Origin of the sequence: Mycolicibacterium austroafricanum (assembly GCF_000612725.1) — a bacterium.
Classification (GTDB): domain Bacteria; phylum Actinomycetota; class Actinomycetes; order Mycobacteriales; family Mycobacteriaceae; genus Mycobacterium; species Mycobacterium austroafricanum.
Genome location: NZ_HG964454.1, coordinates 496,750 through 612,092 on the forward strand (window position 1 = coordinate 496,750; position 115,343 = coordinate 612,092).

Sequence of the window (115,343 nt, forward strand, 5' to 3'; positions counted from 1 at the left end):
CGGCGATATCGGTCATCGCCAGCGCGATCTCCTCCGGCAACTCGGGCAGAGCGGCAGCATCGATCGTGTCAGCGAGACGAACAGTAGGTACGGTCTTCATGGCGGTCCCTTACTCCTTCTTCGAGGTGTACTTGGCGGTTCACCCGAAGACCTACCATCAGGCAGGCCTCAGGTGAGGGACCGTCACCTCAAATTCCACGAAGAACGGGACAACCTCGCGGCGATTCGGATGCCCTGATAAGCGAGTTCGCCCAGTTCCGGCGGCGTTTTGCCGACGAGCTATCGGGCCATCTGGCTGAGCAGTCCAAAGTCTTGTCGACCTTTAACATCGCGTTCTTCGGCCGCACGGGTGCCGGCAAGAGCACGCTGTTGTCGGCTTTCGGTGAGTTGAACGGCGACGCTGTATCGCCCTTTGGAGAGTCGGACTGGACGACTGCCGTTGAAGCCATCCCGTGGCGCGGCTGCCGACTCTACGACACGCCCGGAATCAACGGTTGGGGCGGCCGCAAGAGTCGCGATGAACTGGAGGCCACCGCTCGCAAGGCAGTCGAAATCGCCGACGTCGTCTTGCTGTGTTTCGACACGCAGAGTCAGCAGGCCAGCGAGTTTGCGAAAGTCGCAGATTGGGTGACCCACTACGGCAAGCCGGTCGTTGCCGTTCTCAACGTTCGCAACCCCCGTTGGCGCCATCCGGCTCGGGTGCCCAGCCAGACTGCTCGGCGCAACATGTCCGAACCGGTCGCGCAGCACGCCGAGAATGTTCGTATGGAATTGGCCAACATCGGCCTCGACGATGTGCCAGTCGTCGCTATCTCCAGCCGAAGAGCCCTGTTCGCCCGCGCCAGCGCTCCGTACCGAGGTCCCGCTGAGCAGAACTTTCACGACGACCGCGACAGGTACGGAATCGACTACTTGGCTCGCTGGTCGAACTTCGCGGCCTTGGAGAGCGTGTTGACTGCGTGCATCACTGCGGGCGGGTCGCAACTGCGACTGAAGTCGCTCCGGGAGGGCATCCGCGCCCGCCTCATCGATGAAGCCAGGTCGTTGGATGAACTGCGGCTACGTATCAGCGAACGAGTCGGCGAAGTCGACCGGCTGACGCAGAAGTATCTGGATGTACTTGGCTACCTCGAAGCCGAGGAGCGTACACGCGATCTGCATGACGACATCTGGCAGTCCGACCTGCTAACGCTCGCCGAGAACGCCCGACGCAAACGGTACAAGGCACCGCACGACGGGTCCTTGGTTCGGCAGGTTCGTAACCTTGTCAAACCACACCTTGCCGAAGCCCGCAGCAACGCGCTGCGACGGTACAAAGACCTGGAGCATCAGGCGTTCCGCGAGGGCAAGGCGATTGATGCTGAGGTCTTCGCCGAGCTGGTATTCGATGACGGGGAACTCGCGGCGGCACTCGATCGAGTGTGTGCTGAAGCGGCGGTTTTCTTGGAACGTGAACTGTCGCTGGCAGGTGTGGAATTACGTCAGCGCGTAGCTGCGGAGTACGGAAAAGCCGGTTTGAGCGGCGACGCCGGCGAAACAGCCACCCTGTTCGCGAACTTGCTTCGGGGTGGTGGCCTGGTGGGAGGAATCGGCTCAATTGCGGTTCCGCTTCTCCTATTCTCCAACCCCCTTGGGTGGGCCGCGGCGGCCGCCGGAGTCGGCATCGGTGCGGCGGCCGCCGCACTGCAATGGGCCGGGGGCAACAAGGGTCGCGATGCTGTGCGGCAGAAGGCCGAAGCGCGGGCGAAAGCAGCCCGTGAAGGACGGCGGGCCATCCACGAAACCTTCGACGAAGTTGAGCGTCAATTTGCTTCGGGCGCCGCGGCTTCGGCGTGGACAGCCGCCGCCCCGCTACTGCGCCCGGTCGTGATCGAACTCATCACTCTCACCAACCTGAACAACGACATCGGCACTCTCACCACGCGCCTTCGCGCGGAAGCAACATCGATCGCGCAGACTCCGCCCCTTCACTTCTCCGAATCGGCCTCCCGCTTACTGCAAGTCATCCGAACCGAAGGCGACGCACCTCGCCTCAAGAATTTCCTACTCGGTGAGGACTGGTACGACCATTACGATTCCAGTGAACCTTGCTGCAGCACAACAGATGCAATGGAACTCTGTCAGCAACGTAACGACGTGGATGCCGACTCGCTACGACGTGCCATTCGACACGCATTCGCCCAGCCGGATACCGCATCCGTTCAAGCGTGGCTACGGCGTGCGGCGGACACAGGCGTAGCCAACGATGGCTTCGTGGGGGTGACCGATATCGCCTCCCCTCCCCCGCATCCAGCGGTCGTCGTTGCCGGCGACTACAGCGCTGGGAAATCCTCCTTTATCAAACGAATCTTCACTGAATTCGGCATCGAGGCGCCAGAGTCACTGCATATTCGCGCGGATGCGACAACTGACCAGGTACACCGCTATCCGATGGGGCGTGTCGACATCGTCGATACGCCGGGATTCCAAAGTCGACACGCCGACCACGATGACGTGGCCCTAACCGGCGTCCGTGATGCCGCGCTGGTAATCGTCGTGCTGCATGTGAACCTGCTCATCGGCAACACCGCAGCCTTACAAGCGATCGCAAACGGAACGTCGACCGCTGTCGGGAAATGGCCGCGCATGCTGTTCATCGTCAACCGCTGCGACGAGTTGGGCGTCGACCCAATGGACTCCCCCGCCGAGTACTTCAATCGCCGCGACCGCAAACTTGCCGAACTCGCCGCGGCGCTGCAATCCCGCGACATCGAGGTGGACACCACGCATATCCACGGTGTCGCGGCCGACCCATTCGGAAGCGTAGGCGCGCAGTTACCGGTCACCGCAGGTGATTACGATGCCAACAGTGCCTGGGACGGAATTGCTCCGCTGATTGCCGCGCTGCAGGGATGGGCCGACGAAGACCTGACACACGCCACCACACTTGCCGGATTCGACAACGCCTGTGCGGCGCTCCTCACGCTGCGAGAGGAAACCTGCACAGATATCGCGGCCTACCGCACAGAGGACGACAAACACGATTCGCTCATCGCGGCCATGGACATCTGCCTTGAAGACGCCGACTACCTGCACCGGACTCTGGAACACGAACTTGATACGGTGCTCGCTCCCTCCATTACGCAGGCCGTCGCCTGCATCCGGGCAGTCAATATCGGTGACGAGCAGGGTCTGGCCGAAGCGATCAATTCTTGGCGCAGTGCCGAAACCGAGGACGAAGTAAAGAGATTCATGGCAACGGCAACGGCAAAGGTCAATGACTGGTCGGCGATGCATGTGTCTGCGATCAGTCGTGAAGAGGGCGCAGCTGGGTTTGACGCCAACCTGGACCTGCCGGGCGCGGCATCAGTAGGCGGTGTCGGTGATGCCGTAGGGCAGGCAGCCGGGGTGGCTGGCTCGATAGCGAAGGTCGGCGCTCAATTGGGAAAGGCGCTGGGTAACCGCGAAGCAGCTTTGCGAATCGGCCATTTCTTTGGTCACAAGTTCAGACCATGGGGCGCAATCAAAGCCGGCAGAGCGGTCGGGCGGGTCGGAGTCGTGTTCGGCGTTGTTGCAGTCGCCGCTGATGGAGCTGACTGGGCCCTCCAAGCGAAAAAGGCGCGGAATTGGGACGATAAACGCGATGCTGCTGTGGACCAGGTCGAGTTGGACAAGCGCGACGCCATGCAGCTGTTGCTGGCCGAAGCAGACGGGCCATGGGCCTACCTGAACGAACGCACCGAACAGGTCCGGCTTCTTCGGGGGCAGTACCAAGAACGTCAGCATGCTGCACAGCTTGAGACCGAGCGGTTGGAGCGGAGACTCCAGGTTGTCGACGACCTGATCGCTGAATCAGATGGATTACGAAAGGCCGTCGCAAATGGGTGAACCTATCGATATCGAGGCCGCCAAGGCGTGGCTGCATGCGGTGCCTGGCGGCGCAGTAGGGGAAGGCTTGGATCAAAGGTGGCGAGATTTCGCAGCTATTGGTGACCCCGTCGTGACGATCTACGGTTCGTACGACACCGGGAAGAGCTCGCTTCTGCGCCGTTTGCTCATTGAGTTCGGGCAGGAGGTGCCGGCGTGGCTCACGATTAGTGCACGACATGAGACTTTTGAGGTCAATCAGATTCATGCTGCCGGTTGCCTGTTGCGTGATACACCCGGATTTGTCTCGGGGGGCACCGATGCTCGCGCAGAGATGAACACCGGACTTGCATCGGATGCCATCGCGCTGACCGACGTCGCCATCGTCGTGGTGCCGCCACAGCTAGCCACTGCTGAGTACCCTGAGCTACGCGAACTGGTACAGCAAGATTGGGCACCGGGGTCCCTGTGGTTTGTGATTTCACGCTTCGATGAAGCGGGGATTGACCCCGACGATGACCCGCACGGTTACCGTGCGCTTTCCGAACACAAAGAAGGTGAACTCAGAGCTGCCTTAACTCTTGATGAAAGCGTTCCGGTCTACGTGGTCTGCCAGGATTTCGCTCAGATGGTAGGTACGGAACGTAACCCTGATCCAAGCGTCTGGGACGAATCACGTAGCTGGGACGGAATTTCAGAACTGGTCGCTGCGATCACCGCTCTCGGAAGTCACACGAAGTCTGACATCAGACAAGCTGCTGCACAAAGATTTTGGGGCGATTCGGTTCACCAAGTCCTACATCAGTTGCGTAAGGAACTCGGAGCGCACCTGGAGAACGCCGCCGTCAGCGACGAAGGTGAGCACCGACGGGCGTCATGGCTGGCACAATTGGACACCTTGGCCCGTGCCGCCGAGGCGGATTTGCGTGGCAGAGTGTCGGCGGCTGTCGCCGATGCCGTTGACAGTCCCGATCCGGCGCAGAGTTTCGCGCAAGCATTGAAAACATCTATCGGCGCCTGGCACGCCGCCGCCAAACGCGATATCGACAAGCTGTTACGCAGCATCGGGGACACGGTCACGACCGAACGCGCACGCCCGGACTGGCAGCGGTTCGAAGACCTGGCCGGCAAACTGCGGCCGGAATCGCCTACAAGTGAGTACACCGCTGATGATGACCTCGTCTTTGCCCCGGTAGTGCGCCAAGTTGGCGATGCGGTTCTGAATGCACTTCGGCACTATGAGCAGAGTCGCGGTCTGAAGTTGAGCTCAGCGGGCACCGGCGCTGCCGGGACCGCGTCCGGAGTCGACCGGATCGCGGCTGCCGCGGCCGGCGTGTCCGTCATCGCAGAGTTGGCCGTCATTGCAGAACAGTTCGCCAACCGACAGCACGCAGCGAAGGCCGCAATCCAACAGCGCGCAGAACTCCAGTCCGAACTTGTTAAAGCAGGCGATGAGGCAACCGCACTGGCGCTCAAGACGCTCAACGAGCTCGCCGATGAGGCCCGCCAACGGATCAACGACGCTACTGCTGACCAAGTTGATCTCCGCGATGGCTTACGCCGCCTGGTCGGGGAACTGCGCAGCCACATAGCATCCGGCGAGGCGCTGCTTTCCAACTGAAAGAAGATTAGATAACTTCGGGGGTCTATCCGAATTCAACCGCAACTGGCAGGGCAACAGGGCAGCTTCTCGATGCTGACCACGCCTGCCCTGCCAGGGACCAACGGAGGGAGGCCGGCGCAGTGGTTCCGCCCGGGAGGGGACGCGATTGATTGACGACGTTGGTGGCGAGCGGCTGGGACGGCGGGAAAAGCCAACGCCACACGACTACTTCGACAGTGTTCCCAACTACGACGACCCTCTTCCCGACTACACAAGGTTGGCCCGCGAAATCGGACACAGCATCGCCGCCACCCGACCGCCGAATGTCCTGGCGCACAACGGCCGGGCATTCTGGAAGCTCACCGACGCCAACAGTGGAGCACTCGCCTGGCTTGCATTCACCCGGCCAGATGCGCGGTCGGCCTTGGCCCGGCGCAAGGTGTGGACACTGATCCCGCACCTGCAGGAATTCGTGGCGAACTGGTTCGTGAGCGTCGACCACGAGCTCACCGATCAGAACCAGTGGATACACACGAACATCGACGTTTATGAGGCGCGCGAACTGGCACTACTGGTGCCGCAGCCAAACGTCGAGGACATCAAGCGGACCACCCGACCCGAAGCGGTGCTGACCCTCGACGACATCGACCGGCACAAAGTGACGACCGTACTGGGCAAGGGAACTACTCAAGCGATGAAGGCACGGCGATGACTCACTTGGACAAACAGGAATTTCTCGCCTGGGCGTACGACGACCTACTGACCAACACCACCCGCGGAGTGCTGGCCGAGTACATCGTGGCCACAGCACTCGGCATTCGCGACACGAAGCGCGTCGAATGGGATCAGTACGACCTCGAGATCGACGGTGTCAAGGTAGAAGTGAAATCAGCTGCATACGTGCAAACGTGGAAGCAACCTCAGCTATCGAAGATCGCGTTCGGCATCCGCCCCGCGAAGGGCTGGGACGCCCGCACCAACACCTCTGCCACCAGCGCGCAGCGAAGCGCCGACGTGTACGTCTTCTGTCTGCTCGAAGGTGAGGACCGTGAACGTATCGACCCGCTCGATGTCACGCAATGGACCTTCTACGTGCTGCCCGCCAGCGAACTCGACCGAAAAGTTCCGGCGCAAAAGACGATTCGTCTCGGATCGCTGATCGCCCTCGGTCCGCAACAGTGCACATACGACGGGCTCAAGGACGCCATTGGGAACGTATCGCCACGCGCCTCTACGGAGACTCCCGGCGAGTTACCGACGCAAAGCGACTCGATGATCCACCCTGGTGCGTCGGGAGGCACTGTTATTTGAGTGCCTCCTCGGTGTGAGGGGGCCGCTGACAACGGTAGTAAGGGCTTCGGCCCAGTCCGGTGTCAGGTCCTGGCAGTAGCCATTGGGTCGCTCACGGTTGCAGGAAGTCACCCCACCAAACAGTCTGTGACGCTGCCGCTCGAACCCCAAGGGAAGACTCTCGTCGCCGTGGGCCAGTTCAAGGGGTTGTTCTCGAGGCCATGTCCGACACTCTCAGGTCGTTCTGGAATCTGTCCGGCACTCTCACACCGTTGCGGACAAATCGTCTCGATTCAGTCCACAACTATTTGAGAGCACCCACGTAGGCGCACTGCCCTACTCTCAACTAATCGCGGATCGGACATCGGACGCCGACACCGACATTGGCGGCCACCCTGAGTCTCGAACGTCTACCTCCAGCCTCACGCTGTAACTTTTGGATCCGCCCGGGCGGGACGCTTCTGGCGGACCCACCGACATAGGTCCGCGGTCGCCGGCGCCGCCCAACGCGCGCGTCATGTGGCGGCTGCCGGCGGAGCTCGCCGCTCCACATGAACCCCTCGGCGCCATCCCGCCCGATCGTCTGAATATGTCACTGTGACGAATTGACAGTGCCCGACTTGGACGCAATTCCCCAGCGATGCAACGGCATCTGGGACTTCGGGTCGGCTGCGCACGCCCGCTGGTCGCGGCGATCAGCGGCGGCGTCCGCATCGCGCGACCCTGTGGATCGATCCGGCCATAGCGGTGCCGTACATGTCGCGGACCACGGCCCCATGGAAAACATGCACGCGCGCACACGCCGGCAACCGGTGCATGGACACAATCCCCCGGCACTCGACACTGCGCAGCCCCCACGCCCCGTCCTACGTAGACCAAACCGTCACAGTGACGAATTGTAGCCACCGGTGCGGGCACTCTATTCACCGGTGCTACAACGACATACGGACGATATCGACCGCACGTAGGTCGACGTAGCCACGCGCCACCACTGCCGGACTTGCTCGCGGCGACGAGTCACTTCCGATCGGGACGGTGCGGCCGCGCGCACGGCGGCGGCCAGATGATCGTGGCGCCGCTCTCGCGGACACCCCACCTGCGCTTCAAGGGCTGCCGCATGTCCGGGTGCGAATCCTTCACCGGGGTGATCGCCACCGAGACCCACACCGCCGTGAGCGCGGCCGCGGCCACCGCGGACGCACCGGTCGAGGTCGTCAGGATTGGGCCCGCCGAGCCGGTACGGCACCACCAGAAGGCGCCGAGTCCGACGACCGTCGACACCCCTGACAGATAGGCCGCCGCAACACACCACCCGAACCGGTGACGTCGCAGCGAGACCGCTGAACAGATCGCGGCACCGGCGCCCAGTACGGACGCGGCCAGCGGTACACCCCCGTCGTCATGGCCCATCGCCCACGCGGTGATCCCGGTCACGATCAACACCGTGGCCGCTACCCGCGCTACGCGACGCGCCCACAGCGGCACATAGACCTCGTTTAGCACCCGGTGTTCGATCTGCTTGAGGGTCGCCTCGATCGACTGGTCGCGCGACCACAGACGGAACACTGGCTCACCTCGTCAACAAACTGCCCGGCGCCTCAAGAATAGTCGCGCCGGCAAACCGCCTGTTCAGAACTTGCCGTCGAGGTACTCCGCGTAGGCCGGCAGATCCAGCTGGCCGTGCCCGGACAGTCCGATCACCACGACCTGCTCACGCGGATCATCGGCGACGTGCGCGGCCGCGGCCGCGATGGCATGCGTCGACTCCGGTGCCGGCACGATGCCCTGGGTCCGCGCGAACTGCACACCCGCGGCGAACGCGTCGTGCTGTGAGATCGCCACGCCCTCGACAAGGCCGAGCTCGACGGTGTGGCTGAGCGCCGGCGCCATGCCGTGGTAGCGCAAGCCTCCGGCGTGGATCGGGTCCGGCACGAAATCCATGCCGAGCGTGTGCATTTTGAGCAGTGGGGTGAGCCCAGCCACGTCTCCGTGGTCGTAGCGGTACTCGCCCCGGGTGATCGACGGGCATGCGGTCGGCTCGGCGGCGACGATCCGCGGGTTCGACCGGCCGTGGATCTTCTCCCGCAGGAACGGGAACGACAGCCCGGCCAGGTTGGAACCGCCTCCGGCGCAACCGAAGACGACGTCGGCGCCGTCCGGTTCTACCAGTGCCAGCTGCGCGACGGCTTCCTGGCCGATGACGGTCTGGTGCAGCACCACATGGTTCAGCACGCTGCCCAGTGCGTAGCGCGCCTCTGGGTCGGCTGCGGCGACCTCGACCGCCTCGCTGACCGCCATGCCGAGGCTGCCGGTGGTGTCCGGATCCTTGGCCAGGATGGCGCGGCCGGCCTCCGTAAGCGTCGACGGGCTGGAGTGCACCGTGCCGCCGTATGTCCGGATCAGATGCCCGCGATAGGGCTTGGACTCGTAGGAGGCGCGGACCTGCCACACCTCGACCTCCAGGCCGAACTGGGCCCCGGCGAACGACAGGGCGCTCCCCCACTGTCCGGCGCCGGTCTCGGTGGTCAGCTTTCGCACGCCGTCGATGTGGTTGTAGTAGGCCTGCGCCACCGCCGAGTTGGTCTTGTGGCTGCCGACGGGGCTGACACCCTCGTACTTGACGTAGATGTGGGCCCCGGTGTTCAGGGCCTTCTCGAAACGCCGGGCGCGGATCAGCGGAGACGGCCGCCACATCGCGTAGATCTCCCGTACCTCCTGGGGGATCTCGATGTAGGTCTCGCTGGCCACCTCCTGCGCGATCAACGCGCTGGCGAACAGAGGCGCGAGGTCATCCGGGCCGACCGGTTCCCTGGTGCCGGGATGCAGGTGCGGCGGGATCGGCTCGTCCAACTCGGCCGCCAGGTTGTACCAGTGCGTCGGAACCTTGACGGTGACAAGGTCCGGATGGGTGGCGTCGAGCTGATCCGTCATGCCGGACACCCTAACGGTCGAGTGGGCCGGGCAGAAATGTGCTGGTCAACCGGCCACCAATGTGCCTGCGCAATAACACTTTCGATTCTCCAGACCGCACGCCGTGGCGGTCTGACCCGGTCTCGCCTCATGGCAGCACTTCGCCGCGCCGGCGCTCCTCCCACAGAGCCATCCGCGTCCGCGCCGGTTCCCCGATCGCGTCCATCACCAACGGGATCAGCAACTCGGCCAGAAGGAACCCCGCCGACATGCTCTGGTACACGGTTCCCACGGTGCTCGACGCCGCCAGCACCACCTCGGCGTCGGGAGCCACGGGACACGCCATGTCATCGGTGATCAGCAGCAGGGTCGCCCCCGCGCGGTGCACGTCCGCCGCGAGCTCTGCCGCGCTGCGGTGATACCGGTGGTAGTCGAACAGCACCACGACGTCGCGTCGGGTGAGGTCCATCATCGTGCCGAGGTCTTTGCCCTTCGGGTCCGACAGCAGCCGGACGCCGGGCCGCAGCTGCTCGAGATGGGCGGCCAGATACACGGCGAGCAAGTGGGAGAACCGACCGCCGTGCAGGTGCAGCGGGCGAGACGCGTCGGCCATCAGCGCCACCGCGGCTTCCAGCATGGGCGCGGGCAGCCGCGCCAGTGTCTCGTCGGCCCGCGCGTTCTGGGCGCGGGCCTGCTGCAGAAGACGGTCGAGCTGACTGCCTGCGCGCGGGGCGTCGGCCAACCGCGTCAACGGACCGCTCGACTGCTGGGTGAGTTCGGCCCGCAGCGCCACCTGCAGGTCGGTGAATCCGTCATAGCCCAGCGACTGCGCAAAGCGCAGGACCGTCGGTGGGCTCACCTCAGCGCGTTCGGCGAGCCGGGCGGCACTGGCCAGACCTGCGCTCGGATAATCCGCCAAAAGGGCGCGCCCCACCCGGCGTTCGGCGCGACTGAGCCCGGCCAGCGCGGCATTGGTGCGCGCCTCCACCGTCTCGCTCCGTTCGTCCATGCCGATCAATCTGCCATGATCGGCACTACCGTCATCGACAAGTCGTCCAGCGCGACCGATGCCACGCTCTCGGGCGGCAGCGGGCTCCAGTCCAGATCGCCGAACCCCGTGGAGCCGATCACCACGGTCGCGTCGTCGGGCCGCGCCACTCGCAGGGAGAAGTAATCCTCGAGATGTTCGACGGGTAGGTCGGTCGCACTGATCTCCTCGATATCCTCGTCGAGGAGCACGCTTCGAGCGTGCGCGTGGACGGCGATCAGCTGGCCCTCCCCCAGAATCAGCGCGTTGAGGCTGGCCTCGGGATACATCTGCCGCAGCTCGGCGACGGCCCGCCGGACTGATTCGACCAGATCGGGTGCCGAGCGCCGATGTTGGCGTATCAACGCGAAGTACCGCTCACTGTCCGTGGTGCCGCGCAACGTCGACACCACGCGCGGTTCCAGCAGCGCATCGAGTGCGGCCATCGGTTTGATCGAACCGTTGTGGGCCATCGCCACCCCGTCGGCCGCGAATGGGTGCGAGTTCTCCGGCTGCACTGCCAGCCCATTGGTCGCCCAGCGCAAGTGCACGACCGACCCGCGGGCGGGCTCCTTGACCGCAGTGCCGAAACGCGTGTCGTCGAGGGCGCTGTCGGCCGAAACGTCCACCCGGGGCGTGTCATCGGCGCCGACCGCCGACGCCACTCCCCATCCGTCGCCATGGATCTTCGTCAGGGCCAGGAAGTCCGTGAGCACGGTCTCACCGACGGCGTCGGCCACCGAGACCGGCAGGGTCGACGCCACACCCAACAGCCGGCACATCCGCATCCCCATTTCGTCCGATGAAGCGATCTAATGAATCGATCATAAACGGCGTGAATTAAAGACGCTGAAACATTTATGACATAGCGTGATTCTCAACAACCCACCGCTGGAGGAGTTCATTGCCCATGGAACACCCCGATCCCGGCGTCGACGTCGGTCACCTCCGTGCCGAAGGCGTGGCCATCATCGCGGGATCGGTCACGGACCTGGCCGGCGTGACCAGGGCCAAATATGTGCCCGTGGCCCGGTTGGGTGCCTTCGCGCGTTCGGGCATGGGGGTCTCGCCCTCCTGGAGCGTCTTCTGTGTGGACAGCGGCATCGCGTTCACCCCCACCATCGGCGTCGCCGGCGACCTGCGTATCCGCATCGATCCCGAGGATCTTCGCGTCGTCGATGCCGGCGTCGCCTGGGCGCCCGGCACCCTGAACGACCAACACGGCCATCCGGCGCCGCTGTGCATCCGCACTCTGCTTTCGCGGGTCGAACGCGCCGCCGCTGACCGCGGCCTCGACGTCCGCATGGGCGGAGAGCTGGAATGCACCATGCTCTCGGCCGACGGGGGTCCTGCCACCACCGAACCGTGGTCGCCCTACGGCATCAGGACCTCGCTGGACCGGTCGGCGTTTCTCGTCGACCTGGCCACCTCGGCCGAACGTGCCGGGCTTCCCCTCGAACAACTGCACACCGAGTACGGCCACGATCAGCTCGAGGTGTCCCTGGCGCCGGACACACCCACGGCGGCCGCCGACGCCGTCATCCTGGCGCGCATCGTCCTCGGTCGCGTCGCGGCGCGACACGGTCTGCGGATCTCGTTCTCCCCGGTGCCGTTCGAAGGTGCTGCGGGCAACGGCGCGCACCTGCACCTGTCGTTGTCCGACGCCGACGGCCCACTGCTGTCCGGCGGGGACGGTCCGCACGGCCTGCGCACCGCCGGCGCGCAAGCCATCGCGGGTGTGCTCGACACCCTGCCCGACCTGATCGGCGTCTACGCCGGCTCCGCGGCATCGGCGCTACGGCTCAAACCCGGCAACTGGGCCGGCGCGACGGCGTGCTGGGGGCTGGAGAACCGGGAGGCCGCCGTGCGGTTGATCGCCGCCACCCCCGGAAACCCCCACGGCGCCAACACGGAACTCAAACTGATCGACGCCAGCGCCAACCCCTATCTGGCCGCCGCGGCGTTCCTCGGCAGCGCGCTGCGCGGCATCGGTCGCCACCTCGAACTGCCCGAGGAGATCCCCGAGAACCCGGCACAGTCCGGTGTCGACACGCCCGCGCTGCCGCTCGGCCAGCGCGAGGCGCTCGACGCGATGGAGACCTCGGACGTCGCCGCTGAACTTCTCACCCCCGCCATCGTCGAAGCCCTTGTCGCCGTACGTCGTTACGAAAGCAAGACCTTCGGCGGCCTGCCCCCTGCTCAGATCTGCGACGCTCTACGGCTCGCCTGGACCTGCTGATCGCTGTGAAGGAGACACCCATGAACCCAGAAGCTTCGGAAACCTCAGAAGAAATCGATCAGATCCCGCACCGCCGACTGCCGTTCTGGGTCGCGCTCGCCCTGTCCGTCGCGCTGGTGGGTCCCACGCTCGCCATGTCCGGCAACGGCCAGGGTCTGATCGGCACCGTCGGCAAGTCGATCCCGCTGGTGTTCCTCATCGGTCTCGTCGGCGTATCGCTGGTCGGCTACAGCTTCGTCCGCCTGACTCGTCACCTCAACCACGCGGGATCGGCGTACGGACTGGTGGGCGGAACCATCGGACCGCGTACGGGATTCTTCTCCGGATTCGCGATGCTCGGTGCCTACTGGGGGTTCTCGATCGGAACGCTCGCGTTGACCGCCGCGTTCGTGAACTCGTTCATCGCCGCGCTGCAACCCGGCGACGAGACCCCGTACCAGGCGCCCTGGCTGCTCACCGTCGTCATCGGTGCCGTCATCTCGTTCCTGTTGTCGGGCCGCGACATTCAGCTGCTCGCGAAGATCCTGCTGGCCATCGAGGGCATCGGGATCCTGGCGATGATCGTGCTCGTGGTGGCGATCTTCGCCCAGGGCGGCGCCCCCGGCACGGGCATCGACTTCTCGGTGTTCTCGTTCTCCGACGGCGACGTCTCCGGTTCTGCGGTGCTGGCAGGCGTGGTTGCGGCGTTTCTGTCGTGGGCGGGATTCGAGGCCTGCGCGTCGATGGGTGAGGAGACCGACGACCCGAAACGCAACATTCCCCGAGCGCTGGGCGGAACGCTGATCCTCACCGGAGTCCTGTTCGTCGTGGTGATGTTCGCCCAGGTGGTCGGATTCGGCACCGACGCAGCAGGACTCGAGGCGTTCCAGAGCTCCGGCAACACGCTGGGCGATCTGGGCGGGACCTACATCGGCCAATGGTTCTCGCTGGTCATCATCTTCACCGCGATCGTCTCGGCGTTCGGCTGCCACCTCGCCACCTCGGCGACGTCGGGCCGCATGTTGTACGCCTTCGGCCGCGACGGATTCGGCCCGAAAGCGTTGGCGCACATCCATGCCGAGACGGGCGGACCGCGGCGTGCGACCTGGCTCGTCGTGGTCGTAGCCCTGCTGGTCGATCTGCTCTGCGGGGCGACCGGTTGGCCGGACATGGGCACCGGCAATGCCGCGATCAACACCTACTTCCTGTTCGCGGTCGCCGGCTCGGTGTGCCTGATGGTGTGCTACCTGCTCGTCGAGATCGCCGCCGCCTACTTCGTCGGCGCACCGAAGTTCGAATCGGTGCACGGCGGCACGGGCAGGGTTGCGGGCCTGGTACTGCCCCTGCTGGGTGCGGTCGTCATCGTCACGGTGCTGTGGTTCAACGTCAAGGACGCCGACAGCTGGTCGGCAGCGCCGATGCTCGGCCTCTACTGGTGCGCGCTCGGTCTGGTCATCGCGGTCGCCCTGTCCGGCATCGCCAAGCGCGTCGGCGAATCGCTGGCGATCGAACTGGAATTGGTGCCACGCCCCACCGGTGCGGTCGAACCGACGCAACCCGCGTGAGCACGCTCTACGCCCGCGACGAGGCCGTCATCGCCGGCATCGAGAAGCTACGGTTCTTCCCGCTGGAAGTGCAGTCCGGGCAGGGTTGCACGCTCGTCACCCCCGACGGCCGCGAGCTGCTGGACCTGTCCGCGACGTGGACGGCCTCCGGATTGGGCCACGGCCATCCCGCGGTCGCCGAGGCCGTCAGCCGGGCAGTCCGGGACGCACCCGGTTCGGGTGGACTGTCCGCCGTGCACCCCGACTCCGTCGGACTGGCCGAAGATCTGCTGGCGCTGGTTCCCGGCGAGGGTGAGCGCCGCGTCTACCTCGGCCACGCGGGCTCGGACGCCAACGACGTCGCGCTGCGCGCGTGCCGGCACGCCACCGGGCGGCGCACCGTGGTCGCTTTCGAGCACAGCTACCACGGCGGTGTCGGCGTCGCGATGGGAGTGTCCGGTGTGCACGTCGACGCCGGCGCCCCTGCCGATCCCGACGCGGTGTTCCTGCCCTACCCCAACCCGTTTCGGCCCGGACCGGACGGTGTCGAAGCCGACGTCGCAGCCTGCCTGGACCTTGCCGAACACCACCTCGGCGGCGGTCGCGTCGCCTGCCTGATCGTCGAACCGATCCTGTCCGACGGCGGCCTGGTGGTGCCTCCGGACGGCTTCCTGGCGCGGCTGCACGAGGTGTGTCGCCGCCACGACGTCCCGATGATCTGCGACGAGGTCAAAATGGGGCTGGGCCGGCCCGGCACCCTGCACGCGTTCGAGCACGACGGCGTCGTGCCCGACATCGTCACCTTCGGGAAGGTCATCGGCGGCGGGCTGCCGCTGTCGGCCGCGGTCGGCCCCGCCGCGATCCTGGACCATCCCCCCGCCGCTGCGTTGCTGACCACGGCGGGCAATCCGGTGTGCACCGCCGCGGGGCGTGCGGTGCTCAAGACCATCGTCTCCGAGGGCCTCGTCGACAACGCCGCCAAAGTCGGTGCGGTACTGGCTGATTCGTTGCGCACGCTGGCCGACTCGCCTGGCGGCGACCGTATCGGCGACGTCCGCGGCCGGGGGCTGGCGATCGGTCTGGAACTCGTGGACCCGGCATCCGGTGACCGGGATCCCCGGCTGGCCGCTGCTGTGGTCTACCGTGCTTGGGAGTTGGGTGCGGTCGTCTACTACGTCGGCGGCAACGTCCTCGAGATCACCCCGCCGCTGGTGCTCACCGAGAGCCAGGCAGCTCAAGCCGCGGAGATCATCGGGGCGGCGATCGGCGACGCGGCAGCTGGCAAGATCGACGCCGAGGAGGTCGCGAAGTATGCCGGTTGGTGAACTGCAGGACGTTTTCGACGGGGTCCAGGCGCAGGTTCCGGAAGGACTGGCCGACCATCTGCGTACCGTCGCGCTGGTCGACCACCACGTGCACGGCACCTTCACCGAAGCCGTCGACCGTGCGACGTTCGAGTTCTCGATCAACGAGGGATCGAACGATCCCGTGCCGACCTGGATGACACAGTTCGACTCCCCCCTCGGGCTCTCGATACGGCGTTGGTGCGCACCGCTTCTCGGCCTGCCGCCGCGCGCCGACGGCGAGGTGTACTGGAAGCGCCGTTGCGAGTTCGGTCCCGACGAGCTGGCCACGACGATGCTGCCCGCCGCAGGCGTCTCGCGCTGGATCGTCGACACCGGGTTCAAAGGTGACCGGATCACCCCGCACCGCCGGCTCGCCGAACTCGCGGGCGGGCAGTCGTCCGAGATCGTGCGGCTCGAACGACTGGCCGAGGACCTGCTCGTCGATGGTGGAACCGCGGCGGAGGACTTCCCCGACGCGATGCGGTCGGCTCTGGCGCGCGCCGCGGTCGACCCAGTGGTGGTCGGCACCAAGACGATCGTCGCCTATCGCACCGGATTCGACATCGACTGGAGCAGACCGACCGATGCCGACGTCGTCACCCGCGCGCGAGAACTCACGGCGCGTCCGGGACCGCCACGCATCGACGACCCGATCCTGATCGCCTTCGGTGTGCACGAGGCGGCCGCCCACCAACTGCCGATCCAGGTGCACGTCGGATTCGGCGACCGCGATCTGGACCTGCACCGCAGCGACCCCCTGCTGCTGCTGCCGCTGCTGCGGACGATGCCGCCGGTACCGGTCCTTCTTCTGCACTGCTATCCGTTCCATCGCCAAGCCGGTTATCTGGCACAGGCATTCGACCACGTCAACTTCGACGTCGGGTTGGCGATCAACTATCTGGGTGCACGCTCGACGGGGCTGGTCGCCGAGGCACTGGACACCGCGCCCTTCGCCAAGCAGCTGTATTCATCGGACGCGTTCGGACCGCCCGAACTGCACGTACTCGGGTCTGTGCTGTGGCGACGCGCGATGGGACTGGTGCTCGGCGAGTGGGTGCGCACCGGCGACTGCACCGAGGCCGATGCCATCCGCATCGTCGACATGATCGGCATGACGAACGCGCAGCGCGTCTATGGGCTTTGAACACAGCCGGGCACCGCTTTTCGAGTCGCTGCGGACGTTCGTCGAGCGTGACCAGGCGCCCTTCTATTCGCCCGGTCACAAGGGCGGTCGCACGATCGACCCGTGGCTGCGCGAGAACATCGCCGCCGTCGATCTGAACAACCTGCCCGATACCGACACCCTGCACTGTCCGGAGGGGCCGATTCTCGAGGCGGAACGGCTCATCGCCGATGCGTGGGGTGTGCCGCAGAGCTTCCTCATGGTGCAGGGTTCCACCGGCGGGAACATCGCCGTGGCGCTGACCGCACTGCGGCCCGACGAGCCGGTGCTGGTGGCGCGCAACGCACACAAGTCGGTGCTGGCCGGGCTGGTGCAGGTCGGCGCGCGGCCAGTGTGGCTCGAACCGCGCTGGGATGCCGAGTTCGGGGTCGCCCACGGGCTCGACGCCGCCGTGGTCGCGCGGGCATTCGAGACCACCGGCGCCACGGCGCTGTGGGCGCTGCACCCCACCTACTACGGCACCACCGGTGACCTCGCGGCGCTGGCCGACCTGTGCCGCCGGTACGGCGCTCGGTTGCTGCTGGACGGGGCGCACTCACCGCACTTCGCCTTTCATCCCGACTTGCCCACTCCTGGTGAACAATCGGGCGCCGCCGCCACCGTGCACTCTGTGCACAAGATCCTGTCCGGGCTGAGCCAGGCCGCGGTGTTGCATGTCGACACCGCCCAGCTCGACGAGGCATCGGTACGGCGGTCCCTGCAACTAATCCAGACGACCAGCCCGCATTTTGCGATCATGGCGTCGGTCGACCTGGCACGGCGGCAGATGGTGCTCGACGGACATGCCTTGCTCGACGCCACGCTGACCAGGGCGCGTGAGGCTGCCGATCGGCTTTCCCAGGTCCCGGGCTTGACCGTGCTGCGGCCCGAGCACCTGGCCGGAGCCGGCACCGGCCTCTGTCAACTCGACGAGACGAAGCTGTTGGTCGGCACCGCCGGTGTGGACGCCGACGCACGCGACATCCTGGGCCGGCTCAACCGCATCCACGGCGTCCAGCCGGAACTCGCCGGTGCCGGACACATCCTGTGCATCAGCACCATCGGCAACATCGACGACGACTTCTACCGGCTGACAACGGCTTTCGAGGAGGTATCTGCCCACTTCGGTCGTCGGGACGCCGAAGGGGCGGGCGCGTGGACGGCCGACGTGCTGGCTGTCCGTCCGGAACTGGTGCTCACGCCGCGGGAAGCCTTCTTCGCCGCCGACGAGACTGTTGCCCTGGCCGACGCCGCGGGACGCATCGCTGCCGAGGCCATCACCCCGTACCCGCCGGGCATCCCGGTGGTGATGCCGGGCGAGCGGCTCGGGAAGGACGTCGTCGACCTGCTCCTGCGGTTGCGCGCCGCAGGCAACCCGATCAGCGCCTCGGACCCGACGATGGGAGTAGTCAAGACGGTGCGCTGAGTGTCGCCGTCGCCCGCCTATCGACGACGTGAGGACGTCACTGCCACTTGAGATCGGCGTCGACCGGTTTCGCCGACTTCTCACGTTCATCTGCTGGGCGGGTATCGATCGTGACCGCTTGCCAGTACGCCGGACTGTACAACCGAACATCGCTGCCGATGGTGACCTCGAGCACGCCGCTCGAGTGCAGCTCATAGGTGGCGGTGTCGGAGAACTGCTCGTCCTCCTCGTGACCCTGTAGTTGTATCCACATCTGCATGATCAGGTCCGGACGTCAGGGCAGCAGAATGGTGCGTTCGTGCGACTCGATCGCCCGCTGCATCTCGGCACGAGACAGCGCGTGCGTACCACATTCGCAACCGGCCGATATCAGGTCGTCGGTGAAACGGCCGGCCTGGAGGAGGTCGGCGTAGCTGGTGCCCTTCTGGGTGCCGTGATGTGCCGTATCGACGAAATCGCGGTCCCCGTGAGCATGTGGTCCGAGAACCGACTCGAACACTGGGCCGACCGACGTATCGAAGACGGCGGCGACGTGATGGCTACGAGCACACCGGACGCGCAGCAGTGCCCGGTCGTCTCGATCTTTGCCGAGGTCGTCCAGCGCTCCTCGGGCCACTGCTTCGCGTTCAGTCGGGCTGAGGTCGATTTGGCTGCTCATGGAGTCCTCCGAGTTTCGACGATCTGGCCTTTTGAGGCTATCGACTCCACGGGTGACAGAAGCGGAGTCGGAGGTCCTGCCAACTGTGGTCAAAGGTCCCGAGAAAAAGGTCTTTCGCCTGCTGGCGCGCGGCACTACAGAAGTCGGATCCTGTATTCGAATCGATCTCGATCGTGGGGCGCCGGACTTTTCTATCGGTCAACCATAGAAGGAGCGACACAGATGGCTGAGCGCGCGGTCAAACACCGGAAAGCTCAGAAGACGGCCGTGGCGACGAAGACGGCATCCCAGAAGGCGGCGGTGAACATCAAAGACCGGGGCGCGCGGATTGTGGTCCTCACCGGCGATCCTGGCAGGCGGGTGGAGATTCTGCCGGGGTGCCACCTCGATTCCCTGGGTCGGAAAGAGAACGCGTACTTCTTCGAGGACGGCAACGAGCTCGTCGGGATGATCGTCGAAGGCGGCACTGTTGAGTATCACGCAGCCGACCGCACCTACGTCGTGCGACTCACCGACGGCCAGCACACCGACGAATGATCAACCGACGTGCCGAAAAGACCTGTGGTGCCTGGGGGAAGCCTCAATCGGCTTCTGCGTGATCGGCATGCCGAGGCGGCCCGTGCCACGGACTGCTGTTGGCGATGAAGTCGTCGAGGGTATCGGCGACGGCCAGCGGCGCCTCGACTTGGGGGAAGTGTCCGACCGCGGGGAGGATCACCAACCGGCTGCCGGGCAGGGCAGCGTGAGCGGCTTCGCCGTGCGCAGGCGGTATGAGTCGGTCCTGGTCCCCCCAGATCAACAGCGTCGGCAGCCCCAAGGTGAAGTGCAGCCGGTTGAGGGCGCTGACCGCCTGGCCCTGGGCGTCGACAACGGAGCGCAACGTGCGCAAGAACGCAGTGCGGGTCTGCGGGTCGGAGAGGGACGCATAGGCGTTCCACGTTTCACCGACCTCGGGACTGGCCAGACCGCGAGCGCCCAGCCAGGATCGCACCCGTTCACCGACGGCGACGACCGATGGCGCCGCTGCCACGGGTAGCAGCAACTCGATCCCAGGCGTGGACAGCAACCGCAACGAGCGGCCCAGTTCCGGTCCGAGGCCACCACTGCTGATGAGAACAAGTCGTTCGCAATAGTCGGGATGCTGGTGGACGAACTGCATCGCCACACCGCCACCGAGGGAATGGCCGACCAACGTCACCCTGGCTATGCCGAGCAGATCGAGCAGATCACGAAGCCAGACCGCGAAGGCCCCTAGCGAGTAATCCCCGCGCGGCTTGTCGGACTGGCCGTGCCCCAGCAGGTCGGGCGCGATAACCCGGTAGCGCGTCGCCAGATGTGGCAGAAGCGCCTTCCAGGTGAGCGAGCTTCCACCCATCCCGTGGATGAGGAGCACCGCCGGGCCTTGTCCGGCCTCGCGGTAGGCAACGCGGTCACCATGTAAGTCGAGGTACTTCACGTCGTCATGCATGGAACCCTCCCAGGGTTACTAATCAGTAACCTACGCTACCGTATCCTTGCGGTCGGAGCGCGCCACAAGGGTCGCGCAGGGGACTTCACCCGACGGTGACGCGGTCGATGTACGGCAACTGGAATCGACGATGTGTTCAGCGAGCTCTGCGCACCGCTGAGAACGAGAAACTGCCGGAGCTCATGCCGGCACGCTGCCGTGCCGACACTGAGCCGGCATCGGCGGGCCTTCGGCGAGCAACTCATCCAACGCCAGCACTCCGTCGCCGCCACGCAGCGCGACCACCGGCGGCAGCGACAGCCGGACGTCGACGACGACCGATCCTTCCCCCGCCGTCTTGCGGCAGCCGAGCGCGACCCGTTCACCCGTCCCGGCGCCGAAGGTCGCGTCGATACGCCGGCGGACCTCGGCCAGTGTCAATCGGCCGCCCGACGCGTCCCGGAACACCGGATCCAGAGCTCTGCGCACGTCGTCGGTCAGCGTGGCGGCATCGCCGAAATAGGTGTCTGGAGAGACACCCGAACACGTGCCGTGGGTGTACCACTCATGGTGTGTCAGGCTGGCGGTGTCGACCATCGTCGCCTGCAGTTCCGCCCGCACGTTGCCCGCGAGATCGACTGGCGGCAACTGCCGCTCGTCGATCGCCCGGGGCACCCCGCAGTTCTGCCTGTCCGGCGGCTGGGGCCACAGGCCGTGCAAGAGCAAGGTCTGCCCTTTCTGCTCGACCTCACCGGATGTGCACGCCGGATTGGACGGCTCGACACGGCAGAAGCTCGGTGCCCACGTCAGCACCAGCCAGCTCGAGGCGGCTCCGTCGGAAACCAGCGCGGACGGGTTCGGCACCTTGTCGAGGACGACGACGCTGTAGGTGACGGCTGCGACGACGATCCCTGCCAGCGCAGCGGAAATCGAGAATACGACGGCGTCGCCTCGCGCCATGGTGCACCCTTCTACGGGGAAGATCAGGATGGATTCGCGCCCGCCTGGCCGAACCAAGCCTCCCACAGCAACGTCATCGGGAGGAGCTACCGGGTGAACGAGATCGACCGGTGGTTCGAACGCACCCGGCGCCGCGAGAACCGCACGGTCTCCCTCTACGCCAGTTTGCTCACCGGAAAGATGAACGCGTACTTCCGGTATCGACTGCGCTACGCACTCCTGGTGGACGGGATGACGTTCGTCGTCCACGTCGCCGAATTCCTGATCATTCTCACCAGCCTGGGTGGTCTGGCAGCGTTCACCGTGATGATCCTGCGGGTCGGCAGTCTCATCGTCAGCGGCGCGTGGTGGGGCTTGCTCGAGGTCATGCGTGAGCGGCTTCGCGGGTTCGCGGTATCCGGCGACCGGGAGGCGGTGGAACGTGAGATCGGCGGCTGGCTGCTGCTGTCGGTGATCGCGGCGACGACCGTGATGGTCGCCGGCGCGGTCGCGCTGTTGTTCCTGCTTCCCTCCCAGGATGATTCGGTCGGGCTGTGGTACGCCTTCCTCGTCGTCATCGAACTCGCGTTGCGAATGCCGGTGCGCGTGCTGCATTCCGGGATGTACGCCACGCGGCGGATCTATCGCCCATTGTGGTCGCTGTTCGCCCCGACCGTCGCCCAGGTCCTGGTGATCGGCGTCGGGGTGTTCTTCTATCCGACGGCCGCGGTCGTCATCGCGATCGTGCTGTCCAACGCGATCTCGATCTGGATCACGATCCACTACACCCTGCGGCTGTACCGGCTCAACGGCCTCACCCCGCGCTACCGGGCCACCCGGCCACTGCGTGCACGCCTCCCCTCCATCCCAGTCCGGCAGGGGGTCGAGGCGACGTTGGCGGGTCTGGGCCTGCGCCTGGATGCGGTGGCCGTCCTCGCCATCGCCGGCATCTACGGCACGAGCACCCGCTCCTACGAGCTGACCGCCGGGTTCGAAGCATGGCGCGACATCGACGCCTTCCAGTTCTTCTACCTGGTGCTGCCGTTGATTCGGGGAGCCTACGAATCCACGGCGGTGTTCTACTTCGACTTCGTCCGACTGCGGCGCATCCCGGCACTGCGCGAGTACCGGGTGTGGTTTTTTCATCGACTGCTCTGGATCACACCGGTAGTGACTCTGTACTTCTGGGTGCTCGCCGTCGCCCTGGGACTCTTTGTGCTGCCCGACATCCCTTTCACGTTCCTGCTCGCCCTGCTGCCACTGTTCCTCGTGCGCAGCCTCATCGGCACCTACCAGATCCGGCTGTTCGCCGAAGCCCGTTTCCGCGCCCTCAACCTGACGATCGTCTTCTCGGGCCTGCTGTTCCTGCTCGTGTGGATCGACGTCAATCCCGCCTCGGATCTCGTCGAGCTCACTGCCGCGATGATCGTCCTGCTCGTCGTCCATATCAACCTCCAGCACGCGCAGGACCGTTCACGGCCACAACCGACGCAGCTGCCGCTGGGAGACTGGATCCGCGCCCTCGCCGACGAACCCGGCCCGGTCAGTGCGGGGACGATCACCGTGCCGGAATGGATCCCCGCCCGGCAACGATCGGCCGCTGTCAGCATGATGCGAGAAACCCTGCAGGACAGGGGATGTCTTGCGTTCTGTTCGGCGACGTCACTGGTGTTCTACGAGCGCACAGCGGCGGGCGACGCGACCCGGCAGCCGCATCTGGAGGTACAGGCCGCCACCGGCGGAGCCGCCCACCGGGGTCACTACTGGCCAGAACCAGCGCCGAACGGGCGCGACGCCCTCGACCGGGTGGCCGATGCCCAATGGATCAAACCCATCACCGGCGTACCCAAGGCCCCCGACAGCCCGGAGGTCCTGCGGCCGGAGTTCCTCGACATCTTCGCCGACGGCTTCGTCGCCGACCTGGAAACCCGCACCGGGACACGGGAGATGCGCAACCTGGACGGCGATCTGCTCGCGATGATCCTGCCCTCGGCCATGCGCAGTCTCGATGACGATGCGTTGGTGGTATCGGTGGCCGGACGCTGGATCTCACCGATCTTCCATCGCAACAGGGTACGGATGATCTTCCTGCTCCCTCCCGACCCCGCGCACGAGCAGTTCCAGCGTTGGCTACGGACGCTGAAGGCGTGGCGGCTGGGTCAGTGGACGACGGAGGGAGTGCACCATGGCTCTTGAACCGGTGGACATCGAACGGTGCCTCGTCGACCCGAAAACCTACGACGACACGATTCTGCGCATTTACTCCAAGCGGACCGAACGCGGCCTGGGATTCAGCGAATTATCGCCCGGCGTCACTTATTTCGACGCAGCGTCGGATCGGCGCGCCTTGTCCCGCGCCATCGCCGCCAGCATCGCCGACGGCACATATCGACCCCAACCCGTCGACCTCTGGTTCCTGGAGACCGGCGGCAAGCGTCGCACCGCGCACATGGCCGCCTTCGTCGACCACGTCGTCGGTTCTGCGTTGTTCAAGCTGCTGTCTCACAACGCCCGCTGCTACGGCCTGCCCGGTGTGTACTCCTACCTGCCCGGCCTGACTAACGTCGGCGCGATGCGGGCATTCGCGGCCTTCATCCGTTCCCATCGCCGGCTGGCAGGCACGACGGGTGGGCCCCTCTACGTCCTGCAGTCCGATTTCGAGAAGTACGGCGACAACCTTCCGGTGGGGCCGGATGCCGCACTGTGGCGCATCCTGCGTGATGTGGCCTCGCTCGGGAGCGCAGGCGGTGAGATCGGCACTGCGGCCTGGGACCTCATCACCACCCTGGTGCGGCCTGTCGTACGCGATGAGGACGGCACGCAGTTCACCCGCCTCAACGGCGTCGCGATGGGTACTCCCCTGGTCCCAGTCCTCGGGAACCTGGCAGTGGTGCCGATGGACGAAGCGATCACGTCGATCGACGGCGTCTTCTACGCCCGATACAACGACGACTTCATCGTGGCCCACCCGGATCTGTCGGCGATCCACGAGGCGGACAGACGAATCGACATGCTTGTCGCCGAACTCGGGGTCAGACGCAAGCTGTCCAAAGATCTGCGCACCGCGCTCAGCGCCCGCGGTCGTCCCTGCTCGGCGGATCCTGCGTACCGAGGGCGCGATCGAATCGACTGCCTCGGCATGTCCGTCCTGTATGACGGAACCGTGACGCTCGGACCACATCGATTGCGGCGCTTCGTCTCCCGCATCGCCGCGCGCATCGACGGCGCCGCCCCCGCTCTGGCACACATGACCGTCGACGAGCGAGCTCGGCACCTGGCGGCCGCCGCCAACGTCATGCTCGACACCGCAAGCCCCTTCTCCGTCGCCGGGTTGTCCGCACTGCTCGACGCGGTGACCGACCGGGGCTCCCTCAAAGATCTGGACTATCGCATTGCCCGCAAGATCGCCCAGGCCGCCACACGCACCCCGGGCGTGCGTGGCTTCCGACAAGTCCCACCTGCGGTGCTGTACGGCGAGATGGGCCTGGTGTCGCTGGTGCAGTTGCGTAATTCGCAGTGACCGCATCTGCTAACCTCGGTGCCGGCGCGGATCCCGCACTCGTGCGGTCACTGCGAGAGGCCACAGAGGTTGCGGCTTTCGGCCTCTCTTTTTCGGCGTTTTTCCCCGCGCTCCCTAGTTGTTGCTGTCTCGGTGGCGGTCGACCGCCGTGCTTTTACGCATCGAAAACGCAGTTAATCGGCTTCAGCATTCAGGCGCCATAGCCGATACGTCCACGGAATGTCGTAGCAGACCACCCAGGCCACATAGGAGCCAACCGCGGTCCGCGACGGGCGATCTTTCGCGACGGCAGCCTGGAGCAGACCCAGCGGCACCAGAAACGCCAGAATTCCCAGGAATGCGTCGCGGGTGCTGCGCCGACCGAATAGCAGCGCATTCCAGATCTCATTGCTCGCGAGCACCACCATCGCCAAGCGGTACGCGCGGAGGTCGCAGCGAATCAGCGCGCGGTGGAGGACAAGGCCCATCAGGACGTAGTAGGCCGCGCCCACCACATAGAAGCCGGACATCGGCAGTTGCATCCGCGGTCGGCGCAGCGCCGAGAACCATGCCATCGAGTCGCGTCCAATGAAGGCGTTGCCGAGAATCGCCGCGGCTGCCACCGGCACTGCAGTCTTGGCCGGCCGTAACCGATTCACAGAGCCCACATTACAGGGAAGGTCCGGCACCAGAGCTTGTTCGCCGGCAGGCCTGTACCGGCCGGCCACATCGTCTCCGCGACCCGGTCGACTGCACGGGTGGATTCGGTGAGGTGCACTCGAGCGGCTGCACATTTTCTGGTGCCCGCCGGAGTACCGTCGAAGACATACCTCCAAGGAGTCGGTCGAATGCCCCTCGATACCGAACGGATGAAGCAGCGAACTTCGCTGTTCATGTTGATTCTGACCGTGCTGGCGACGATGACCGTTGGCTGCAGTACAACTTCAGGTCGGCAGATCGCGTCTGAGGATCCCGTGACCACGCTCCCCCTTCCACCCAATCTTCCCCCCATCCCGCTGCCCAGCGATATTCCACCCGTGCCATTGCCGAGCGCCGTCCCAACCGTGCAAATGCCGAGCGAGATACCGCGGGTGCAGGCACCAGCCGACGTACCCCCCGTTGAGTTGCCTGCCGAGATCCCTGAGATCCTGCTGCCCTCCGCAATTCCCCCCATCCCGTTTCCGTAACCGGGAACCGCACGGTGTCCGCAAGGGGTGGCACCAAACACATTCCTGGACAGGACATTACGCAATTCGCACGATTCAAAAGACCAGTCAGAGTCAGGATCTGTTGGCGCGCTGAAGATATCGACGGCATCTCCCCCGGTCGTCGCCGCGAGGCTAGGGTGCCACTGCCGACCGCAGCCGTCCGGATCCGGGCGGGCTCATCACACTCGAGATGCGCTCGAGGGGCACCGGACTGCCCACCAGCTCCGCCCAGTCGAAATCGGCCTGGGTCGTCTCCAGGAACTCCACGGCGCGGGTCAGGTGGCGCGGTTCGTAGTTGTGCACACCGGTCAGGGTCAACCAGCGGCGCACCACGGTCTCGGGGTCCACCGCCAGCGGCGGGGCGGGCAGCACCGATCCCGCCAGCACCATGGTGGCGCCGACGTCGAGCCGACCCAGCGCAGCGGCGATCGCCGGCGTGGACCCGGTGAAATCGATGACGACATCGGCTGGGCCGCCGTCATCGGGCCGGGCGCCGAAACCCGTTGCCGAGTCGACTCTTTGCTCGTCGAGGTCGACGACGCGGACGTCGGCATCCGCCACCGAGCACGCTGCCACCGCGGTGACCCCCAGCATGCCTGCACCGAGGATCAAGACCCGGCGACCCGTCACCGGCCCTGCCGCCTCCAGGGTCGCCATCACCGTCGCCGTCGCACACGCCGCGGGCGCGGCAACCACATCGGGCATGCTCTCTGGCACCCGGGCGAAGGCCGTACCGGCGGGCAGGAGGATGTGCTCGGCGTAGCCACCCGACAGCGGCCAGTCCCCCGCGAACGACTCATGGCCGACCTTGCGGACCGAACAACACTTCGCGGACAGGCCGGCACGGCAGCGTGGGCACTCACCGCAACTGACCGTCACCGACCACACCACCCGGTCCCCCACCGACACCGGCGAATCCGCGCCCGTCGCCACCACCACGCCGACCGCCTCATGCCCGAGGATCGACGGGCACGGTGCGGGTCGGCGTCCACTGACGGTGTGCAGATCGCTCCCGCAGACGGTCGCTGCGCTGATCCGGATCAGCGTCTCCCCCGGGCCCGGCTCGGGCAGCCGCACCTCACGCACGGCGATCGCGCTGCCTTCCCAGACCGCAGCCCGGGTCACACCAGCTGCGCGCGAATCCACCCCGACAACCTCTCTATCGCATACACGATCACGAAGATCACCAGGACGATCGCGCCGGCCACGTCGAAGTTCAACGTGCGGATCGATTCGAACAGCAGATAGCCGATACCGCCGGCGCCGACGATACCGAGGATGGTCGAGGTACGGACGTTGACGTCGAACATGTACAGACTCGACCCCACCATCGCCGGTAGGGCCTGCGGAATCACCGCCGCGAACAACGTCTTCCACCATCCGCCACCGACCGCGCGCACCGCCTCCAGCGGACCGGGATCGATCTCCTCGACCGCGTCTGCCACCAGTTTGGCCAGGAAGCCGATCGACGCCAGTGCCAGTGCGCAGGCACCCGCCACCGGGCCGAGCCCCAGCGCAGCCACGAAGACCACCGCCAGGATCAGCTCGGGGACCGCACGCACCAGCAGAATCCAACCGCGCGCCACCCAGTACACGGCGGCGTTCGGGGTGATGTTGCGAGCAGCCAGGATTCCCGCCGGGATGGACAACACGATGCCGATGGCGGTGGCCACCACGGCGATCGCGACGGTCTGCAATGCCGCCACGAACAGATCGCCGCCCAGCGCCCCGAAGTTCGGGGGCACCATCCTGGTGAACACCTCAAGAGCCGGCCACACCCAGGTGAACAGCGACAGCGGGTTGATCTCGAGAACGACGAACGCTGCCGCCGTCGTACCGACCAGGAGCGCCGAGAACCCGACGCGGGCGGCCCGGTCGCGCCGGGGATCGGTCGCCGAACCTGTCAACAGCATCCGCCGCACCACGATCGACAGCAGTTCCATGGCCGAGATCACCGCAAGGATGACGCAGACGATGCCCAGCGCACGCGGATAGATCAAGCCGCGCAACGCATCCTGCAGCGCAAAGCCGATTCCGCCGGCGCCGACGAAGCCGAGCACCACCGACATCCTCAGGTTGATGTCGATGCGGTAGATGAACGTTCCGATCCACGACGGAATCACCTGCGGAAGAACAGCGTTGACCATCTCCCGCAGGTAGCCGGCACCAGCGCTGCGGACCGCTTCACGCGGTCCCGGGTCGCTCTGCTCGATCGCGTCGGCGAACAACTTGCCCAGCATGCCGATGGAGTGCAGTGCCAACGCCAGGATTCCGGGCAGCACGCCGATGCCGAGCGCGCGCACGAACAGCACGGCGAACAGCAGATCGGGCATCGCGCGGCAGAACGTGATGATCGCGCGGGCCACCGCGTACACCGCGGGATGCGGCGAGGTGTTTCGGGCCGCGAGGAATGCCAGCGGCACCGACGCGACCGCGGCCAGCACGGTGCCCAGCACAGCCATCAGCAGCGTCTCGACGGCCAGCACACCGATGCGACCCGGGTCATCGAGCCGTGGCGGCAGCATCCGCTCCAGCAGATTGGCGATGTCGTCCAGCCCGCCCCACAGGGTGGCGGGCGCGAAGTCGATGACGTACGCCGAGACGACGGTCGCCACCAGCGCCGCCGCCATCAGCGCCGTCATCGTGCCGCGGCGCATCCCGGCGCGCTGCTGTTCCGCCGACACCGGCGGCCCGGGCGGTCTTCCCAGGGTCGTACTCACGTCACCGCAGACCGCGGCGCCGAGTCCACGGCGGGATCGACCCGCTGGTAGATACCCATGACTTCGTCACGGGTCAGCCCGACAGCCGGACGATCCAGCACCTTACGGCCATTGCGCAACCCGACCAGTCGATGCGCCCAGCCCAGTGCGAGGTCGACCTGGTGCAACGTGCACACCACGGTCAGCTTCTCCTCGATGCAGACCCGGAACAGCAGATCCATCACCAGCCCGGCGTTCTCCGGATCCAGCGAGGCCACCGGTTCATCGGCCAGCAGAAGTGCCGGCGCCTGCATCAGCGTCCGGGCGATCGCCACCCGCTGCTGCTGCCCGCCCGAGAGCGTGTCGGCGCGCCGCTCGGCGAAGTCGGCCAGACCGACTCGATCGAGATGAGCCAGCGCCTCGGTCCGCATCCGTTTGGGATAGGTCAGCGCGCCATACCGCGGGAAGGTCAGCTGTCCGAGGCCGCCGATCAGGACGTTCTCCAGGCAGCTGAGCCGCCCGACGAGATTGAAATGTTGAAAGACGAAGCCCACGTTGCGCCGCAACGCGCGCAGTTGGGCCTTGCTGGCCCCGTCCACCCGGGTGCCGTCGACCTCGACGGTGCCCGACGTGACCGGATGCAGCCCGTTGAGGCACCGCAGCAACGTGGACTTACCCGACCCGGACAGTCCGAGCAACACCAGCAATTCGCTGCGACGTACCTCGAGCGACACGTCGTCGAGGGCCAGCGTGTTGCCGAACCGCTTGGTGACGTTGTGGGCGGCGATCACCACGTCGTCACCGGCGACGTCGTGATCGGCGGGACGGGATGCGGGCATGGTGTGGGCTTCCCCGGTCAGCCCTTGCACTTCTCGGAGCCGGTGACGTCGCAGACACGCCGCACTCCGTCGTAGGCGGAGTCCTCGACCGGCACCACACCCCAGGCACGTTCGTCGGTGATCATGCAGGCGTCGCCCTCGCAGTAACCCGCCGCCTCGAATGCGTCGGCGTTGGCTTTCTCGGTGAAGATGCTCTTGAGCTTCTCGACCGCTTCGGGTCCCAGGGAGTCGTTCGCGGCGAACACCGATCCGGCGATCATCTCCGACTTCCACACCGTCTTGAGTGCTCCCGGCGCCAGGTCGCCCTTCTCGATCATGGTCTCGTCGACCATCGAGTCGTAGGCAAAACCGGCATCGCAGTCCCCTGCGACGATGGACAGCGCCGACGCGTCGTGACCACCGGCGTAGATGGGTGTCATCGCTGCCGAGATGTCGGCCTCCGAACCGGACTTGATCACCCCTTCTTCGATGAGTCCCGCACTGGGGTAGAGGAATCCGGACGTCGAGCCGGGGTCGACGAAGCAGACCTTCTTGCCGGCGAAATCCGCCAGCCCGTTGATGGAGGCATTGTCGGAGCGCGCCAATCCGTAGGACTGGTAGCCCGGTTCGGCGCCCTCGGCCTCGATGACGGCCCCGAGCGGGGTCATCTTGGCGCCGTTGAGCCCCGCCACGACGTACCCGAACGGACCGAAGAATGCCAGGTCCACGTTGTCGGCGATCATGCCCTCGACCACACCGGCGTAGTCGGAGGCTTGCACGAACTCGACCTTCGAGCCGGTCTCGGCTTCCAGCAGTTTGATCAGAGGCTCGTAACTCGCCTTGAGGTCGGCGGAGTTCTCGGCCGGGACCGCCGCCAGCGTCAACGTCTCGGGGAAGCCCTGGTCGTTGGCGGTGGCGTCGTCGGATCCGGAGCATGACGACAGCGCCAGTGCCGCGACCACGGCAGAGGTGGCGGCGAGACAGGCACGGCTATAGCGAGCATTCATTGGGGCGACCATTTCTGAGATCAGGAGTCGGACAGGGTCGTTGAGGAGAAGTCAGCGGCACCCGCGGCGCCGTCCATGGCCGGCACGGCAAGCCCGATCCGTGGCGGAGAGGCAGAACGGGCGTGATGCACACGCACACCTTGAGCGGTGTCGGCGACACCGGCGTGCCGTCCGGTCGAACACCGGGTGAACGGCTGCTTGCGCTTTGGTCTATACCAATTCTGGCCCGAGCCGACGCGGTCGAGGGCGAAAGTCCACGCCCCTGCAACGCCGCCAAGGTCGCCACCACTTACCCCACCCGTTGGGTTGGTGAGATCATCAATTTCCCGCACACCAGGGCGCTCAGGTGCAGACTCGCGACTGCAGGCCGGCCCAGGATGTGGAGGTGCCCACAATGAACGCAGCGATTCCTCCGCTGGATCTGGGCTGGCTGCTGATGGAGTCGCCGGGCGGAACGACGCACGTCGGGGCGATGCTGCTGTTCAAGAAACCCCCGGGCCGGGGTTCGCTGGTACGCGAGATCGTCGAGGCCTACCGCGGTTACCGGCCGCTACCGCCGTTCAACTATGTGCCGGAGCTCCTCGGCGCGGGCGCACCTCACTTTCGTGAAGCCGAAAGCTGGGATCCGCACTACCACGTCCAGCACCTGTCGCTGCCGGCTCATAGTTCCTACGAAGATCTGCTGCGCCTCGTCGCAGACCTGCACGAACCGATGCTCGACCGCCACCGCCCCATGTTCCGGTGCTGGCTCATCGACGGCGTGCCCGGTGGCAGATTCGCGATCTACACCAAGACCCATCACAGCATCATCGACGGAGTGTCCGGGCTGCGGAAACTCTACGACGGCCTCACGCTCTCCGCCGAACCCGCCATTCCGACCCCGCCTTTCGCGATGCCGCATCCAGAGTCGGAACCCGCGGCGCCGACCCCGGCACTGCGCAAACTCACCCATGCGATTCACACGGCAGTCACCCAAATTGGTGCGGTCAACCAGATCTCGCTCGGCGCCTCACGCAAAGCGCTGACCGCCGTGCTCGGATCGCACGTGGAGGGGAGCCTGCCGTTCGTGGCCAGTCACGCCCCCACCAACGCTCCCCCACGGCAGGCCCGCGGCTTCGCCACGCTGTCGCTGCCGCTGCAGGAGATGCACCGCATCGGCCGTCGCCACGGAGCCACCCTCAACGACCTCGCGGCCGCCGTCATCGACCACGGCTTGCACACCTATCTGCGGGAAGTGGGCCAGGATCACCCCCACGAGTTCATCGCGATGTGCCCGGTGTCGCTGCGTGAGGACGGCGACAGTGCTGTGGGTACACGGGTTTCGGCGATTTTCGTGCGTCTCGGGAAACCGGAGGCACCGATGGTCGACAGACTGCGTCAGGTGGCCCGCTCGGTCGCGATCGCCAAGGAGGAACTCGGTGCGCTGTCGGCGGATGCAGCGATGACCTACGCGGTTGCGCTCGTAGCTCTGGCGGGCGCGGGCGCATCAACCCACCTCGACCGAGTCGGCCACCCGGCGTGCAACCTCGTCATCTCGAACATCCCGGGCGGCAACGCAACTCGCTACCTCAACGGGGCGCAGTTGATGGGTATCTTCCCGGTGTCGGCGCTGGCCGCCTCAATCGGCCTCAACGTGACGCTGACGTCCTACTGCGACCACATGGACTTCGGATTTGTCGCCAACACCGCGGCGATCAGCGACGTCCATGCCCTGGCCGAGCACACCCGGAGAGCTTTCGCGGAGTGCACAGCCAAGACCCGTGTCACGTGACGGCGGTGCGCTCACATCGGGGGGCAGCGCGTCGTGGGCTGGGCGCGGGCTTACCAGTCCTGCCACGGCACGATCGTGCGCAGCGGTGTCTCGATGACGACCTCGCCGGACATCCCGCCCGTCATCCCATCGGCCAACCGCGCCGAACAATCGTCGATCCTCGCGGCGGTGTCCACCGGGTCACCATCGACATAGACCAACCGGATACGCAGTCCGCCCGGCGGATCGACCGCTTCCACACTTCGTAACCCCAGCACGTTGTCCTGATGACGGTCGAGCGCGAACGTCCACGCCCCTGCTACGCCGTCGATGTCGAGCAGAGCGGGCACCAGAACCCGGTCCTCCCATCGATGGTGTTCGTGGGTGCGTGCGCCGAGAGGATCCGTGAACCGGGTCATGGTCAGGTGGACGCCGCGGTTCGGCCGGTACGGGATGACTCCCGGCGACACCAAAGACGAAGCGGCAGAATATCCTTTGACCGGCCTGAAGAATGCCAGCACCGTGCGCCGGACACCGGGGATCGTCGGCCCGCGACCCCACTGGAACGAATCGACGCCCAATTGCTCCCACGCCCGCACTGATTCGCGCACCGGCGCGCGGAACCAATACATCGCAACGTAATCCGTGCCCTGATGCTCAGGCTCGGCCCTCGACACCGCCCGGCACTGCGCAGTCCGGCCCCAACGGTCCCCCCACGCGACTCCCGGCAACGCCAGGTTCTCCGGCCGATGGTCCAGCTGGTGCCACTCGTTGTAACGGCGGTGCTCGTCTTCGCCTCCGCCGTCGAGCGCCACAAAGGAGAAGAACACCAACGGACAGTCGTGCATGTGATCACCATCCTCACTCGTCGGCCACGATGCGGGTTCGGGCTCAGCTCCGGCCGTCGTCGGTGGAGTCGCCGGAAATCGGCGGGGCGAGTTGACGTTCGAGCACACCGGTGATGTCAGCGGTGGTGACGACGAGTGCAGTCGCGAACTCGATGAGCTGAGCACGGCTGATGTCAATCTGTTCCCGATACCACTGAGCGGCCAACTCGAGAAGGCCACTGCTCACCGTCACGGCGGTCAGGGTGGCGGTGTCGTCTGCACCACTGCCGTCCCCGACCAGCCCGACCATGATCTGGGTGAGAACACCGAGCACCTCGTGACGACGTTCGGCGAGGGCTTCGGAGGTCTGCAGTTCGATCAACAGCCGTGATCGGCGCGGGTCCTCATCGAGGAAGCCGATGGCGAACTCCAGGATCTCCCGAACGCGGAGCTTGAGCTCGGGTGGCGACTCGGCAATGACCGCGGTGACCCCCGTCAGGGCGCGGGCGAATTGATCGTCGTAGGCGGCCAGCATCAGCTCCTGGCAGTCACGGAAGCTTTCGTAGAAGTATCGGTCGTTGAGTCGGGCGCGCTCGCTGATGGCACGGACGCGCAGACCGCCCACGCCGCCCTCGGCGATGACGTCGAGGGCCGCCTCGATGAGCTGTTGGCGCCGCTGCTCACGTCGTTGGTCGGCGGTCAGTCCACGATGCAGAGCCATCGAGAAATTTGTACACCTCCGAAGTCGAAGACAGGACTTGCGTCGCCGTCCAACATTGGTGAAGAGTGTCACCCAATAATTTGGTGAAGTCCTTCACCAGCAATGTTAGGGGCTGCGGATGGTACTGACGGCGACCGTCGAGGCGCGCAACCGTCGGGTTCCTGAACGCACCGGCGAATTCAGCCCACGCCTGGCGGCGCTGGGCCGGTTCACCCTCAGACACAAGGCATTGGTGATCGGGGCATGGCTCGGTGTCGCCGTGATCCTCGCCGTCGTCTTCCCGCAACTCGAGACAGTCGTCCGTCAGCAGTCGGTACAGCTGTTGCCCAACGACGTGGCGTCGTTCATCGCGGTCGAGGAGATGGCCGCAGCGTTCGACGAGCACGGCGCCAAGACGTCGATCGTCGTGGCGATGGAAGATCCCGCCGGGCTCACTCCGCAGACGCGGCAACGTTATGACGCCCTCGTGGCGGCCCTGCGCGCCGACGCCACCAATGTCCTGCTGGTCCAGGATTTCCTCTCCGACCCGACCACTCGCTCTCAGGTGGTCAGCGAGGACGGAAAGGCCTGGTTCCTGCCGGTAGGGATCGTCGGTACGCTCGGCGACCCGCAGGCCGCCGCATCGGTGGAAGCCGTTCGCGCCAGCGCCGATTCGGCATTCGCCGGGTCGTCGAGCACCGTCCATGTGACGGGCCCGGCGGCGACGTTCCACGATCAGATCGCCACTGCCGAGCACGACGCGCTGCTCGTCAAGGTCGCCAGCGCCGCCCTGATCGCGATCATCTTGCTGCTCGTCTACCGGTCGGTGGTCACCGCACTCCTGCCCCTACTGGTCGTCGGCGTCAGCGTGGCCGTGGCGCGCGGAGTCCTGTCCGGACTCGGTGAGGCCGGCATGCCGGTCTCCCAATTCACCGTCATCTTCCTGGTCGGCATCCTGCTGGGCGCAGGCACCGACTACAGCGTCTTCTTCATCAGCCGATACCACGAACAGCGCCGACTCGGCACCGACCCCGAAGAGGCCATCATCTACGCGTGCGGAAGCATCGGGCGCGTCATCCTGGCGTCGGCAGCCACCGTGGCTCTGGCGCTGGCATCCATGGTGTTCGCCCGGCTCAGCGTCTTCCAGGGCGTCGGCCCGGCATGCGCCATCGCCGTTCTCATCGGATTCCTGGCGACCGTCACGCTGCTTCCGCCGGTAATGGCGCTGGCCGCCAAGCGTGGTATCGCCGAGCCCCGCGCCGATCTGTCCCGCCGGTACTGGAACCGGATCGCCGTTACCGTGGTGCGGCGGCCAAAGCCCTTGCTGGCCGGCAGCCTGGTGGTCCTGCTCGCGCTGACCGGTGTCGCGGCCACCATGACCATCAGCTACGACGACCGCCAAGGTCAGCCCGCCGCCACCGACAGCAATCAGGGCTACAAGTTGTTGGACCGACACTTCGCCAAAGATTCGGTCATCACCCAATTCCTGCTCGTTCAGTCCGACACCGATATGCGCACCGCCAAGGCACTCGCCGACCTCGACCAGCTCGCCTCGCGCATCGCCCAGATGCCGGGCATCACCCGCGTCTCCGGGGTCACCCGTCCCACCGGCGACCGCCTCGAGCAAGCTCAATTGTCCTGGCAGAACGGGCAGATCGGCGACAAGATGGCCGGCGCGGTCGCCGAGGGCCGAGCCCGCGAACACGACCTCACCAAGCTCACCGACGGAGCCGACCAGCTCGCAGCCGGGCTCGCCCAACTCGACACCACGCTGCGTCGCGCCCTCACCCCACTGTCCGGCCTGTTGTCACAAGTTCAAGACACGGGCCGCCAGCTGCAGAATGCCCGTCCCGTGATCGAGCAACTCAACACCACCGCGCCCACCGTCGATCAAGCCCTACGCAGCGGCCCCGGGCTACGACCCCTGGCCACGCAAGCCTCTGCCGCCATCGCGGCCGTCGAACCCCTCATCGCGGGCCTCAACGCGTCACCGTGGTGCGCCACCACACCACAATGCGCCCAACTGCGCGACCAAACCGGGATACTCGTGACGCTACGCCGAGGCGGATTCTTCGATCAGGTCGCCGACCTCGGTGACCACCTCGGGCCCGACACCACGCTGTCCGGCACCCTCGCCAGCCTCCAAACCGCCGTCACCACAATGCAACAAGCGCTGGGGGTGACCGGCGATCCGGCTGACCTCGCGGGCAACATGCGTCGCCTCCAGGACGGCGTGTCCCAACTCGCCTCGGGCGGTAGGGCGCTGGCCAGCGGTGTGCACGCGTTGGCCGACAGCAACATCCAAATGCTGGGCGGCATGAGCCAGATCGCCGCCCAGTTGCAGAACTCCGCGCGGGACACCGCCGGATCCGATGCCGCCGCGGGCTTCTACCTCCCCCCGGACAGCTTCGAAAACCGCCAATTCAGCGACGTGGCACGTCAATTCGTGTCCGCCGACGGACGCACCGCCCGGTTCGCCATCACCTCGTCCCACGACCCCTTCTCCGCCGAGGCGATGGAGCTCAACGGCCGCATCATCGACACCGCCAACGCCGCCACACCCAACACCTCTCTGGCCGGTACGTCGATCTCCATCGTCGGGTTTCCGGCCCTGAACTCCGATCTGCAACAGCTGCTGTCGACCGACTTCGCCCGTCTGGGCGCGGCGACGCTGCTGGTCGTCGGCATCGTCCTGGTGCTGCTGCTGCGCGCCATCGTCGCCCCGCTCTATCTGCTGGGCACCGTGGCGCTGAACTACGCCGCCGCCCTGGGCATCGGGGTATTGGTGTTCCAGTACGGATTCGGCCAAGCCATCGCCTGGCCGGTGCCACTGTTGGCCTTCATCTTGCTCGTCGCGGTCGGCGCCGACTACAACATGCTGCTGATCTCCCGCCTGCGCGAGGAATCCGGCCGCAGCGTGCGCGTCGGCGTGCTGCGCACCGTCGCCAGCACCGGATCCGTCATCACCTCAGCCGGAATCATCTTCGCGGTCAGCATGTTCGGTCTGATGACCGGATCGGTGCACATCATGGTCCAAGCCGGATTCATCATCGGCTGCGGGCTCCTACTGGACACGTTCGTCGTCCGTACCCTCACCGTGCCGGCCATCGCCACACTGTTGCGGGAGAAGAGTTGGTGGCCGCAACGGTGACCGCGACTCCCCCGCTGCGGCCAGCGACCAGCGGGGTCCGCGAGACACAGGTTGACAGGTAGACATGACGCGGGACACACCTTGTCCCATCTGCCGAGAACGGTCCGGCAAGGCGTCATGATTGCGCGTGAAGGTAGACAGCCGCTGCCGGAACAGGCCGGTGGCTCGTTCTCGGACCGAACGACAGGAGCTTGTTGTGTCCACTATGCCCACCAAGTCCTCACCTCAACTCACGCGCTATGCCGGACGTCGTGTCCTCGTCACCGGCGGCGGCTCGGGCATCGGGCAGGCGTGCGTGCTGCGCGTTCTCGCCGAGGGCGGCCGGGTGGTGGCCGCCGACATCAGCGCCGACGGTCTCGCCGACACCGTGAAGAAGGCCGGTGAGCTCGGCGCCGGTCTGTCCACGGTCGCGATGGACGTCGGTGACGAGCCATCGGTCGCCAGCGGGGTGGCCGAGGCGATCTCCACGTTGGGTGGGCTGGACACGCTGGTCAACGCCGCCGGCATCCTGCGATCGGCACACCTGGCGGATACCACGCTGGCCGACTTCGAGCAGGTGCTGCGGATCAACCTCATCGGGACGTTCCTGGTGACCCGCGAGGCGATCGCGGCGCTGCGAGACGGCAACGAACCCGCGGTGGTCAACTTCAGCTCCACCTCGGCGCACTTCGCCCACCCGTACATGGCGGCCTACGCCGCGTCAAAGGGTGGGGTGCTGGCGATGACGCACGCGTGGGCCCTGGAGTTCGCCAAAGCCGGCATCCGGTTCAATTGTGTTCAGCCGGGCTCGATTTCGTCGGGGATGACCGACGGCACCGGCGCGTCACGTCAGAGCATCGGGCCCGGTCTGCCCGAGGACGCCGACTACACGCTGTTCGCCAAGGTCGCACCGGTGCTTCCGCTCGACGGCGGCGCGATCTTCGCCCAACCTGATGCGGTGGCCGGTGTGGTCGCAATGCTCGGCAGTCGCGATGCGTACTTCATCACCGGAACCGAGGTCCGGATCGACGGTGGTTCCCACATGTAGTGGACAGCCTGCACGAGGTGTCTGTCTCAAAAAAGGGGTGCAACGATGAGAATCCGAGGAGCGTCGGCGTCCCGCACCACGAGCGCGCATGCTGCACCACGACACACCGCACTACGCTGGCAATTCGCGCACGCTCAGGGCTCAATGAACGTGTGAGTGATGTCGTCTCCGTGCACGTGAAGCCGGGCAGCAAGAAGGGACCGCTGGTCGAAACCGGACCCGACGGAGAGCTGACGGTCTACGTGCGCGAGCGTGCCGTCGACGGCAAGGCCAACGCCGCGGTGATCCGGGTGCTCGCCGAGCACTTCGGGGTGCCGCGCAGCCGGGTGGAATTGACCGGCGGCGCGTCGTCCCGGATCAAGAGGTTCCGTATCGGGTGAGCTGGCCGGCGACGAGCGTGCGCTGAATCGAGGAAATACACGGCGTGGCGCCCGCAGACACGCACGCTCGCGCCCAAGGAAGGGGGCAAGGGCAGGTGGGCAGGAAAACCGCTTAGGCCACGCCCAGGTAGGCGGCGCGGATGCTCTTGTCGGACAACAACTCCCGCGCGTTGCCGGTCCGGGTGACCTCTCCGGTCTCCAGGATGTAGGCCCGGTCCGAGCGGGTCAGCGCCTGCTGAGCGTTCTGCTCGACCAGCAGCACCGTGGTGCCCGCGGCGTTGATCTCGGCGATGATCCGGAAGATCTGCGAGATCACCATCGGCGCCAGCCCCATCGACGGTTCGTCGAGGAGCAGCACCTTGGGCCGCGCCATCAGCGCGCGCCCGATGGCCAGCATCTGCTGCTCACCGCCGGAGAGCGTGCCGCCGACCTGGTTCCTGCGTTCGGCCAGTCGCGGGAAGGTCTCCAGCACCCAGTCCAGGCGCTCGTCGTGCTCCGCCTTCGACGGGAACTTGCGCCCGTAGCAGCCCATCTCGAGGTTCTCGACGATGGTCATGCCGGGAAAGACGCCGCGACCCTCCGGCGCCTGGATCAGGCCGTCGGCCACCCGTTTGTGTGCCTTCACCCGGCTGATGTCCTTGCCGTCGAACCATACCGAGCCCGAGGACAGCGGCAGGAGTCCCGAGATTGCGCGCATCATCGTGGTCTTGCCCGCACCGTTGGAGCCGAGCAACGTCACCAGCTCGCCCTCGTGCACCGTCAGCGACACCGAGTGCAGCGCCTTGATCCGCCCGTAGTGCACGACGACGTCGCGCACCTCCAACAGGACCGGCCGGGGATCAGGCTGGCCCGCAACGGTTTCAGGTGAGCTCATCGTCTGGCACTCCCAGGTAGGCGGCGATGACCTTGGGGTCCTCGCGGATTTCTGCCGGCAGCCCGTCGGCGATCTTGCGGCCGAACTCCAGCACCACGATGCGGTCGGTCACGCCCATCACCAGCCGCATGTCGTGCTCGATGAGCAGCACGGTGTAACCGTCGTCGCGGATCTTGCGGATGAGCTCGATCAGCGCCGACTTCTCGCTCGGGTTGAAGCCGGCGGCCGGCTCGTCGAGGCACAGCAGCTTGGGTTCGGTGGCCAGTGCGCGCGCGATCTCCAGCCTGCGCTGGTCGCCGTACGACAGATTCTTGGCCTTCTCCTCGCCGCGGTGCGCGATACCCACGAAGTGCAGCAATGCAGCCGATCTCTCGATCGCCGAACGTTCCTCACGCCGGTGTCGTGGTGAGCGGATCAGCGCGCCGGGCACCGACGTGTGATGCCGGGCGTCGGTGCCCACCATCACGTTCTCCAGCGCGGTCATCTCCCCGAACAACCGGATGTTCTGGAACGTGCGCGCGATGCCCAGGCGGGTGATCTGGTGCCGTTTGATGCGCCCGATCGGAGCGCCGTCGAACGTGACGATGCCCGAGGTGGGCCGGTAGACACCGGTGATCGCGTTGAAGCACGTGGTCTTGCCCGCACCGTTGGGCCCGATGAGGCCCAGGATCTCGCCGCGGCGGATGTTGAACGTCACCGCGTCCAGCGCCGTCAGGCCGCCGAACTTGACGGTCAGATCCGTGGTCTGCAGCAGGACTTCGCCCTCTTCGGCTTGGATCTCGCGATGCACGCCGGCGATGTCGGCCACACTGTCTTCGAAGTTCTCCAGGGCCGTCTCTGCCGTTGCGTCGTTGTCGGGAGCGGTCATTTCGCCGGCTCCGTATCGGTCGGCTGCGCCCGCAGCAGTTTGCGGGCGGCCCTGGCGTAGGTGAGCAGGTGCTGACGCGCCGGGAACAGGCCCTGGGGGCGGAAGATCATCAGCACCACCAGTGCGAGTCCGAAGAACAGGTACTTCAGGTTGCCCATGTCGATGCCGAGGAAGTGCACCCCGAGCAGGCGGTTCGGCAGGTACACGATGATGAACGCGCCGAGGATCACGCCCAGCTTGTTGCCCTGCCCGCCCAGCACCACCGCGCACAGGAACAGCATCGAGTTGATGATGTTGAACGTCGGCGGGGCCACGTACTGCACCTGTCCGGCATACAGCGCACCCGAGAGTCCGCCGATCGCCGCGCCGATGGTGAAGGCCCACAGCTTGAACTTGAATGCGTTGACCCCCATCACCTCTGCGGCGTCCTCGTCCTCGCGGACGGCGATCCAGGCCCGTCCGACACGGCTGCGTTCGAGGTTGCCGACGAGAAGCAGGATGCCGACGATCAGGATCAGCCCCAGCCAGAACCACCAGGTGCCGTAGTTGGCGTCGCCACCCGAATTCGACACGGAGAACACCCCTTCGGGATGCTGGTCGCTCTCCAGGAAGTGCGGGAAGGCCACCTCGTTGAGGCCGCGTGGACCGTTGGTGATGTCGGCCAGATTGTCGGCCAGCAGCCGGATGATCTCGCCGAAGCCGAGCGTGACGATCGCCAGGTAGTCGCCGCGCAGTCGCAGCGTCGGGGTGCCGAGGATCAGGCCGCTCAGCGCAGTCACCGCCATGGCCAGCGGCACACAGGACAGCCACGCCCACGGCGTGCTGAAGAACCCGGTGGGCCCCAACTTGTTCCACGGACTCTCCGGGCTGGTCAGCAACGCCACGGTGTAGGCGCCGACGGCGTAGAAGCCCACGTAACCGAGGTCGAGCAGACCCGCCTGCCCGACGACGACGTTGAGGCCGATCGCGATGATCGCGACCATCGCGAACTGAGCCATGGTGCCGCCGAAACTGATTCCCGGTGTGTCGATGAATCCCGGTGTGAACAGCGGGGACAACGCGATCCCGGCGAACAGGATGATCCCGAACACCCATTTCTGAGCGCGGGTCAGACCGTCCCACCAGTCCATCACGCGGGCCCAGACCGCGCCCGCCTTCTCGACAGTGCTCATGCGCGTGCCTTTCCGAGGCTCTCGCCGAGTATCCCGGTCGGGCGGACCAGCAGCACCAGCACCAGCAGCACGAACGCCACCACGTCACGCCACTGCGTACCGAACACGGCCTGCCCGTAGTTCTCCATCACGCCCAGCAGCAGGCCACCCAGCAGCGCACCGCGCAGGTTGCCGATCCCGCCGAGCACCGCCGCCGAGAACGCCTTGATGCCCAACAGGAATCCGCCCGAGTAGATGATCCCCTGCGGCACCTTGAGGGTGTACAGCAGCGCCGCCGCACCGGCCAGCAGCCCGCCGATCAGGAACGTCGTCATGATGATCCGCTCCCGTGACACCCCCATCAGGGTCGCCGTCGTCGGATCCTGCGCGACGGCGCGGATACCGCGCCCGAACTTGGTGCGGTTGATCGCGATGTCTGTGAGCACGGCGAGCACCAGCGCCGAGGCGACGATGACGATGGTGATGTTCGAGATCGCGACCCCGAAGAACTCGAACTGGGTCTTGGGCTGCACCAGCACGATCGGCTGCTGCGCGTTCGGCCCGCCGTAGCCGGGTATCAGCTTCGGCAGGATGAACAGCACGAACTGCTGCAGCACGAACGACATGCCGATCGCGGTGATCAGGAACGTCAACGACCGCGCGTTGCGTTTCCGCAGCGGGCGGTAGGCGACGAACTCCAGTCCCACCGCCGCGCCGCCGGACACGAGCATCGCGAACAGCATCGCGATGCCCAGGTACAGCACCGTGAGCGCCACGCCCTTGCTGTAGGCGTTTCCGCTCGGGGTGAACCCCAGGATGATGTCGAGCGCGAAGTACGCCCCGAACATGCCGAGCATGAAGATCTCGGAGTGGGCGAAGTTGATCAGTCGCAGCACGCCGAAGACGAGGGTGTACCCGACAGCGACCAGGGCGTAGATCGCTCCCCACGACAGGCCGTCGATCGTCAACTGCCAGAAACTGTCGACCAGTGCTCCGACATTGAAGTTGATGTTTGCGGCCAGGTTCATCCGGTGGCGAACTCCTTAACGGACGATCGACGGGATCAGACGATGCGATGGTGCGAAAACGCGTCCGAGCCAACAGCTCTCGGACGCGTTTCGCCTCAGCGGTTACTGGACGTCGTAGATCCAGATGAGGGTGGTGGTGAGCTCTCCTTCCGGAGTCCACTGGTACTCACGAGCCACGCCCTGCCCCTTGTAGTTGCGGACGAAGTCGAGCAGCGCCGGCCGGGTGATCGCACCGGAGTCGATGCCCTTGACCAGGATGGTGCCCAGGTCGTAGCCCTCGGCGCTGTAGGTGCCGGGTTCCTGGTTGAACTTCGCCGTGTACTCCTCGGCGAACGAACCGGTCGCCGGGCCGCACGGGCACGCCAGTACCGCACCCTTGGAGGATTCACCGGCCTGCTTGACGAACTCGGGATCCTTGGTGCCGTCGGCGCTGGCGAAGGTGCCTTCGAAACCGCCGTCCCTGAGCTGCTGAACGAACGGCGCAGCCTCGGCGTAGTACCCGCTGAAGAACACCGAGTCGGGGGCGGCGCCGTTGATCTGGGTCACGGCGGCGGAGAAGTCCTTGTCACCCTTCTTCACCGAGATGTTGCACGCCGAGTCGGCGACGGGGCCGAGGGTCTCGCGGACGGCCTGGCCGAGGCCCAGGCCGTAGTCCGTGCTGTCGTCGACGACACAGACCTTCTTGTGACCGAGGGTGTTCTTCAGGTAGTTGGCGACCGACGGGCCCTGCACGCCGTCGTTGGCCAGCCCGCGGAAGAAGGTTTTCCAGCCGTTCTCCGACAACGTCACGTTGGTCGCCGATGCGGTGGTGGCGACGAGGCCGGCCTGGTCGAAGACACCGCCGGTGGCCTTAGTCTCGCCGGAGAAGGCGGGCCCGACGAGGCCGATCGTGTACTGGTCGTCGACGATCTGCGGCGCGATGGCGGTGGCCTTCTGCGGGTCGCCTTCGGTGTCGAACGGCTTGAGCTGCACCTGGCAGCCCGGGTTGGCGGCGTTGTGCTTGTCGATGGCCAACTGCACACCGTTCTTGATGTTGATGCCGAGCGCCGCGTCGGGCCCGTTGAGCGCACCGGCCATCGCGATGGACACCGGCGGGCAGGTGGCCTTGCCGTCGCCGGCCGGGTCAGCGGGCGCGGCGCCCGTGCTGGCGGCGACTTCGGCACCGTTCTCGTCGATCTGCACCTTCTCGACGATCTTCAGATTCGTCTGCGCTGCTTCCTCTTCAGGCGTGGACTGGCTGCAGCCGGCGATCGCCAGCACAGTCAATCCGGCCGTACCGAGTGCAAATGCCTTGCGTGCTACGCGACCGCGCACGTCTCACCTCCGGTTCAGTTTTCGCTCGGCACCGTCGAGCGGCCGTCTGTGGCAGACGACGACACGGCGGCGATGCTTCGCGACGACCATAACCAACGCACCGCCGCGGTGCGTGCTGTTGGAAAACGCGTCGCGTCGATAAACCGGATGAACCTGTAAAAAGTCGGCCGCGGAAACGCAGTCTTAACCGGCGGTGCCGCGCCGATCCTCTATTGGCCGGGCCCCGCCGGTGTGTCGGCCGGCGGATCTAGGGTCTCCAGGACCACCTCGGCGACCCGCTTCATGGTGGTCCGACGATCCATCGCGGCCCGCTGAATCCACTTGAACGCCTCGGGCTCGGACATCCCCTGCTTGGCCTGCAGCAAACCCTTGGCGCGCTCGACGAGCTTTCTGGTCTCCAGGCGATCGGAGAGGTTGGCGACCTCTTTCTCCAGTTCGGTCATTTCGCTGAACCGGCTGACCGCGACCTCGATGGCCGGGATGAGGTCAGTGATGCTGAACGGCTTGACCAGGTAAGCCATCGCGCCGGCGTCGCGGGCGCGTTCGACCAGCTCACGCTGGCTGAAGGCGGTCAGGATGACGATCGGCGCGATCCGCTTGCTCGCGATCTCCGAGGCGGCGTCGATGCCGTCACGCCGCGGCATCTTGACGTCCATGATCACCAGATCGGGGCGCAGCGCTTCGGCGAGTTCGACGGCTTCCTGACCGTCTCCGGCCTCGCCGACGATCTCGTAGCCCTCTTCACGCAGCATTTCGGCCAGGTCGAGCCGGATGAGGGCCTCATCCTCGGCGACGAGGACTCGGCGCGGCGTGACGGCGGCGTCTGACGGTGACGCGGAAGCGGATGACATCACAACATTGTGAAGGGCACAGGCCAGATGAGCGAGCGCGGGGCCATCCTCTATGGTGGTAGGCCGCGCGCCCTCGTATCCCAACTGGCAGAGGAAACGGATTCAAAACCCGTACAGTGTGAGTTCGAATCTCACCGAGGGCACCAACAAAACCCTCTGGTCGCCGATACGCGATCCGCGCCATTCCAGCAGGTTGGCGGACTGGCAGCGATAACCTTTGAGCGTGCCCAACATGCGGCCGGTCTGCGTCCCCGAAGTCACCCTGGGCCGCCGTGCCTGGTCACCGAGCCGGCACCGCCATGAACGGGTGGCGCGGCGGCAGCGCGTTCTGATGATCGCGAGCTGGATCGCGGCCGCCGCGTCGGTCGGATTCGGGGTATTTCAGCTGACGTTCGGCGGCCCCCTGTGGTGGCTGGGCGCCGTCAACATCGGCTGCGGGGTGGTGTTCCTCGCGATCCCGCGGCTGTGCCCCCTCGGTGAACTGATCGCGCCGCTGACGTTCGTCGTCTTCGCCTACACGTCCGTCGGCTTCATCTGCTACACCATCGGCACCGGGTCCGGGCTTCAGTTCTATTTCCTCGTCGCCGCCTCACTGGTGGTGCTGGTGCTCGGCATCGAGCGCATCGCGCTCGCCGCCGCCATCGCGGCCGCCGGCGTGATCATCACCATCGTCCTCGAGCTGACGGTGCCGGACGACCGGGGACTTGGTCCGTCGTGGACGCTGACCGCAGGTTTCATCAGCGCGGTGGTGTCGTCGGTCGTGATAATCGTTGCGACGATCTGGTACACGCTGCGCGAGATCGACCGGGCCGAGGCGGCGATGGCAGCCGAATACGAGCGCTCCGAAGAGCTCCTCGCCAACATCCTGCCCGCCACGATCGCCGACCGGCTCAAGGAACCGACGCGCACCGTCATCGCCGACAAGTACGACGACGCCTCGATCCTCTTCGCCGACATCGCCGGCTACACCAAACGCGCGAGCGAGACGCCGCCGTCGGAACTGGTGCGGTTCCTCGATCGGCTCTACACCGACCTGGACGCACTCGTGGACCGGCACGGGTTGGAGAAGGTGAAGACCAGCGGGGACTCCTACATGGTCGTCAGCGGCGTGCCGAACCCCCGCGTCGACCATCTCGAGGCCCTGGCGCTGCTGGCTCTCGACATGGCCGACGCGGTGGCCGACCTGAAAGACCCGCAGGGACATGACGTTCCGCTGCGGATCGGGATGGCGTCCGGTCCCGTCGTCGCCGGGGTCGTCGGCGCGAAGAAGTTCTTCTACGACGTCTGGGGCGACGCCGTCAACGTGGCGTCCCGCATGGAGACCACCGACGTCGAGGGCCGAATCCAGGTGCCCGACAACGTCTATGAACGACTACGCGACCGGTTCGTACTGGAGGAGCGCGGTGTCGTCGACGTCAAGGGCAAGGGACCGATGCACACGTGGTACCTGGTCGCCCATCGGGCCGAGGCGGTTACACCTTCCGGTTCTCCGACTTGAGCAACCACGCCAGTTTCTCCAGCCCGTCGATCAGCTGGTGCAGGATGTCGGCCGTGCTCGGATCCTCGGCGTCGACGGTGTCGTGGACGGTCCGCAGGGTGTCCACGACGGCGTAGACGCGGGTGGTGACGAGGTCGACGACGTCGTCGCTGCTGTGCTCGAACGCCGGGAACGCCGGCAGCGACGTGCTCGCCGCGACGGTGTCCGACCTGCCGTCGGGGACCGCGTCGAGTGCACGCATCCGTTCGGCCACGGTGTCGCTGGCTGCGCGGGCGAAGTCGACGATCTCGTCGAGTTGCAGGTGCAGGTCGCGGAAGTTGGTGCCGACCACGTTCCAGTGCGCCTGCTTGGCCTGCAGGTGCAGTTCGATCAGGTCGACCAGGACTCGCTGAAGCGCGGCGCCCAGTTCCGGTGAGGCCTGGAAGTTCGCTATCTCGGCCTCGGTCCTTCGTGCGTTCGCTGTGGTCGTCATGTTCATGTCAACGCCTCCTTTTCTGGACTCAGTCCAGATTAGCACGTGCGTTTCATCACAGCTTCTTGTCCTGTTTCTCCAGCAGCCGCGCGTAGCCCGCCCCCATGCCCAGCAGGATCAGGCCGACGACGATGAACACCGCGACCCGGAAGATCCCGTCGAGCGTGCCCAGGTCGAACAGGAACAGCTTGGCCATCGCTGCGGCCACCAGGCCCAGCCCACCGCCGATCAGCATCGAGCGGTCCTCCCGCGGCAGCCGGGCCGCATAGCCGAACAGCGCCGCGGCCATCGCGATCCAGCAGATGGTCGCGGCCATGTGTCCGGCGTAGAAGCCGCCGTCGCCTCCGCCGATGAGCATCCCGGCAGTCACCGTGAACGACGTCACCGCGTAGACGACGACGGCGGCAGGAACGATCCAGATGGCCAATCCCGTCGCACCCCCGGTGTGATCCCACGCCCAGACCACGGCGACCGCGGCAGCCGCCAGCAGCACCGCGGACACCAACGTGGATATGCCTGCGGCAGCGCTGATTCGGGTGGCCTCCAGCAGCATGCTGGGCGGTGAGTAACTCAGGTGCACGCCCGCGCCGACGACCGCGAAACCGATTGCCGCCCAGCGGGCGACCTCATCGCGCCTGCCGACCAGCGCCACCACCACGGCCATCGCCAACAGGACCGGTCCGGCGATCATGCCGTCGAACGCGACGGTGACGGCGATCAAGGCGGCGACCGCCGACGTCGCCGAGAACACCTGCCGCACCACGCCCGCCACCCCGGGCAGGCGCTCGCCGACGAGCACGATCGCCAGCAGCGCCGCAGCCAGTGTTGCCGCCATCAGCGCCGCGACGACGCGGTCCACCGCCAGTGACACACACAACACCGGAAGCACGCCGGCCGCGGTCAGCAGCGCCATCGCAGCACGATTCTTGGTGCCCGGCAACAGGATCAGCGCGGCCACCAGAGCCACCGCGGCCGCGATGCCGGACGCGCCGGCCAGCCACAGATCCTGCCGCGCGGATTCGAAGTGACGCGCGAGCAGCGCAGTCAGAACCGGCAGCGCCGCGGCGGCGATGCGCGCCGCGTGCAGCCAGATCCAGTCTTTACCGAGTTGCACCGGCAGCGACACCGCGGCCAGCGCCAGCATGAAGCCGACCAACAGCAGTGAGATGCCGTCGGTGACGATCGGCGCCAGCCCGATCAGCGGCACCAGCACCAGCAGCCCGAGGTGCTCGGAGTCCCAGCGCCGCGCCAGCGTCAGCCCGCCGCCTGCGATCAGCGACGCGAATACCAGCCCGGCCGGCGCGGACGTCCACTCGTAGATCGTCGTGACCGCAATGACGTCCATGTAGGCCGCCGCCACACCGGTGGCCACCAGAGCGATCGCACCCACCCGGCCGCCGGGGCGGCCGTTGAGCCACCATCCCGCAGCCACCAGCGCACCGGCGAGCACAGCCCCAGCTGCCACCCGGAACTCCGGCCTCAGGATCCCCGCCTGCGCGGCGAGCACCAGGAGCAGCACGACACCGATCAGCGTGACGGCCACCCCCGCGACAGCCAGCAGCTTGCCGATCCAGCCGTCCGAGCGTTCTTTGCGCACCCGTGCAGAGGCCGGCGGGTAGGCCGGGTACGCCGGGTACGCCGGCCGATACGGCGCCACCGGCTGCGGCACAGGGGCCGGCGACGGCACGGGAACGGGCTGCGCCACGGGGACGGGCGACGGCACGGGGACCGGTTGCGGCCAGGGAGCGGGTGCCGACTGCGGGCGATCGGCCAGTATCCGGTCGAGTTCGACAAGATCGGTGGAAACCCTGGCGAGTTGCCGGGAGATCGCGGCGAAATCCGCGGAGAGCCGGGTGATGACGGCGGTGTGCGGTTCGGTCATGCCGCCATCGTCGCAGCCGAGCACGGTGCGGTGGATGAGTACAACTACTCGTCGAGGCCGTGTTCGATCGCGTAGCGCGCCAGCTCGACCCGGTTGCCGATCTGCAGTTTCCGGAAGGTCGCCTGGACGTGGTTCTCCACCGTGCGGTGACTGAGCGACAGCCGCGAGGCGATCTGTTTGGCCGTCAGCCCCTTGGCGACATGGCGCAGGATCTCGGTCTCGCGCTCGGTGAGTGTCGGCCCCGCGGGGCTGTCGCGCTCGATGCGGCGGAACTCACCGAGCACCAGACCGGCCAGACCCGGGGTGAACACCGCTCGTCCCTGCGCGGTCGCCCGCACCGCATCACCGAGTTCCTGCTTGGACGCGCTCTTGACCAGGTATCCGGTGGCCCCGGCCTTGACCGCCTCAAGGACATCGTCGCGTTCGTCCGAGGCCGACAGCACCAGCACGCGCGACGACGGCGACACGGCGAGCACCTCGGCGGTCGCCTGTGCGCCGTCGCCGTCGGCCAGGCGCATGTCCATCAACACCACCGCCGGTTGCACGACGGCGGCACGCCGCTTCGCCGACGCCACCCCGTCGGCGGTGGCCACCACGTCGAAGCCGTCGTCGGCCAGATCCCGCGCCACCGCGTCCCGCCAGATCGGATGATCGTCGACCACCATCACCGAGATACCGTCAGCTCCCACTCCGTCCCCATCCCCGGACCGGTGCTCAGCTCCGCCCGCCCGCCGAGCCAATCCATACGTCCCACAATCGATTTCGATACCCCGACGCGGCCCTCGGTCACCGCTTCGTCCAGCCGGCCCTCGGGGATGCCCACCCCGTCGTCGCGCACGGTGACGGTCACGGTCGCGCCGAGATCCTCGAGAAGAACATACGCGCGGGCAACTGGTCCGGCGTGCGCCTCGACGTTGTCGAGCGCGTTGGTCACCGCCGCCAGAAGCTCGTCGGCGACCGTCGCGTCCAGCAGCACCGGGTCGGCCGGCACACTGATCGACACCCGGTCGGTGGCCCGGCGCCGCAGCATCGCCCCGATGTCGGACATCGCGCCCTTGCGGGGTTCGGCGTCGTTCGCGCTGACCAGGCGGCGCAGCGCCCGCTCCTGCTCCCCGGCGAGTTCGGCGAGCTGGGCGGTGTCTCCCCCGATTTCGCGCCCCCGGCGCGCCACCAACGCCAACACCTGGATCGCACCGTCGTGCACCTGGCGGGAGAGCCGCTCGCGCTCCTCCAGTGACGCCGAGAGGCGGGCCGCCCGTTCCAGTTCGGCGTGGGCCCGGCGCGCCGTCTGCGCGGCCATGCCGACCGCGAGGCCGACCGCCAACTCGATCACGACGGTGGCGTTGCGGCCGAGGTCGATGCTGACGTACCCCTTGAGCGCTGCACTGGCGGCCACCACCACTAGGCCGGCCAGCATTCCCGAGACCGGACCCGACAGGATCGCGGCCGAGATCGTCGCGTTCGTCGCCCACAGCGTGGTCGGCCACGACTGGTTGTCCAGCGCCCACTGGTCGGACGCCACGAACTCCGTCGACAGCATCAACGCCACCACGACGACGATCTCGGCCAGCACCCAGGCGGGCCTGCGGCCGAAGCCCTGCAGGTAGGCCGTCGCGCACGCCGCGCTCCAGCCGATCAGCACCGCGAACAGCACCCATCCGCCGACCGGATGCTCCAGGTCGGGGTTGACCGCCAACTGGAAGCCGAACGCATAGATGCAGCTGAGCAGGCGGAACACCTGCGCGGCGCGCCACAGCGGCGTCGCCGGGTCCGGCGTCACATCACCTTGGAGAGAAACGCTTTCGTCCGTTCGTGTTGCGGATTGGCCATCACCTCGCGTGGCGCGCCCCGTTCGACGACGACCCCGGCGTCCATGAACACCAGCTCGTCGGCGACCTCGCGGGCGAAGCCCATCTCGTGGGTCACCACGACCATCGTCATACCTTGGGCTGCAAGCTTTTTCATCACACCGAGCACCTCGCCGACCAGCTCCGGGTCCAGCGCCGACGTCGGCTCGTCGAACAGCATCAGCTTGGGGTCCATGGCGAGCGCCCTGGCGATGGCGACACGCTGCTGCTGCCCGCCGGAGAGCTGCGCCGGATAGGCCCCGGCCTTGTCGGCGAGCCCGACCTGGGCCAGCAACTCCTTGCCCTTCTCGATGGCCTGGGCCTTTCTGACGCCCTTGACCTGGATGGGAGCCTCGACGACGTTCCCCAGCGCGGTCCGGTGCGGGAACAGGTTGAAGTGCTGAAACACCATGCCCACGTCGCGGCGCTGCTTGGCGACGTCACGCGGCTTCATCTCGTGCAGCTTGCCGCCGCGTTCGTTGTAGCCGACGAGTGCACCGTCGACGTAGAGCCGGCCGGCGCTGACGGTCTCGAGGTGGTTGATGCACCGCAGGAACGTCGATTTGCCGGATCCGGAGGGGCCGACCAGGACAAGCACCTGTCCCTTCTGCACCTCCAGCGTGATGCCCTTGAGCACCTTGAGAGCGCCGAAGTCCTTGCACACCAGCTCGGCCTTGACCATCGGCTTCGCACTGACTGCATCTGCCGTCATACCCGTCCTTTACTTCACCTGAGGCAGTTGTGCCAGCGCCAGCGCCTCCAGCTGTTTGGAGGTCAGTTTGCGGGACGCTCCCCTGGAGAAGTACCGCTCCAGGTAGAACTGGCCCACCATCAGGATGCTCGTGATCACCAGGTACCACGCGGCGGCGACCAGGAGCAGCGGCACGGGCTCGAAGATCCTGGCGGCGATCTCGCGGGTGGCGATGCTGTACACGTCGAACGCGTAGGGCACGGCGGTGACCAGTGAGGTCGTCTTCAACAGGCTGATCAGCTCGTTGCCGGTCGGCGGGATGATCACGCGCATCGCCTGCGGTAGCACGGTTCGGCGCATGGCCTTGCCCCATGACATGCCCAGCGCCGTCGAGGCTTCCATCTGGCCTTCGGGGACCGACATGATGCCCGCACGCACGATCTCGGCCATGTAGGCGGCCTCGTTGAGGCCGAGGCCGATCACTGCGAGGACAAACGGAATCGACAGGTCCTGCAGGTCCAGGTGGAAGAACGACGGGCCGAAGGGCACGCCGAGCTGGATGTTCTGGTAGATCGTCGGAAACAGGCCCCAGAACGCCAGCTGCACGTAGATCGGCGTGCCGCGGAAGATCCACAGGAAAACCCACGCTACGGAACTGAGCACCGGGTTGTCAGACAGCCGCATCACAGTGAGGAAGACGCCCAGCACGATGCCGATGATCATCGAGTAGATGGTCAGCTGCAGCGTGTTGAAGACGCCGAGCAGGATGCGTTCGTGGAAGAAGTACTCCCCGAACGTCGACCACCCGTAGGCCGGGTTGGTCGCCGCGCCGTAGAGGAACAGCCCGACGAGCACGATGATGGCGGCCGCCGCCAGCCACCGCCACGGATGCTTCAGCGGAATGGCATCGATGGACTGCGGCGAACTGGACGGCGGCGGCGCGCCAACATCTGTCATCGTTGTCAGGAAACCGCGCCGTTGATCACCGGCTTGTCGATCATCCCCTCTTCGAGACCCCAGTTCGCAGCGATCTCCTTGTACTTGCCCGTCTCGATCAGGTGCTCAAGCGCCTGCAGCAGCGACTGCGCGAGCGGAGAACCCTTCTCGACAGGCCAGCCGTACGGGGCGGAGTCGAACACCTCGCCCGCCTGCACGAGCTTGCCGTTGGTCTGCTTGATGGCGTAGAGCGTCACCGGCGAATCGGCCGACATGGCGTCGGCCTGGCCCAACACGACGGCGTTGGTCGCGGCGTCCTGGCTGTCGAACGCGATGATCTCGATCGCCGGTTGACCCGCGTCGGTGCACTTCTTGCTGCGCGCGGGCAGCTCATCGGTCTCCTGGACCGTGGTGGCCTGCACCGCGACCTTCTTGCCGCACGCGTTCTCGGGGTCGATCTGACCGCCTGCGGGCTGCGCCCACAACGTGCCCGCAGAGAAGTAGGTGACGAAGTCGACCTGCTGCTCGCGCTCCTTGCTGTCGGTGAACGACGACATGCCGACGTTGAACGTGCCGCCCTGGATCGACGGAATGATCTTCGCGAAGTCGGCCTCGCGGTACTCCGGGGTGAGACCCAGCGTGCCGGCGATGGCGTTCATCAGGTCGACGTCGAAGCCGACGATCTTGCCGCTCTCGTCCTTGAACTCGTTCGGCGCGTACGGGATGTTCACGCCGACGATGAGTTTCCCGGTCGACTTGATTGCCTCCGGCACGGTGTTCGCGATCGCATCGACCTTTTCCGCGGGCGCCGCCGCGGTCGGGGAACCTTCTTCGACAGGTTCCTCCGAGCTGCTCGAACAGCCCGACAGGGCCAGGGCGCCCACCGCGGCGAACACCGCCGCGACGCGCCAGATCCTGGTTCGGCGGTCTTGGATTCCAGCCACCACTGATGCCTCAACTTTCTACTTCGGGTCGTCCACGTCCCTGTCTGGGCCTGCCTACCAGCCAGGAACGTTAACGGCCTATGACCCGGCGCGCAGCGCCGGTTACGAAACATTAACGACAGCGTTGAGACATCACAGCGGTACTGCAAAATCAGACAAGTCGCCGCCACGGTGTGTCACACTGCGCGCATGGAAACCGCCGCTCCCCCAAGCATGTTGCAGCATCTGTGGAAGTCCGCGCTCGTGTCCGGGATCCTCGCGGTCGCACTTGGCGTAATGGTACTCATCTGGCCCGGCATCACAATCGTGGTCGCGGCCATCTTCTTCGGCGCCTACCTGTTGATCACCGGCATCACGCAGGTGTTCTTCGCATTCAGCCTGCACGTCTCGGCAGGTGGACGCGTGCTGCTGTTCCTCAGCGGCGCGGCCGCGCTGATCCTGGCCGTACTCTGCTTCCGCAGCCTGCAGGAGTCGATCCTGCTGCTGGCCATCTGGATCGGTATCGGCTTCGTCTTCCGCGGTGTGGCCACGGCGGTCTCGGCGATCAGCGACCCGACGCTGCCAGGACGGGCCTGGGAGATCTTCATCGGCGTCATCAGCCTCATCGCGGGCGTCGTCATGCTCGCCGCCCCGTTCGAATCGCTCGCGACGCTGACGATGGTCGTCGGCATCTGGTTGATCGTCCTCGGCGTCTTCGAGGTCGTGTCGGCGTTCGGCATCCGCTCGGCGAGCAAGAAGCTGTCCGAAGCACCGCAGACGGTCGGTACGTCAGCGCCGGAATGAGGCCCAAAGCCCCTAGTGCCGGCGCCCGAACGAGCTACTACACTGTGTCGTAGATTGGATCGGTCGAGCCTGGGAGTGGCGCATGGACGCACTTGACGTGTCGCGGTGGCAGTTCGGAATCACCACCGTCTATCACTTCATCTTCGTCCCACTGACCATCGGCCTGGCCCCGCTGATCGCCATCATGCAGACGGTCTGGCATGTGACCGGCAACGCTGCCTGGTACCGGCTGACCCGCTTCTTCGGGAAGCTGTTCCTGATCAACTTCGCCATCGGCGTGGCCACCGGCATCGTGCAGGAGTTCCAGTTCGGGATGAACTGGAGCGAGTACTCCCGGTTCGTCGGCGATATCTTCGGTGCGCCGCTGGCGTTCGAAGGGCTGATCGCGTTCTTCTTCGAGTCCACCTTCATCGGGCTGTGGATCTTCGGGTGGAACCGGCTGCCCCGGGTGGTGCACCTGGCCTGCATCTGGATCGTTGCGTTCGGCGTCAACGCCTCCGCCTACTTCATCATCGCCGCGAACTCGTTCATGCAGCACCCGGTCGGCGCCAAGTTCAACCCCGAGACCGGCCGCGCCGAACTCGTCGACTTCGGAGCGTTGCTGACCAACAACACCGCGATCTGGGCGTTCCTGCACGCCATCACGGCGTCGCTGCTGACCGCGGGAGCTTTCGTGGCGGGCATCTGCGCGTGGCTGATGGTCCGGGCGCACCGGCGCGGCGGGGAGGAAGTCGAAGCACGCACGATGTACCGGCCCGCGACGATCCTGGGCAGCGCGGTCGCACTGGTGGCCGCTGCGGGTCTGTTCTTCACCGGCGACATCCAGGGCAAGTTGATGTTCGTCCAACAACCGATGAAGATGGCCTCCGCGGAGTCGTTGTGCAACACCGAAACCGACCCGAACTTCTCGATTCTGACCGTCGGCACCCACAACAACTGTGACGGCATCGTCCGCGTACTCGAAGTGCCGTACGTGCTGCCCTTCCTGGCCGAGAGCAAGTTCTCCGGCGTCACCCTCGAGGGTGTGGAGGACCTCCAACAAGCGGCCGAACAGAAGTTCGGGCCAGGCAATTACCGGCCGAATCTCTTTGTCACGTATTGGGCTTTCCGGGCCATGATCGGGCTGCTGCTGGTTCCGGTGGCCTTCGCGTTGCTGAGCCTGTGGTTGACGCGTCGCGGCCGGATACCCGGCCAGCGCTGGTACGGGACATTCGGTCTGCTGACCATCCCGACGCCGTTCCTGGCCTCTTCGGCAGGCTGGGTCTTCACCGAGATGGGTCGCCAGCCATGGGTTGTGGTACCCAACCCCACCGGTGACCAGATGGTGCGGATGACCGTGCAGGAAGGCGTGTCCAACCACGCAGCCGGCACCGTGATGTTCTCGCTGGCGGTCTTCACGCTGCTGTACGGCGCGCTCGCGGTCGTGTGGTTCTACCTGCTGCGCCGTTACGTCGTCGAAGGTCCACAGGAGCACGACTCCGAACCGGCGCCGCCGACGCCGCCGAGCAAGGACGACGTCGCACCGCTCTCGTTCGCCTACTAGGAGATTGTCGTGGGACTCCAGGAACTGTGGTTTCTCCTGATCGCCGTGCTGTTCCTCGGCTTTCTGGTGCTCGAGGGTTTCGACTTCGGTGTCGGCATGCTGATGAGCCCGATGGGCACCATCGGGCCCGGTGATCCCGATGACCGGCGCCGTGCGGTGCTCAACACGATCGGCCCGGTCTGGGATGCCAACGAGGTGTGGCTGATCACCGCCGGCGCCGCGATGTTCGCCGCCTTCCCCAACTGGTACGCGACACTGTTCTCCGCGCTCTACCTGCCACTGCTGGCGATTCTGTTCGGCATGATCCTGCGCATCGTCGGCATCGAGTGGCGCGGCAAGATCAACGATCCGCAGTGGCGCAGATGGGCTGACATCGGGATCGCGCTCGGGTCGTGGCTTCCCGCGGTGCTGTGGGGTGTCGCGTTCGCGATTCTGCTGCGCGGCCTGCCGATCGACGCCGACGGCCGTGCCCATCCGGGAATCGGCGACATCCTGAGCGCCTACACCCTGCTCGGCGGCCTCGCGACCGCGTCGCTGTTCCTGTTCTACGGGTCGGTGTATCTTGCCCTGCGCACCGCCGGCGCACTGCACGACGATTCGTTCCGCGTCGCCCGCATGCTGTCGCTCCCGGTGATCGTGTTGGCCGGCGGATTCGGCTTGTGGACTCAGCTCGCCTACGGGAAACCGTGGACATGGCTCGCCCTGGCCGTCGCCGTGGTGGCGCTGTTGATCTCGGTCGCGCTGGTGTGGAGAGGATTCCGTGAAGGCGTGGCGTTCGTGTCGATGGTGGTCGTCATCGCCGCGGTGGCGGTGTTGATCTTCGGCTCCATGTACCCCAACCTGCTGCCGTCCACGCTGAATCCGGAGTGGAGCGTGACGATCTACAACGGCTCGTCCACCCCCTACACGCTGCGGATCATGACGTGGGCGTCGCTGACCCTGCTCCCGTTGGTGCTGGCCTACCAGGCGTGGTCCTACTGGGTGTTCCGCAAGCGCATCACCGCCGAATCCATCCCCGCCTCCATCGGGCTGTCGAGGCGACCGTCCTGACAGATCAGAGCCGCGCCCCGATCGACCCGCGACTGTGGCGGGCGTCGGCGGCGATGCGCCGGTTCCTGATCGCCACCACGGCCTGCGGAGTGCTCATCGCTGCGTGCACCATCGCCTCGGCGGTCGTGCTCGCGGGCATCGTCGCGCGGGTGATCACCGACCCCGCCTCACGCAGCGTCGGCGAGCTCAGCACCCCGATCGCAATACTGTTGGCGCTGTGGATGTTTCGGGCGCTGGCTCAGTGGCGGCAGGGCAGGCTCGGGCAGCACGGGGCCAGCGCGGTGATCGCCGACCTCAGCGATCAGGTGCTGACGACGGCCACGTCGCTGCCCCCGCGCCAACTCGCCGCGCACCGGGACGAGGCGGCCGTGGTGATCACCCGCGGGCTCGACGGCCTGCGGGTGTACTTCACCACCTACCTGCCGTCGCTGTTCCTGGCCGCCGTCCTGACCCCCGCGACCGCCGTCGTCATCGCGTTCTACGACTGGAAGTCCGCCCTTATCGTGACGATCGCGCTGCCGCTCATCCCGGTCTTCATGGTCCTGATCGGACTCGCGACCGCGGATCGGTCGGCGGCCGCGCTGGCCGCGATGGCGACACTGCAGTCCCGGCTACTCGACCTTGTCGCGGGCCTGCCCACCCTGCGTGCGCTCGGTCGCACCGGGGGCGCTGCCGCGCGCATAGCCGAACTCGGTGCGGCGCACCGCCGTTCCGCCATGGCGACGATGCGGATCGCGTTCCTGTCGGCGCTTGTGCTCGAGCTCCTCGCCACGCTGGGGGTGGCACTGGTGGCGGTCGGCGTCGGCATGAGGCTCGTCTACGGCGAGATGACCCTGTCGGCGGGGCTGACCGCGTTGCTGCTCGCACCGGAGGTGTTCTGGCCGCTGCGCCGGGTCGGGGCCGCCTTCCACTCCGCCCAGGACGGCAAGACGGCCGTGCAGGCGGCGTTCCGTTTCATCGACACCGCGGAACCGCCCGGGGCGGGGACGCTCGGCGTGCCCGGCGACAGCGTGACCGTCGAGGTCGACGACCCGGAGCTGACCGCAGGGCCCGGCCGCGTCACCGTGCTGACCGGGCCCAACGGGATCGGCAAATCCACCCTGTTGCAGGCGATTCTGGGACTGGACCGGCCCACCGAGGGAGGAATCAGGATCAACGGGGTGGAGGTGGCCGAACTCGACCCGCAGCAGTGGTGGCCGAAGGTCGCCTGGCTGGCACAACGGCCGGTGCTGATCCCCGGCACGGTGCAGGAGAACCTCGAGCTGTTCGGCCCGCTGCCCGATCTGCGGTCGGCGTGCCGCGCCGCCTGCTTCGACGAGGTCCTCGCCACCCTGCCCGACGGTCTGCAGACGGTGATCGGGCGCGGCGGCGTCGGCCTGTCCCTCGGCCAGCGGCAACGGCTGGGCCTGGTGCGGGTGCTCGGGTCCGCGGCGCCCCTGTTGTTGTTCGACGAACCCACCGCACACCTCGACGGGCCCACCGAGGCCCGGGTTCTGGACGCGATCACACGTCGCGCCGCCGACGGCGCGACGGTGCTCGTGGTCGGGCACCGTGATCCGATTCTGGAGATCGGCGACGCCGTGGTCCGGATGGGAGGCGCCCGTGTCGCGCCGTGATCCCCTCGCCCGGGCCTGGCCGCTACTGGGGTCACGCGCGCCGCGCATCGCGCTGGCGGTGATGTTCGGCGTGCTGGCGCTGGGCAGCGCGCTCGGGTTGACGGCGGTGTCGGCGTGGCTGATCACCCGCGCCTGGGAGATGCCCCCGGTGCTGCATCTGACCGTCGCCGCGGTGACCGTTCGGGCCCTGGCCATCTCCCGCGGCGTGCTCGGGTACTGCGAGCGGCTGGCCTCCCACGACACGGCGCTGCGTGCCGCGGCCACCGCACGGGAACGCCTGTTCGTCCGGCTGGCCACCGGGCCCGAGGACGTCGTGATGCGGCGCAGCAGCGGCGATCTGGTGTCCCGCGTCGGCGCCGGGGTCGATGAACTGTCCGACGTCGTCGTGCGCGCCGTCGTGCCGATCTGTGTGGCCGCCGTCCTCGGGGTGGCGGCGGTGGTGGCGATCGCCGTCATGTCACCCGCGGCGGCGGCAGTGCTGGCCGTCTGCCTGCTCATCGCGGGAGTGGTTGCCCCCGCACTGGCGGCCCGTGCCGCGTCGGCCGCCGAAACCGTTGCGGTGGAACATCATGCGCAACGCGACAACGCCACGATGCTTGCCCTCGAACACGCACCCGAGCTCCGTGTCAGCGGCCGCCTGGACGATGTCGTCGCCGCGGCGGGCGACGAACAACGCCGGTGGGGCCGTGCGGTCGACCGGGCCGCCGCCCCGGCTGCGGTGGCCGCAGCCGTGCCCATCGTAGCCGTCGGGGTGAGCGTGCTCGGTGCCGTGCTCGCAGGCATCGCGCTGTCACACACCGCCGCACCGACCACCGTCGCGATCCTGATGTTGTTGCCGCTGGCGGCATTCGAGGCCACCGGGGCGCTGCCCGGCGCCGCGGTCGCACTGACCAGGGGCCGCATCGCCGCCCAACGACTGCTCACCCTCACCGAGCCGGCCGAGCTCGGCGACCGCCGCCCCACCGTCATCCCCCTCCACCTCGAGCCCGGCGACCGTGTCGCCGTGGTCGGTCCGAGCGGATGTGGCAAGACCACGCTGCTGATGCAGACCCCCGGCGTCTTCTTCGCCGAGGACGCGCACCTGTTCTCCACGACCGTCCGCGACAACCTGCTCGTCGCCCGCGGCGACGCCACCGACGACGAACTGCGGGATGCACTCCGACTCGCCGGACTCGGGGCCTGGCTCGACGGGCTGCCGCAGGGGCTGTCCACCCTGCTGGTCGGTGGCGCTGCGGCGGTGTCGGCGGGACAGCGTCGGAGATTGCTGCTCGCGCGGGCGCTGGTGTCGGCTGCACCGACCGTCCTTCTCGACGAACCCACCGAGCATCTCGACGCTTCCGACGCCGATCAGATCCTGACCGACCTTCTGACGCCCGGAACTCTGTTCAGCCCGCAACAAACCGTCGTGGTCGCCACTCATCACCTGCCGGAAGGCGTCCCTGTGACGGTAGTCTCACCAACATGAGCGAGCCGCCGCCACCCCCACCCGGCAGCTACCCGGGCGGCTATCCGCCGCAGCCGTACGGTGCCTATCCGCCTGCCTACCCGACCCAGCCCTACGGCGGTTACCCACCCTCACCTCCGACCGCCCCGAAGAACGGTCTCGGCACGGCCGCACTGGTCCTCGCGATCGTCGGTCTGCTGCTCTGCTGGACGGTCGCCGGCGGTGTGCTGCTCGGCATCGCCGCGATCGTCATGGGTTTTGTCGCCCGCGGGCGGGTCAAGCGGGGCGAGGCGACCAACGGCGGCGTCGCTCTGGCCGGCATCGTGCTGGGCGCCGTGGCGATCGTCGCCAGCCTGGTGATCGTGGCGATCTACGCAACCCTCGGGGTGACACTGTTCAAGGATCTGGGCGGCGGCGACTATCTCGACTGCCTCCAGCGCGCCGGAAACGACCAGCAGGCCGTCCAGGAATGCGCCGACGAGTTCACCCAGCGGGTGGAGGAATCGTTCTCCATCACCGTCACCCCGACGCCGTAACCCGACCCGGGAAGTGTTTGACGATCCCCTCCTGCACGACGGTGGCCAGCGGCAGGCCCGACCGGTCGAAGAAGTGTCCGGTCCCCAACCCGCGGGAGTCAGCGGCGACCGGTGAGGTCGTCGAGTAGAGCACCCAGTCGTCGAAGCGCACCTGACGGTGGAACCACACCGAGTGATTGGTGGTGACGGCGAAGATCCGGTCATGTCCCCACGACAGACCGTGCGTGGTGATGATGGAGTCGAGCACCGTGGTGTCCGACGAGTAGACCATCGCCGCGGTGTGCAGCACCGGGTCGTCGGGCAGGGCGCCGTGGGCTTTCATCCACACCCGGTTGTGGGTGAGCTTCTCCCCTTTGTCCCGCATGATCCACGCCGGGTCGTTGGTGTAGCGCCATTCGATGGGCCGTGACGCGTTGGCGAAATGCGGGACGACCTGTTCGTAGCCGCGCAACAGATCGTCGATGGGCGGCACCGTCAGCGGGTCGTCCAGCGGCGGCGGCTCCACCCCGTGCTCCAGCCCCTTGCCGCCGGACAGGTAGGACACCATCGCGGTGGTCAGCAGCTGGCCCTTCTGCATGACGTCCACGCGGCGGTTGGCGAACCGGCGTTCGTCGCGCAACCGCACCACGTGGAATTCGAGGTCCAGGGCGGGGTCGCCGCCTGCGATGAAATGCACCGACAGTGCGCTCGGCGGGGTGGGGTGCCGGAGGCTGCGACTCGCCGCCACGAATGCCTGCGCCATCATCTGGCCGCCGAAGGTGCGGACCGGGTTCTTGCTGGGGTGTGAACCGACGAACGTGTCGTCGTCGAGCCGATCCAGGTCCAGAACCGCCAGCAGTTCGTCGAAGTCGGCCTGCGACGACACGTAATACCTCCTGGGACGGTTCCCTAGACGTCGTCCTCCCCGATGCGGTGGACGTGGATCAGATTCGTGGAGCCTACTGTGCCGGGGGGCGCCCCGGCGACGATGACCACGAGGTCGCCCCGTTTGTAGCGGCCCAGGTTCAGCATCGACTGGTCCACCTGGCGGATCATTCCGTCGGTGGTGTCGATGTGCGGGACGATGAACGTCTCGGTGCCCCAGGTCAGCGCCAGCTGGCTGCGCACCTCCGGCAGCGCCGTGAACGCCAGCACCGGCAGCGGCGTGTGCAAGCGGGCCAGCCGGCGGACGGTGTCCCCGGACTGGGTGAACGCCACCAGCGCCTTGGCGTCGAGCCGCTCGCCGATGTCGCGGGCGGCGTAGGAGATGACGCCGCGCTTGGTGCGGGGCACGTGGGTCAGCGGCGGTGCTGCCACCGAGTTTTCCTCCACCGCCTTGATGATGCGCGCCATCGTCCGCACCGTCTCGAACGGGAACTTGCCCACCGAGGTCTCCCCGGACAGCATCACCGCGTCGGCACCGTCGAGCACCGCGTTGGCGACGTCGGACGCCTCGGCGCGGGTGGGGCGCGAGTTCTCGATCATCGATTCCAGCATCTGCGTGGCGACGATGACGGGTTTGGCGTTCTCTCTTGCCATTTGGATGGCGCGCTTCTGGACCAGCGGCACTTCCTCCAGCGGCAGCTCCACGCCGAGGTCTCCGCGGGCGACCATGATCGCATCGAAGGCGAGCACGATGGCTTCGAGGTTGTCGATCGCCTCCGGCTTCTCCAGTTTCGCGATGACGGGCACCCGCCTGCCGACGCGGTCCATCACTTCGTGGACCAGTTCGACGTCGGCGGGTGACCGCACGAACGACAGGGCGACCAGATCGACACCGAGGCGCAACGCGAACTCGAGATCGTCGATGTCCTTCTCCGACAGCGCGGGCGCCGAGACGTTCATCCCGGGAAGGGACATGCCCTTGTTGTTGCTGACCTTGCCGCCCTCGGTGACCGTGCAGACCACGTCGTTGCCGTCGATGTGCTCGACAACCAGACCGACGTTGCCGTCGTCGACGAGGACGCGGTCGCCGGGCTTGGCGTCCTGCGCCAGGCGCTTGTAGGTCGTCGACACCCGGTCGTGGTTGCCGACGAAGTCCTCGACGGTGATCCGGACCGTCTCACCGTTGGCCCACATCGTCGGCCCGTCGGCGAACCTGCCCAGCCGGATCTTGGGTCCCTGCAGGTCAGCGAGGATTCCGACCGCCCGTCCGGTGGCGTCGGACGCAGCACGAACCCGCTTGTAGTTGGCCTCATGGTCGGGGTAGTCACCGTGGCTGAAGTTGAGCCGGGCCACGTCCATCCCCGACTCGACCAGCTGCCTGACTGCTTCCTCGGTAGCCGTGGCCGGGCCAAGCGTACAGACGATCTTTCCGCGTCTATTCACGAGCCCTGAGCATAGTCGTTAATCGATTCAGACGACGGCCAGCGGCAGGGTGCCCGGCCGGACCGGGGCCGGCAGATCGGAGTCACCCATCAGGTAGGCGTCGACGGCGTGCGCGGCGCTGCGGCCCTCGGCGATCGCCCAGACGATCAGCGACGCGCCCCGGTGCGCGTCCCCGCAGACGAACACGCCCGGCGCGTCGGTCTGCCAGTCCGAACCGCACGGCACGGTGCCGCGCCGGCTCAGCGTCAAACCGAGTTTGTCCAGCAGCGCCATGTGTTCGACACCCTCGAATCCGATTGCCAGCAGCGCCAGTTCGCAGGGGATCTCCAATGACTCCCCGACCGGGACGATGTGCCTGCGGCCCGCCTCGTCGCGTTCGACCTTGACCTCGGCGATCTCCATCGCGCGCAGGTTGCCGCGGTCGTCGCCGAGGAAGCGCTGCACGGCCACCTCGTACCGACGGTGTCCGCCCTCGGCGTGCGCCGGGGACAGCCGGGTGCGCAGCACGATCGGCCAGGTCGGCCATGGTGAGCGCGATTCGTCGCGAAGCTCGGGGGGTTCGGGGTTGTAGTCCAGCTGCGTCACCGACGTGGCACCCTGCCGGTGCGCGGTGCCCAGGCAGTCGGCGCCGGTATCGCCGCCGCCGATGATGACGACGTGCTTGCCCTCGGCGCTGACCCCGCTGGGTCCGTCGCCTTCGCATTCCTTGTTGGCGGGCACCAGGTGTTCCATCGCCAGGTGCACGCCGGCGAGGTCGCGGCCCTCGACGTCGTTGTCGCGGGCACGCAGGGCCCCGACCGCGAGCACGACGGCGTCGTGCTGGGCCCGCAGCTGCTCCACCGGAAGGTCGACGCCCACTTCGCATTCGGTGACGAAGCGGGTTCCCTCGGCCCGCATCTGGGCGAGCCGCTGATTCAGGATGGACTTCTCCAGCTTGTACTCGGGGATGCCGTAGCGCATCAGACCGCCGATTCGGTCGTCGCGCTCGTAGACGGTGACGTCGTGGCCGGCGCGGGTCAGCTGTTGCGCCGCAGCCAGACCCGCGGGACCCGAACCGACGACGGCGACCTTCTTGCCGGTCGAGATCGCGGCGGGCTGGGGCTCGACGATGCCGTCCATCCAGGCCTGGTCGGCGATCGTCTGTTCGATCCGCTTGATCGTGACGCTGCCACCGGTCTGCTCCTCGGCGATGGACAGCACACAGGCCGCCTCGCATGGCGCCGGACACAGCCGACCCGTGAACTCCGGGAAGTTGTTGGTCGCGTGCAGACGCTCACTCGCCGCATCCCACCGGCCCCGGCGCACCAGGTCATTCCACTCGGGAATCAGGTTGCCCAGCGGACAGCCCGCGGTTCCGGAGTGGCAGAACGGGATTCCACAGTCCATACAGCGGCGGGCCTGCTGGGACACTTCGCCGGCGCGCTGATGAGGGTCCTGTCGTTCGTAGACCTCGCGCCAGTCGCCGACCCGTTCGTCGACGGGCCGCTTGGCGGCCTCCACCTTGGCCACCTCGAGAAATCCGTGTGGATCAGCCACGGCTCGCCTCCATGATCGCGGTGTCGACGTCCCGGCCCTCCGCCTTGGCCATCCGGGTCGCCTGCAGCACCCGCTGGAAGTCCCGCGGCATCACCTTCGTGAATTGCGCACTGCGCCTTGGCCAATCAGACAACACCGACGTCGCAACAGTGCTACCCGTGTAATGGGCGTGCTGGGCGACCACGTCGCGCAGCCACGCCAGGTCCTCCGGTTCGAGAGCCTGCAACTCCACCATGTCGGTGTTCACCCGCGACGGGTCGAGCCCCAGCACGAACGCGATACCGCCCGACATGCCCGCCGCCATGTTGCGGCCGATCTTGCCGAGCACCACCACTCGGCCACCCGTCATGTACTCGCAGGCGTGGTCACCGACCCCCTCCACGACGGCCAGGGCTCCGGAGTTGCGCGCGGCGAAGCGCTCCCCCACCCGCCCGCGCAGGTACAGCTCACCGGAGGTGGCGCCGTAGAGCAGCGTGTTGCCTGCGATGACGTTGTCCTCCGGCAGGAACAGCACGTCGTCTTGCGGCTTGACGATGATCTTGCCGCCGGAAAGGCCTTTGCCCACATAGTCGTTGGCGTCTCCGACGAGCTCCAGCGTGATGCCGGGCGGCAGGAAGGCGCCGATCGACTGGCCGGCCGAACCGGTCAGTGTGACGTGGATGCTGTCGTCGGGCAGACCTTGCGCGCCGTAGCGGCGGGTGACCTCGCTGCCGAGGAGGGTGCCCACGGTCCGGTTGACGTTGCGGATCGGCAACTCCAGACGCACCGGGTGGGCATCCTCGAGCGCGCCTTCGGCCAACTGGATCAGCGTCTGGTCCAGAGCCTGATCCAGCGCGTGGTACTGGTCGCGAACCCTGCGCCGGGCCGCGGGCTCCCCGGTGTGGGCGTTGGACGGCACCGCGAAGATCGGGCTCAGGTCCAGGCCCTTGCTCTTCCAGTGCGCGACGCCCATGTCGGTGTCCAGCAGCTCGGCACGCCCGACCGCCTCGTCGATGCTGCGGAACCCGAGCTCGGCCAGGTACTTGCGGATGTCTTCGGCGATGAACCGGAAGTAGTTCTCCACGAACTCCGGTTTGCCGTTGAACCGTGCCCGCAGCTCCGGGTTCTGGGTCGCCACCCCGACCGGACAGGTGTCGAGATGGCAGACGCGCATCATGATGCAGCCCGACACCACCAGCGGCGCGGTGGCGAATCCGTACTCCTCGGCGCCGAGGAGCATTGCCACCATCACGTCGCGGGCCGTGCGCATGCCGCCGTCACACTGGACCGTGATGCGGTCACGCAGACCGTTGAGCATCAGGGTCTGCTGGGTGTCGGCAAGGCCGATCTCCCACGGCGCCCCGGCATGCTTGAGGCTGGTCAGCGGCGCGGCGCCGGTTCCGCCGTCGTAGCCGGAGATCAACACCACGTCGGCGTGCGCCTTCGACACACCCGCGGCGACCGTCCCGACGCCGACCGAGCTCACCAGTTTGACGTGGATGCGCGCGTCGGCGTTGGCGTTCTTGAGGTCGTGGATCAGCTGGGCGAGATCCTCGATCGAGTAGATGTCGTGGTGAGGTGGCGGCGAGATGAGTCCGACACCGGGCGTGGAGTGCCGGGTCTTGGCGATGTTCGGGTACACCTTGTAGCCCGGAAGCTGTCCACCCTCACCCGGTTTCGCCCCTTGGGCCATCTTGATCTGGATGTCGGTCGCATTGACCAGGTAGTCGCTGGTGACGCCGAACCGGCCGGAGGCGACCTGCTTGACGGCGCTGCGCCGCTTCGGGTCGTAGAGCCGTTCGACGTCCTCGCCGCCCTCGCCGGAGTTCGACCGGCCACCGAGGTTGTTCATCGCCACGGCCATCGTCTCGTGCGCCTCGGCCGAGATCGATCCATAGCTCATCGCGCCGGTGTTGAACCGGGTGACGATCGAGTCGACGGACTCCACCTCGTGCAGCGGCACCGGCGGGCGCAGGCCTGTCTTGAACTCGAACAGTCCGCGCAGCGCACCCCCCTCGCGGGCCAGCCGGTTGACCTCCTCGGAGTACTGCTCGAAGACCTCGTAGCGCCCGGTGCGCGTCGAATGCTGCAGCAGGAACACGACTTCGGGGGTGAACAGATGCAGTTCGCCTTCGCGCCGGAATGCATACTCGCCACCGACCTCCAGACGCCGGTGCACCCGCTCGGTCGGATTCTCGGGATAGGCGCGGCGGTGACGCAGCTTGACCTCTTCGGCGATCACGTCGAGGCCGATGCCACCGAGCTGGGTCGGCGTACCGGTGAAGTACTCGTCGATGACGGCCTTGTCGATGCCGACGGCCTCGAAGGCCTGCGCAGCGGTGTACGACGCGACCGTGGAGATGCCCATCTTGCTCATCACCTTCATCACGCCCTTGCCGAGCGCCTTGAGGTAGTTGCGCACCGCGGTCGCGGCGTCCACCCCGGTGAGTTCGCCCTCCCGGATGAGGTCCTCGATGGACTCGAAGGCCAGATATGGATTCACCGCGGCCGCACCGAATCCGATCAACATCGCGATGTGGTGGACCTCGCGGGCGTCTCCGCTCTCCACGACCAGGGCCACCGTGGTGCGCTTCTTGGTGCGCACCAGATGGTGGTGCACGGCCGACACCGCCAGCAGTGAAGGGACGGGCGCCTTGGTGTGGTCGGAGTCCCGGTCGGAAATGACCAGTGTGTGAGCACCTTTGGCGATCGCGTCACTGGCGCGCAACTGTAGGTCCTCGATGGCCTCGGCGAGGCCTTCCCCACCGCGCTCGACGTTGTAGAGGGCTCGCAGCACCGTGGTGCGCAACCCGGGCTGCTCACCGTCGTCGTTGATGTGGACGATCTTGTTGAGCTCGTCGTTGTCCAGGACGGGCCAGGTGAGTTTGATCTGACGACAGGACGCCGCGGAGGGTTCGAGAAGGTTCTGCTCGGGCCCCATGATGCGGGCCATGGACGTGACGACCTCCTCGCGGATGGCGTCCAGCGGCGGGTTGGTCACCTGGGCGAACAGCTCGACGAAATAGTCGTAGAGCAGCTTGGACCGCTGTGACAGCACGGCCGGCGGGGTGTCGGTGCCCATCGAACCCAGCGGTTCGACTCCCGAGGCGGCCATCGGGGTGAGCAGAATGCGGAGGTCCTCTTCGGTGTAGCCGAAGCTGATCTGGCGACGGACCACCGATTCGTGGTTGGGCTGGGCCCTGGCCCGGTCGGGGAGGGCGTTGAGTTCGAGCAGACCCGAGTGCAGCCATTCGCCGTACGGTTCGGCGTGGGCGAGCTTCTCTTTGACCTCGTCGTCGGAGACGATGCGGCCCGCCGCGGTGTCGACCAGGAACATCTTGCCCGGCTGCAACCGGCCCTTGGCGACGATCTCGGCGGACGGCACGTCGAGGACGCCGGTCTCGCTGGCCAGGATGATGCGGTCGTCGATGGTGCGCCACCAGCGCCCCGGACGTAACCCGTTGCGGTCCAACACCGCTCCGACCAACGTGCCGTCGGTGAACGTGACGCAGGCGGGCCCGTCCCACGGCTCCATCAACGAGGCGTGGAACTGCCAGAACGCGCGCTCCGCGTCGCCCATGGTGGTGTTGTTCTCCCAGGCTTCGGGGATCATCATCAACACCGCGTGGGGCAGGCTTCGGCCACCCAGGTGCAGCAGCTCGAGCACTTCGTCGAAGGAGGCCGAGTCGGAGGCATCGGGGGTGCAGATCGGCGAGAGTCTGGTGAGGTCGCCCGGGATCTTGGCGCTGGCGAGCATGGCCTCGCGGGCGTGCATGCGGTTGCGGTTACCCCGGACGGTGTTGATTTCGCCGTTGTGGGCGACGAACCGGAACGGGTGGGCCAGCGGCCACGACGGGAAGGTGTTGGTCGAGAAGCGGCTGTGCACGATGGCGATGGCGCTGATGCAGCGCTCGTCGCGCAGATCTGAAAAGTACTGGGGCAGCTGCATTGTGGTGAGCATGCCCTTGTACACCATGGTGCGGCTGGACAGCGACGGGAAGTACACGCCGGCGCGTTCGGCACGCTTGCGCAGCGGGTAGACCCGACGGTCGAGGTCGATGCCGCCCGGGCGGGCGCCGTTGAGTTCGGGCGCCGCCACGAACAGCTGGGCCATGTGGGGCATGCAGGACAACGCCGTGGCGCCGAGATCGGCGCCGTCGGGATCGACGGGCATCTCACGCCAGCCGAGCACCTCGAGACCTTCCTCGGCAGCGATGGCTTCGACGGTGCCGCGGGCGCTTTCGCGCGCGGCCAGGTCCTGGGGCAGGAAGCAGATGCCGGCGGCGAAGGTGTTGGCACCGTCACCCGTCGGGTCGGGCAGCGCGAAATCGGTGACCGCACGCAGCAGATCGACGGGCAGCTGGATCAGGATGCCGGCGCCGTCACCGCTGGTGGGTTCGGCGCCCGCGGCCCCGCGGTGTTCGAGGTGCTCCAAGGCGGTGAGGCCGTCGGCGACGATCGAATGCGAACGACGACCCTGGATGTCGGTCACCATCGCCACGCCGCACGAATCCGACTCGTTTCCGGGGTCGTATAAGCCCTGGGCGTCGGGCAAAGCCGAGAAGAGCATCGAAACGGGCCTCCACAGTCCTGAATTTCGCTATCAGGGACTGCACCGGCCCGTCGATCCAGTGTATCAGCGCCGGTGATCGGCTACCCGTCGAGAATCGTCGGGACCAGCGGGAATCCGGGAAGGTTACGGACGACGGTCCACGCCAGGACCGCTGTGATCATGACGACATAGGCGGGCGCGGTGAACGCCGGCCTGCCCTGTCGGCGGCGGATCAGCAGCCAGCCCATCAACAGCGGCAGACCGAAGAGGACGAAAGGGTTGTCCACGAACGCCGCGGCCAGGTCGCCATGCAGTAGGTCATGGGTCATGCGCAGCCCGCCGCAGGCCGGGCAGAGCCAGCCGGTGAGCGCATTGAACGGACACGACGGGAACACGAAGCTCGGGCTGTGCGGGTTGCCGATGCCGATGTAGGCGAGCGCACCGACGGTCGCCGCACCGCCGCCCGCCCCGACAAGCAGACGGGTGCGTGTACCGGTTGTGGTGCTAGGTGCCATCGCGCAGCGGACGCCCCTCCGGGTCGCGCACCTTGTCGGTGAGGATCAGGATGGCGTCGACGATGCCCCAGATGATGGCGCCGATTCCGCACGTGATGAGACCGACGACCAACTGGATGACGCCCAGGCTCGTGTAGCCCAGGTAGATGCGTCCTATACCCACCAGCCCGAAGAGGCCGAGCAGCTGAAGCAGCCCGCCCACCACTTTGGACTTCTCCGAGAAGGGTTCACCCGTCACGGGGTGACGACCCCACGGTGCGGCAGGGTCGACGTAGCCGCCCGCATAGCCGCCGGCCGGCGGCGGATAGGCACCCGGAGGCGGCGGCGCGTACTGCGGCCCCGGCGGAACGTAACCCGGCTGGGGCGGTGGCGGCGTATACGAGGGTCCGCCTTCATTACCGCTGAATGGGGGCTCGGTCATGACAACAGCATGCCAGAACGGGCCCTCCGCCGAACCCACTCTCAGAACGGTGGTGGTTCGTCGGTGGCGGCGAATCGGCCTTGGTATCGGCGTTCGCGGTCGCTGTTGAATCTCGATGCGGTGGCGGCGTTCACGTTGGATACGGGCGACACCACCGACTTTCCCGACGAGTCCTGCGGGTATCGACCTCGGGTATCGGCGTGGCGGGTCGCCAGCACCGGAATCGCGCCCCGCCATGAGATTCCGCGGGGTACCGATGGCCGGTCGGCGGCGCGGTCAGATCGCCCAACTTCCCGGAGCTGGGCACCGAAGATCACGGGCCGAGCTACTCGGCCCGTCATGCGAGTGCGTCAGCCGAATCCGAACCCGAACCCGGGCCAGCCGAACCCAAAGCCCCATCCGGGCCAACCGTAGTTGTAAGTCCAGGGGCCGGGTTGCGTCGTGATCTGGGCGCTTCCGTTGGTTTCGCACTGCGTGGTAGTTGGGGATGTGTTGACGCATCGCGGTAAAGCGTTCGCCGGGGAGGCGGACAGTAACACCCCGATGCTCATCGCCAGAATCGATACCACTTCTAGAGGCAATTTTGTGGCCATGACCTGCTCCGATCGCAGAAGTCAAGTCTACTCCCATTGGGACCAGATGCGGATGGCCGTCGCGATACGGGAGGCTCGACACGACCGGCATTACGTCACTGGCGGAGTCGTGGTCGGATTCCCGCTCATTGTGCATGGAGTCGAGCCGAAGCGCGCACGTTCCGCATGGACTCCCGCACCACGGAACGCTGCCGATGTCAGGCCGAACGCCTCATGGAGGTGGACACATGGTGGAGCACCTCGCGCCGACGCGGACCACAGGCTGGGTTTCCAGCTGAGCTATCCGGTCATGGGTATGCGAGTCAGCGACTTCGACGCCGACGGAGCATCCTCCGGATCAGTCCGCCTGATTCACTCTCGGTAGCGACAGAACGTGATTCCACGCGAGTCACGGCACCGTCGGCAGCGGGCTCGGTGTCCGCGGCCTCTTCAGGCTGAGGTTCCGAAGCATCGTCGGCCTCGGCCTCGGCGGCACGCTCTTCAGCGGCTTCCTCCCGCTCGACCGCGGCCTCGTGAACTTCCGAGGCATCCTCGGCGGACTCAGCCACCTCGTCACCCTCAACCGAACCCAAACCCTCGGCGTCGTCATCGGCGTCGGTCACCGCACCAGCGTCAACCTCGGCAACTTCATCAGCCGCAGCCTCGTCAGTCTCAGCCTCGACGTCAGCCTCCACCTCACCGGCCAGCTCCTCAGCCTCGGCCGCCTCGTCACCCTCGACCGAGCCAAGCCCCTCGGACTCGGTCACCGACTCGACGTCACCCTCAACGGCTTCCGGCCCAGCCTCGGACTCATCCTCAGCACCATCGACTGGCGACTCAGCCTCAACGTCAGCAGCTAGGTCCTCAGCCTCAGCGTCGGCGTCGGCGGCCAACGCTTCAGCCTCAGCCTCGCCCTCAACCACAACCTCGTGCACCTCGGGCGCGACCTCGACAGCCTCGGCCACCTCGTCACCCTCAACCGAGCCAAGCCCCTCCGACTCGGTCACCGACTCGACGTCACCCTCAACGACTTCCGACTCAGCCTCAGCACCATCGACTGGCGACTCAGCCTCAGCCTCGGCGGCCTCAACACCTTCGGGCTCGGGCGCACCCTCAACGTCGGAGGCCAACTCCTCAGCCTCAGCCTCACCCTCGACCGCAGCCTCATGCACCTCAGGCGCGACCTCGACAGCCTCGGCCACCTCGTCACCCTCAACCGAGCCAAGCCCCTCCGACTCGACATCAGCCTCAGCCTCAGCGGCCAGGTCCTCAGCCTCAGCGTCGGCGTCGGAGGCCAACTCCTCAGCCTCAGCCTCGCCCTCAACCACAACCTCGTGCACCTCGGGCGCGACCTCGACAGCCTCGGCCACCTCATCACCCTCAACCGAGCCAAGCCCCTCCGACTCGGTCACCGACTCAACGTCACCCTCAACGACTTCCGACGCAGCCTCAGCACCATCGACTGGCGACTCAGCCTCAGCACCATCGACTGGCGACTCAGCCTCAGCAGCCAGGTCCTCAGCCTCAGCGTCGGCGTCGGCGTCGGCGTCGGCGTCGGCGTCGGCGTCGGCGTCGGCGGCCAACGCTTCAGCCTCAGCCTCACCCTCGACCGCAGCCTCATGCACCTCGGGCGCTACCTCGACAGCCTCAGCCACCTCGTCACCCTCAACCGACCCAAGCCCCTCGGTTTCAGGCTCTGACGCCTCCAACTCGGCGACCAATGCCTCCACCTCGGCGGCGGCGTCGTCGTCGTCAGCCGGTTCCATGGCTTCGTCTTCGTCGGCAACGGTGGCGGCGGCGACGATCCCCGTCGCGGAACCGACCGCCACGTCCTTCGCCAGGTCCTCGACGCGAGCCTCCGCGTCCTGATTCCCCTTGAGCGACGAGGGATCCTCACGGCCCTTGGGTGCGGCCATGATGTAGACGACCGCACCGATGAACACGAAGGTCGACGTGAAGGAGTTGACCCGGATACCGGCGAGCAGCGTCGCGGTGTCGCTGCGCATCAGCTCAATCCAGAACCGGCCGACGCAGTAGCCCGCGACATACAGCGCGAACAGCCGGCCGTGGCCGATCTTGAACCTGCGGTCGACGAGGATCAGCACCGCGAAAACCAAAAGGTTCCACAGCAACTCGTACAGGAACGTGGGATGAACCACCTGGATCAGCTCACCGGTGGATACCCCGTTGAGCGAGTCCGGCACCCCGGCGGCGTTGACCCGCTCGTAGATCTCCAGACCCCAGGGCACGGTGGTTTCCCGACCGAAGAGCTCCTGGTTGAAATAGTTTCCGAGACGGCCGATCGCCTGAGCCAGCACGATCCCCGGCGCGATCGCGTCGCCGAATGCGGGCAGGGGAATCCCCCGGCGCCGGCATGCGATCCACGCCCCGATTCCACCGAGCGCCACAGCGCCCCAGATACCCAGGCCGCCATCCCAGATCCTCAGCGCGGCCGCCGGCCCCGCTCCACCTTCACCGAAATAGGTCGGCCAGTCGGTGATCACGTGGTACAGGCGCCCGCCGATGAGGCCGAACGGCACCGCCCACAAAGCAATGTCGTAGATGACACCCGGCTCGCCGCCCCTGGCCACCCACCGCCGGTCTCCGATCACCAGCGCGGCGATGATCCCGACGATGATGAACAGCGCGTACGCGCGGACCGGAAAAGGCCCGAGGTGCCAAACCCCCTGAGACGGACTGGGGATGTACGCCAGCACCGTCGTGGTCACGCAGTAATCCTCTGCCGTACGCCGTCAGCGAGCTCTTCGGTCAGTGATCGCACCGCGGGGATACCCTCCTTGAGCGCCGACACCAGGGCCGACCCGACGATGACGCCGTCGGCGTAGGAAGCGATCTCGGCGGCCTGCTCGCGCGAACGCACCCCGAGCCCGACACCGACGGGGATGTCGGAGATCCCCTTGATCCGGCGCACGAGTTCCGGCGCGGCGTTCGACACCGCGTCACGAGCCCCGGTGACGCCCATCGTCGAGGCCGCATAGACGAATCCTCGTGACGCCTGCACGGTTTCTGCCAACCGCTGCGGGGTCGAAGACGGCGCCACCACGAAGATCCGGTCCAGGTCGTGCGCCTCGGAGGCCGCCAGCCATTCGTCGGCTTCGTCCGGGATCAGGTCGGGGGTGATCAACCCGAGCCCGCCGGCAGACGCCAGGTCGCGGGCGAAGGCGTCGACTCCCTTGCTCAGCACCGGGTTCCAGTAGGTCATGACGACCGCTCTGCCGCCGGCGTTGGTGATCGCCTCGACGGCGCGGAACGTGTCGCGCACCCTCACGCCGCCGCGCAGCGCGACCTCGGTGGCCGCCGCGATCGTCGGCCCGTCCATCCCGGGGTCGGAATACGCGATGCCCACCTCGATGAGATCGCATCCGGACTCGACCAGGGCGACCATCGCCGCGATCGAGGTCTCGACGTCGGGGAAACCCGTGGGGAGGTAGCCGATCAGCGCCGACCGGCCCTCGGCACGGCAGGAATCGAACAATCCAGCCAGCCGGCTCATTTCGTTCCGTCCTCCAACAGACCGAACCACTTGGCCGCCGTCTCGACGTCCTTGTCTCCGCGGCCGGACACGTTCACCAGGATGATCGACCCCGGTCCCAACTCCCCGCCCAGCTTCAGCGCTCCGGCCACCGCATGTGCCGACTCGATCGCCGGGATGATCCCCTCGGTGCGGCTCAGCAACGACAGCGCGTCCATCGCTTCGGTGTCGGTGATCGGCCGATACTGGGCACGCCCCACGTCCTTGAGCAACGCGTGTTCGGGACCGACGCCGGGGTAGTCCAGACCCGCTGAGATGGAATGGGATTCGATGGTCTGACCGTCCTCGTCCTGCAGCAGGTACGAGTACGAACCCTGGAACGCTCCCGGTGAGCCGCCGGTGAAAGTCGCGGCGTGGCGGCCGGTTTCGACGCCCTCGCCCGCGGCCTCGTAGCCGACCAACTGCACCCCGGGATCGTCGATGAACGCATGAAAAATGCCGATCGCGTTGGAACCGCCGCCCACGCAGGCGACCACCGCGTCAGGCAGCCGGCCCGCCTGATCCAGCATTTGCGCGCGGGCCTCAAGACCGATCACGCGCTGGAAGTCGCGCACCATCATCGGGAACGGGTGCGGGCCCGCCGCCGTACCGAAGCAGTAATACGTGTTGTCGGCGTTGGTGACCCAGTCGCGGAACGTCTCGTTGATCGCGTCCTTCAGCGTCTTCGAGCCGGACTCCACGGCGACCACCGACGCGCCGAGCAGCCGCATGCGGGCCACGTTGAGGGCCTGCCGCGCCGTGTCGACCGCGCCCATGTAGATGACACACTCCAGGCCCATCAGCGCGCACGCCGTCGCCGTCGCGACCCCGTGCTGGCCTGCGCCGGTTTCCGCGATGACCCGGGTCTTGCCCATCTGCTTGGCCAGCAGCGCCTGCCCGAGCACATTGTTGATCTTGTGAGATCCGGTGTGGTTGAGATCTTCTCGCTTCAGGAAGATCCGCGCTCCACCGGCGTGCTCGCTGAGCCGCTCGGCCTCGAACACCGGCGACGGCCTGCCTGTGTAGTGCTTCTGCAGGCGGTCCAACTCGTCGAGGAAGGTCTGATCACCGCGGGCCTTCTCGTAGGCGGCAGTCACCTCCTCGATGACGGCCATCAAGGCCTCGGGGACGTACCTGCCGCCGTAGACACCGAAGTGACCGCGGGCATCGGGATCGTGGGTGGTGGGTTCGGCGACCGCCGCGCTGGCGCGCGGCAGATCGGGACCGGCGAAGTCGACCACTTAACGTGCGGGCTTCGGGCACGACGGATGGGCACCTGCGGTGACCAGGTCGGCGACGGCGCTGCGCGGATCCCCGCTGGTGACCAGACCCTCGCCGACCAACACGGCGTCGGCGCCGGCACCAGCGTAGGCGAGCAGGTCGGCGGTTCCCCGGACACCGGACTCCGCGACACGGATGACGTTGCTCGGCAGCCCGGGAGCGATCCGCGCGAAGCAGTCCCGGTCGACCTCCAGCGTCTTGAGGTCGCGGGCGTTCACCCCGATCACCGACGCGCCGGCCTGCAGAGCCCGGTCCGCCTCTTCCTCGGTGTGCACCTCGACCAGCGCGGTCATCCCCAGCGACTCGGTGCGCTCGAGCAGCGACTCCAGCACCGGCTGTTCGAGTGCCGCGACGATCAGCAGCAGCATGTCCGCACCGTGGGCGCGCGCTTCGTGGATCTGGTACGGCCGCACGATGAAATCCTTGCGCAGGACCGGAATCGACACCGCGGCGCGGACCGCGTCGAGGTCGTCGAGCGACCCGTTGAAGCGGCGCTGCTCGGTGAGCACGCTGATGATCCGCGCACCGCCGTCCTCGTAGGCGCGGGCGAGCTCGGCGGGGTCGGCGATCGAGGCCAACGCACCGCGCGACGGACTGGCCCGCTTGACCTCGGCGATCACCGCGATCCCGGAAGCACGCAACGCTGCCATCACGTCAAGTGGAGCCGGAGCACGCTTGGCCTGCTCCTTGACCTCGTCCATGCTGACGGCGGCTTCGCGAGCGGCAACGTCAGCGCGGACCCCTTCGATGATGGAGTCGAGCACGGTCGCCGAACCCATGGGCGTCGTTTCCCTTCCCCTGACAGCCGTCCGATTCTTATCGAAGGGTAGTCGCCACCAAGCCATGCCTCGTCACCGCCCCTGGTTGTCCGGGTTGGTCGGATCGTGCCCCTCGTCGAGCGCGTCCCAGATCATCCGTTCCGACATCGCCGCGGCACGCGTATCGCTCTCGGCGGGTGTCCGGCGGGTGTAGCGCGCGGCCTCGGCACGCCGGTGCGTCGCCGAGCGCATCAGGAGCACGGCACCTGCCAGCGACAGCACCCCGGCCACCAACGTGACCACGGCGCCGCCGTAGTGACGCTGCGTGTCGAGAAGGTCGGCCACGGGCACGTCGGCCAGTCGGGCGGCCCGCACCGCGTCATCGGCCATCACCCACAGGCTGATCGCCAGGTATCCCATGCCCGCGCTCGCAGCGGCGACCAGCACTGCCAACACACGCAGCGGCCAGCCGCGTACAGCCAGCGCCGCGCCGGCCGCCGCGAGCACCAGCAGCGCCAGCGGAATCAGCGCCGTCGACCACGTCGCACCCGAGAGGTCGGCCGTCTTCGGCTGGCCGAGGCCGTCGAACGAGGTGATCTGCACCCATGTCAGCCGCGACGCCGCCCACAGGCCCGCCGCGGCCAGCACCAGCAGCAGTTGCGCGACCCGGGTCACGGTTCGCTCAGCGTCTCTGCCGCAGCGATCGCGGCCAGCACCGCCCTGGCCTTGTTGGAGGCCTCGTTGTACTCGTACGGGCCGTTCGAATCCGCGACGACGCCACCGCCGGCCTGCACGTAGGCGGTGCCGTTGCGGATCAACGCGGTCCGGATCGCGATCGCGAAATCGGCATTGCCGGCGAAGTCGAGATAGCCAAGGACACCGCCGTAGAGGCCGCGACGGGTCTTCTCGACCTCCTCGATCAACTCCATCGCCCGGACCTTGGGCGCGCCGGACAGCGTCCCGGCCGGGAAGCACGCCGTCACCGCGTCCAGCGCGGTCTTGCCGTCGGCGAGCAGACCGGTGACCGTCGACACCAGGTGCATGACGTGGCTGTACCGCTCGATGTGGCTGTAGTCCTCGACCTTCACCGTGCCCGGACGGCACACCCGCCCCAGGTCGTTGCGGCCGAGGTCGACGAGCATCAGGTGTTCGGCGCGCTCCTTCTCGTCGCAGAGCAGCTCCTTCTCCAGCAGAAGGTCTTCCTCTTCGGTGTCGCCGCGCCACCGGGTGCCGGCGATCGGGTGCGTGGTGGCGCGGCCGTCCTTGACCGTGACCAGCGCCTCCGGGCTGGAGCCGACGATCGAGAAGTCCAGTCCCCCATCAGCGTTCGGCACGTTGAGCAGATACATGTAGGGGCTCGGGTTGGTCACCCGCAGCATCCGGTACACATCGAGGGGATCGGCGTCGGTGTCCATCTCGAACCGCTGCGACGGCACCACCTGGAACGCCTCGCCCGCCTCGATGTCACCGACCAGCTTGTCGACGATCGCGGTGTACTCCTCGACGGTGCGCTGCGACCGGTGTTCCGGCACCGGCCGGCTGAACGTCGCCACGGTGGACGCCAACGGTTCGGCCAACGCCGCCGTCATGACATCGAGCCGGGCCACGGCATCGTCGTAGGCCCAGTCCACCCGCTCGTCGGTGCCGTTCCAGTTCACGGCGTTGGCGATCAGCGTGATCGTGCCCTCGTGGTGGTCGACGGCGGCGACGTCGGTCGCCAGAAGCAGCATCATGTCCGGCAGGGCGAGGTCGTCGACGGTCAGCTCGGGCAGCCGCTCCAGCCGGCGCACCAGGTCGTAGGCGAAGAAGCCGACCAGACCCGACGACAGCGGGGGCAGCCCGGGCAGCGGAGCGGTCTCCAGCAGCGTCAGCGTCGCCCGCAGCGCCTGCAACGGGTCGCCGCCGGACGGCGCGTCCTGCGGGATGGCACCCAGCCACACCGCCTCGCCGTCGCGGACGGTCAGGGCCGACGGCGCACCCGCGCCGATGAACGACCAGCGCGACCAGGACCGGCCGTTCTCGGCGGACTCGAGGAGGAACGTCCCGGGGCGGTTGGCGGCGAGTTTGCGATACGCCGACAACGGCGTCTCGCTGTCGGCGAGCACCTTGCGGGTCACCGGGACCACACGGTGCTCGGCGGCCAGCGCCCGGAAGTCCTCACGCGTGGTGGTCGCGCTGAGGGTGGCGGTCATCTGCACGCGGTGATTCTCCCAGAAGTACCGTTGAGAACATGAATCGTGGTGATCGGGTGGCCGAGTTCGAACTGCCGGACCAGACGGGTACGACCAGGACGCTGACCGGGCTGCTCGCCGACGGCCCGGTGGTGCTGTTCTTCTACCCGGCTGCCATGACGCCGGGGTGCACCAAGGAGGCGTGCCACTTCAGGGATCTGGCCGCCGAGTTCGCCGCCGTCGGCGCCACCCGGGTGGGAATCAGCGCCGACCCGGTCGACAAGCAGGCCAAGTTCGCCGACCAGCAGAAATTCGACTATCCCCTGCTGTCTGACACCGAAGGCGTGGTGGCGACGCAGTTCGGCGTGAAGCGCGGGCTGCTGGGCAAGTTCATGCCCGTCAAGCGCACCACTTTCGTCATCGACACCGATCGCACCGTGCTGGAGGTCATCGCCAGCGAGTTCAGCATGGACACCCACGCCGACAAAGCGCTCGAGGTGTTGCGCGGCCGCCAGTCGGCATGACACCCGTGCTCGAACTCGCCGATGTGACGTTCCGTCGCAACGGCAAGCAGATCATCGACGGCATCTCGCTGACGGTGAACGAGGGCGAGCACTGGGCGCTGCTGGGCCCGAACGGCGCAGGCAAGAGCACACTGCTGGGTTTCTGCGCGGCGGTGACGTTTCCGACGTCGGGCACCGTGCGGATCCTCGGCGAGCAGATGGGCCGGGTGGACCTGGCCAAGCTGCGGCACCACATCGGCCACGTGAATCCGCGCCACCAGCTGCAGTACTCGCTGACCGTCCGCGACGTGGTGATGACCGGGATCACCGCGACGATCGACACCCCGATGCGGTGGACGGCCAGCAGCCAGGAGAGCGCCCGCGCCGACGCGATGATCGCGGCGGTCGGCCTGGCACACAAAGCCGACGACGTGTGGCCGACGCTGTCACAGGGTGAACGCGGCCGCACCCTCATCGCCAGGGCACTGATCGCCGAGCCGCGGCTGCTCCTGCTCGACGAACCGTCGACCGGGTTGGATGTGGCGGCCCGCGAACAGCTGCTGGAAACCATCGACTCGCTCGACCAGACCCACCCCGAGGTGGCGTCGATCCTCGTCACCCACCATCTGGAAGAACTGCCGATCACGACGACGCACGCGCTGCTGATCTCGGAGGGGCGGACCGTCGCCAGCGGGCCGGCCCGCGAGACGATCAGCACCGAGACGGTGTCAGAAGCGTTCGCCCATCCCGTGGTGGTCGGCTTCGACGAAGGGCGCTGGACGGCCCGCGCCAAGGCCGGCCGCATCGTCTAGGACCCACCGTCGAGACTGAACTTGTTGCTGATTTCCGGCGCTCATCTCGGCAACAACTTCAGATTCGCGGCTAAAGGTCGGGCCCCAGCAGCAGGTCGGCGTCGAAGCAGGTGTGGTCGCCGGTGTGGCATGCCCCGCCGACCTGATCCACCTCGAGCAGCACGGTGTCGCCGTCGCAGTCCAGCCGCACCGAGTGGACCCGCTGGGTGTGCCCGGACGTCAGGCCTTTCACCCACTGCTCGCCGCGGGACCGCGAAAAGTACGTGGCCTCACGGGTTTCCAGCGTCCGGGCGAGTGCGTCATCGTCCATCCACGCCACCATCAGCACCTGACCGGTGGCACGCTCCTGCACCACCGCGGTGAACAGGCCGTCGGCGTTGCGCTTGAGCCGCGACGCGACCGCCGGGTCCAGAGCGCTCATCGCGGCCCTCGGCTCTTCGCGCAAGCGCTCATCGCACTGTGATCCCTTCGGCTTTCATCGCCGCCTTCACCTGACCGATGGTCAGCTCACCGAAGTGGAACACGCTGGCCGCCAGCACGGCGTCCGCCCCGGCAGCGACCGCCGGTGCGAAATGTTCCACCGCGCCGGCACCACCGCTGGCGATCACCGGCACCGTCACCGCCCCGCGCACGGCACGCAGCATCTCCAGGTCGAATCCGGCCTTGGTGCCGTCGGCGTCCATCGAGTTGAGCAGGATCTCCCCCACCCCCAGCTCGGCGCCCTGGACCGCCCACTCGACCGCGTCGATCCCGGTCCCGCGCCGGCCGCCGTGGGTGGTGACCTCCCAGCCCGACGGTGTCGGCTGTGAGCCTTCGGGCACCGTGCGCGCGTCCACCGACAGCACGATGCACTGCGAGCCGAACTGTCGCGACAGTTCCGAGAGCAGTTCAGGGCGGGCGATCGCGGCGGTGTTCACCGACACCTTGTCCGCACCGGCCCGCAACAGCGCATCCACGTCGGCGACCGAACGGACCCCGCCGCCCACCGTGAGCGGGATGAACACCTGCTCGGCGGTGCGGCGCACCACATCGAGCATCGTGGCCCGCCCGGACGAGGACGCGGTGACGTCCAGGAAGGTCAACTCGTCGGCGCCTTCGGCGTCGTAGGCGGCAGCCAGTTCCACCGGATCACCCGCGTCGCGCAGGTTCGCGAAGTTGACGCCCTTGACCACCCGGCCGCCGTCGACGTCCAGGCACGGGATCACCCGGGTGGCGACATCGCCGGCCGGCCTCACAGGTAGTCCTTCGGGTCGCCCGCCGCTCTGACGAGCGCCAGGATCTCTTCGTGCACACCGGGGGCGGCGGCCAACGCCGACGACGAGGACGCCGTCCAGGTCTCGCCTGCCAGGTCGGTGACGATGCCGCCCGCGGCCCGCACGAGCGCGACACCGGCCGCGTGATCCCACAGGTGGTGGCCGAAACTGATTGCACCGCCCAGGATTCCGGCAGCCACGTAGGCCAGGTCGATACCCGTGCTGCCGTGCATCCGCATCCGTGAGCACTCCCGGCTGAGATTCTCCAGCACCTTGACCCGGTAGCGGCCGGGGAAACGCCCGCGCGAGTCGATGTTGAAGGTGCCTGTCCCGACGATCGATTCCGCCAGCGTCGTCGAGGCAAGCCGTGGCAGCTCTTCGCCATTGCACCGCACCGGGGCCCCGACCATCGACGTGTACCGCTGGCCCATGAAAGGCAGCCACGTCAACCCCAGGAGGGGCTTCCCCTCCCACAGCAGGCTCAGCAGGATCGCAGCCATCGGCGAACCCGCCGCGTAGTTGAAGGTGCCGTCGACCGGGTCGAGCAGCCACACGTACTCGGCCTCCACCGATTCGCCGCCGAACTCCTCACCGTGCACCCCGATCCCGGTCAGTCGGGTCAGCTCGGCGACCACCCGACGCTCGATGGCGAGGTCGATCTCGGTGGCGAAGTCGTTGCCTTTCTTGGCGACTGCCGAGTCGGCGCGGTGGCCGGCGATGAACTGCGCCGAGGCCGCCTCGAGCACACCGGCCGCGGTGTCGAGCAGTTCCGCGAGCTGCTGCGGCTCCGGGCTCACGGGCCGACCGCGTCGAGCGCCTGCGGCAACGTGAATCGTCCTGCGTACAGGGCCTTTCCGACGATCGCGCCCTCGACACCACGGTCGGTCAGCGTCGCGATCGCACGCAGGTCGTCAAGACTGGACACACCGCCGGACGCGATCACGGGCGCGTCGGTGCGCTCGCAGACCTGGGTGAGCAGTTCCAAGTTCGGTCCGTTGAGAGTGCCGTCCTTGGTCACGTCGGTGACCACGAACCGCGAACAGCCCTCGCCGTCAAGGCGATCCAGCACCGTCCACAGGTCGCCGCCGTCGGTTTCCCAGCCGCGGCCGCGGAGGCGGTGCTGACCGTCGACGATCTTGACGTCCAGTCCCACCGCGACCTTGTCGCCGTGCTCGGCGACCACCTTGGCGCACCACTGAGGGTTCTCCAGCGCTGCGGTGCCCAGGTTCACCCGCGCGCAGCCGGTCGCCAGCGCGGCGGCCAGGGAGTCGTCATCGCGGATCCCGCCGGACAGTTCCACGGCGACGTCGAGCTTGCCGACAACCTCGGCGAGCAGTTCGCGGTTGGAGCCGCGTCCGAATGCCGCGTCGAGGTCGACCAGGTGGATCCACTCCGCGCCGTCGCGCTGCCACGTCATCGCCGCGTCGAGCGCAGAGCCGTACTCGGTCTCGCTGCCGGCCTGCCCCTGCACCAACCGCACCGCACGGCCCTCGACCACGTCGACGGCGGGCAGCAGGATCAGCGCGGAGGGTTTCGAAGAACTCGGATTCACGCTGGTCAACTTAGCGCCCCGACCCAGTTGGACAGTAATTCGGCGCCGGCGTCCCCGCTCTTCTCAGGGTGGAACTGGGTGGCCGACAGCGGGCCGTCCTCCACCGCGGCGAGGAACGGTACGTGGTGGGTGGCCCACGTCAGCAGAGCCCCGGAACCGCCCTCCCACTGTTGGGCGGCGTAGGAGTGCACGAAATAGAACCGGGTGTCGGCGTCGATGCCCTTGAACAGCACGCTGCCGGCGGGAGCGTCGACGACGTTCCAGCCCATGTGCGGGATCACCGGAGCGTCCAGCCGGATCACCGAGCCGGGCCACTGCCCGCAGCCGGCCGACTCGACCCCGAACTCGACGCCGCGGGCGAACATGATCTGCATGCCCACGCACACGCCGAGAACCGGGCGGCCCGCTGACACGCGGTCGGCGATGATCTTGTCGCCGCCGATCGCGCGCAGGCCCGTCATGCAGGCCTGAAACGCACCGACCCCGGGCACCACGAGGCCGTCGGCGTTGGCCGCCGCCTCCGCATCGGCGGTGACCTCGACGTGCGCCCCCACCCGTTCCAGCGCGCGCTGAGCGGACCTCAGATTGCCCGACCCGTAGTCCAGGACGACGAGTTTGGTTGTCACAGCGTGCCCTTCGTGGACGGCACACCGCTGACCCGCGGGTCGTACTCGACAGCCTGGCGCAGCGCCCGCGCGACGGCCTTGTACTCGGCCTCGGTGATGTGGTGCGGGTCGCGCCCGTAAAGGGTGCGCACGTGCAGCGCGATCCGGGCGTTGAAGGCCAGCGACTCGAACACATGCCGGTTGACCACGGTGTGATACGGGGCGGCCGAACCGGCGATCGTGAATTCGACCATATAGTCGGGTTCCCCGGTGTGCACGAAGTACGGGCGGCCCGACACGTCGACGGCGGCGTGGGCCAGCGTCTCGTCCATCGGAATGAACGCATCGCCGAAGCGGCGGATGCCCTTCTTGTCGCCGAGCGCCTGTCCCAGCGCCTGACCGAGCACGATCGCGGTGTCCTCGATCGTGTGGTGGCCCTCGATCTCGATGTCGCCGACGGCCTTGATCGTGAGGTCGAAGCTCGCGTGGCTGCCCAGCGAGGTCAGCATGTGGTCGAAGAACGGGACGCCGGTGTCGACGCTGACCTGCCCGGTGCCGTCGAGGTCGAGCTCGACGACGATGTCGGACTCCTTGGTCTTGCGCTCGACTTTGGCGCGTCGGGCGGGGCGAATCGGATCGCTCACGGTGCTCCTATTCGGGCGCTGGCGGCCAGCAGCGCATCGTTTTCTTCGGCCAGGCCGATGGTGGTGCGCAGGTATCCGGGGATGCCGACGTCGCGGATCAGCACACCCTCGTCCAGGTAGCGCTGCCAGGTGGCGGGCGCATCGGCGAACTCACCGAACAGGATGAAGTTCGCGTCACTGGGGATGACCCGGAAACCCATGCCCGTCAACGCCTGCGACACCCGCTCGCGTTCCGCGATCAGCGTCGCGACGCTGCCGAGCGTGTCGTCGGCATGGCGCAGCGCGGCGCGCGCGGCGGCCTGCGTGACCGAAGACAGGTGGTAGGGCAGGCGCACCAGCAGCATCGCGTCGATGACGGCGGGTGCCGCGACCAGGTACCCGACCCGCCCGCCGGCGAACGCGAACGCCTTGCTCATGGTGCGGGTGACGACGAGCTTGCCCGGGTAACTCTCGATGAGCCCGATGGCGCTGGGCTGCGAGGAGAATTCGCCGTACGCCTCGTCGACGATCATGACGCCGCCGTCCTGCAGACACAGCGCGTCGAGCAGCAGTCGCAGATCGTCGAGCGAAACACTCTGTCCCGACGGGTTGTTGGGGCTCGTGACGAACACGACGTCGGGGGTGTGCTCCTTGATCGCGGTCGCGGCCACCGCGGCATCGAGACCGAAGTCGTCGCCCCGGTTGGCCACCAGCCATCGGGTCTGGGTGCCGTCGGAGATGATCGGGTGCATCGAGTACGACGGCACGAAGCCGAGCGCGCTGCGCCCGGGACCACCGAACGCCTGAAGCAACTGCTGCAGGATCTCATTGGAACCGTTGGCCGCCCAGACGTTCTCGACACCGACCGCGGTGCCGGTCTGCGCGCTCAAATAGGCGGCCAGATCGGTGCGCAGCGCGACCGCGTCACGGTCGGGATAACGGTGCAACTCCCCCGCCACCTCGCGCACCGACTGCGCGACATCGTCGATCAGGGCCCGCGTCGGTGGGTGCGGGTTCTCGTTGGTGTTCAGCCGTACCGGAACCGACAACTGCGGCGCCCCGTAGGGGCTCTTGCCGCGCAGATCGTCGCGCAGCGGCAGGTCGTCGAGCGTGATGCTGCTGCCGGGCACCCCGGTCACCGCTCGAACCTCCGGCGCACGGCTTCGCCGTGGCTGGGCAGGTTCTCGGCCTTGGCCAGCGTGATGACGTAGCCCGACACGTCCTTCAGCGCCGCCTCGGTGTAGTCCACGACGTGGATGCCGCGCAGGAAGGTCTGCACCGACAATCCACTGGAATGCCGGGCGCAGCCCGCGGTGGGGAGCACATGGTTCGAGCCTGCGCAGTAGTCACCGAGGCTCACCGGTGACCACGGACCGACGAAAATCGCTCCGGCAGAACGGATCCTGCCCGCGACAGCGGCCGCGTCGACGGTCTGGATCTCCAGGTGCTCGGCGGCGTAGGCGTTCACGGTGCGGATCCCGGCCTCGATGTCGTCGACGAGGACGATCGCCGACTGCTGCCCACCCAGCGCGGCCGTCACCCGCTCGCGGTGCACGGTGGTCTCCAGCTGTACGGCCAGCTCGCGGTCGGTGGCGTCGGCCAACTCGGCGCTGTCGGTGACCAGGACGCTGGCGGCCATCTCGTCGTGCTCGGCCTGACTGATCAGGTCCGCGACGACGTGCGCCGGGTCGGCGGTGTGGTCGGCCAGGATCGCGATCTCGGTGGGGCCGGCCTCGGCGTCGATGCCGACCGCCGACCGGCAGATGCGTTTGGCGGCGGTGACGTAGATGTTGCCGGGCCCGGTGATCATGTCGACCGGAGCGAGTTCGGCTCCGTCGGTGTCGACGCCGCCGTAGGCCAGCAACGCGACGGCCTGGGCCCCGCCGACCGCCCAGACCTCGTCGACACCGAGCAGCGCCGCCGCGGCCAGGATCGTCGGATGCGGAAGGCCCTTGAAGGGCTCAGCATTCCCCGCCTGCGGCGGGCTGGCGATCACCAGCGAGTCCACGCCCGCGGTCTGGGCGGGCACCACGTTCATCACGACGCTGGACGGGTAGACGGCGTTTCCGCCGGGCACGTAGAGCCCGACCCGCTCGACCGGTACCCAGCGCTCGGTCACGGTGGCGCCCGGCGCGAGCGTGGTCGTGGTGTCGGTGCGGCGCTGATCGGCGTGCACGGCGCGGGCCCGCTCGATCGCGACCTCCAGCGCGGTGCGGACATCGGGATCGAGCTCGGCGAGCGCCGCCTTCAGCCTTTCGGCGGGAACCCGCACCTGGTCGGGCCGGATACCGTCGAACGCGGCACCGTACTCCAGCGCCGCGGCGGCTCCGCGCTCGGCGACCGCATCGACGATGGGCCTGACTTTGGGCACGACGGTGTCGACGTCGACACCGCCGCGCGGCAGTGCCGAGCGCAGGCGGGCCGCCGACAGCGCGGTGCCGCGCAGATCGATGCGCCGCAGAAGCCCTGGCGATACATTCACGCTGACCATTGTCCCAGAGCTGCACAAATCAGTATCGGAGGCGTCATGTCCGATCGGCCCCGCAAGAACACGCACCCCAACAACGCACCCGGCGTACCGATGATCTTCCCGCCGTGGTTCGAAAAACTGCAGATCAAGTACATCAACCCGGTGATCCGGCCGCTGTCGAAGCGGATGCCGGGCCTGGGTGTGATCAAGCACCGCGGCCGCACCTCGGGCACCGAGTACGAGACGATCGTCACGCCGTACCGCAAGGGAACGGTGCTGGCGATCGGGCTGGCCCACGGCAAGACGAACTGGGTCAAGAACGTGCTGGCGGCCGGCGAGGCCGACATCCAGATCGGCAAAAAGACCCTCCACCTGGTGCGACCCCGGGTGCTGCCGGCTGGCACCGATGACCCGTCGCTGCCGCGGACCGCGCAGATGCTCGCCAAGCGGTCGGGGGTTTTCGTCGCCGATATCGTTTGACATCCGCTGACACACTTGACGACATGACCTGGCAGATGTGGCTCGCGTTCGTCGGCGCGGCGATCCTGATCGCGGTGTCACCGGGTGCCGGGGCCATCCAGTCGATGGCCACCGGCATGACCCATGGCGTGAAGCGGGGTTACTGGAGCATCGTCGGCCTCGAGATCGGCCTGATGCTGCAGCTGACGCTGGTGGCGATCGGACTGGGTGCGGCCGTGGCGAACTCGATCCTGGCGTTCACCGTCATCAAGTGGATCGGGGTGGCGTACCTGGCCTACCTGGCGGTCCGCCAGTGGCGCACCGCCGCGATCGACCTGAACGCCGAGGTGGACCGTGACGTCGACGGGGGCCGGACATCCCTGCTGGTGCGTGGCTTTCTCGTCAATGCGACGAACCCGAAGGGCCTGCTGTTCTTCCTGGCCGTGATGCCGCAGTTCGTGGTTCCGACCACGCCGTTGCTACCGCAATACCTGGCGATCGGCGTGACGATGGTCGCCGTCGACATGGTGGTGATGGGCCTCTACACGGGACTGGCCGTGCGGCTGTTGACCTGGCTGCGCACCCCGCGCCAGCACACGGTGCTGAGCCGGGTGTTCTCCGGGCTGTTCGCCGCGGCCGCGGTGGTGCTGGCGTTGGTCCGGCGCGGCCCTGCTACGGCGTGACGGCTACCCGCAGCGGTCGCTGACGGCGGTGCTGGCCGCCTCGGCCTCCCGGAGGCGGTCGGCCTGGACAGGATCGGTGTTCGGCACCCCGGCGGTGGCTGCCGCACCGATGTCCATCAGCTGGTTGGCGAACCTGCGGACCTCGCCGGCGAGGTCGGCCGGGGTGGCCGGATCCAGCCGGGCCAACAGGTACTGGCCACCGTCGAGCAGTGCCACCCGCGCGTTCGCCGCCGCCGCAAGCGCGCCGGCGATGTCACCGGATCCGCCGGGTGGCTCTACGTTGGTGTTGGTCGCGACAGCGGTGCGCACGGTGTCGAACGCCGCACAGATTCCGGTCTCGGCCGCGCCGCGCTGTTCGTCGGTGTAGTCGGGCCCGTGGTCCAGGGTGCGCAGCAGCGCGAAGACGGAGACGCCGAGCGCCAGCAGCGCCACCGCGAGGGCTGACTTCATGGTCTACAGGTCCAAGCCCAGGTCGAGTACCCGCACCGAGTGGGTGAGCGCACCCACCGCGAGGTAATCGACACCGGTGCCCGCGTAGTCGGCCGCGTTCTCCAGCGCGAGACCGCCCGAGGACTCCAGTTTCGTCTTCGGCGACCGCGCGTCGCGCCGCTGCACGGCGATCTGCGTCTGCCAGACCGGGAAGTTGTCGAGCAGCACCAGCTCGACGTCCTCGGCGAGCACCTCGTCGAGCTGTTCGAGCGAGTCGACCTCCACTTCGCACGGCAGATCCGGTGCGGCCGAACGCACTTGACGCAGCGCGGCGACCACCGACCCGGCGGCCGCGACGTGGTTGTCCTTGATCAACGCGGCGTCGCCCAGGCCCATCCGGTGGTTGGTGCCACCTCCGACGCGCACGGCGTACTTCTGCAGCGCGCGCAGGCCCGGAAGAGTCTTGCGGGTGTCCCTGATCTGCGCCCCGGTTCCCGACACGGCATCCACCCAGGCCGCGGTTGCGGTCGCGATACCCGACAGGTGACACACCAGGTTGAGCAGCGTGCGCTCCGCGGTGAGCAGACCCCTGGTCGGCCCCTCCACCGTGAGTGCGACGCCACCGGCCTCCAGCCGGGTGCCGTCGGCCACCCGGTGCCCGACACGGTAGCCGTCGGCGCCGAGCACCTCGTCGAGCACCAGCAGCGCGACATCCAGCCCGGCGATCACGCCCGGCTCCCGGGAGACCACGGCCGCGGTGGTGTGCGCATCGGCGGCGACGGTGGCCAGTGTCGTCACATCCGGTCCGTAGCGCAGGTCCTCGTCGAGGGCGCGCGCGATGACGGCGCGGGCTTCGCCGAGTTCGTCGTCGGTGAGCGTCATCGGCACCCCACCGTCACCGGGGCGTGGTCCGCGCCGAAGACCGTGCTGACCGCCTGTGCCGGGTCCGGCTCGGGGAAATCCGAGCGGTGATGGCAGCCGCGGGATTCGGTGCGCGCCGACGCCGCCGCCGCGACCGCACCTGCGACCGCGGTCAGGGCCGCATCCTCGAAGTCCGACCGCGACCGCAGCGCCCGCGGCGTGGCCGATTCGAGCTGTTCTGTGAGCTCGCGCAGGCCTTCACCGCTGCGCACGACAGACGCGTGCCGGGTCATCGCCCGCTGCAGCTCGGCACGCGGTAGCGCAGGCCGGGTGGGCACGGCCGCGTCCACGACGCGGGACGGGCCGGCAAGCTCGGCATGTTCTGCGGCTGCGACGCCGGCCCGTCCGCCGACCACCAGACCTTCGAGAAGGCTGTTGGAGGCGAGCCGGTTGGCGCCGTGCATCCCGGTGCGCGCCACCTCTCCGGCTGCGAAGAGACCCGCGACGCCGGTGCGCCCGTCCACGTCGGTCACCACTCCGCCGCAGCTGTAGTGCGCGCCCGGCACCACAGGGATCGGCTGCCGGGTGGGGTCGATTCCGGCGTGCAGGCAGGCCGCGTTGACGGTGGGGAACCGCCTCGCGAAGTCTGCGACTCCCGTGGCATCGAGGTAGACGCACGGGTCCCCCGTTTCGGACAACCGCGCCTCGATCGCAGCCGCGACCACGTCACGCGGCGCCAGATCGCCCATCGGGTGCACGCCGCCTGTCACCGACTCGCCTTGACGGTCAATCAGTTTCGCACCCTCACCGCGGAGCGCCTCGGTGATCAGCGGCCGCCGCCCGCCGCCGTGGCCCGCATACAGCATGGTCGGGTGGAACTGGATGAACTCGAGGTCACTGACCGGCAGGCCGGCCCACATTGCCAGAGCCACCCCGTCACCGGTCGAGCCGTCCGGATTCGTGGTCGCCGAGTAGAGATGACCCGACCCACCGGTGGCCAGGATCACCGAGGGCGCATACACGACACCGAGGCCGTCACCGCTGAGGACGGTCACGCCCGTGACCGCGCCGTCGTCGACCAGCAGGTCGAGCGCGACGTGATTGCGGCGGATGTCGAGAGTGGCCGCGGCGTGATCGAGCGCCCGTTGCACCTCGGCGCCGGTCGCGTCCCCACCGGAGTGGATGATGCGCCGCCGGGTGTGTCCCCCCTCGCGGGTCAGCGCCCACCGGCCGGGGACGGTCTCGTCGAATCGCGCACCCGCGGAGACCAGTTCGGCCACGGCGCGGTAGCCGTCGGCGACGATCGAACGCACGGACTGCGGATCGCACAGGCCTGCGCCTGCTGCGAGGGTGTCGGCGACGTGGGCGTCGACGGAATCTCCGCCTTCCCGTAAGGCATCGGGCAGCACGACCGCGATGCCGCCCTGGGCGTAGAACGTCGCGGTCTCACTCGCCTTGCTCAGGAGGACGACCCTGCGGCCGCGGCGGTGCGCCGCCAACGCCGCGGCAAGCCCGGCCACCCCGGTGCCGACGATCACGACGTCGGCGCGCTGCCTCCACACGCCGGACCCGCCGCAGGACGGCGTGGTCATTCCCCGCCGCCGGGCTGCCCGATCTCGATCATCCGCTGGACGCTCAAACGAGCCGACGCTGCGACATCCGGATCGACGTGGACCTCGTCTGCGCCCTCGATCAGGCAACGCAGCATCGCGGCCGGGGTGATCATCTTCATGAATCGGCACGACGCCCGGTCGTTGACCGCCCGGAAGTCGATTTCGGGTGCGGCACGGCGCAACTGGTGCAGCATGCCCACCTCGGTGGCCACCAGCACCTGGCGTGCGCCGGTTTCGCGGGCGGCGTCGAGCATGCCGCCGGTGGACAGGATCTTGACCCGGTCCTCGGGGAAGGCACCCTCCCCGGCCAAGTAGAGAGCCGAAGTGGCGCAACCACATTCGGGGTGGACGAACAGCTCTGCGTCGGGATGGGCCCGCGCCTGGTCGGCGAGTTCGTCACCGTTGATGCCTGCGTGCACGTGGCACTCGCCGGCCCACACGTGCAGGTTCTTGCGGCCCGTCACCCGGCGGACGTGCGCGCCGAGGAACTGGTCGGGGCAGAACAACACCTCGCGGTCCTCCGGGATGGAGGCGACGACCTCGACGGCGTTCGACGACGTGCAGCAGATGTCGGTTTCGGCCTTCACCGCGGCGGTGGTGTTGACGTAGGACACCACGACGGCGCCGGGGTGCTCGGCCTTCCAGGCCCGAAGCTCATCGGCGGTGATCGAATCGGCCAACGAACAGCCCGCCCGCTGGTCGGGGATCAGGACCGTCTTGTCCGGGGAGAGGATCTTGGCGGTCTCGGCCATGAAGTGCACCCCGGCGAACACGATGGTGTCCTCGGGCGCCTCCGCGGCGATCCGCGACAGCGCCAGGGAATCGCCGACATGGTCGGCCACGTCCTGGATGGCGGGCAGCTGGTAGTTGTGGGCCAGCAATGTCGCGCCGCGGAGTTTGAGCAGGCGGCGCACCTCGGCGGCCCATTTCTCGTCTCCGTCGACACCGGTGAAACCTCCGGGGCCGTCCACGATCCCGGCCGTCAGTTCAGTGTCAAACGCCCCAGCGAGCACCGTCATCGCTGACTCCTTCACTCAATCGAGGTTTTCGACTTACAATCGAAAACATGGCTCATATTAGCACCGAACATGAGGTGCTGGCCGCGGTGTTCCAGGTGCGCCCCGGCCGGCCGCCGGCCACCAGTCGTAAACCCGCACTTCACGTGCTGTTGTGGGAACGCGCGCTGGATCCGGAGAAGGGCAGATGGGCCCTTCCCGGCGGCCACCTGGGCCCCGACGAGGACCTGACGAGCTCGGTCCGGCGCCAGCTCGCCGAGAAGGTGGATCTGCGCGAACTGGCACATCTCGAGCAGCTGGCCGTCTTCTCCGACCCGGACCGCGTCCCGGGACCTCGCACCATCGCCTCGACATTCCTGGGACTGGTGCCCTCCCCCGCCACTCCGGAGCTGCCGCCGGACACCCGCTGGCATCCGGTCAGCGAGCTGCCCGCCATGGCCTTCGACCACGGCCCCATGGTCGAGCACGCACACAACCGGCTGGTCGCCAAGCTCTCCTACACCAACATCGGGTTCGCCTTGGCGCCAAGCGAATTCGCACTGTCCACGCTGCGGGACATTTACAGCGCGGCGCTCGGTCACCCCGTCGACGCGACCAACCTGCAGCGCGTGCTGGAGCGTCGCCGCGTGATCACCCGCACCGGCACCACGGCCCGGTCCGGCCGCAGCGGTGGGCGCCCCGCCGCGCTGTACCGGTTCACCGACTCCCGCTACCGCGTCACCGACGAATTCGCCGCACTGCGCCCACCCGGGTGAGTCGACTGGCTTCTTAAGCAGTTCTTAAGCAACAATGCCCTGATGGACTTGGGCAATGTGGCACGGTCGACCGGCGCCGAGTGGATCGGCCAGCCGTTCCACGAACCGCTCCGGCCCAGGTCGCGGCCGATCATCCCGGCCAAGGACGATTTCTACGAGCCTCCTGCCGGCTTCGAACACGCCCGGCCCGGCACCGTGCTGCGCTCCCGCGACGTCGAGCTGGCGTTCCTCGGCGTGATTCCACAGAAGTTCACCGCCACCCAACTGCTGTACCGGACCACCGACCTCAACGGGGAAGCCCAGGCCACGGTCACGACAGTGGTGGTCCCGTCCGAGCGGACATCGGACGGACCGCTGCCGATCGTTTCCTATCAATGCGCCATCGACGCTGTGGCCGGCCGGTGCTTCCCGTCCTACGCGCTGCGCCGCGGCGCCAAGGCCCTCGGTTCGTTTGCCCAGTTCGAGTTCCTCCTGGTCGCGGCGGCACTGGCCGAGGGATGGGCGGTGTCGGTCCCCGACCACGAAGGCACCTCCGGCATGTGGGGCGCACCCCACGAACCGGGCTATCACGTGCTCGACGGGGTACGCGCCGCCCTCAACCACGGCCCCCTCGGACTGTCCCCCGACGCCCCGGTCGGCCTCTGGGGCTACTCCGGTGGCGGGTTGGCGTCGGCGTGGGCCGCCGAGGTCCAGGACGCCTACGCCCCGGAGCTGAACGTGGTCGGCGCCGTCCTCGGCTCCCCCGTCGGGGACCTCGGTCACACGTTCCGCCGCCTCAACGGCAGCATCTACGCCGGTCTGCCCGCGTTGGTGGTCGCCGCGCTCACCCACATCTATCCCGACCTCCACCGCGTCATCCAGGAGCACGCCACCGAGGACGGCAAGGTGATGCTCGCGCGCATCGAGAAGATGACCACCGCCCACGCCATGATCAGCCTCGTCGGCAGGGACATGGCTCACATGATCGACCGCCCGCTGGAGGAGATCCTGCTCTCCCCCGAGGTTCAGCACGTCTTCGACAGCATCAAGCTCGGGACCGCCGCGCCGAAGGTCCCCCTGCTCATCGTCCAGGCGGTGCACGACCGGATCATCTCGGTCGACGACATCGACGCGCTGACCGAGACCTACACGAGCGGCGGCGCCAGCGTCACCTACCACCGCGACATGCTCAGCGAGCACCTGTTGCTGCACCCGATGTCTGCGCCGATGACGCTGCGCTGGCTGCGCGACCGGTTCGCCGGGCGGCCGCTGCGCACGCACATCTCCCGTACCAAGTGGCCGACCCTGCTCAACCCGTCCACCTACCGGGGCATGCTCACCCTCGGCAAGATCACCGCGAAGGTGATGTTGGGACGACGGGTGGAACGCCAGCCGTTGTCTCGTTTCGACCAGTAGGCCCCAAGGGGTTTTCGACCGGCGGCCACGCACCGAGATCGTCCCGCGGGGTCGCCACCGCGGCGAAGAGGTACACGATCGCCGCGACCGCCGCCGGGTACAGCAACGTCACTGCGATCTGCACCGGCGAGTGGCCGAAGTACACCGAGGGCGCCTCGACGATGTAGTGCACCCGCTGCTGCTCGGACACCGGCGCCGCGGCCATGTCGATGCCGCCGTAGCGCAGATGCGCAACCAGGGCGCCGACTCCGGTCGCCGTGGCGGCCGAGGCCACCGCACCGACCGCCAGCGCCGCCGTCATGACGGGTCCGCGATGAGCCCTCCACTGCCACACCCACACCGCCGCGACGACCGCGAGCACCGAGAGCATTCCGACCATGAGAGCCGCGGAAGTGAACCAGTGATCGGAATCGGCGCCGAGGTAGGCCTTGACCCGGTCGCCGCTGCGGGTCAACGCGATGACGCCGCGGATCGGCGGCGCGAGCCACGCCCACAGCGCCCCGACGACCGCCCCCGCCGCGGCAAGGCCGGCCACGACGGTCACCGCAGCCCTGCTCCGCGAGACCGTGGGTGACGGGGCGGGGTGGGTCATCGGTACAGGTCCAGGTCGGTGGAGTCCACGGACCCGTGGCGGGAGCATTTGGCCCACCAGCCGTCCGGCCTGACCTGGACGATCATCTTGCGGCCGCAGGCGGCGCAGAACCGCGGCGGCTCCAGCCCGAGCTGGGCCGCGGTGGGCACCGCAGTGCCCGCGGCTCCACCCAGCTCGATGCCGGTGTAGACGTTGTAGACGCCCGCGCCGACTGGTGGCGGCAGCTGCGTGCTGTCGGTGACCATCACCCCTCGGTTCTACAGGGTGGCGTTGAGCGCCTTGATGGGCATCTGCAGATCGTCGAGCAGCTGCAGATCCGCCTCGGCGGGGCGGCCCAGCGTGGTCAGGTAGTTGCCGACGATGACGGCGTTGATGCCGCCCAGGATGCCCTGCTTGGCGCCGAGATCGCCGAGGGTGATCTCGCGGCCACCGGCGAAACGCAGCATCGTGCGGGGCAACGCGAGCCGGAAGGCCGCCACGGCCTTGAGTGCCTCGGAGGCCGGCAGCACCTCGAGGTCGCCGAACGGGGTGCCCGGACGCGGATTCAGGAAGTTCAGCGGCACCTCGTGCGGATCGAGCTCGGCGAGGTTCGCGGCGAACTCCGCGCGCTGCTCGAGCGTCTCGCCCATGCCGAGAATGCCGCCGCAGCACACCTCCATGCCCGCCTCGCGGACCATCTGCAGGGTGTCCCAACGCTCTTCCCACGAGTGGGTGGTCACCACGTTGGTGAAGAACGACCGGGCAGTCTCGAGATTGTGGTTGTAGCGGTGCACACCCATCTCGGAGAGCCGCTCGACCTGATCCTGGGTGAGCATGCCGAGCGAGCAGGCGATCTGGATGTCGACCTCGTTGCGGATCGCCTCGATGCCGGCGGCGACCTGCGCGAGCAGCCGCTCGTCGGGGCCGCGGACGGCCGCCACGATGCAGAATTCGGTGGCACCGGTTTTCGCGGTCTGCTTGGCGGCCTCGACGAGGCTCGGGATGTCCAGCCACGCGCTGCGCACCGGGGAGGCGAAAAGTCCGGACTGCGAACAGAAGTGGCAGTCCTCGGGGCAGCCACCGGTCTTGAGGCTGATGATGCCCTCGACCTCGACGTCGGGGCCGCACCAGGCCATCCGCACCTCGTGGGCCAGGGCCAGCAGATCGTCGAGCCGATCGTCCGGCAGCTGGAGCACCTGAAGGGTCTGGTCCTGGTCGAGACCTTCGCCGCGTACCAGCACCTGCTCGCGTGCCACTGCCAGAATGTCGGTCACCAGAGCATCTCCCTGTGGTAATTGAACACGTCGGCGGTGCCGACAATTGAACACGTCGGCGGTGCCGACAATTGAACACGTCGGCGGTGCCGACAATTGAACACCGTTCAGGCTAGGGTACGGGCGTGCAGCTCCACAAACGGGACGTGGTCGACGTGGCAACCTCGCTGCTGGACGACTACGGGATCGCCGATCTGTCGATGCGCCGGCTGGCCCGCGAACTCAACGTCTCCCCGGGCGCGCTGTACTGGCATTTCGCGAACAAGCAGCAGCTCCTGGGCGCCGTCGCCGACCGCATCCTGGCGGCAGTCGACGACGTTCCCGCCGGCTGGCGGGACCGGATCGCGGGTATCTGCGCACAATTGCGCGACGCGCTGCTCTCGCACACCGACGGCGCCGAGTTGGTCTCGGCCAGTTTCGCGGCCGGGCAGTCCGCGGCCATGACCGGGGTGCTGGGCCGCCTGACGGCCGCGGCTGCCGACGCCGGCGTGGCACCCGAGCACGCGGAACTGACCGCCCGTACGGTCATCTACTACGTGCTCGGTTTCACCGCCGACGAGCAGTCCCGCCTGCAGTGGGATGCCGCAGGAGCCGATGTGGCACAGACGGTCTGGGCCGAGGACCCCAGCGCCCGGTTCACCTTCGGGCTACACCTGCTCGTCGACGGCATCGCGGTCCACAGCCGCGCGGGGACCTGAAGCCGGCCGTCAGATCCGGTGCTCCGTGTGGCTGTCACCGTCCCAGTGCCGCAGACCCACCACGGTGGCGGGAATGTCGCGGGTGACACCGGGCAGCGCAAAGACGGTCGCCAACTGGTCCAGCGGGAGCCGGCGCGCCAGCGTGACGTGCGCCGTCCAGTGACCGGGCTGCCCGTGCGGTAGTGCGCCTCTGGGCATGTGCGGCAGGCAGATCCGATGCACGTCGGCCTGCACTGCGAGCAGTTCCGCGCTCGGCACCACGATTCGCACCAGCGTGACGGAGCGTCCGCCGCCGAACACCATCGGCGCCCCGATGATGGCGCGCAGTGGAAACCGGTCGCGCAGCGGGTGTAGCGCCTCATCGACACCGCCGTCGATGATCTCGGCCACTGTCAGGGTGACGTGGGGCCTGTTGGTCGGCGAGCGGTGGCCGGCCAGGCTGCGAATCCCGGCGCCTGCCAACTCATCCCAGACCTGGCGAACCGCGGCATCGGTGCGGTCGTCGAACAGCAGCTCGACGGAATGCACCATCAGGTCGCCAGGCCCTCGACCCAGCTCGGGTCGAACGCGTCGACACTGAGACGCTCGAAGTCGGCGCGCCCGAGCGATCCGGCCCCGGCGGGCAGCGCCGCACGCACCGGCGCCAACCGGGACAGCGCGTCCCGGTTGTCGATCTCGGCCACGCCCGGTTGGGCAGGCCATGCGCCGATCACCAGACCAGCGCTGGAAATCTGGCGGTGGGCCAGCGCTTCCAGCGTCAGCACGGTGTGGTTGAGCGTGCCGAGGCCCGGTGCCACCACGGTCAGCACCGGCGCACCGAGGTCGGCGGCGACGTCGCGCAGAGTCGAACCGTCGGAGGCGATTTCGACGAGCAGTCCACCCGCTCCTTCGACCAGCGTGAGCCGGCCCGGGCGGTCTGCCGCCGTGATCACATCAAGGATCTGTGCGCGGGTCGGCAGTTCGGCGCCGCTGCGCTGCGCGGCGGCCAGCGGCGCCAGGGGCTCGGGAAAGCGTGCCAGCGAATGCAGTTCGGTGACCCCGGCAAGGCGAGCCACCTCGGCGAGGTCGTCGTCGCCGTCCTGGGTCCCGGTCTGCACGGGTTTGCACACCGCCACGTCGATTCCGTGTAGCCGGGCATGGCAGGCCAGCGCCGCGGTGGCGACGGTCTTGCCGATGCCGGTGCCGGTGCCGGTGACCACGAGGACGCTCATCGGGGCGACAGTACTTCCGTGAGCACCCGGCGGGCCAGCGTCATCTCGTCCTCGGACAGCGAGGCACGGGCGGTCAGCCGCAGCCGGGAGGTACCCGCGGGCACCGTGGGCGGACGGAAGCAGCCGACGCGCACGCCGCGGTCCAGGCAGGCAGCGGCTGCGGCGAAGGCGACCTCGGGCTCCCCGAGGATCACCGATACCACCGCCGAGGACGGGACCTCGGTCACGTCACAGATGGACGCGAGTGTCGCGGCGTGGTCGAGCACACGCTGCGCGCGCCACGGTTCGTCGATGAGCACCTGCAGCGCAGCGAAGGCGGCACCGACCGCAGCCGGGGCCAGACCGGTGTCGAAGATGAAGGGCCGTGCCGTGTCGATGAGGTGCGCGCGCACCGCGGCGGGCCCGAGTACCACCCCGCCCTGGCTGCCGAGCGCCTTCGACAGGGTCGTCGTCATCACCAGATCCGGCGCACCGGCCAGTCCGACCTCGTCGAGCAGTCCGCGGCCCCCGTCGCCGCGCACGCCGAGCCCGTGGGCCTCGTCGACGATCAGCAGGGCGCCGTGTTTGCGGCACGCGGCGTGCAGCGCGCGCAGAGGCGCCAGGTCACCATCGGCCGAGAACACCGAATCGGTGACCACGACGGCGCGCGCCTCGGAGCGGGTGGCCAGCGCCTGTTCGACGGCCGCGGTGTCGTTGTGCGGGGTGACGACGACCCGGGCGCGCGACAACCGGCAGGCGTCCACCAGCGACGCGTGGGTGTTCGCGTCGGAGACCAACAGCGATCCGGGGCCGGACAGCGCGACCACGGCACCGAGGTTGGCGGTGTATCCCGAGGAGAACACCAGGGCGGACTCGGCTCCGACGAACGCCGCCAGCGCGTCCTCGAACGCCTCGTGCAACTCGGTGTTGCCGGTGACCAGGCGGGACCCGGTGGATCCGGCACCCCAGGTGCGCAGCGCGGAGACCCCGCCGTCGATGACGCGCGGATGCTGCGAGAGACCGAGGTAGTCGTTGGAGGCGAGGTCCAGTTCGGCGCCCACCGGCGGACGGGTGCGCAGCGTGCGCCGCAGTCCGGCCGCGCGCCGCTGGGTCTCGACCTCGTCGAGCCAGGCGAGCGGGGACAGACTGACGCGGGTCACGGGCGCTCCTGTCGGCAATTGAACACGCCGGCGGGACCCGGCGATTGAACGCGCCGGCGGGCCGGCAGTTGAACACGCCGGCGGGCCGGCAATTAAACACCGTTCAGGTTAGTGCACGCACGACCGCGAGCATCGCCGAGGTGATCTGGTCAACCTCGGCGGCGGTGCAGATATAGGGCGGCATCACATAGACGAGGTTGCGGAAAGGCCGGAGCCAGACGCCGTGCTCGACGGCCACCGGGGTCGCGACGGCAAGGTCGACGGGCCGATCCAGCTCGATCACGCCGATGGCGCCCAGGACCCGGACGTCGGACACATTCGGCATCGACGCGGCCCGCGCCAGACCGCACCGAAGGCCGTCCTCGATGGCGCGCACGCGGGCAGTCCAGTCGGTCGCGAGCAGCAGCTCCACCGAGGCCACACTCACGGCGCAGGCCAAGGCGTTGGCCATGAAGGTGGGGCCGTGCATCAGGGCGCCGGGCGGGTTGACGCTGATGGTGTCCGCGACGACGCGTGTGCACAGCGTCGCCGCAAGCGTCAGGTATCCACCGGTGAGCGCCTTGCCGACGCACATGATGTCGGGGCTGACCCCGGCGTGGTCGGCGGCGAACATCGCACCGGTCCTACCGAACCCGGTCGCGATCTCGTCGAAGATCAGCAGCACGCCGTGCTCGTCGCACAGCCGGCGAAGGTCGACCAGATAGCGCGGATCGTGGAAGCGCATGCCGCCCGCGCCCTGGACGACGGGTTCGACGATCACCGCAGCGAGTTCGTCTGCGTGCCGGCCCAGCTGGTCGGCGAATGCCGCGACGTAGGCCGGGTCGTAGTCCGCAGGAACCGGCGGCGCGAACACCTGATCGGCCAGCAGCGAGTTCTCCCCCGTCCACAACTCGTGCATGCCGCCCTGCGGATCGCACACGCTCATGGGGGTGAACGTGTCGCCGTGGTAGCCGCCGCGCCACGTCATCAGCCGGCTCTTGCGGACACGACCGGTGCTGCGCCAGAACTGCAGCGCCATCTTGACCGCGACCTCCACCGAGACAGAACCCGAGTCACTGAAGAACACGGTCTCAAGGCCCTCGGGGGTCACCTCGACCAGCAGCTGCGCCAGCCGCGCCGCGGGTTCATGGGTGAGTCCGCCGAACATCACGTGGTTCATCGTCGCCAGTTGCCGGGTGATCGCCGCGTCCAATACCGGGTGGCCGTGCCCGTGCACGGCGGTCCACCAGGACGCCATCGCGTCGAGTACTTCGACCTCACGGCCTTGGTGGACCAGCGTCAGCCACGCTCCGCGCGCGCCCACCGCGACGGTCGGCGCCAGCGCGGTGTCACCGATCGGACTGTACGGATGCCAGATGTGAGCGGCGTCGATGGCGCTGATCTCGGTAGGCGTCAACGCAGGCATCTTCGGTAGATTAGCCGTCGATCATGATGACCCTCGCCCCCGCCCGGCCGGCGTCCCCCACCGTTCCGGGCCCGACCCGGACTGCGTCAGTACCGCCAAGCGCCGGCATGGGAACCCGCACCAAGGGCTTCTATCGGCATGATCTCGACGGCCTGCGCGGAATCGCCATCGCGCTGGTCGCGGTGTTCCACGTGTGGTTCGGACGGGTGTCCGGCGGCGTGGACGTCTTCCTGGTGCTGTCCGGCTTCTTCTTCGGCGGGCGGTTACTGCGGGGTGCGTTGACTCCCGGCGTGGCGCTGCGGCCGGTACCCGAGGTCACCCGGCTGATCCGCCGACTGCTTCCTGCCCTTGTCGTGGTGCTGGCGGTGTCAGCGGTGCTGACGATCCTGATCCAGCCCGAGACGCGGTGGGAGGCTTTCGCCGACCAGAGCCTGGCCAGCCTCGGGTACTACCAGAATTGGGAGTTGGCCCGGACGGCCTCGGATTATCTGCGGGCCGGCGAGACGGTCAGTCCGCTGCAGCACATCTGGTCGATGTCCGTGCAGGGCCAGTTCTATATCGCCTTCCTGGTGCTGATCATGTTGTCTGCGTGGCTGTTCCGCCGGTTGCTCGGGAAACGCGCGCGGGCCGGTTTCGTCGTGCTGCTCGGCGCGTTGACCATCGCGTCGTTCGTCTACGCGATCATCGCCCACAACGCCGACCAGGCGACGGCGTACTACAACAGCTTCGCCCGCGCCTGGGAACTGCTGCTCGGCGCACTGGTGGGTGCGGTCGTTCCCCATGTGCGCTGGCCGATGTGGCTGCGCACCCTGCTCGCCGTCGTGGCACTGGCCGCGATCCTGTCGTGCGGCGCACTGATCGACGGCGTCCACGAGTTCCCCGGCCCGTGGGCGCTGGTGCCGGTCGGCGCGACGTTGCTGTTCATCCTGTCGGCGGCCAACCGCTACGCCGACCCTCACACCGGGGGACGAATCCCGGCGCCGAACCGGCTGCTGGCGTCGAAACCGTTCGTGGCGCTGGGCGCGATGGCCTACTCGCTGTACCTGTGGCACTGGCCGCTGCTGATCTTCTACCTCGCCCACACCGGTAATTCGCGGGTCACCTTCGTCGAAGGCGCGGTGATCCTCCTGGTCTCCGGGCTGCTCGCGTGGCTGACCACCCGCTACGTGGAGGAGCCGCTGCGCTCCCGCGGCACGGTGGCGGCCACCGCCCCGGTCAGCAAGGTCGCACTGCGGAAACGGTTGCGCAGACCCACCATCGTGCTGGGTTCCACCGTGGCGTTGCTCGGGGTGGCGCTGACAGCGACGTCGTTCACCTGGCGTGAGCACGTGACCGTGCTGCGGGCGAACGGCAAGGAACTGTCGGTGCTCTCGCTGCGGGGCTACCCCGGCGCACTGGCCCTCGTCGACAACGCGAGAGTGCCGGAGCTGCCGATGCGCCCGACGGTACTGGAGGCCAAGGACGACATCCCGGTCTCCACCACCGAGGGCTGTATCAGCGACTTCGACAACGTCGACATCATCAACTGCACCTACGGCGACACGGCGGCCACCCGGACCATCGCACTGGCCGGCGGCTCCCACGCCGAGCACTGGATCACCGCCCTGGATCTGCTGGGGCGCGCACACCACTTCAAGGTCGTCACCTACCTCAAGATGGGCTGCCCGCTCACGACCGAGGAAAAGCCACTGGTGATGGGTGACAACCGCCCGTATCCGAAATGCCGTGAGTGGAACGAACGGGTGATGCCCGAAATCATCGCCGACAAACCGGATTTCGTGTTCACCACGTCCACCAGGCCGTGGAACATCAAGCCAGGCGACGTGATGCCGTCCAGTTACGTCGGCATCTGGCAAGAGTTCTCCGACAACAACATTCCGGTGCTCGCCATGCGCGACACCCCGTGGATGGTGCGCGACGGCGACCCGTTCTTCCCGGCGGACTGCCTGGCCGACGGCGGCGATGCGATCTCGTGCGGGATCGAACGATCCGAAGTACTGTCGGACCACAACCCGACACTGGATTACGTCAAGCGGTTCCCGATGCTCAAGCCGCTCGACATGAGCGATGCGGTATGCCGCGCCGACCACTGCCGAGCCGTGGAGGGAAACGTGTTGCTCTATCACGACGCACACCACCTTTCTGCGACGTACATGCGCACCATGACCGATGAGCTCGGCCGTCAGATCGGCGCCGCGACCGGTTGGTGGAGCGACTGATGTCCTCGGCCGGGCCGTCCGCCCCCACTGTCTGGCCGGGTACCCCATACCCGCTCGGCGCCACCTATGACGGCGCAGGTACCAACTTCTCGGTGTTCTCCGAGGTCGCCGAGCGCGTCGAGTTGTGTCTGGTCGGCAAGGACGGTCGCGAACAGCGGATCGACCTCGACGAGGTGGACGGGTTCGTGTGGCACTGCTATCTGCCGACGGTCACACCCGGTCAGCGCTACGGCTTCCGGGTGCACGGTCCGTGGGATCCGGGTGCCGGTCACCGGTGCGATCCGAGCAAGTTGCTGCTCGATCCCTACGGCAAGTCGTTCCACGGCGACTTCGACTTCTCGCAGGCGCTGTACTCCTACGACCTGCGGGCCGACGACCTGGCCACCGGCGGGGTGCCACCGCAGGTCGATTCGCTGGGTCACACCATGACCAGCGTGGTGATCAACCCGTTCTTCCAATGGGGTTCGGACCGGCCGCCCCGCACGCCCTATCACGAGACGGTCATCTACGAGGCGCACGTCAAGGGCATGACGCAGACCCATCCGGGAATCCCGGAGGAACTACGCGGCACCTATGCCGGTCTCGGCCACCCGGCGATCATCGACCACCTGAAATCGTTGAGCGTCACCGCGATCGAGCTGATGCCGGTGCACCAGTTCCTGCACGATCACCGCCTGCTCGACCTCGGGCTGCGAAACTACTGGGGCTACAACACTTTCGGCTTCTTCGCTCCGCACTACCAGTACGCGGCCAACCGTAACGCCGGTGGTGCGGTCGGCGAGTTCAAGACGATGGTCCGCGAATTCCACGAGGCAGGCATCGAGGTGATCCTCGACGTCGTCTACAACCACACCGCCGAGGGCAACCATCTCGGGCCGACGATCAACTTCCGCGGCATCGACAACGCCGCCTACTACCGGCTGCTCGACGGCGATCTGCGCTTGTACAAGGACTTCACCGGCACCGGCAACAGCCTCAATGCCCGCCATCCACACACGCTGCAGCTGATCATGGATTCGCTGCGGTACTGGGTGCTGGACATGCACGTCGATGGATTCCGCTTCGATCTCGCCTCGACACTCGCCCGCGAGTTCTACGACGTGGACCGGCTGTCGGCGTTTTTCGACATCATCCAGCAGGATCCGGTCATCAGTCAGGTCAAGCTGATCGCCGAGCCGTGGGACATCGGCGAAGGCGGATATCAGGTCGGCAATTTCCCAGGTTTGTGGACCGAATGGAACGGGAAGTATCGCGACACTGTGCGTGATTACTGGCGGGGAGAGCCCGCAACCCTGGGTGAGTTCGCGTCCCGGTTGACCGGGTCGTCGGATCTGTACGAGGCGACCGGCCGACGGCCGAGCGCCAGCATCAACTTCGTCACGTGCCATGACGGCTTCACGCTCAACGATCTGGTCTCCTACAACGAGAAACACAACGAGGCCAACGGTGAGGACAACCGCGACGGCGAAAGCCACAACAGGTCGTGGAACTGTGGCGTGGAGGGGCCGACGGACGACGAGGAGATCCTCGCGCTGCGCGGCAAGCAGATGCGCAACATCATGGCCACCCTGATGCTGTCCCAGGGCACGCCGATGATCGCGCACGGCGACGAGATGGGCCGAACCCAGCGCGGTAACAACAACGTCTACTGCCAGGACTCGGAGCTGTCCTGGATGGACTGGTCGCTGTGTGAGACAAACGCCGACCTCGTCGAGTTCACCCGCAGGATGGTGAAATTCCGCAAGGACCATCCGGCGTTCCGGCGGCGCAGGTTCTTCGAGGGCAAACCGCAGAGCACCGGCGAGCAGATCCGCGACATCACCTGGATGAACCCGTCGGGCACCGAGATGACGCAGGAGGACTGGGGCTCCGGCTTCGAATGCGTGTCGGTCTTCCTCAACGGGGACGCGATCCCCTCCCCCGACGAGCGTGGGGAGCGCATCACCGACGACTCCTTCTTGCTGTGTTTCAACGCCCATGACGAGCCGCTGGATTTCGTCCTCCCCAACGCGGACTACGCCAAGGAATGGACGGGGGCCGTCGACACCACCCACCCAGAGGGCGCGAGCACCTTGGAAGTAGCTGCCGGGGAGACGATCTCGCTGCAACCCCGGTCACTGCTCGTACTGCGCAAGACGGCCTGACAATGGCCGTGCTCTCCACGTACCGGCTGCAGATGCGCGGACCGGCCAGCGGTGAGGCGTTCACGTTCGCCGACGCCGAGAAGCTGGTCGACTACCTCGCCGACCTCGGCGTCTCACACCTGTACCTGTCCCCTGTGCTCACCGCGGCCGAAGGCTCCAGCCACGGTTACGACGTGACGGATCCCACCACCATCTCCGCCGAGCTCGGCGGTCCCGAGGGTTTCGAACGCCTGGTGCACACCGCGCGCGCGGCGGGTCTCGGTGTTGTCGTCGATATCGTGCCCAACCACGTCGGTGTGGATGTCCCCGCGCAGAACCGGTGGTGGTGGGACCTGCTGACCCACGGCCGCGGGTCGCGGTACGCCGAATTCTTCGATATCGACTGGACGTTGGATCCGGACTGCCGAATCGTGTTGCCGGTGCTCGGTTCCGACAGCGATGTGGCGGATCTGGCGGTTGACGGCGACGTGTTGCGACTCGGCGACCGGACGTGGCCGATAACGCCAGGCACCGGGGACGGCACGGGTCCGCAGGTGCACGATCGCCAGCATTACAAGTTGGTCGGCTGGCGCAACAACGTGTGCGGATACCGCCGGTTCTTCTCGATCACCTCGCTGGCCGGCCTGCGCCAGGAGGACCGCGCCGTGTTCGACGCGACCCACGCGGAGGTCGCACGGTGGTTCAGCGAAGGCCTGGTCGACGGTATCCGGATCGATCACCCGGACGGACTGTCCGATCCCGCAGGGTATCTCGCCTGGTTGCGGAAACTCACCGGGCCGCAGGCGTGGATCGTGATCGAGAAGATCCTCGCCGTCGACGAGGCGCTGGACAGCAGCCTTCCGGTCGCGGGTACCACCGGGTACGACGCGCTGCGTGAGAGCGGCGGCGTGTTCGTCGACCCGAGCGGTGCAGAAACCCTGACCGCGCTCGTCGAGTCGGCGGGTATCCAATACTCCGCCACCGATGAGCAGGCGCGCGCGTTGAAGGTCACGGCGGTCACCGTCACGCTGGCCAGCGAGCTCGCCCGGCTGCGCCGGAGCGTCGTCGCCGCCACCGGGCGAGACCACGATCAGTTGGGTGACGCGATCGCCGCATTGCTGAGCCGTGTCGGCGTGTACCGGTCCGACTACCTGGCCCTGGCGGGGATCTTGCCCGTGGCCATCGCCGAAACCGTGTCGGCTGAGCCCGACCTGGCCGAGCCCCTGACGGTGCTCGCCACCGCGCTGTCGCATCGGGAGGTCGAGGTCCGGCTGCAACAGCTGTGCGGGGCGGCCACCGCCAAGTCCATGGAGGACTGCCTGTTCTACCGCGACGCCCGCCTGGTGTCGCTCAACGAGGTCGGCGGCGAGCCGGTCCACTTCGGGGTCGGCATGGCGGAGTTCCACCAGCGCGCCTCGGTCCGCGCGGCGCTGTGGCCGCAGGCGATGACGACGCTGACCACCCATGACACCAAGCGCGGCGAGGACGTCCGGGCCCGCATCGGGGTGCTCTCCCAGGTGCCGTCGCTGTGGGCCGAACTCGTGCGGGGTTGGCAGTTGACCACCCCTCCCCCGGATGTGACGACCGGACTGTTCCTGTGGCAGAACATGTTCGGGGTGTGGCCGACGGACGGTGTGGTCACCGACGAACTCCGGCGCCGCCTGCACGGCTACGCCGAGAAGGCCATCCGTGAAGCGGCCCTGCGCACCTCGTGGAACGATCCCGACGCCGACTTCGAGGGCGCCGTGCACAGCTGGATCGACGCGATCCTCGACGGGCCGGTAGGTACCGAGATGAGCGCGCTGGTCGCCCGACTCGATGCCCACGGCCGCAATGACGCGCTGGGGCAGAAGCTGATCGCGCTGACCGGACCCGGGATCCCCGACGTCTACCAGGGCACCGAACTGTGGGAGGACAGCCTCGTCGACCCGGACAACCGGCGCGCGGTGGACTATGACGCCAGGCGGCAGGCGCTGGCCGGTGCGGAGCACCCGAAGATGCGGGTGGTGCGTGCGGCACTGCATCTGCGCCGCGAACGGCCCGACACCTTCCTGTCGGGCGGGTACCGACCGCTGCTCGCCACCGGAAAAGCCGCCGAGCACCTCGTCTCGTTCGGGCGCGGAGACGACGTCGTGGTGGCGGCGAGTCGCTGGACCGTGCGTCTCGCCGAGACCGGATGGGGGGAAACCACTCTCGCCTTGCCCGACGGCACGTGGACCGACCGGCTGACCGGTGCGGCGCACCACGGTGAGGTGCGTGCCGCCGAGCTGTTCGCCAACCTGCCCGTGGCGTTGCTGGAGCGTGGCGATGCCTGAGCACGAGTTCGCGGTGTGGGCCCCGCGGCCGGAGCGGGTACGCCTGGACGTCGGCGGGACACTGCACCCGATGACGCGCGGCGACGACGACTGGTGGCGCGCGACCGTCGACGCCCCTGCCGACGCCCGCTACGGGTTCGTGCTCGACGACGACCCCAAGGTGCTTCCCGATCCCCGTTCGCCGCGGCAGCCCGACGGCGTGCACGAGCGCTCCCAGCTGTGGCGGCCGCAGGCCGATGCCTGGACCGACAGCGGGTGGCGGGGCCGCTCCGTCGAAGGCGCGGTGGTCTACGAACTGCACGTGGGCACCTTCACTCCCGGCGGAACGTTCGACGCGGTGGTCGAGAAGCTGGACCACCTCGTCGACCTCGGTGTCGATTTCGTCGAGGTGATGCCCGTCAACGCATTCGGCGGCACCCACGGCTGGGGCTACGACGGCGTGCTGTGGTACGCCGTACACGAACCCTACGGCGGTCCGGACGGGCTGATCCGGCTCGTCGACGCCTGCCATGCCCGTGGCCTCGGCGTGCTCATCGACGCGGTGTTCAACCATCTGGGACCGTCCGGCAACTACCTGCCCAAGTTCGGGCCCTACCTGTCCAGCGGCTCCAACCCCTGGGGCGAGTCGATCAACATCGGCGACGCCGGCGCCGACGAGGTGCGTCGCTACATCCTCGACTGTGCGCTGCGATGGATGCGGGACTTCCACGCCGACGGCCTGCGCCTGGACGCGGTGCACGCGCTCGTCGACACCACCGCGATCCACATCCTCGAAGAACTCTCTGCCGAAACCGACGCGCTGGCCGACGAACTCGGACGCCCGCTGTCGCTGATCGCCGAGAGCGACATGAACGACCCGAGGCTCATCACCCCGCGCGAACACGGCGGCCTCGGCATGACCGCACAGTGGGACGACGACATCCACCACGCGATCCACACCGCGGTATCCGGTGAACGGCAGGGCTACTACGGCGATTTCGGGACACTGGAGACATTGTCAGAGACGTTGCGGCACGGGTATTTTCACGCCGGTAGCTATTCGTCCTTCCGCCGCCGCAGACACGGTCGCCCGCTCGACACCACGGCGATACCGGCTACCCGACTGCTGGCCTACACCCTGACCCATGACCAGGTGGGCAACCGGGCCGTCGGTGACCGGCCGTCACAGAACCTGACCAGCGGCCAGCTGGCCGTCAAGGCGGCACTGGCACTCGGATCGCCCTACACGGCAATGCTCTTCATGGGTGAGGAGTGGGCGTCCTCGTCGCCGTTCCAGTTCTTCAGCTCCCACCCCGAACCCGAATTGGCCAGGGCCACCGCCGAAGGCCGCAAGCGGGAGTTCGCCGAGCACGGTTGGGATGCCGACGAGATCCCCGATCCGCAGGATCCGGAGACGTTCGAGCGTTCGAAGCTGCAGTGGGATGAGGTCGGCATCGGGGACCATGCCCGGCTGCTGGAGTTCTACCGGAGCCTCATCGCCCTGCGGCACACCGAGCCGGACATGGCCGACCCGTGGCTGGACCACCTGAAGATCGACTTCGACGAGAATGCCCGCTGGTTCGTGATGCACCGCGGCGCGCTGGCGATCGCCTGCAACCTCGGCGCCGATCCCGTCGACATCCCGGTCACCGGCGACGTGGTGCTGGCTTGGGACAAGCCCACGGTCGGCGTCGACGCCACCCGGGTGGGCGGGCATTCCGTCGCAATCCTGCGGCATCCGTGAGAACGGTTCTCAACCCGAGCGAGACCGCGCACCTCGGCGTCAGGACCCGGCGCGATGCCGACCCCCGCGCTCTTCCGGGCGCCGCGTCGCGGCCAACCCGCCGATCAGGAGCCGGACGAGCTCGGCCTGTCGATGCGTTCCGGTCTTGAGGAACACGTGCTGGAGGTGGCTACGGATAGTTGGCAGCGACAGCGACATCTCGTCGGCGATCGGTCGCAGTCCACTTCCCCCGAGCACTCGCCGCGCCACTTCGGCTTCTGTTTTGGTCAATCCGTAGAGGCGTCGCAACGTATCCGCCTCGGGTTCGGGTTCACGCTCGGGATCGGCGATCACGATCAATGCGCTCTGTGACGCCATGTCGGTGGAAACCCCAGATCCGAGCGGGATGACACGCGCCACATAAGGGCGTCGCCCCGACGGGCGCGGGATCGCCAGACATCCGCCCGCCGCGACGTCGGCCGGCCCGCCGACCGACGCCTGGTACACCATGCGGCCCAGTGTGCTGTCGGCCCGTTCGCCGGTGGCAACGAGATGTCCCGAACGTACGCCCAGTCCGTCCGCGGCGGCCACCATCGCCGCGGCCGCCGGGTTCATGTGGACCACCCGACCGTCACCACCGACGATCGCCACGCCATCGGACAACGAGTCGAGCGCTGCGATGAGGTCCGCGTTTCGGCGGTCGAGATCGGTCAGTCGCACCTGTGTCCGGATTGCCTGCTGCAGATGGCCAACGAGAGCTTGCACCAAAGCGATCCGTTCGGGTGAGCCGAACGGATCCGCTGCGGTCTTTGCGGCAACAGCGAGCCATGCCATGCTGTCACGCCCTCGAATCAAGACCGAACCAAGGCCATCTCCATAGTCGTTGGGAAGCGACCAGTCGTTGTAGAACTCGCTGCCGGCGAACTGCTCGGGAGTCGCGAGGAACTTGAAGGGCAGAGCACGCCCGGCCGGCATGCTCTTGAGAGCGGCGACGACGATGTCCAGCTCGCCGTAGTGGTCGTTGTAGGCCATCACCGCGGCCGGGTCGGCACCGGCTGACCTGGAGGTGATCACGTTGCGCTCGCGATCGGTGATCAACAATGCGCAGCCCGTCGCGCCCAACACCGACGCGATCTCGTCCAGCGCGACCGCCCAGTTGTCTGGTTGCACCGCAGCGTCATAGATCGACTGCACCAGTCGCGAGTAGTGGTCAAGAGCAATCATCCGCGCGGCCCCTTTCAGGGCATTCGGTCACCGAATTTTAGCGCTTGCCGACCTCCACTGCTCGGGTAGCCGACTACCCCTGCGCGGCCGAGAAATGGTCCGACGGAACCGAACCGCGCCGCCGTCGTCACAGCAGCAGCCTCCCGTCAACACATGCCCCCGAATGTGAGGAATTGGTATTGGATGCAGTAGACCGTCAACACGGTTCCAGATCTCATCTGTTCGGATGAGGCCCGGCGCGCACCACCGTGATGTGATTCGCCCATGACCTGCTCGAACGTCAGTCAGTCGGGGGGACACCGACGAATATGCCTATCCGACAACTCAGAGGAAGGTGTCATGACCACAACACGAAGGGCGCGCAGCGCAAGCGTGGCGGCGGGTTTACTGCTGGCTTCTTTCATGGCAGCACCGGTGGCGCACGCCGATGTACTCGCCGACCTCAGGGGCACCGTCACCGCCGACCGCCTCAAGTACGGGCCGTCCTGTCCGCCATTGAGATACAACAACGTGCTCCAGGACATCGGTTTCGCCCAAGGGCAGTTCGTTCCCGACACTGCGAAGAGCCAGGGGATGATCGCCTCGTATCCGGGGGAAGTGCGGTCGTTCATCGGTGTCGGTGATCCCATGGCCGCAGCACGGACCAACGCCTACGAGAAGGGCGCGGGAAGCCTGATAGGCAACTGCGCATGGACCGAGTACGGCGTGAGCTTCATCCGTTACGAGCCGACCGAAACCGACTGGGTGGGCATCGTCTTCGGCAAGCCGTCGGGAGTCACAACGCCGCCGTCGGGCCCGGGTACACCCGGAGGAGGCCAAGACCCGGCACCGGCCGGTACACCGGCACCACCGCAGATGAAGGCTTGCCCGCCGGGAGGACTAAAGCCGGAAGTCCCGGCCGGAGAACAGTGCCCGGCACCGGCGAACGCGGTACGGGTCTCGTTCGTGCGGGCGCCCTTCCAATGGACGGTGAATGTCAAGAACAACGCGGGTATCGGCGGTAGCTGCAGTTACGACGCCCGCTCGACATCCGGTGCGACCGGAGCCAGCAGGGAGTTCGACATCGACCCCAACGGGAGCACGACCTTCCAGGTGCCGGCTCCGTTGCCCTTCACCACCTATCACGTGGTGACGTCATGCACAGGCAGCTACGACGGTCGGCAGGTCGAGTTCGGCCACGACGAACAGGACGTGTCGCTCTGACAGGCTGAATCACCAGTCGCAGCCCTGCGAAGTGCGTCTCACCGCCCGGGCAACCGCTTCGGCCCACCTCCTCACCGAGGTGCGGTAGGAATCGGCTGTCGTCAGGTCGACGTCACCGATCGACGATGGCCAGAAGAGTTCCGGCGGCACCGGCGCGGACTCCTCGCCCCGCCGGGCCACGCGGCGTGGGCCGTCGGTCCACCGACGGATGTCACGCTTGGCGGATTCGCCCGGGGCCCGATCGAGGTGGCGCAGCAGGAAATCGACTGTGCCCGCGACGTTTTCGTCGAGGTAGCGGCTGTGCTGCAGCATGTACGCACCGACGGTGAGGTGGTGCACGACACCGTAATCCGGGTCGGCAAAGTCCCGGTCCAGGCACTCCTGGAATTTCGCCTCGCACGCCTCGACGCCGCAGTGCGGGCAGGCCGCCATCAGGTCAGATAGCGGTACGTCGGCGAACCCGGCTCGAGCAACTCGACGTGACATTCCGAGGTCTGCATCCGGGCGAGCAGGCCCTCGAGGTCGGACGCCGAACCCATCTCGATGCCCACGAGCGCCTCGCCGGTCTCGCGGTTGTTGCGCTTGACGTATTCGAACAGCGTGATGTCGTCGTTCGGGCCCAACACCTCGTCGAGGAACCGCCGCAGGGCGCCGGGCTCCTGCGGGAAGTCGACAAGGAAGTAGTGCTTGAGACCCAGATGCACCAGGGATCGCTCCAACACCTCCCCGTAGCGGGAGACGTCGTTGTTGCCGCCGGAGATGAGGCACACGACGGTCGAGCCGGGCTCGATGTCGGAGTCGAGCAGCGCGGTCACCGACAGCGCACCCGCCGGCTCGGCGATGATGCCCTCGTTCTGGTAGAGGTCCAGCATCGCGGTGCACACCGCGCCCTCGTCCACCGTCGTGATCGACACCATGTCCCCGGCGGCCGACAGGGCCGCGAACGGCAGTGCTCCGACGCGGGCGACCGCGGCGCCGTCGACGAACTGGTCGACAGTCTCGAGCGTCACAGGCTCACCCGTCGCCAGCGCCGCCACCAGCGCCGCCGCTCCGGCGGGCTCCACGCCCAGCACTGACGTCGTGGCGGTGCGCTCGGCGAGATAGGTGGTCATACCGCTGATGCAGCCGCCGCCCCCGACGGGGACGATCACCAGATCCGGCTCCTGCCCGAGCTGGTCCAGGATCTCCACCGCGATGGTGCCCTGGCCTGCCATCGTGCGCAGGTCGTCGTACGGCGGCACCAGCGTGGCGCCGGTCCGGGCGACGTCGTCCAGCGCGGCCTCGGCGGCCATGTCGTAGGTCTTGCCGCCGACGATCAGCTCGATGAAGTCGCCGCCGTGGTAGCGGATCCGGTTGCGCTTCTGTTTGGGGGTCTTGGCCGGCACGTAGACGCGCCCGTGAACGCCCATCGAGCGGCAGGCCAGCGCGAAGCCCTGGGCGTGGTTGCCCGCCGACGAGCACACCACCCCTGCGGCCTTCTCCTCGGCAGTCAGCTGCATGAGCAGGTTGTAGGCGCCGCGCAGCTTGTAGGAGCGCACCGCCTGGAGGTCTTCGCGCTTGAGGTAGACCTGCGCGCCGGTGATGGCCGACAGCCGGTCGCTGAACTGCAACGGGGTCTTGGACACCACGCCCGAGATTCGCCGAGCCGCCTCGTCGATGTCCGCGGCGCGCAACGGCGCCGCGGGATCGATACGGGGAGTCTGGCTCAGCTCAGTGGACACCGGACCATGGTGCCACCAGACCCCTCTCCAGCGGAAATGGGTTCAGCCGACCGTGGTGAGCAGGATCACCGGCTCGCCCACGGGTTGAGGTGAGCGGCATGTAGCCAGGCTAGACAAATCGAGCCGCCACAAACCAGGTTGCGGGTGGCCGAAATCTTTCTTGCGAGTTATCGTCATCAGTGTGACGACCGCCGAACGTTTCCGCGACGCCGCAGCCCATCCGGCCGCGACGGTGTCGATCGCGGGGGTGCCCTGGCCCACCTACAAGGTGGTGTCCCTGCTGGTCGGGCTCGTGGTCTTCGGTGTGGTCGCGGTGGCAACGACGGCCGCAGCCCCCGCGGTACTCAGCGGCGCGGGCACGGCCACGCTGGTCTGGCTCGGCCTGGGGCGCTACAGCACCTCCCGGCGCTGACACCGTCCCGGGAGTTCCTCAGAGCCACCCCGCATGCAGTAGGTGGTGGGCGTACGCCACCGCGGGATAGGTGGCGGTGAACGCGAGCAGGAAGCCGTTGAGTCCCATCAGCACCGCGGTCGACGCGTGGAACAGCACGCCCACCGCGAGCAGGCCCCACATGGCACGCTGATCCACGAACAGCACCGCGACGAATCCCATTTCGAACAGGATCACCGCCCAGCAGGCCGCCAGACCCAGCAGCGGTCTGCCGGTGAGAAATTCGCCAACCCAGCGAGTCCCGTAGATCTTGGTCGTCATGATCCCGCCGAGGGCCGATCCGTCGCGCCATGCCGGACCGGCCAACTTCGCCACCCCCGCCACGACATAGGCGAGCACCGCCTGCGCCGCAACGTAGAGGACCGCGGCGGTGGCTGCCAGTGAATCCTGCGGTACCACAAGGAAAGCGGTGGCGCCGAGAAAGACCACCACCTGCATGTGATCAGACCCGTCCAACCCGAACGTGGTTCTGCGCTTCATCAGCAGCACCAGTGCCAGCACGGCCGCAGACAGGGCGGCCAACAGCGGCCGCGGCGGTGACCCTGCGATCGTGAGTGCCACGACGGAGAGTCCGGCAGCCAGCTTCGCGACCAGCAGCGCGGCGAAAGCCCGCGGACGAAACAAGAGGTCGGCCAGTTCCTGCACGCTGCGCAGCCGTGCCCTACGTCGAGTGAAGCGCAGCACGGACCAACTGAGAATCCCCGAGTCGGAGAAGACGTCGAGACGGTACAACTCCTCGGCGGCCGACACCGCGACCCCGACGGAGGCGATGAGGAGAGCGGCGTACATCGCAGTGCTTGCAGAATCCATTGTGCAGTCTCACAATCGGTGCAACTCAGAGCAGAACGCCATCCGGGCCGGCTCGTTCGGACAGCTGCCCATGATCATGAACCCGGTGGCCACCGCACCGTCGAGTCGAGGGATGCCGGCGATGTGGTTGAGGATCAACAGATACGGCGTCGACAGCTTGAAAAGCTCGGTGTGCTCGGCCTGGTCGTAGGGAAGCCTCGTGACGACGTCGTGCAGCGCCTTACGCAATCTGCGGGAGGGATTCCACAGGCAGGTCCACGGGCTCCGGTAGGCGTCCATCCGGTCCACCACCCGCCACGCGCTGACCTGACCGTCGGGGTAGACGTCACGGTAAAGCAGGTAGAGGTTCTGCGTTCCGGGGACGGGCGCGAAGAACGTCCACTGCGGCACCAGGCCCACCGCATGCAGAGCATTCACCACCGCCCCGTTACGACCGGCGTTGTGCAGCACGGTGACCGTGAGAAGCACTCCCGCCGCAGTGATCACCACGGCGTCGACGACCGCGGACATCAGAACCCGTGCTGCTCGAAGACTTCCCGACGCACCGCCAGCAGTTCGCGGGCGGAGGCCAGCGGACCCAGCGTGTCGAGTTGCGCTTTCGACAACCGGATCTGGTCGAGCTTCTCCCCCATCTTCTCGCACCCGCCCGCGCACGTGACCAGCGCGACGACGATCGCGACGAGGGCGCCGGTGGCGATCGGGCAGATGGTGGCCTCGCCGATGTTCAAACCGGTCATATCGGCCGGCACGGCCTCGACCGCGAGCTTCTCGATCTCGGACAGATCCGGTGGAACTTTGACGACCAGGGTGCTGAAGTCTGCGTCGACCGAGTTCTTCTGGTGCTGAACGAATCGGAAGTCGCCGTCGTTGACTGCCCCGCCGTTGTACGCGAACCCGATGGCGCCGTAGGCATCCCCCTGCGGCAGCGTGAGCTTGCCGGCGAGTTCTTTGTCGCCGTACATCACGTCGAAGTACATCGGACTGTCCAGCAGGATCTGGAATCCCTCGTCGAGAGAGGCGACGGGGTGGCGCTTCATCTCCCGCGCCGCTTGTGCGCTGAGGCGGCGGAGGGTGTCGTCGTCACCTGCTGCGTAGGCGTCGGCCAGGTCGGCGATGACCTTCGATCCGCGCGGCGCCCAGAACAGCATGATCGAGCCCTTTACCGGGCTCAACAGATAGTCCTTCCGGCTGCCCGTGAAGTGGGGAACGGTGATGATTGTGTCGGGTCGGCTCTGCCGGGAGATCCGCCGCGACTGGTCGGCGCGCAGCTTCCACAGGTGTTGCGCAAGACCGGGCTGCTCGAACTGGTGACGGATCTGGTCAATCCTGGTGGGGCGTGGCATGGTTTTCCTCCCGTTGGCGTGCTGGTGGACCGAGCGTGCGTCAACGGGACGCGGGATTCTTGAGTAGTCGACTACTCGACTTCGTTACCGGGCCACCCGCCGCACCACCGGAAGCACCGCCAACGCGATCGCCTGCACGCCGATCACCACCCCGACGAGCAGCGGGACCGACTGCCCGTACAGGTACCCGGTGAGCGCGCCACCGGCCGCCGCCGCGCAGCCGAGCACCGCCGCGTAGATGCCGTAGGCCGTGGCGCGCCGTGCCGGTTCGACGAGATCGGCGACAACCGCGCGCAGCGTCGACTCCTGGATGCCGACCGCCGCGCCCCACACCAGTGCGCCCGCGACGACCGGGACGAGGTGGTCGTTGAAGGCCAGCGCCGGGACGAGTCCGGCCATCACCGGCAGCGCACCGAGCACCACCGCACCGACCTTGTCGTAGACCCAGCCTGTGGCGAGCGCGGCAAGCGCGTCGGCGACCATCGCCGCGGCATAGATCACCGGCACCACCGCGACGTGCACGACTCCGCGCTCCACCTGATGAAACGACAGCACCCCGAAAGTGGTGAACCCCAACATCGTGGCCGCCGAGAAGCCCGCGTACATCCAGAACGAGCGCGGCAGTGACCGCAGGAAACTCACGTGCGCAACGGGTTTCGTCGACGACGCAGCCTCGACCTCGTAACGGGCCGGCTCCGGCACCCGGACCCGCAGCCAGGCCAGCAGCGCCAGCACGCCGACGCCGGGGACGGCGAGCAGCGCCAAGGTCGGCGCGTAGTCGCCGCCGAAAACCACAAGCATCGCCGCCACCGCCAACGGACCTGCGACAGCGCCGATCTGATCCATCGCCTCGTGGACGGCGAACCCACGGCCGCGGCCGGTGACCGCGGTGGCGTGCGACAGCAGCGTGTCCTTGGCAGGGCTGCGCACTGCCTTGCCGACGCGCTCGGCGATGATCAGCGCGGCTGCCGCCCACAGCACGCCGACCGCGCCGAGGAACGGCACCGTGACGACGGTCAGGAAGTAGCCGCCGATCGTCCATGTCCAGAACCGGCCGGTGCGGTCGGCCAGCGGACCGGAGACCACCCGCAGGATCAGCGCCGCCGCCTCGCCGACACCGGTGACGACACCGACCACCACGGCCGTCGCTCCCAGCGACGCGAGCAGCGGCCCGGTGATCGAGCGGGCTCCTTCGTAGACGATGTCGGCGAGCAGGCTGACGACACCGAAGGTGGTGACGAACCGCCACGCACTGAGCCCGACACCGGGCGTGCCGGTCATCCGCCCAGACAGCCGGGGCCCAGCAGCTCCTTGAGGTCACCCATCAGCGCCGACGACGGGGTGACCCGCAGGGACTGATCCAACTCCAGCGTGGTGATGCGCTCACCGCTGATCAACCGCAGATGCACCTGGGCGGTGCCGGGGTGCCGGGCCAGCACCTGCTTGAGCGCCGTCACCTTGTCGACGGTGC

Annotated in this window: 104 protein-coding genes and 1 tRNA gene (1 of these 105 running past the window's edge); 38 read left to right on the plus strand and 67 right to left on the minus strand. The window is 67.4% G+C overall.

The genetic code is table 11. The features are described from left to right. Positions 1-312 precede the first annotated feature (312 nt). The 4 genes from BN976_RS19345 (at position 313) to BN976_RS19360 (ending at position 6,760) form a co-directional block, all read left to right on the plus strand. Positions 313-3,867: a GTPase gene (locus BN976_RS19345; RefSeq protein WP_051558501.1), complete on the plus strand. Its 3,555-nt coding sequence runs from the start codon at positions 313-315 to the stop codon at positions 3,865-3,867. Continuing rightward, a complete protein-coding gene (locus BN976_RS33280; protein WP_158498037.1) occupies positions 3,860-5,467 on the plus strand; it encodes a GTPase domain-containing protein in 1,608 nt (535 codons plus the stop codon). Before BN976_RS19345 ends, BN976_RS33280 begins: the two co-directional genes overlap by 8 nt. 148 nt (positions 5,468-5,615) lie before the next feature. Further along, entirely contained in the window at positions 5,616-6,161 is a 546-nt protein-coding gene (locus BN976_RS19355) for a hypothetical protein (protein WP_235622082.1), read from the plus strand. Next, entirely contained in the window at positions 6,158-6,760 is a 603-nt protein-coding gene (locus BN976_RS19360) for a hypothetical protein (protein ID WP_235622083.1), read from the plus strand. Before BN976_RS19355 ends, BN976_RS19360 begins: the two co-directional genes overlap by 4 nt. Before the next feature lie 996 nt (positions 6,761-7,756). Here BN976_RS19360 and BN976_RS19365 read toward each other — a convergent pair. The 4 genes from BN976_RS19365 to BN976_RS19380 form a co-directional block, all read right to left on the minus strand. Next, a complete protein-coding gene (locus tag BN976_RS19365; RefSeq protein ID WP_036372954.1) occupies positions 7,757-8,305 on the minus strand; it encodes a hypothetical protein in 549 nt (182 codons plus the stop codon). Between the two features lie 63 nt (positions 8,306-8,368). Next, on the minus strand, positions 8,369-9,670 hold the full coding sequence (locus BN976_RS19370) for a TrpB-like pyridoxal phosphate-dependent enzyme (protein WP_036372957.1): 1,302 nt from the start codon (positions 9,668-9,670) through the stop codon (positions 8,369-8,371). 127 nt (positions 9,671-9,797) lie between these two features. After that, the gene (locus tag BN976_RS19375) at positions 9,798-10,658 is read right to left on the minus strand and encodes a MurR/RpiR family transcriptional regulator (protein ID WP_011780136.1); all 861 of its coding nucleotides are present in this window, start codon (positions 10,656-10,658) and stop codon (positions 9,798-9,800) included. Between the two features lie 5 nt (positions 10,659-10,663). Continuing rightward, complete coding sequence (locus BN976_RS19380) at positions 10,664-11,458, minus strand: class II glutamine amidotransferase (protein WP_011780135.1); 795 nt, start codon at positions 11,456-11,458, stop codon at positions 10,664-10,666. A 128-nt stretch (positions 11,459-11,586) separates the two neighbouring features. Here BN976_RS19380 and BN976_RS19385 point away from each other — a divergent pair, with 128 nt between their 5' ends. From BN976_RS19385 to BN976_RS19405, 5 genes are read left to right on the plus strand one after another with little or no spacing between them, the layout of a single operon-like run. Then, the gene (locus BN976_RS19385) at positions 11,587-12,915 is read left to right on the plus strand and encodes a type I glutamate--ammonia ligase (RefSeq protein ID WP_051558503.1); all 1,329 of its coding nucleotides are present in this window, start codon (positions 11,587-11,589) and stop codon (positions 12,913-12,915) included. A gap of 20 nt (positions 12,916-12,935) precedes the next feature. After that, positions 12,936-14,459 (plus strand): APC family permease, encoded by a 1,524-nt coding sequence (locus BN976_RS19390; protein ID WP_036372958.1) that lies wholly within the window; start codon positions 12,936-12,938, stop codon positions 14,457-14,459. Then, positions 14,456-15,763, plus strand: a complete 1,308-nt coding sequence (locus BN976_RS19395; RefSeq protein WP_036372961.1) for an aspartate aminotransferase family protein — start codon at positions 14,456-14,458, stop codon at positions 15,761-15,763. The genes BN976_RS19390 and BN976_RS19395 overlap by 4 nt, the downstream gene beginning before the upstream one ends. Beyond that, on the plus strand, positions 15,750-16,928 hold the full coding sequence (locus tag BN976_RS19400; RefSeq protein WP_011780131.1) for an amidohydrolase family protein: 1,179 nt from the start codon (positions 15,750-15,752) through the stop codon (positions 16,926-16,928). The genes BN976_RS19395 and BN976_RS19400 overlap by 14 nt, the downstream gene beginning before the upstream one ends. Beyond that, the gene (locus BN976_RS19405) at positions 16,918-18,372 is read left to right on the plus strand and encodes an aminotransferase class I/II-fold pyridoxal phosphate-dependent enzyme (RefSeq protein WP_011780130.1); all 1,455 of its coding nucleotides are present in this window, start codon (positions 16,918-16,920) and stop codon (positions 18,370-18,372) included. The genes BN976_RS19400 and BN976_RS19405 overlap by 11 nt, the downstream gene beginning before the upstream one ends. A gap of 37 nt (positions 18,373-18,409) precedes the next feature. Here the strand turns inward: BN976_RS19405 and BN976_RS19410 are convergent, their stop codons facing one another. Both BN976_RS19410 and BN976_RS19415 read right to left on the minus strand, forming a co-directional pair. Then, entirely contained in the window at positions 18,410-18,631 is a 222-nt protein-coding gene (locus tag BN976_RS19410) for a hypothetical protein (protein WP_011780129.1), read from the minus strand. 15 nt (positions 18,632-18,646) lie between these two features. Then, positions 18,647-19,030 (minus strand): hypothetical protein, encoded by a 384-nt coding sequence (locus BN976_RS19415; protein WP_051558504.1) that lies wholly within the window; start codon positions 19,028-19,030, stop codon positions 18,647-18,649. Between the two features lie 222 nt (positions 19,031-19,252). Between BN976_RS19415 and BN976_RS19420 the strand changes: the two genes are divergently transcribed. After that, positions 19,253-19,567: a hypothetical protein gene (locus BN976_RS19420; protein WP_036372963.1), complete on the plus strand. Its 315-nt coding sequence runs from the start codon at positions 19,253-19,255 to the stop codon at positions 19,565-19,567. Positions 19,568-19,610: 43 nt separating this feature from the next. Here BN976_RS19420 and BN976_RS19425 read toward each other — a convergent pair whose 3' ends face one another. Then, complete coding sequence (locus BN976_RS19425) at positions 19,611-20,498, minus strand: alpha/beta fold hydrolase (protein ID WP_011780126.1); 888 nt, start codon at positions 20,496-20,498, stop codon at positions 19,611-19,613. 180 nt (positions 20,499-20,678) lie between these two features. Next, a complete protein-coding gene (locus BN976_RS19430; RefSeq protein ID WP_011780125.1) occupies positions 20,679-21,437 on the minus strand; it encodes a ribonuclease T2 family protein in 759 nt (252 codons plus the stop codon). Positions 21,438-21,530: 93 nt separating this feature from the next. Between BN976_RS19430 and BN976_RS19435 the strand changes: the two genes are divergently transcribed. Both BN976_RS19435 and BN976_RS19440 read left to right on the plus strand, forming a co-directional pair. After that, on the plus strand, positions 21,531-23,612 hold the full coding sequence (locus tag BN976_RS19435; protein ID WP_036372966.1) for a hypothetical protein: 2,082 nt from the start codon (positions 21,531-21,533) through the stop codon (positions 23,610-23,612). Further along, complete coding sequence (locus tag BN976_RS19440) at positions 23,602-24,936, plus strand: RNA-dependent RNA polymerase family protein (protein WP_036372968.1); 1,335 nt, start codon at positions 23,602-23,604, stop codon at positions 24,934-24,936. Before BN976_RS19435 ends, BN976_RS19440 begins: the two co-directional genes overlap by 11 nt. A gap of 173 nt (positions 24,937-25,109) precedes the next feature. Here BN976_RS19440 and BN976_RS19445 read toward each other — a convergent pair whose 3' ends face one another. Then, positions 25,110-25,538: a tryptophan-rich sensory protein gene (locus BN976_RS19445; protein WP_158013690.1), complete on the minus strand. Its 429-nt coding sequence runs from the start codon at positions 25,536-25,538 to the stop codon at positions 25,110-25,112. Positions 25,539-25,835: 297 nt separating this feature from the next. On the opposite strand from BN976_RS19445, the gene BN976_RS19450 reads away from it, so the two are divergent. After that, positions 25,836-26,102, plus strand: a complete 267-nt coding sequence (locus BN976_RS19450; RefSeq protein WP_036373286.1) for a hypothetical protein — start codon at positions 25,836-25,838, stop codon at positions 26,100-26,102. Between the two features lie 153 nt (positions 26,103-26,255). On the opposite strand, the gene BN976_RS19455 is transcribed toward BN976_RS19450, so the two are convergent. The 4 genes from BN976_RS19455 to BN976_RS19470 are packed head-to-tail and all read right to left on the minus strand — an operon-like array spanning position 26,256 to position 30,647. Continuing rightward, positions 26,256-27,269, minus strand: coding sequence for a zinc-binding dehydrogenase (locus BN976_RS19455; protein WP_036372973.1), 1,014 nt, complete (start codon positions 27,267-27,269; stop codon positions 26,256-26,258). Next, positions 27,245-28,780, minus strand: a complete 1,536-nt coding sequence (phnE, locus tag BN976_RS19460) for a phosphonate ABC transporter, permease protein PhnE (protein ID WP_011780120.1) — start codon at positions 28,778-28,780, stop codon at positions 27,245-27,247. Before phnE ends, BN976_RS19455 begins: the two co-directional genes overlap by 25 nt. A 59-nt stretch (positions 28,781-28,839) precedes the next feature. Then, on the minus strand, positions 28,840-29,661 hold the full coding sequence (phnC, locus tag BN976_RS19465) for a phosphonate ABC transporter ATP-binding protein (RefSeq protein WP_011780119.1): 822 nt from the start codon (positions 29,659-29,661) through the stop codon (positions 28,840-28,842). Between the two features lie 17 nt (positions 29,662-29,678). After that, positions 29,679-30,647 (minus strand): phosphate/phosphite/phosphonate ABC transporter substrate-binding protein, encoded by a 969-nt coding sequence (locus BN976_RS19470; RefSeq protein ID WP_036372976.1) that lies wholly within the window; start codon positions 30,645-30,647, stop codon positions 29,679-29,681. A 394-nt stretch (positions 30,648-31,041) separates the two neighbouring features. Here BN976_RS19470 and BN976_RS19475 point away from each other — a divergent pair, with 394 nt between their 5' ends. Continuing rightward, the gene (locus tag BN976_RS19475; RefSeq protein ID WP_036372980.1) at positions 31,042-32,418 is read left to right on the plus strand and encodes a wax ester/triacylglycerol synthase family O-acyltransferase; all 1,377 of its coding nucleotides are present in this window, start codon (positions 31,042-31,044) and stop codon (positions 32,416-32,418) included. Positions 32,419-32,468: 50 nt separating this feature from the next. On the opposite strand, the gene BN976_RS19480 is transcribed toward BN976_RS19475, so the two are convergent. Beyond that, positions 32,469-33,245 (minus strand): hypothetical protein, encoded by a 777-nt coding sequence (locus BN976_RS19480; protein ID WP_036372982.1) that lies wholly within the window; start codon positions 33,243-33,245, stop codon positions 32,469-32,471. 43 nt (positions 33,246-33,288) lie between these two features. Next, entirely contained in the window at positions 33,289-33,945 is a 657-nt protein-coding gene (locus BN976_RS19485) for a TetR/AcrR family transcriptional regulator (protein ID WP_011780115.1), read from the minus strand. A gap of 118 nt (positions 33,946-34,063) precedes the next feature. On the opposite strand from BN976_RS19485, the gene BN976_RS19490 reads away from it, so the two are divergent. The 3 genes from BN976_RS19490 to BN976_RS19500 all read left to right on the plus strand — a co-directional run bounded on the left by BN976_RS19490 (position 34,064) and on the right by BN976_RS19500 (position 38,482). Next, positions 34,064-37,075 carry an MMPL/RND family transporter gene (locus tag BN976_RS19490; protein WP_036372984.1) on the plus strand — a complete coding sequence of 1,004 codons (3,012 nt, stop codon included), beginning with the start codon at positions 34,064-34,066 and terminating at the stop codon, positions 37,073-37,075. Between the two features lie 205 nt (positions 37,076-37,280). Beyond that, positions 37,281-38,102: an SDR family NAD(P)-dependent oxidoreductase gene (locus BN976_RS19495; protein WP_051558505.1), complete on the plus strand. Its 822-nt coding sequence runs from the start codon at positions 37,281-37,283 to the stop codon at positions 38,100-38,102. A 152-nt stretch (positions 38,103-38,254) separates the two neighbouring features. Then, positions 38,255-38,482, plus strand: a complete 228-nt coding sequence (locus tag BN976_RS19500) for a DUF167 domain-containing protein (protein ID WP_036372987.1) — start codon at positions 38,255-38,257, stop codon at positions 38,480-38,482. A 112-nt stretch (positions 38,483-38,594) separates the two neighbouring features. Here the strand turns inward: BN976_RS19500 and BN976_RS19505 are convergent, their stop codons facing one another. From BN976_RS19505 to BN976_RS19530, 6 genes are all read right to left on the minus strand, one after another. Next, positions 38,595-39,356, minus strand: a complete 762-nt coding sequence (locus BN976_RS19505; protein ID WP_011780060.1) for an ABC transporter ATP-binding protein — start codon at positions 39,354-39,356, stop codon at positions 38,595-38,597. Beyond that, positions 39,343-40,224: an ABC transporter ATP-binding protein gene (locus tag BN976_RS19510; RefSeq protein ID WP_011780059.1), complete on the minus strand. Its 882-nt coding sequence runs from the start codon at positions 40,222-40,224 to the stop codon at positions 39,343-39,345. The genes BN976_RS19505 and BN976_RS19510 overlap by 14 nt, the downstream gene beginning before the upstream one ends. Then, the gene (locus BN976_RS19515; protein ID WP_036373293.1) at positions 40,221-41,354 is read right to left on the minus strand and encodes a branched-chain amino acid ABC transporter permease; all 1,134 of its coding nucleotides are present in this window, start codon (positions 41,352-41,354) and stop codon (positions 40,221-40,223) included. Before BN976_RS19515 ends, BN976_RS19510 begins: the two co-directional genes overlap by 4 nt. A 38-nt stretch (positions 41,355-41,392) precedes the next feature. Then, positions 41,393-42,403 carry a branched-chain amino acid ABC transporter permease gene (locus BN976_RS19520; RefSeq protein WP_011780057.1) on the minus strand — a complete coding sequence of 337 codons (1,011 nt, stop codon included), beginning with the start codon at positions 42,401-42,403 and terminating at the stop codon, positions 41,393-41,395. Positions 42,404-42,505: 102 nt separating this feature from the next. Then, complete coding sequence (locus BN976_RS19525; RefSeq protein WP_011780056.1) at positions 42,506-43,717, minus strand: branched-chain amino acid ABC transporter substrate-binding protein; 1,212 nt, start codon at positions 43,715-43,717, stop codon at positions 42,506-42,508. A gap of 209 nt (positions 43,718-43,926) precedes the next feature. Continuing rightward, positions 43,927-44,568 carry a two-component system response regulator PdtaR gene (locus BN976_RS19530; protein ID WP_011780055.1) on the minus strand — a complete coding sequence of 214 codons (642 nt, stop codon included), beginning with the start codon at positions 44,566-44,568 and terminating at the stop codon, positions 43,927-43,929. 69 nt (positions 44,569-44,637) lie between these two features. Here BN976_RS19530 and BN976_RS19535 point away from each other — a divergent pair. Continuing rightward, positions 44,638-44,714 (plus strand) — tRNA-Leu (locus BN976_RS19535). A gap of 86 nt (positions 44,715-44,800) precedes the next feature. Then, the gene (locus tag BN976_RS19540; RefSeq protein WP_036372989.1) at positions 44,801-46,066 is read left to right on the plus strand and encodes an adenylate/guanylate cyclase domain-containing protein; all 1,266 of its coding nucleotides are present in this window, start codon (positions 44,801-44,803) and stop codon (positions 46,064-46,066) included. Here BN976_RS19540 and BN976_RS19545 read toward each other — a convergent pair. The 7 genes from BN976_RS19545 to BN976_RS19575 are packed head-to-tail and all read right to left on the minus strand — an operon-like array spanning position 46,041 to position 52,841. Then, positions 46,041-46,544: a Dps family protein gene (locus tag BN976_RS19545; protein WP_199558976.1), complete on the minus strand. Its 504-nt coding sequence runs from the start codon at positions 46,542-46,544 to the stop codon at positions 46,041-46,043. The two genes, BN976_RS19540 and BN976_RS19545, sit on opposite strands and share 26 nt — an antisense overlap. 49 nt (positions 46,545-46,593) lie before the next feature. Then, the gene (locus BN976_RS19550) at positions 46,594-48,420 is read right to left on the minus strand and encodes a DUF2339 domain-containing protein (protein ID WP_036373297.1); all 1,827 of its coding nucleotides are present in this window, start codon (positions 48,418-48,420) and stop codon (positions 46,594-46,596) included. Positions 48,421-48,464: 44 nt separating this feature from the next. Next, positions 48,465-49,085, minus strand: coding sequence for a response regulator (locus tag BN976_RS19555; protein WP_086008429.1), 621 nt, complete (start codon positions 49,083-49,085; stop codon positions 48,465-48,467). Next, on the minus strand, positions 49,085-50,200 hold the full coding sequence (gene macS, locus BN976_RS19560) for a MacS family sensor histidine kinase (protein WP_011780050.1): 1,116 nt from the start codon (positions 50,198-50,200) through the stop codon (positions 49,085-49,087). Before macS ends, BN976_RS19555 begins: the two co-directional genes overlap by 1 nt. Beyond that, complete coding sequence (locus BN976_RS19565) at positions 50,197-50,949, minus strand: amino acid ABC transporter ATP-binding protein (protein WP_086008428.1); 753 nt, start codon at positions 50,947-50,949, stop codon at positions 50,197-50,199. The genes macS and BN976_RS19565 overlap by 4 nt, the downstream gene beginning before the upstream one ends. A gap of 39 nt (positions 50,950-50,988) precedes the next feature. After that, positions 50,989-51,915, minus strand: a complete 927-nt coding sequence (locus BN976_RS19570) for an amino acid ABC transporter permease (protein ID WP_011780048.1) — start codon at positions 51,913-51,915, stop codon at positions 50,989-50,991. 5 nt (positions 51,916-51,920) lie between these two features. After that, complete coding sequence (locus tag BN976_RS19575) at positions 51,921-52,841, minus strand: ABC transporter substrate-binding protein (protein WP_011780047.1); 921 nt, start codon at positions 52,839-52,841, stop codon at positions 51,921-51,923. Positions 52,842-53,027: 186 nt separating this feature from the next. On the opposite strand from BN976_RS19575, the gene BN976_RS19580 reads away from it, so the two are divergent. The 6 genes from BN976_RS19580 to BN976_RS19605 all read left to right on the plus strand — a co-directional run bounded on the left by BN976_RS19580 (position 53,028) and on the right by BN976_RS19605 (position 59,810). Next, the gene (locus BN976_RS19580) at positions 53,028-53,621 is read left to right on the plus strand and encodes an HdeD family acid-resistance protein (protein ID WP_011780046.1); all 594 of its coding nucleotides are present in this window, start codon (positions 53,028-53,030) and stop codon (positions 53,619-53,621) included. Positions 53,622-53,703: 82 nt separating this feature from the next. Next, positions 53,704-55,164: a cytochrome ubiquinol oxidase subunit I gene (locus BN976_RS19585; protein ID WP_011780045.1), complete on the plus strand. Its 1,461-nt coding sequence runs from the start codon at positions 53,704-53,706 to the stop codon at positions 55,162-55,164. A 9-nt stretch (positions 55,165-55,173) separates the two neighbouring features. Then, on the plus strand, positions 55,174-56,214 hold the full coding sequence (gene cydB / locus BN976_RS19590; protein ID WP_036372997.1) for a cytochrome d ubiquinol oxidase subunit II: 1,041 nt from the start codon (positions 55,174-55,176) through the stop codon (positions 56,212-56,214). A 53-nt stretch (positions 56,215-56,267) separates the two neighbouring features. Then, positions 56,268-57,830, plus strand: a complete 1,563-nt coding sequence (gene cydD / locus BN976_RS19595; protein ID WP_036372999.1) for a thiol reductant ABC exporter subunit CydD — start codon at positions 56,268-56,270, stop codon at positions 57,828-57,830. After that, positions 57,817-59,295, plus strand: a complete 1,479-nt coding sequence (locus tag BN976_RS19600; protein WP_036373001.1) for an ATP-binding cassette domain-containing protein — start codon at positions 57,817-57,819, stop codon at positions 59,293-59,295. Before cydD ends, BN976_RS19600 begins: the two co-directional genes overlap by 14 nt. After that, positions 59,292-59,810, plus strand: coding sequence for a DUF4190 domain-containing protein (locus BN976_RS19605; RefSeq protein WP_011780041.1), 519 nt, complete (start codon positions 59,292-59,294; stop codon positions 59,808-59,810). Before BN976_RS19600 ends, BN976_RS19605 begins: the two co-directional genes overlap by 4 nt. Here the strand turns inward: BN976_RS19605 and BN976_RS19610 are convergent. The 12 genes from BN976_RS19610 to BN976_RS19665 all read right to left on the minus strand — a co-directional run bounded on the left by BN976_RS19610 (position 59,794) and on the right by BN976_RS19665 (position 77,461). Then, entirely contained in the window at positions 59,794-60,675 is an 882-nt protein-coding gene (locus tag BN976_RS19610; RefSeq protein ID WP_011780040.1) for an acyl-CoA thioesterase, read from the minus strand. The genes BN976_RS19605 and BN976_RS19610 overlap by 17 nt on opposite strands. A 23-nt stretch (positions 60,676-60,698) precedes the next feature. Continuing rightward, positions 60,699-62,117, minus strand: coding sequence for a pyruvate kinase (pyk, locus tag BN976_RS19615; RefSeq protein WP_011780039.1), 1,419 nt, complete (start codon positions 62,115-62,117; stop codon positions 60,699-60,701). Positions 62,118-62,144: 27 nt separating this feature from the next. Next, positions 62,145-63,653: a glutamate synthase subunit beta gene (locus BN976_RS19620; protein ID WP_011780038.1), complete on the minus strand. Its 1,509-nt coding sequence runs from the start codon at positions 63,651-63,653 to the stop codon at positions 62,145-62,147. Continuing rightward, complete coding sequence (gene gltB / locus BN976_RS19625; protein WP_011780037.1) at positions 63,646-68,202, minus strand: glutamate synthase large subunit; 4,557 nt, start codon at positions 68,200-68,202, stop codon at positions 63,646-63,648. Before gltB ends, BN976_RS19620 begins: the two co-directional genes overlap by 8 nt. Before the next feature lie 83 nt (positions 68,203-68,285). Continuing rightward, a complete protein-coding gene (locus BN976_RS19630; RefSeq protein ID WP_036373003.1) occupies positions 68,286-68,699 on the minus strand; it encodes a DUF2752 domain-containing protein in 414 nt (137 codons plus the stop codon). Further along, on the minus strand, positions 68,689-69,120 hold the full coding sequence (locus BN976_RS19635; RefSeq protein WP_011780035.1) for an NINE protein: 432 nt from the start codon (positions 69,118-69,120) through the stop codon (positions 68,689-68,691). Before BN976_RS19635 ends, BN976_RS19630 begins: the two co-directional genes overlap by 11 nt. An 895-nt stretch (positions 69,121-70,015) precedes the next feature. Next, positions 70,016-72,421 carry a prolipoprotein diacylglyceryl transferase gene (gene lgt, locus BN976_RS19640; RefSeq protein WP_036373004.1) on the minus strand — a complete coding sequence of 802 codons (2,406 nt, stop codon included), beginning with the start codon at positions 72,419-72,421 and terminating at the stop codon, positions 70,016-70,018. After that, positions 72,418-73,206 (minus strand): tryptophan synthase subunit alpha, encoded by a 789-nt coding sequence (trpA, locus tag BN976_RS19645; protein WP_011780033.1) that lies wholly within the window; start codon positions 73,204-73,206, stop codon positions 72,418-72,420. The genes lgt and trpA overlap by 4 nt, the downstream gene beginning before the upstream one ends. Further along, on the minus strand, positions 73,203-74,465 hold the full coding sequence (gene trpB, locus BN976_RS19650) for a tryptophan synthase subunit beta (RefSeq protein ID WP_011780032.1): 1,263 nt from the start codon (positions 74,463-74,465) through the stop codon (positions 73,203-73,205). Before trpB ends, trpA begins: the two co-directional genes overlap by 4 nt. Then, entirely contained in the window at positions 74,466-75,284 is an 819-nt protein-coding gene (gene trpC / locus BN976_RS19655) for an indole-3-glycerol phosphate synthase TrpC (protein ID WP_011780031.1), read from the minus strand. 72 nt (positions 75,285-75,356) lie between these two features. Continuing rightward, a complete protein-coding gene (locus BN976_RS19660; RefSeq protein WP_036373005.1) occupies positions 75,357-75,938 on the minus strand; it encodes a TIGR02234 family membrane protein in 582 nt (193 codons plus the stop codon). After that, on the minus strand, positions 75,935-77,461 hold the full coding sequence (locus tag BN976_RS19665; RefSeq protein WP_036373007.1) for an anthranilate synthase component I: 1,527 nt from the start codon (positions 77,459-77,461) through the stop codon (positions 75,935-75,937). The genes BN976_RS19660 and BN976_RS19665 overlap by 4 nt, the downstream gene beginning before the upstream one ends. Positions 77,462-77,493: 32 nt before the next feature. Between BN976_RS19665 and BN976_RS19670 the strand changes: the two genes are divergently transcribed. Both BN976_RS19670 and BN976_RS19675 read left to right on the plus strand, forming a co-directional pair. Beyond that, a complete protein-coding gene (locus BN976_RS19670; protein WP_036373010.1) occupies positions 77,494-77,958 on the plus strand; it encodes a peroxiredoxin in 465 nt (154 codons plus the stop codon). Beyond that, positions 77,955-78,749: an ABC transporter ATP-binding protein gene (locus tag BN976_RS19675; RefSeq protein ID WP_011780027.1), complete on the plus strand. Its 795-nt coding sequence runs from the start codon at positions 77,955-77,957 to the stop codon at positions 78,747-78,749. The genes BN976_RS19670 and BN976_RS19675 overlap by 4 nt, the downstream gene beginning before the upstream one ends. A gap of 70 nt (positions 78,750-78,819) precedes the next feature. On the opposite strand, the gene hisI is transcribed toward BN976_RS19675, so the two are convergent. From hisI to hisD, 8 genes are read right to left on the minus strand one after another with little or no spacing between them, the layout of a single operon-like run. Continuing rightward, on the minus strand, positions 78,820-79,170 hold the full coding sequence (hisI, locus tag BN976_RS19680) for a phosphoribosyl-AMP cyclohydrolase (RefSeq protein WP_011780026.1): 351 nt from the start codon (positions 79,168-79,170) through the stop codon (positions 78,820-78,822). 28 nt (positions 79,171-79,198) lie between these two features. Then, complete coding sequence (hisF, locus tag BN976_RS19685) at positions 79,199-79,984, minus strand: imidazole glycerol phosphate synthase subunit HisF (RefSeq protein ID WP_036373012.1); 786 nt, start codon at positions 79,982-79,984, stop codon at positions 79,199-79,201. Beyond that, entirely contained in the window at positions 79,981-80,799 is an 819-nt protein-coding gene (locus tag BN976_RS19690; protein WP_036373014.1) for an inositol monophosphatase family protein, read from the minus strand. The genes hisF and BN976_RS19690 overlap by 4 nt, the downstream gene beginning before the upstream one ends. Continuing rightward, on the minus strand, positions 80,796-81,563 hold the full coding sequence (priA, locus tag BN976_RS19695; protein WP_011780023.1) for a bifunctional 1-(5-phosphoribosyl)-5-((5-phosphoribosylamino)methylideneamino)imidazole-4-carboxamide isomerase/phosphoribosylanthranilate isomerase PriA: 768 nt from the start codon (positions 81,561-81,563) through the stop codon (positions 80,796-80,798). Before priA ends, BN976_RS19690 begins: the two co-directional genes overlap by 4 nt. Then, the gene (hisH, locus tag BN976_RS19700) at positions 81,560-82,180 is read right to left on the minus strand and encodes an imidazole glycerol phosphate synthase subunit HisH (RefSeq protein ID WP_011780022.1); all 621 of its coding nucleotides are present in this window, start codon (positions 82,178-82,180) and stop codon (positions 81,560-81,562) included. Before hisH ends, priA begins: the two co-directional genes overlap by 4 nt. Further along, positions 82,177-82,791: an imidazoleglycerol-phosphate dehydratase HisB gene (gene hisB / locus BN976_RS19705; RefSeq protein WP_086008507.1), complete on the minus strand. Its 615-nt coding sequence runs from the start codon at positions 82,789-82,791 to the stop codon at positions 82,177-82,179. Before hisB ends, hisH begins: the two co-directional genes overlap by 4 nt. A gap of 8 nt (positions 82,792-82,799) precedes the next feature. Then, a complete protein-coding gene (locus BN976_RS19710) occupies positions 82,800-83,921 on the minus strand; it encodes a histidinol-phosphate transaminase (RefSeq protein WP_011780020.1) in 1,122 nt (373 codons plus the stop codon). Next, a complete protein-coding gene (hisD, locus tag BN976_RS19715; protein ID WP_036373018.1) occupies positions 83,918-85,273 on the minus strand; it encodes a histidinol dehydrogenase in 1,356 nt (451 codons plus the stop codon). The genes BN976_RS19710 and hisD overlap by 4 nt, the downstream gene beginning before the upstream one ends. Positions 85,274-85,309: 36 nt before the next feature. On the opposite strand from hisD, the gene BN976_RS19720 reads away from it, so the two are divergent. Both BN976_RS19720 and BN976_RS19725 read left to right on the plus strand, forming a co-directional pair. Further along, positions 85,310-85,732 carry a nitroreductase family deazaflavin-dependent oxidoreductase gene (locus tag BN976_RS19720; protein WP_036373020.1) on the plus strand — a complete coding sequence of 141 codons (423 nt, stop codon included), beginning with the start codon at positions 85,310-85,312 and terminating at the stop codon, positions 85,730-85,732. A 23-nt stretch (positions 85,733-85,755) separates the two neighbouring features. Then, positions 85,756-86,394, plus strand: coding sequence for a LysE family transporter (locus BN976_RS19725; protein ID WP_036373022.1), 639 nt, complete (start codon positions 85,756-85,758; stop codon positions 86,392-86,394). Positions 86,395-86,397: 3 nt separating this feature from the next. Here BN976_RS19725 and BN976_RS19730 read toward each other — a convergent pair whose 3' ends face one another. Genes BN976_RS19730 through nadA form a run of 4 tightly spaced genes read right to left on the minus strand, consistent with a single transcriptional unit; the run spans position 86,398 to position 90,316 of the window. Then, entirely contained in the window at positions 86,398-86,844 is a 447-nt protein-coding gene (locus BN976_RS19730; RefSeq protein ID WP_036373024.1) for a hypothetical protein, read from the minus strand. Positions 86,845-86,847: 3 nt separating this feature from the next. Next, entirely contained in the window at positions 86,848-87,705 is an 858-nt protein-coding gene (gene nadC, locus BN976_RS19735; protein WP_036373301.1) for a carboxylating nicotinate-nucleotide diphosphorylase, read from the minus strand. Then, entirely contained in the window at positions 87,702-89,276 is a 1,575-nt protein-coding gene (locus tag BN976_RS19740; protein WP_036373026.1) for an L-aspartate oxidase, read from the minus strand. Before BN976_RS19740 ends, nadC begins: the two co-directional genes overlap by 4 nt. Next, a complete protein-coding gene (gene nadA / locus BN976_RS19745; protein ID WP_036373302.1) occupies positions 89,273-90,316 on the minus strand; it encodes a quinolinate synthase NadA in 1,044 nt (347 codons plus the stop codon). The genes BN976_RS19740 and nadA overlap by 4 nt, the downstream gene beginning before the upstream one ends. Positions 90,317-90,363: 47 nt before the next feature. Between nadA and BN976_RS19750 the strand changes: the two genes are divergently transcribed. Together BN976_RS19750 and BN976_RS19755 are read left to right on the plus strand one after the other, a co-directional pair. After that, entirely contained in the window at positions 90,364-91,068 is a 705-nt protein-coding gene (locus BN976_RS19750; protein ID WP_036373027.1) for an NUDIX hydrolase, read from the plus strand. A 42-nt stretch (positions 91,069-91,110) separates the two neighbouring features. Then, positions 91,111-92,463, plus strand: a complete 1,353-nt coding sequence (locus BN976_RS19755; protein WP_036373029.1) for a lipase family protein — start codon at positions 91,111-91,113, stop codon at positions 92,461-92,463. On the opposite strand, the gene BN976_RS19760 is transcribed toward BN976_RS19755, so the two are convergent. The 3 genes from BN976_RS19760 to bioB are packed head-to-tail and all read right to left on the minus strand — an operon-like array spanning position 92,399 to position 94,308. Further along, positions 92,399-93,055, minus strand: coding sequence for a DUF2567 domain-containing protein (locus BN976_RS19760; protein WP_036373031.1), 657 nt, complete (start codon positions 93,053-93,055; stop codon positions 92,399-92,401). The genes BN976_RS19755 and BN976_RS19760 overlap by 65 nt on opposite strands. Further along, positions 93,052-93,300 carry a biotin synthase auxiliary protein BsaP gene (gene bsaP, locus BN976_RS19765; protein ID WP_105388386.1) on the minus strand — a complete coding sequence of 83 codons (249 nt, stop codon included), beginning with the start codon at positions 93,298-93,300 and terminating at the stop codon, positions 93,052-93,054. Before bsaP ends, BN976_RS19760 begins: the two co-directional genes overlap by 4 nt. Positions 93,301-93,312: 12 nt before the next feature. After that, positions 93,313-94,308 (minus strand): biotin synthase BioB, encoded by a 996-nt coding sequence (gene bioB, locus BN976_RS19770; RefSeq protein WP_011780008.1) that lies wholly within the window; start codon positions 94,306-94,308, stop codon positions 93,313-93,315. A 125-nt stretch (positions 94,309-94,433) separates the two neighbouring features. Here bioB and BN976_RS19775 point away from each other — a divergent pair, with 125 nt between their 5' ends. Then, positions 94,434-95,006: a TetR family transcriptional regulator gene (locus tag BN976_RS19775; RefSeq protein ID WP_036373033.1), complete on the plus strand. Its 573-nt coding sequence runs from the start codon at positions 94,434-94,436 to the stop codon at positions 95,004-95,006. 9 nt (positions 95,007-95,015) lie between these two features. Here the strand turns inward: BN976_RS19775 and BN976_RS19780 are convergent, their stop codons facing one another. The 4 genes from BN976_RS19780 to BN976_RS19795 all read right to left on the minus strand — a co-directional run bounded on the left by BN976_RS19780 (position 95,016) and on the right by BN976_RS19795 (position 98,761). Further along, complete coding sequence (locus BN976_RS19780) at positions 95,016-95,537, minus strand: 2'-5' RNA ligase family protein (protein WP_036373035.1); 522 nt, start codon at positions 95,535-95,537, stop codon at positions 95,016-95,018. After that, a complete protein-coding gene (gene bioD / locus BN976_RS19785) occupies positions 95,537-96,217 on the minus strand; it encodes a dethiobiotin synthase (RefSeq protein WP_036373037.1) in 681 nt (226 codons plus the stop codon). The genes BN976_RS19780 and bioD overlap by 1 nt, the downstream gene beginning before the upstream one ends. Next, positions 96,214-97,356: an 8-amino-7-oxononanoate synthase gene (locus BN976_RS19790; RefSeq protein WP_036373039.1), complete on the minus strand. Its 1,143-nt coding sequence runs from the start codon at positions 97,354-97,356 to the stop codon at positions 96,214-96,216. The genes bioD and BN976_RS19790 overlap by 4 nt, the downstream gene beginning before the upstream one ends. Positions 97,357-97,459: 103 nt before the next feature. Further along, positions 97,460-98,761 (minus strand): adenosylmethionine--8-amino-7-oxononanoate transaminase, encoded by a 1,302-nt coding sequence (locus BN976_RS19795; RefSeq protein ID WP_036373041.1) that lies wholly within the window; start codon positions 98,759-98,761, stop codon positions 97,460-97,462. Between the two features lie 23 nt (positions 98,762-98,784). Here BN976_RS19795 and BN976_RS19800 point away from each other — a divergent pair, with 23 nt between their 5' ends. Genes BN976_RS19800 through treZ form a run of 4 tightly spaced genes read left to right on the plus strand, consistent with a single transcriptional unit; the run spans position 98,785 to position 107,141 of the window. After that, positions 98,785-100,980, plus strand: a complete 2,196-nt coding sequence (locus BN976_RS19800) for an acetyltransferase SucT (protein WP_036373043.1) — start codon at positions 98,785-98,787, stop codon at positions 100,978-100,980. Continuing rightward, on the plus strand, positions 100,980-103,124 hold the full coding sequence (glgX, locus tag BN976_RS19805) for a glycogen debranching protein GlgX (protein WP_036373304.1): 2,145 nt from the start codon (positions 100,980-100,982) through the stop codon (positions 103,122-103,124). Before BN976_RS19800 ends, glgX begins: the two co-directional genes overlap by 1 nt. Before the next feature lie 2 nt (positions 103,125-103,126). Next, positions 103,127-105,418: a malto-oligosyltrehalose synthase gene (gene treY, locus BN976_RS19810; RefSeq protein WP_036373045.1), complete on the plus strand. Its 2,292-nt coding sequence runs from the start codon at positions 103,127-103,129 to the stop codon at positions 105,416-105,418. Next, positions 105,411-107,141, plus strand: coding sequence for a malto-oligosyltrehalose trehalohydrolase (treZ, locus tag BN976_RS19815; protein ID WP_036373306.1), 1,731 nt, complete (start codon positions 105,411-105,413; stop codon positions 107,139-107,141). Before treY ends, treZ begins: the two co-directional genes overlap by 8 nt. Positions 107,142-107,180: 39 nt before the next feature. On the opposite strand, the gene BN976_RS19820 is transcribed toward treZ, so the two are convergent. After that, on the minus strand, positions 107,181-108,344 hold the full coding sequence (locus BN976_RS19820) for a helix-turn-helix transcriptional regulator (RefSeq protein WP_051558506.1): 1,164 nt from the start codon (positions 108,342-108,344) through the stop codon (positions 107,181-107,183). 339 nt (positions 108,345-108,683) lie between these two features. Here BN976_RS19820 and BN976_RS19825 point away from each other — a divergent pair, with 339 nt between their 5' ends. Beyond that, complete coding sequence (locus BN976_RS19825; RefSeq protein ID WP_133167811.1) at positions 108,684-109,547, plus strand: hypothetical protein; 864 nt, start codon at positions 108,684-108,686, stop codon at positions 109,545-109,547. A 9-nt stretch (positions 109,548-109,556) separates the two neighbouring features. Here BN976_RS19825 and BN976_RS19830 read toward each other — a convergent pair whose 3' ends face one another. Next, the gene (locus BN976_RS19830; protein WP_036373048.1) at positions 109,557-109,979 is read right to left on the minus strand and encodes a DUF5946 family protein; all 423 of its coding nucleotides are present in this window, start codon (positions 109,977-109,979) and stop codon (positions 109,557-109,559) included. After that, the gene (ilvA, locus tag BN976_RS19835; protein WP_036373051.1) at positions 109,979-111,268 is read right to left on the minus strand and encodes a threonine ammonia-lyase IlvA; all 1,290 of its coding nucleotides are present in this window, start codon (positions 111,266-111,268) and stop codon (positions 109,979-109,981) included. Before ilvA ends, BN976_RS19830 begins: the two co-directional genes overlap by 1 nt. Positions 111,269-111,449: 181 nt before the next feature. Between ilvA and BN976_RS19840 the strand changes: the two genes are divergently transcribed. Beyond that, positions 111,450-111,680: a hypothetical protein gene (locus tag BN976_RS19840; protein WP_036373053.1), complete on the plus strand. Its 231-nt coding sequence runs from the start codon at positions 111,450-111,452 to the stop codon at positions 111,678-111,680. 18 nt (positions 111,681-111,698) lie between these two features. Here BN976_RS19840 and BN976_RS32150 read toward each other — a convergent pair whose 3' ends face one another. The 5 genes from BN976_RS32150 to dnaE all read right to left on the minus strand — a co-directional run. Beyond that, positions 111,699-112,508 carry an HTTM domain-containing protein gene (locus BN976_RS32150; protein ID WP_133167813.1) on the minus strand — a complete coding sequence of 270 codons (810 nt, stop codon included), beginning with the start codon at positions 112,506-112,508 and terminating at the stop codon, positions 111,699-111,701. Between the two features lie 30 nt (positions 112,509-112,538). After that, on the minus strand, positions 112,539-113,039 hold the full coding sequence (locus tag BN976_RS32155; RefSeq protein WP_051558508.1) for a hypothetical protein: 501 nt from the start codon (positions 113,037-113,039) through the stop codon (positions 112,539-112,541). After that, complete coding sequence (locus tag BN976_RS19855; RefSeq protein WP_036373055.1) at positions 113,039-113,872, minus strand: hypothetical protein; 834 nt, start codon at positions 113,870-113,872, stop codon at positions 113,039-113,041. Before BN976_RS19855 ends, BN976_RS32155 begins: the two co-directional genes overlap by 1 nt. An 84-nt stretch (positions 113,873-113,956) precedes the next feature. Next, entirely contained in the window at positions 113,957-115,153 is a 1,197-nt protein-coding gene (locus BN976_RS19860; protein ID WP_036373057.1) for an MFS transporter, read from the minus strand. Next, positions 115,150-115,343 carry the final stretch of a DNA polymerase III subunit alpha gene (dnaE, locus tag BN976_RS19865; RefSeq protein WP_036373059.1) on the minus strand. It continues 3,355 nt past the right edge of the window, so the window shows 194 of its 3,549 coding nt (coding positions 3,356-3,549); its start codon lies beyond the right edge, outside the window; it ends in the stop codon at positions 115,150-115,152. The genes BN976_RS19860 and dnaE overlap by 4 nt, the downstream gene beginning before the upstream one ends.

Coding starts and splice junctions, on each gene's coding strand:
- BN976_RS19750 (WP_036373027.1), top strand. CDS start 90,364: ATGGCTCATATTAGCACCGAACATGAGGTGCTGGCCGCGGTGTTCCAG.
- BN976_RS19545 (WP_199558976.1), bottom strand. CDS start 46,544: ATGAACATGACGACCACAGCGAACGCACGAAGGACCGAGGCCGAGATA.
- BN976_RS19820 (WP_051558506.1), bottom strand. CDS start 108,344: ATGATTGCTCTTGACCACTACTCGCGACTGGTGCAGTCGATCTATGAC.
- gltB (WP_011780037.1), bottom strand. CDS start 68,202: ATGCTCTTCTCGGCTTTGCCCGACGCCCAGGGCTTATACGACCCCGGA.
- BN976_RS19495 (WP_051558505.1), top strand. CDS start 37,281: ATGCCCACCAAGTCCTCACCTCAACTCACGCGCTATGCCGGACGTCGT.
- BN976_RS19570 (WP_011780048.1), bottom strand. CDS start 51,915: ATGACAGATGTTGGCGCGCCGCCGCCGTCCAGTTCGCCGCAGTCCATC.
- BN976_RS19505 (WP_011780060.1), bottom strand. CDS start 39,356: ATGAGCTCACCTGAAACCGTTGCGGGCCAGCCTGATCCCCGGCCGGTC.
- BN976_RS19855 (WP_036373055.1), bottom strand. CDS start 113,872: ATGCCACGCCCCACCAGGATTGACCAGATCCGTCACCAGTTCGAGCAG.
- BN976_RS19415 (WP_051558504.1), bottom strand. CDS start 19,030: ATGAGCAGCCAAATCGACCTCAGCCCGACTGAACGCGAAGCAGTGGCC.
- BN976_RS19420 (WP_036372963.1), top strand. CDS start 19,253: ATGGCTGAGCGCGCGGTCAAACACCGGAAAGCTCAGAAGACGGCCGTG.
- phnC (WP_011780119.1), bottom strand. CDS start 29,661: ATGCCCGCATCCCGTCCCGCCGATCACGACGTCGCCGGTGACGACGTG.
- BN976_RS19605 (WP_011780041.1), top strand. CDS start 59,292: ATGAGCGAGCCGCCGCCACCCCCACCCGGCAGCTACCCGGGCGGCTAT.
- BN976_RS19475 (WP_036372980.1), top strand. CDS start 31,042: ATGAACGCAGCGATTCCTCCGCTGGATCTGGGCTGGCTGCTGATGGAG.
- phnE (WP_011780120.1), bottom strand. CDS start 28,780: ATGCGCCGCGGCACGATGACGGCGCTGATGGCGGCGGCGCTGGTGGCG.
- hisI (WP_011780026.1), bottom strand. CDS start 79,170: ATGAGCGCTCTGGACCCGGCGGTCGCGTCGCGGCTCAAGCGCAACGCC.
- nadA (WP_036373302.1), bottom strand. CDS start 90,316: ATGACGGTGCTCGCTGGGGCGTTTGACACTGAACTGACGGCCGGGATC.
- BN976_RS19720 (WP_036373020.1), top strand. CDS start 85,310: ATGTCCGATCGGCCCCGCAAGAACACGCACCCCAACAACGCACCCGGC.
- BN976_RS19510 (WP_011780059.1), bottom strand. CDS start 40,224: ATGACCGCTCCCGACAACGACGCAACGGCAGAGACGGCCCTGGAGAAC.
- BN976_RS19860 (WP_036373057.1), bottom strand. CDS start 115,153: ATGACCGGCACGCCCGGTGTCGGGCTCAGTGCGTGGCGGTTCGTCACC.
- BN976_RS19385 (WP_051558503.1), top strand. CDS start 11,587: ATGGAACACCCCGATCCCGGCGTCGACGTCGGTCACCTCCGTGCCGAA.
- BN976_RS19630 (WP_036373003.1), bottom strand. CDS start 68,699: ATGGCACCTAGCACCACAACCGGTACACGCACCCGTCTGCTTGTCGGG.
- BN976_RS19670 (WP_036373010.1), top strand. CDS start 77,494: ATGAATCGTGGTGATCGGGTGGCCGAGTTCGAACTGCCGGACCAGACG.
- BN976_RS19380 (WP_011780135.1), bottom strand. CDS start 11,458: ATGTGCCGGCTGTTGGGTGTGGCGTCGACCCTGCCGGTCTCGGTGGCC.
- BN976_RS19565 (WP_086008428.1), bottom strand. CDS start 50,949: ATGGTCAAGGCCGAGCTGGTGTGCAAGGACTTCGGCGCTCTCAAGGTG.
- BN976_RS19410 (WP_011780129.1), bottom strand. CDS start 18,631: ATGCAGATGTGGATACAACTACAGGGTCACGAGGAGGACGAGCAGTTC.
- BN976_RS19580 (WP_011780046.1), top strand. CDS start 53,028: ATGGAAACCGCCGCTCCCCCAAGCATGTTGCAGCATCTGTGGAAGTCC.
- BN976_RS19725 (WP_036373022.1), top strand. CDS start 85,756: ATGACCTGGCAGATGTGGCTCGCGTTCGTCGGCGCGGCGATCCTGATC.
- BN976_RS19430 (WP_011780125.1), bottom strand. CDS start 21,437: ATGGCGCGAGGCGACGCCGTCGTATTCTCGATTTCCGCTGCGCTGGCA.
- BN976_RS19520 (WP_011780057.1), bottom strand. CDS start 42,403: ATGAACCTGGCCGCAAACATCAACTTCAATGTCGGAGCACTGGTCGAC.
- BN976_RS19635 (WP_011780035.1), bottom strand. CDS start 69,120: ATGACCGAGCCCCCATTCAGCGGTAATGAAGGCGGACCCTCGTATACG.
- BN976_RS19530 (WP_011780055.1), bottom strand. CDS start 44,568: ATGTCATCCGCTTCCGCGTCACCGTCAGACGCCGCCGTCACGCCGCGC.
- BN976_RS19675 (WP_011780027.1), top strand. CDS start 77,955: ATGACACCCGTGCTCGAACTCGCCGATGTGACGTTCCGTCGCAACGGC.
- BN976_RS19490 (WP_036372984.1), top strand. CDS start 34,064: ATGGTACTGACGGCGACCGTCGAGGCGCGCAACCGTCGGGTTCCTGAA.
- BN976_RS19825 (WP_133167811.1), top strand. CDS start 108,684: ATGACCACAACACGAAGGGCGCGCAGCGCAAGCGTGGCGGCGGGTTTA.
- BN976_RS19830 (WP_036373048.1), bottom strand. CDS start 109,979: ATGGCGGCCTGCCCGCACTGCGGCGTCGAGGCGTGCGAGGCGAAATTC.
- bioD (WP_036373037.1), bottom strand. CDS start 96,217: ATGAGCGTCCTCGTGGTCACCGGCACCGGCACCGGCATCGGCAAGACC.
- BN976_RS19730 (WP_036373024.1), bottom strand. CDS start 86,844: ATGAAGTCAGCCCTCGCGGTGGCGCTGCTGGCGCTCGGCGTCTCCGTC.
- BN976_RS19450 (WP_036373286.1), top strand. CDS start 25,836: ATGACCGTTGGCTGCAGTACAACTTCAGGTCGGCAGATCGCGTCTGAG.
- BN976_RS19795 (WP_036373041.1), bottom strand. CDS start 98,761: ATGCCTGCGTTGACGCCTACCGAGATCAGCGCCATCGACGCCGCTCAC.
- bsaP (WP_105388386.1), bottom strand. CDS start 93,300: ATGGTCACCGACAGCACGCAGCTGCCGCCACCAGTCGGCGCGGGCGTC.
- BN976_RS19755 (WP_036373029.1), top strand. CDS start 91,111: ATGGACTTGGGCAATGTGGCACGGTCGACCGGCGCCGAGTGGATCGGC.
- BN976_RS19555 (WP_086008429.1), bottom strand. CDS start 49,085: ATGGTGGTCGACGATCATCCGATCTGGCGGGACGCGGTGGCGCGGGAT.
- BN976_RS32155 (WP_051558508.1), bottom strand. CDS start 113,039: ATGTCCGCGGTCGTCGACGCCGTGGTGATCACTGCGGCGGGAGTGCTT.
- treZ (WP_036373306.1), top strand. CDS start 105,411: ATGCCTGAGCACGAGTTCGCGGTGTGGGCCCCGCGGCCGGAGCGGGTA.
- BN976_RS19800 (WP_036373043.1), top strand. CDS start 98,785: ATGATGACCCTCGCCCCCGCCCGGCCGGCGTCCCCCACCGTTCCGGGC.
- trpC (WP_011780031.1), bottom strand. CDS start 75,284: ATGGGTTCGGCGACCGTGCTCGACTCCATCATCGAAGGGGTCCGCGCT.
- BN976_RS19400 (WP_011780131.1), top strand. CDS start 15,750: ATGCCGGTTGGTGAACTGCAGGACGTTTTCGACGGGGTCCAGGCGCAG.
- BN976_RS33280 (WP_158498037.1), top strand. CDS start 3,860: ATGGGTGAACCTATCGATATCGAGGCCGCCAAGGCGTGGCTGCATGCG.
- BN976_RS19470 (WP_036372976.1), bottom strand. CDS start 30,647: ATGAATGCTCGCTATAGCCGTGCCTGTCTCGCCGCCACCTCTGCCGTG.
- BN976_RS19515 (WP_036373293.1), bottom strand. CDS start 41,354: ATGGACTGGTGGGACGGTCTGACCCGCGCTCAGAAATGGGTGTTCGGG.
- cydD (WP_036372999.1), top strand. CDS start 56,268: ATGCGCCGGTTCCTGATCGCCACCACGGCCTGCGGAGTGCTCATCGCT.
- trpA (WP_011780033.1), bottom strand. CDS start 73,206: ATGAGCCGGCTGGCTGGATTGTTCGATTCCTGCCGTGCCGAGGGCCGG.
- BN976_RS19740 (WP_036373026.1), bottom strand. CDS start 89,276: ATGACCACGCCGTCCTGCGGCGGGTCCGGCGTGTGGAGGCAGCGCGCC.
- BN976_RS32150 (WP_133167813.1), bottom strand. CDS start 112,508: ATGTACGCCGCTCTCCTCATCGCCTCCGTCGGGGTCGCGGTGTCGGCC.
- BN976_RS19480 (WP_036372982.1), bottom strand. CDS start 33,245: ATGCACGACTGTCCGTTGGTGTTCTTCTCCTTTGTGGCGCTCGACGGC.
- BN976_RS19485 (WP_011780115.1), bottom strand. CDS start 33,945: ATGGCTCTGCATCGTGGACTGACCGCCGACCAACGACGTGAGCAGCGG.
- BN976_RS19760 (WP_036373031.1), bottom strand. CDS start 93,055: ATGACCCACCCCGCCCCGTCACCCACGGTCTCGCGGAGCAGGGCTGCG.
- nadC (WP_036373301.1), bottom strand. CDS start 87,705: ATGACGCTCACCGACGACGAACTCGGCGAAGCCCGCGCCGTCATCGCG.
- BN976_RS19370 (WP_036372957.1), bottom strand. CDS start 9,670: ATGACGGATCAGCTCGACGCCACCCATCCGGACCTTGTCACCGTCAAG.
- BN976_RS19360 (WP_235622083.1), top strand. CDS start 6,158: ATGACTCACTTGGACAAACAGGAATTTCTCGCCTGGGCGTACGACGAC.
- BN976_RS19780 (WP_036373035.1), bottom strand. CDS start 95,537: ATGGTGCATTCCGTCGAGCTGCTGTTCGACGACCGCACCGATGCCGCG.
- glgX (WP_036373304.1), top strand. CDS start 100,980: ATGTCCTCGGCCGGGCCGTCCGCCCCCACTGTCTGGCCGGGTACCCCA.
- BN976_RS19375 (WP_011780136.1), bottom strand. CDS start 10,658: ATGGACGAACGGAGCGAGACGGTGGAGGCGCGCACCAATGCCGCGCTG.
- BN976_RS19425 (WP_011780126.1), bottom strand. CDS start 20,498: ATGCATGACGACGTGAAGTACCTCGACTTACATGGTGACCGCGTTGCC.
- BN976_RS19440 (WP_036372968.1), top strand. CDS start 23,602: ATGGCTCTTGAACCGGTGGACATCGAACGGTGCCTCGTCGACCCGAAA.
- hisD (WP_036373018.1), bottom strand. CDS start 85,273: ATGGTCAGCGTGAATGTATCGCCAGGGCTTCTGCGGCGCATCGATCTG.
- BN976_RS19585 (WP_011780045.1), top strand. CDS start 53,704: ATGGACGCACTTGACGTGTCGCGGTGGCAGTTCGGAATCACCACCGTC.
- treY (WP_036373045.1), top strand. CDS start 103,127: ATGGCCGTGCTCTCCACGTACCGGCTGCAGATGCGCGGACCGGCCAGC.
- BN976_RS19540 (WP_036372989.1), top strand. CDS start 44,801: ATGCGGCCGGTCTGCGTCCCCGAAGTCACCCTGGGCCGCCGTGCCTGG.
- BN976_RS19405 (WP_011780130.1), top strand. CDS start 16,918: ATGGGCTTTGAACACAGCCGGGCACCGCTTTTCGAGTCGCTGCGGACG.
- BN976_RS19550 (WP_036373297.1), bottom strand. CDS start 48,420: ATGACCGAACCGCACACCGCCGTCATCACCCGGCTCTCCGCGGATTTC.
- BN976_RS19390 (WP_036372958.1), top strand. CDS start 12,936: ATGAACCCAGAAGCTTCGGAAACCTCAGAAGAAATCGATCAGATCCCG.